Here is a 115,343-nt window from a genome sequence, read left to right as displayed (position 1 = left end):
AAGAGAAATACTCACAGGCATATCACTGTGCCGAGAAAATCCAGAGTCATATTATCCAGCAGTATTGTTACACGCTGACTAAAGAAGAGTTAATGTTTTTGACAATTCATATTGAAAGAGTCAGATCTGAATTATTGGAAAGCCAATAGACATAGTAGGAATGTATGCTGTAAATCACAAATCAGTGATTATTGATGAGAATAGACTTGCTGTTGAAGTAAAAATAAGTAGTCTATATTGAAAGCGTAAAAACTGGATTGTTACTGTATTCACCACTTGAAGAATACAGGCAAAACCTAAACCACCTTTCTTAGTGCTGGTAGCATTTAGAAAGGTGGTTTAGGTTTTTTTTTGTCTCAAAAACAGTGGTCGGATATCTGATGTTATCCGGTTTTACCTGTGAAGTTACTGAGTATTGAGGATTGTCAATGAAATATAAAACGTTAGCCAATGAGATAATTGAAGGTGTCGGAGGACTCGGTAATATCAATAGTGTATTACATTGTGCTACACGCCTGCGTTTTAAGTTAAAGGATAATAATAAGGCGAATGCTACTGCACTGAAGAATAATCCCGGTATCATTATGGTCGTGGAAAGCGGCGGTCAATTTCAGGTAGTGATCGGGAATCATGTCAACGAGGTGTATCAGGATTTGATCGGAATGTCTGGCGTTCAGAGTTTATCTGATGCAAGTCGCGATAATAGTGGCGATGACACAACAAAGGAGAATATCATTTCCCGGTTGATTGATGTCATTTCTGGTATTTTTACCCCATTTATTGGCGTAATGGCAGCATCAGGGATTTTAAAAGGATTTTTAGCGCTCAGTCTAGCACTGGGATGGATGTCAGATAAGGATGGTACGTATAAAATATTATTTGCTTCCAGTGATGCCTTATTCTATTTTTTCCCCATTATTTTGGGATATACGGCCGGTAAAAAATTTGGTGGTAATCCATTTGTCTCTATGGTAATTGGTGGAACATTGGTACATCCTTCAATGATTGCTGCTTTTAATGCTATGCAAACGGCAGGATATCACCCCCTCCATTTTTTGGGGATACCAGTCACCTTTATTAATTATAGTTCATCGGTTATTCCAATTATTTTTGCCAGTTGGGTTTCCTGTAAATTGGAAAAACCACTTAATGCATTTTTACATGTCAATATTCGTAATTTTTTCACACCGTTACTTTGTGTAATGATTACTGTCCCTTTAACATTTTTATTGATTGGGCCTACGGCAACCTGGTTGAGTCAAATGCTGGCTAGTGGCTATCAGTTACTTTATGGCTTTAACTCATTGTTGGCCGGGGTATTCATGGGCGCTATCTGGCAGATATGTGTAATCTTCGGGCTGCACTGGGGGTTTATCCCCATTATGCTAAATAATCTCAGTGTAATGGGACATGATACATTATTGCCATTACTTACCCCGGCGGTATTAGGCCAGGCAGGAGCAACATTAGGAGTATTACTACGTACCCGTGATATGAAACTGAAAGGCATTTCGGGATCAGCACTTTCTGCGGCCATTTTTGGTATCACTGAACCTGCGATTTATGGTGTCACATTGCCATTACGTCGCCCTTTCATCTTCGGGTGTATTGGAGGCGCTATCGGCGCAGGAATTATGGGTTATTTCCATTCCACCACTTATTCCTTTGGATTCCCTAGCATCTTTACTTTTACCCAAATTATCCCGCCATCAGGAATTGATAGTAGCGTATGGGCCGCCATTATTGGTACAGCAATCGCTTTTGTGTTTGCCGCCCTCGCTACCTGGCTGTTTGGCGTAAAAACGGCACAACGTGAAACTGCCCCTGCTACTGTAGGATCTGTTCAGTCATCTTCAACACCATCTGTGACGAGCAATGGACGCCAGCAAACAATTATGAGTCCGATACAGGGTAAGGTGCTGCGGCTGGATCAACTCAGTGATCGTACTTTTGCCAGCGGTCTGATGGGAAAGGGCATTGCCATTAAACCAACGGAAGGACAATTGTTTTCGCCAGTGAATGGCACTGTTGCATCATTTTTTAAAACCCATCATGCCATTGGCTTGTCCACCGATGAGGGTGCAGAGGTTTTAATTCATGTTGGTGTGGATACGGTGAAGCTGGACGGAAAATATTTTACGCCGCATGTCAGTATTGGTGACGTAGTAAAACAGGGGGATCTGTTGCTGGAATTTGACTGCCTAGCTATTGAACAGGCTGGTTATGACACCACAACGCCCATGATTATTACCAATAGCGATGATTATATTGACATCTTGCCCGTCGCTAGCGGTGACATTACCGCGAAAATACCATTATTAGTATTGGTTCGCCAAGAAAACGATATTCAGATCAGTCCAAGGGAGGAACAGAAATAATGAGCCATCATTTTCCAGAAACATTTTTGTGGGGCGGAGCCGTTGCTGCCAATCAGGTTGAAGGTGCATATTTAATCGACGGAAAAGGGTTGTCGACTTCTGATGTACAGCCTCAGGGTATATTTGGCGAAATCATTGAGCGCCAGCTTGGGGACAGTGGAATAAAAGATGTCGCTATTGATTTTTATCATCGCTATCCGGAAGATATTGCGTTATTTGCCGAAATGGGATTTAAATGTTTGCGCACATCGATTGCCTGGACGCGTATTTTTCCTCAGGGAGATGAAGAAACACCCAATGAAGCTGGCCTGGCATTTTATGATCGATTATTCGATGAAATGTCTAAATATGATATTCAGCCTTTAGTGACACTGTCTCATTATGAGATGCCATATGGTTTGGTCAAAAATTATGGTGGTTGGGGTAATCGTAAAACAATTTCCTTTTTTGAACGTTATGCCAGAACGGTATTTTCACGCTATAAAGATAAAGTGAAATTCTGGCTTACGTTTAATGAAATCAACGTGGCGCTGCATGCACCCTTTACCGGTGTTGGCTTGCCTCCCGAGAGTAGTAAACCAGATATTTATCAGGCAATTCATCATCAATTGGTTGCCAGTGCAAAAGCAGTTAAGGCCTGCCATGAAATTATTCCGGATGCCAAAATCGGTAATATGTTACTCGGGGCCATGCTTTACCCTTTGACCTGTAAGCCAGCAGATGTAATGGAGAGTCTGCAACAAAACCGAGAATGGTTATTTTTTGGTGATGTACAGGCGCGAGGTGCTTACCCGGCGTATATGACTCGATTTTTTAGACAAGCTGGTATCACGTTGAATATAACGCAAGAAGATCGGCAAGCATTAAAAGAAACAGTCGATTTTATTTCGTTTAGTTATTATATGAGCGGCTGTGTCACGACCGATGAAGATTATCGCCAAAAAGCACGTGGCAATATATTGAATATGGTGCCAAATCCACATTTGAAAAGTTCAGAATGGGGATGGCAAATTGATCCGGAAGGATTGCGATACCTATTAAATTTCCTTTATGATCGATATCAGAAACCATTGTTTATTGTTGAAAATGGGCTGGGAGCTAAAGATAAACAAGAAAATGATGGTTCGATTAACGATGATTATCGCATTCAGTATTTGAATGATCATTTGGTCCAGGTCGGTGAGGCGATTGATGATGGTGTCGAGGTATTAGGTTATACCTGCTGGGGACCGATTGACTTGGTCAGTGCATCAAAAGCAGAGATGTCAAAACGATATGGATTTATTTATGTGGATCGAGATGATGTAGGTAATGGAAGTCTAACGCGATATAGAAAGAAAAGTTTCTTCTGGTACAAATCGATTATCGCCAGTAATGGTAGTGCATTAATCCGTTAACTTAATCTTTTCCTGCGGATATAACTTATCCGCAGAATTGTATTTTATCTGGCATATTTAGGCTAGAGGGCTAAATACGCTTGTAGCGTACAGGTTATTTCCGTTCAGGATGGTCCACTGGATCACAAGGTTCACCGAAATCTTGGGCAATAGGATCGCTTGGTAGGTTTACCCAGACCAATAAAAATCAAACTGGCACAAAATTCACTGAATCTGGTTATAAAGCCACCTTGTTTCACACAATTAAAGTCGATACCAGCATGCTTAGTTCACGACCAGAAATCCGTTTCTATGGCACGTATTTAAGAGCGCTGGATAATGAACGGGATGCATTTACATTTCCAGATACAAAAAAAGATCAATTTACTGTAGGTATTCAAGCGGAAGTGTGGTGGTAGTCGCTGTTTAATTAATAGTATTTGCTACTTATGTATATCAGTTATTTTTCAAGTTGCAGATACATTGCCTTCGTTTACTCCATTGAATCACTTATCTGGGTAAATTTATTGTAATTCTTATGTTTTCTGCTTTCTGCGACTCGAAATCTGTTGGGCATGGTATGAAAAATATGAGGGTTGATTTAATGAAAATGACAAAAAATAGTGTGTATCTGCTGATATCCAGCTTGTGTCTGTTTTCTCCATTGAGTGCCAACGCGTTTCCAAAGGGGATACCGGCGTTCCCGCGCTCTGATGTGGTTTCGACGCGCTATCTGTCGCAAGTAAATGCGGATAAAAGCATTACATTCCGGCTATTTGCACCTACGGCGAAAACGGTCAGCGTAATTACCGGCGCTACACCAGAATCCTGGGTAATTCATCCCATGGTCAAGGATGAATTGGGTGTGTGGTCTTTCCGTACGGCACCACAGTCCCCTGATTTGTACGAATATTTTTTCAATGTTGATGGTTTCCGTAGTATTGACACTGGGTCGTCCACACCAAAACCGCAGCGACAGGTGAATACCAGCATGATTCTGGTTCCTGGCAGTATATTGGATACCCGGCAGGTACCTCATGGTGATTTGCGAATCATTACCTATCATTCATCGACGTTGAAATCAGAACGTCAGATGTATGTCTGGACACCACCAGGATATAGCGATTCAGGTAAACCACTGCCGGTACTCTATTTTTATCACGGTTTTGGTGATACCGGAGATTCGGCGGTTGCCCAGGGGCGCATCCCCCAAATTATGGATAACTTACTGGCAGAGAAAAAAATAGTGCCAATGCTGGTTGTGATTCCGGATACTGAAACGGATGCGGCCAACGCAATACCAGAAGATTTTGTGCCGCAGGACAGACGAAAGGTTTTCTATCCTCGCAATGCAGCAGCTGCGGACAACGAACTGATGCATGACATTATTCCACTGATCAGCCAACGGTTTAATGTTCGTCATGATGCCGATGGTCGAGCACTGGCAGGTTTATCTCAAGGGGGATATCAGACGCTGGTATCTGGCATGAGCCACATTGATTATTTTGGCTGGCTGGCTACCTTCAGTGGTGTAAGCACAACCACTGTTCCTAATGCTAAAGTCTCTGCACAACTGGCGAAAGCGCAGCAAGTTAATCAGCAATTACGTAATTTCACTGTAGTGGTGGGTAGTAAGGATAGTGTCACCGGGAAGGATATCGCTGGTTTGAAAAAGGAATTGGAGCAGAAAGGGATGAAGTTTGATTACACCGTTTATCCCAATCTGGGGCATGAAATGGATGTTTGGCGACCGGCTTACATAATGTTTGTTCAGAAGATATTTAAATAATATTTGATACCAACACATAATTAGTGCGGCCCCAAGAAGTGAACAGCGGGATTCATAATGAATAATGAAATCACTATGGGTTTGCGTTATGCAATAGCCGATATTTTATTAATGGCTGTTACTTTCGGGGCCGCAATGGTAATAATGAAAGTTAGAGTAGATGACACATCGGTGTCGTACATCTCTTTGAACGTGGGGATAATCTCACTCGTGATCATGCTTTTGGAATACAGAGCCAAAACCTGGCTGTTCATTTCTGTGATACGTATTTGATTTTTCTTTATCAGTTGCGGTTTAGTGGTGTCTTCACAGCCACGGGGCACTCGTAGGGCAACTGGCGGACTATGCGCAGTTTTATGGATTACAGGCTCCGACGATATTTTTTATTCATGAAAGGCTGTCGCAGGTTATTTCACACATCAAACGCTATCTATGATCTACAGACGCCAGCGAAAATCTGTGAAATAAGAATTGGTACGACCGAGTGGACTCGAACCACCGACCCCCACCATGTCAAGGTGGTGCTCTAACCAACTGAGCTACGATCGTATACTAGGAATGGTGCGTTCTAATGGACTCGAACCATCGACCCCCACCATGTCAAGGTGGTGCTCTAACCAACTGAGCTAAGAACGCATTTTCAAAACATTGCCACCAGAGTAGCGGCGGGGACGAATATTAACGGGCTATATCGCCGCTGGCAAGGAGAAAAACATAAAAATTGTCTGCTTACCAGTCTGATTGTCGAGCTTATATGCAGTACGCCGTTTTTTTCGTCACACCTTCTGTTTTATCGTGATGCGCGAGTTAGGATCAGGGATGCAGGCTGTTGTTGTAACCAACGGATGCGCGTTACCATCATGATGGCTGAGGATGTCAGCCCGATAATGAAGCCGCACCAAAAGCCGGCAGGTCCCATTCGGGGAACAATTAGGTCGGTCAGTGCCAATGCATACCCGCTGGGTAATCCTAATATCCAGTAGGAAACAAAGGTAATGAAGAAAATAGAGCGGGTGTCTTTATAGCCACGCAAGACACCGCTACCAATGGTTTGAACGGCATCAGAAATCTGATACACCGCTGCCAGCAACATTAAGTGTGATGCCACTGCAACGACATCTGGATTTTTGTTATAGAGCATGGCAATGGGTTCACGCAGTGTGATAGTAAAAATAGCGGTGCAAATTGCCAGCACAATTCCAGATGCAATACTGGTGTGGGCCGCGACACGAGCATCGGCTACAGAGCCCTCGCCCAGTCGATGTCCGACACGGATGGTAGCCGCAACACCGACGGAAAGCGGTAGTACAAACATTAGCGAACTGAAGTTGAGGGCGATCTGATGGCCAGCGACATTCACCACACCCAGTGGGAGTACCAGCAGGGCAACAATGGCGAACTGCGTGACTTCGAACAGCATTGCCAAAGCAATAGGTAAGCCGAGTCCCCACAGTCGCTTTAACGCCTGCCAGTCTGGTCTGAGTGCTGAATGGTGTTGGCGGATATCCCGCAGCCAACTGGCCTGGCGAGTATAAGCGGCCAACAAAAGCATCATAATCCAGTATACGGAAGATGTCGCCACACCGCAGCCTACGCCACCCATTTCAGGCATACCCAATTTACCGTGAATAAAGACATAGTTAATCGGGATGTTAACCAATAACCCGATGAAACCAATAGTCATTCCCGGTTTCGTTTTTGACAACCCCTCACACTGACCGCGTAAAACCTGATAAAACAGATATCCTGGCACACCCCATGCCAGAGCATGAAGGTAATCAATTGCTTTCTCGGCCAGTTCCGGCGGGCCATTGTGCATCAAGTGGATTACATACTGCCCCTGATACAGAACTATCATGGTGACAACAGAAATGGCACTCGCCAGTAAAAAAGATTGCTGTACTTGATGAGCAATGCGATTTCGCCGTCCAGAGCCGTTCATTTGCGCAACGACAGGCGTTAGCGCCATCAGTAAGCCATGGCCGAATAAAATGGCTGGTAACCAGATGGACGTTCCTACCGCTACTGCGGCCATGTCGGTTGCGCTATAAGAACCCGCCATAATCGTATCGACTACGCCCATTGAGGTCTGGGAAACTTGCGCAATGATGACAGGAATCGCCAGCGTTAATAATTGACGCGCCTCCGACAGATACTTCTGCACGAACACACCTTCCTAATAGGATCGATAGATATCTCAACCAGAGAGAAAGACAATCATCCTTTTTTACATAAAAAGAGCGGGCATTGTAACGATTTATCAGCAGTAAACCAATGAATTACCATTTCTCCTGTTCTATTGCGATTATGTCGCAATGCCGGAAAATGCGCTGATTCAATAGCGCTTTTACTCGGTAATCAAGTTTGGTTTTCTTTTTAATATCGTGCAAACTGCCTGGATAATGTTGGAATCAAGTTGGTATTAATGTATATGGTCCGTTGACACTGCATTTTTTAAACGAATTTAAGAGGCACTCCGCATGTTTACCGGTATTGTTCAGGGCACGGCTCCTGTTGTGTCCATTGATGAAAAAACCAATTTTCGCACGCACATTGTTCAATTTCCGCCTGAAATGTTATCAGGGCTGGTGCCAGGCGCATCTGTTGCTCATAACGGTTGCTGTTTGACCGTGAGCGCGATTGACGGGGCGCGAGTCAGTTTTGATTTGATGAAAGAAACACTGCGTTTGACCAATCTCGGTAACTTGAACGTAGGTGATTCAGTCAATTTAGAGCGCGCTGCCAGGTTCGGTGATGAAGTCGGTGGGCATGTTATGTCGGGTCACATCATCTGTACGGCAGACATCGTTAAAATTCTGACCTCGGAAAATAATCACCAGATCTGGTTTCGAATGTCGGATGATGCCTTGATGAAATATGTATTACACAAAGGGTTCATTGGTATTGACGGTATCAGCTTGACTATTGGTGAAGTTACTCGCAGTCGTTTTTGCGTGCATCTTATCCCTGAAACGTTAAACCGGACTACGCTGGGGCAAAAACGGTTGGGTGATCGTGTGAATATTGAGATTGATCCACAGACACAGGCGATCGTGGATACGGTTGAGCGTGTATTGTCGAATCAATCTCACCGTCAACAAGATCCGGCCACAGAAGCAACAGAATAAAATAGTGTGGCCGTCAGCATAAAGCTGGCGGCCACGTCAATCCTCAGTGGGGGACGCGTATCCCACCTTCAACGCCGTCAACACTGAATAGCACCTGCCACAGTTGAATATCCCGTGCGCGAAAGGCACCAGCACAGGCGTTCAGATAGTAACTGAACATGCGGTGGAATTTTTCAGGGTAATTCGCTGACAGTTCGGACCAATGTTGTTGAAAACGTGCATGCCAAGTCATCAGCGTTCGATCATAGTCAGCTCCAAAGTTGTGCCAGTCTTCCATGACCAGATAAGGTTCACTGGATTGGGCAATATGTCGGACCGACGGTAGGCAACCATTAGGGAAAATATATTTGTTGATCCAGGGGTCGACTTCAAGATTCGTTTTGTTGGCACCAATAGTATGTAGCAGGAAGAGGCCGTTGGGCTTCAGGGTTTTACGTACCATTTGGAAATAAGTGTCGTAATTTTTGGGGCCGACGTGTTCAAACATACCAACAGAAACGATGCGGTCAAATTGGAGATTCAGATCGCGATAATCCTGTAATAAAATCGTGACATCCAGTTCCTGGCACCGCTGCTGAGCCAGTTTCTGCTGTTCACGAGAAATAGTGACACCTGTGACCGATACACCGTAGTGACGAGCTGCAAATGCCGCTAGTCCGCCCCAACCGCAGCCAATATCCAGCAGTGTCATGCCGCGACGCAGTTGTAACTTTTCGCAAATCATACGAAGTTTATCTTCCTGAGCTTGTTCCAGGGTGTCTGCCTGTTTCCAATAACCACAGGAATATTGCATGTATGGATCAAGCATCAGTGAGAAAAGGTCATTGCCGAGGTCGTAATGCTCTTTCCCTACAATCCAGGATCGTCTTTTTGATTGAAGATTGATGACTCGTGCAAGTAGAATCCGCATCAAATCGCGCCAGCGCTGCGGTATTTTTTTTTCCAATCCGGCTCGCAGTACCCGATGGAAAAACATATCCAGACGTTCACACTCCCACCAGCCGTCCATGTAACTCTCACCAAGACCCAAAGAGCCTTCACGCAGAATGCGTTTATAAAAATCGGTGTTCTTGACCGTGATATCAAAAGGTCGTGAACCATTAATAGTGATGTCAGCCATTGACAGCATTTCATGCACAATCTGGAACCAGGACGTATTATGCCTACCCAGCTCCTCTATATAAGACGAACTCATAATCTCTCCCTACCTTGCCATTTGAATTACAGCAAGGAACAACATAGACAATTTTCACCTGTAATAAGAATCGGTGGATGCTTATCCATCGTTTACTCTCTGAACTATTTCAGAGAAATAAATAAGAGAAACGTTGGTATGGAAAGCACCTATCCAAATTAGACGACGAAGGAGTTCGGCAGTCTGAGTATAAGGATAGTAAAACTATTCAGTATGTCTTGTTTGCCTGTTATGTTCACATAAGGCAATAGCAAGTCTATGACTGCTTCAGCCTGTGGACAAGCATAAATAGTCTGAAGCAGTGGTTAAAAATTTAATGAAATAAGGCAGCAATAAGTAAATTGTCTGAATTAACGGCGATAATCACGGAACGGACCATCTGCGACAGAGCGTCGTTCAATCAAGGTAGGGTGGACTTCAATGACCTGTGCTTCTTCACGTTTGCTGACAATCCGATCCAGTAGCATAGATAATGCAGACTGCCCCAAACGCTCTTTGGGTTGATGCACCGTTGTCAGCGCTGGTGTGAAATAACGAGAGTGTCGTACATTATCATACCCGATCACCGAAATATCCTGCGGTACACGTAAGCCGAGTTCGTCAGCTGCACAGATTGCCCCCATGGCCATGATGTCACCACCACAGAAGACGGCTGTTGGGTGATGCTTTTGTGCCAGTATCTGATGCATGGCTTTATAGCCGGATTCCGGTTCAAAATCGCCTTGAACAATCCACTCTTCATGTATTGTGATATGCGATTCTTTCAGGGCCTTAAGAAAACCCAAGTAACGCCCACTACCCGTATTCCGCTCTTGCAGACCGGGAATGGCACCGATGTCGCGGTGACCACGCTCAATCAGGTAACGACCTGCCATATAGCCACCTTCAAAGGCGTTATCAATAATGGTATCGGTAAAATCACTGTGCCCCTTGCCCCAATCCATCACGACCATAGGAATGTTACGATAATCTTCCAACATGGAAAGCAGTGCTGGCGGGTATTCAGCGCACATTATCAGTAATCCATCTACCCGTTTTTGTGCCAGCATGGAGAGATAAGCACGTTGCTTATCCAGATTGTTGTGGGAATTACACAGAATTAGTGTGTATCCTTTTGCGTAGCAACTATTCTCAACAGATTCGATAATTTCTGCAAAGTAGGGTGCCTCACTTGAGGTCGCAAGCAGTCCAATGGATTTTGTATGATTAACTTTCAAGCTGCGGGCAACGGCACTTGGTGAATAATGTAATTCTTTGATGGCTGCCCTCACGGCAGCTTTAGTATCTTCGGCGACGAAACGTGTTTTATTGATCACGTGTGATACGGTAGTGGTAGAAACACCTGCGCGCTTTGCCACATCTTTAATCGTTGCCATGTAAAATGACTCCTGAACTCACCTGATTACAGCAGTAAGTAAATGGTTAATCGTTTGCCTGCGTGAATAGTTCTCTTTCTGACCACGAAAGCAGAACTTCAGAAGGAGAGTGTCGGCGGTTTAGACCTGAAGGGCAAGGTTGACGCTTTCGACCAACGCAGGGTGTGTACAGTAAACTGCAAATTCTGTCCGATTTAATCCAAAAGTGGAAGTGCTAATTCATATTATGTCTGCGATATTCGAAGAGGATTTCTCGATTAAATTTAAGAGAAAGTTTCCATATACCCACTACTATTGGTAGTATTTATGGTCTGGTTTGGGGTAATAAACCCATTCTGATTACAATAACGAATGTCAATACTGAGTCTGCAAAGGAGGTATTTATGGATACGGCTCTAAAAATGTCGCTGTTAACCACAGTGTGTGCATTGGCCATTATCATGGCGTTCAGTTTTACAGCAGTGCTGAACTGATAAGCTTCAGTTACAGCGTAAAGCCACTAAATTAGTCATTTCTGGCATGACAAGACAGAAAGACAACGGGACCGGAAGGTCCCGTTGTCAGTTGGAGTATCTCTCGGTGCGGTATACCCAGGTATCTTGAGCTTAAAGAGGATGTTACATCAGCGAACGGTCTTTGGCGTGACTACACGGCGTGCGCCGACATAGTGTTCTTGCCAATAATTTCCGCTCAATTTGCTGATCTTGATATCAGAACCTGTCCGAGGGGACTGAATAAAACGTCCATTACCAAGGTAAACCCCGACATGGTCGGCTGCACCGCGATTGCTAATGTGGAAGAACACTAGATCACCTCTTTCCAGCTCGCTCTTTTTGATCGGTGCTGCATCACGCAGGTGGAACATTTCATTAGCTGTACGTGGGATAGGTATTTTTACTACGTCCTTGTAGGCGTAATAGATCAATCCGCTGCAATCAAATCCGGCAGCAGGTGAAGCGCCTCCCCAGTGATAGGGTTTCCCAATCTGCTTTAGCAGCTTATTCATTGCAGTCAACTTGACGTGTTGGTAATGCTTTCTGCGCATAAGACTAAGGGGTAGTGCTTTCTTGTGCTTGCTTTCTCTGCTTTTGGTCCGTGCTGCTATTTTTTTTCTATCTTGCGTTCTGTGATGTGTAGGTTCACCGTTTTCAACGTGTCTTTTCGATGCCACATGCTTGATTTCTTTTGCTTTAGTCTCATGGGTTTTCGTGCGATGTTTGGTCGATGATCTAGTCAGATGTGTTGGATGAGCGGCTGAGTTTCGTGTGGCTTTGCTGTGGGAATGTACTGTTTTAGTCGTTTTTAGCGAGTATCCCTTACTGCCCCTCTCTTTTTTATCGTGTGTCGGTACTGTGGCTTTCTTGGTGTTTTTGGACGGTTTGTTTTTTCTTGTATCAACCGTGTCGGTTACGCCCACATTGAGTTTATGCAGGGAAACCGCCACAGCGTGAGGTGCGGCTTGTGCCAAATTAAAAAACAAGTTGCTAAAAAATAACAAGAAAAAGGTAACAAATAACCGCATAATTATTATGACTGAATGTCGTCCTCAATCGCTCGATTTCCACAGTATTCCTGAAAATGGGACGATAAAAAAGTGAGAATAGCCGTTTTATTACAACAAAATAGTGAAAAATCGTTAACGAGTGTAATTATGGTGTGATTATCATCAGTTTCTGCATCAGATTTCACCAATCATTATCTAATGATAGCCCTGGTTTAAAACCCTACAAAAGATAACGTTTTTTTGTGACTGCCGCTATCGTTACAATACAAAAGAGTCAATGTGATATTGGTAATATCTATAACTGATGTTGATGGCGGCGGATCAATCGTATAGCCATCACGTGCTTGAGGAAGCAATAGAATGACGACAACGACAATTGAAAAAATTCAGCTCCAGATCGCTGAAAACCCTATTCTGCTATATATGAAAGGCTCTCCAAAATTGCCAAGCTGTGGCTTTTCTGCTCAGGCGGTACAGGCGTTGTCAGCATGCGGCGAGCGTTTTGCTTATGTTGATATTTTGCAGAACCCAGAGATTCGTACAGAATTGCCCAAATATGCCAATTGGCCCACTTTCCCTCAGCTATGGGTAGACGGTGAACTGGTCGGTGGATGCGATATCATCATTGAAATGTATCAGCGTGGTGAGTTACAGCAACTTATCAAGGATACTGCAGAAAAATACTCGTCCCAGGAAGATGGTCAGCAACAATAAATCGACATTATGTTATTTTGTGCGCGATGATTTTCAGGCGGTAACCACCGCCTGAAAATATCAGTCTTCGCTATGAGCAGGTGAAGGTTCTGCTTCCGGTTGCGTGACTGTTGGCCATCCCCCCATTCGTTTCCAGCGATTTACCAACTCACAGAAGAGCATTGAGGTCTGTTGGGTATCATACAAGGCAGAGTGAGCCTGACTGGGATCAAATGGGACACCGGCAGTAATGCAGGCTTTAGCCAGGACTGTCTGTCCTACTACCAATCCACTGAGCGCTGCGGTATCAAAGGTGGCAAAAGGATGAAAAGGATTGCGTTTCAGTCCACAACGCTCTGCAGCGGACATGAGAAAACCATGATCGAAAGTAGCATTGTGTGCGACAACAATGGCCCGATTGCATCCCTGATCTTTAACCCCTTTACGCACGACTTTGAAGATTTCATGTACCGCTTCATATTCACTGACGGCACCACGTAAAGGATTGGTCGGGTCTATGCCGTTAAACGCCAGTGCTTCTGGCTGCAAAATTGAGCCTTCGAACGGTTCAACGTGAAAATGCAATGTCTGATCCGGCAGTAACCAACCATTCTCATCCATTTTGAGCGTCACTGCGGCAATTTCCAGTAGTGCATCCGTTTTAGCGTTAAATCCTGCGGTTTCCACATCAATCACGACCGGATAGAATCCGCGAAAACGGGCACTCAGGACATTCAGGTTATTTTTGTCAGCCATCATCTCTTATTGGTCTTCAGCAAATGCAGTGCGCATTATGGCAAATTTTAGTGGCGGATGCAGTAACGTCAGATCTAACAGGCACCATTCTGGCACCTGTCAATGAGGGGAATATCAGTTTCCCAGGCCCAGATCGGCCTGTGAACGTTCAATTAATTCAATTTTATAGCCATCGGGATCTTCGACGAAGGCAATGATCGTGGTCCCGCCTTTTACCGGACCTGCTTCACGGGTGACATTACCGCCCGCTTTGCGGATACGCTCACAGGTAGCTGCAACATTATCCACCCCGAGTGCAATATGCCCGAAGGCGTTGCCGAGATCGTAGCTGTCTACTCCCCAGTTATAAGTCAGCTCTATCACTGCACCTTCACTCTCTTCGGTATAACCGACAAACGCCAGTGAATATTTGTATTCTGTGTTTTCACTGGTGCGCAGCAGCTGCATACCCAAAATATGGGTATAAAAATTAATGGAACGTGATAAATCGCCAACACGCAGCATGGTGTGAAGTAAACGCATAATTTCCTCTATTGGCTTCAGTGGTTAATAGTAATTTGCAGGTAAAATCAATGGGAGAAGTATAGCGGTGCATGTAGTTTGAGTCCAAGCCATGGGTCACAGAAGTCTTCTGGCTGCCGACTCTTGGTGGGAGATAATGCTGTTTTGCCTGAAGCATTTTCTCGTTGCTTGCTTCTTTTTTACTAAAAAACGCAATTTCGACAAAACTGACTGGTATTTCCATAGTTACGAAACTATTTTTATTGTTATTGTTAATCAATGCTTGCCAGCCGGGACGATCAACGCTTCAATAAAAAGGTTCGATGAGGAGGAGGTCCCGTGGCTGAGCAACTTGAGCTTTTTCCTGTACCCAATCCCTGTCGTGGTATCTGTCAGGCTGATGAGCGGGGTTTTTGCCGAGGATGTTTTCGCAGTCGGTCGGAACGTTTTAGTTGGGGACAAATGAGCGATGTTCAGAAACAGGATGTCTTACGTCTTTGCCGACAAAGGATGAAACGATTGCAGCGTGTTGAGAAAATTTCAATACCGCCAGAATCAGAGCAATCGAGTTTGTTTTAAGATAGGTCGTAATATTTTGTGTAATAAATTAAGTTTAAGATCATTTTTAGATAACTATTATTTGGTAGAATACTTATTGTATTTACAATAAATATATATTTTTCGTTTTGTCTTATTTTCATTTTTATAAATCAGAGTTGATTGCAATCCAGGGATATAACTTAGCATGCTAATTATAAGGAGTAGTGATGGAATTGCCATTAGGATCTGATTTAGCCCGGTTAGTACGTGTTTGGCGCGCCTTGATAGACCACCGTTTGAAGCCGTTAGAACTTACACAGACGCACTGGGTGACGCTGCATAATATTCATGAACTGCCCCCAGGGCAGTCCCAAATTCAGTTGGCGAAGGCGATTGGTATTGAACAACCGTCATTGGTCCGCACTTTGGATCAGCTTGAAGATAAAGGATTGATTACCAGACATATATGTGTACATGATCGCCGAGCTAAGCGCATTATGCTGACAGATATGGCTGACCCGATCATTCAGGCGGTTAATGATGTTATCGATCAAACGCGCAGTGAAATATTAAATGGAATCACACCTGAAGAGGTTAGTAAATTAGCGACCATAATTTCTAGGTTGGAAAGCAATATTCTATCGTTATATGAAATGCAGTCTTAATTTGTATGGCACTTGAAAAATCTTGGTTTTAAAAATTAAATTCTGCTGATTGTTAATTAAATTGCCATTAACAGAGTGTTTTGCTGAAATTTAATTTTGCCGATTAATCACCCCTCGTTAGAGTGGTGATTAATCGATTTGCAATTAGCGAGGAGAAACGGTTACTGAACGGCCATCACTGACCATTGCGATTCTCTGACCAGCATAGAATTTGGTAGTACCTTGTTTTTGTACCACCATAATTGTATTACCGTCATCTTTACGGATTTCCAGTTGAACACCTTGAACACGGTTTATCGCTCCCTCAACACTTTGTCCAGCGACACCACCTGCGACAGCACCAGCGGCGGTGGCCAGGCTACGTCCGGTTCCTCCACCAACAGTATTGCCCAGGAAGCCTCCCAAGACGGCCCCGCCAAGAGCGCCAATAATGTTATTCTCTTCGCCAGCCTGTATTTGTACTGGCCGTGTAGAAATAATTGTGCCGTAAGTTACGGTTTGGACCTGTTTGGCATCAGATGCGCTGTAAACGTCTCCAGATAATGTACTGGTATTTGCACAGCCAACCAAAGTGACACTTGCTAAAGTAATCACAAGAAAATGCTTCATCATATAAGGCTCCTGTAATGGCAATGTCGGACTGGCGCTGCCCTTGTACCGACTAAATTATTTACATGTAGATTATGACGTGGACTAAAGCACCATTCCACTTTTTTACCTGATCACCAAGATAAGATAATGCACTTAACTTTATAATAAACCGACTATAAAGTTCACTTTAAAGTCCAATTTTTGTGAAAAGGCATGTCAAACGGTTATTTTTTACAAAAATTGGCGACAACATAGAAAAAATGACAAAAGTCCACTAAGAATGTCGGTGAAATGCTATTTTTATCGGGTACATTTCTCACCGGCCATTACTGTGTGATCCACATGGAAAGTAAAAGGTTAATCAGATGAAGTCAGGCAGATATATTGGCGTGATGTCGGGAACCAGTCTTGATGGTATTGATGTGGTGCTGGCCGCGATTGATGAATACACCGTAGCGCAGCAGGCCAGCTATTGCCATCCGATCCCACCGTCTATCAGGCTGGCTATTCTCAGCATGTGCCAGGGGCAACCGGTGACATTGTCGGCACTTGGGCATTTAGATACCCAGCTCGGTATTCTGTTTGCTGAAGCTGTGTTGGCGTTGTTGAAACAGTCGGGAATCAGCGCTTCGGATATCACCGCTATCGGTTGTCATGGGCAAACAGTATGGCATGAACCCGGTGGTGATGCTCCTTGCACTATGCAGATTGGTGATAACAACCGTATTGTGGCGATGACTGGCATCACCACGGTGGGTGATTTTCGCCGCCGGGATATGGCTTTGGGTGGCCAGGGTGCTCCCTTGGTGCCGGGGTTTCATCATGCGTTGTTATTTCATCCGACTGAGCGGCGTATTGTGTTGAATATCGGTGGGATAGCCAATATTTCCTTGTTGGCGTCAGGGGTACCAGTCAGAGGTTATGATACAGGTCCGGGCAATATGTTGTTGGATGCATGGATTTGGCGTCATTGTACACAGCCTTATGACAGGAACGCTGCATGGGCGTCAACCGGGCTGGTGCATACTGACTTGTTGCGTCATCTGCTGGCTGATCCCTATTTTTCGTTGCCTGCACCGAAAAGCACCGGGCGGGAATACTTCAACCTTGGCTGGCTGGAAAGGCAGCTCGCCGCTTTTCCGCTGATAAAACCAGAAGATGTCCAGGCCACGCTGGTGGAGTTGACGGCGGTAAGCATTGCTGAGCAGGTGCTGTTGAGTGGTGGGTGCGAGCGTTTGTTGGTTTGTGGCGGAGGAGCGAGGAATCCGTTGATCATGTGTCGTCTTTCCGCGTTACTGTCGGGTATTGAAGTTAGCACAACCGATGAGTGTGGTGTCAGTGGTGATGATATGGAAGCCCTGGCGTTTGCCTGGCTGGCATTTCGTACATTATCAGGCCTTCCTGGCAATTTGCCCTCGGTAACCGGCGCCAGCCGGGAAACCATTCTAGGGGGAATTTATCCCGCTATGCACGACTAATCAGACTTCGCTGAGGTTTCTGATATTAACTGGTTGTTAGACTGTTATTGAGTTGCGTGTTGGTCTGGTTGGTAATGCAGTCAGAATGCAGTATGCCAGGAAAAATAACAGGAGAAGACTAATGAAACACTTGCTGACAGGCGGAGCCTTGTTGCTTTTAAGCGGATGTAGTCAATGGATAGGGGAACAGGAGCACACACTACATTATCAGTGTGGCACTATGCCGTTGACGGTAACGATGACTGAGCAACCACGGCAATCCCACGTCACTTTCCTGCTGGATGGTGAACTCCATACCTTGCAACAGACACTATCGGCGTCAGGCGTTCGTTATAGTGATGGGAAATATACGTTCTGGAGCAAGGGAAATCACGCCTTTATCCAGAGGGGGAGCAACATTATTGTTAACGATTGCATTCTGAAATGATCGGGTTTCCGCTCTATGTCAACCGTTGAGATTTTACCCGTACGGGCGCAGAATGATCGCACTTTTTTCTGGCCCGGTTTAGCGATGGCAGGACTCAATGACGACGGAAAATGAAAATTCGCGCAATACGATAACCGCAGTGCCGGTAACAGAAAGCACGACAGATATTGCGGATTTACGCCGTGAATATACTCGCAGTGGCCTTCGGCGCCATGATTTGACGGAAGACCCACTTGACCTGTTTGAACGGTGGCTAAAACAAGCGTGTGAAGCTCGGCTTGCTGACCCTACTGCAATGTGCGTGGCGACAGTAGACGAACAAGGGCAACCTTATCAACGGATTGTGCTACTAAAGCACTATGATGAAAAAGGGATGGTGTTCTACACCAATATGGGGAGCAGAAAAGCCCAGCAACTAATGAACAACTCCCATATCAGTCTGTTATTTCCCTGGCATATGTTGGACCGGCAGGTCATTGTTCTGGGTCGAGCCGAGAAACTGCCGGCACTGGATGTGCTAAAGTACTTCCACAGTCGGCCTAAAGACAGTCAGATTGGTGCCTGGGTATCAAAGCAATCCAGTCGAATTTCTACCCGTGGAATTCTGGAAAGTAAGTTTCTGGAGCTTAAACAAAAATTTCAAAATGGCGAAGTTCCTCTACCCAGCTTCTGGGGCGGATTTCGTGTCAACATTGATAGCATGGAGTTCTGGCAAGGCGGAGTTCATCGCCTGCATGATCGTTTTTTCTATCAACGTCAGGAAAATGGTTGGCAAGTAGACCGTTTGGCACCTTAAGTGTGAAATATCCCTATTAACCCACTGGCGCTCCCGTCGGGAGCGCTTTATTCTATGAAGCTTCGTGTTGCTGGCGCTTTAAAGGCAACATAGGCTACAAACTGACGCGTCAGAAACAGATATCGTCTTTTTTCCTCATTTATCCTGGGGATAATTAAACCTGTCATGTTCGATGATAGTCATTCTGCTGAACATGCGACATGATTTTTTTGCATAAAAATGGAGTTATCGATGGCGAGTAGTAACCTGATTAAACAATTGCAAGAGCGAGGCCTGGTAGCTCAGGTAACGGATGAGGACGCGTTAGCAGAGCGACTGGCGCAAGGGCCGATTGCTCTATATTGCGGTTTCGATCCGACGGCTGACAGCTTGCATTTGGGGCATCTGGTTCCTCTGCTGTGTCTGAAACGTTTCCAAATGGCGGGTCATAAACCAGTAGCATTAGTCGGTGGGGCAACGGGGCTGATTGGTGATCCCAGTTTTAAAGCGACCGAACGCAAGTTGAACACGGAAGAAACTGTTGGAGAATGGGTAGATAAAATCCGCCGTCAGGTCGCGCCATTCCTCGATTTTGACTGTGGTGAAAACAGCGCCATTGCCGTTAATAACTATGACTGGTTTGGCAATATGAGCGTGTTGACCTTTCTGCGCGATATAGGTAAGCATTTCTCTGTGAACCAGATGATTAACAAAGAAGCTGTGAAGCAGCGACTGAACCGTGATGATGTCGGCATCTCCTTTACTGAATTCTCTTACAATTTGTTGCAGGGCTATGATTTTGCTGCCTTGAATACCCAATTGAATGTCGAATTACAGATTGGCGGTTCGGACCAATGGGGCAATATCACGTCTGGGATCGATTTAACCCGCCGAATGAATCAGAAGCAGACATTTGGCTTAACTGTCCCGCTGATTACCAAAGCTGACGGTACCAAATTCGGCAAGACTGAAGGGGGGGCCGTCTGGCTGGATGCCAGTAAGACCAGCCCTTATAAGTTTTACCAGTTCTGGATAAATACTGCTGACGCAGATGTTTATCGCTTCCTGAAATTCTTTACTTTCCTGAGCATGGAAGAGATCAATGCCTTGGAAGATGAAGATAAAAACAGTGGTAAAGCCCCACGAGCCCAGTATGTACTGGCCGAAAAGGTGACCCGGATGGTACATGGCGAAGCAGGCCTTGCTGCTGCGCAGCGAATTACCCAGAGTCTATTCTCGGGTTCATTGCAGGATATGACGATAGAGGATTTCGCCCAACTGGCGCAGGATGGGATGCCGACTATTTCGCTGGATCAAGGGGCTGATTTACAGCAAGCGCTGGTCAGTGCTGAACTGGTGCCGTCTCGTGGTCAGGCCCGCACGATGATTTCCTCCAATGCGGTAACCGTGAATGGTGAAAAGATAGCCGATGCTGAATACACCTTCAAGGATACCGATCGTCTGTTTGGCCGTTATACGTTACTGCGTCGGGGTAAAAAACATTACTGCCTGATTTGCTGGCAGGTGTAACGGCGATAATCAAAAAAGGGCTTTCGGTTCCTGATGTTTATCATTTGAAGGCGATATCCGGGACGGCATGGGGATGAGACCCTGGTAAGGGCTTCTCCCTCTGGCCTGAACCCGGTATGGCTTTTTGATTGACCGGCACCTGGGTTTATCGTGTCCTTGTTTATCAAGAGTAATATGTACGAAAAGTGCAGACAGGGATAACAACAGTTTATGAAAAATATATTGTCAATTCAATCACATGTCGTTTTTGGTCATGCAGGGAATAGTGCGGCTGAATTTCCTATGCGTCGAATGGGCGTTAATGTGTGGCCACTGAATACCGTTCAGTTTTCCAATCACACACAATATGGAAAATGGACCGGGTGCGTTATGCCTGCCAGTCATTTGACTGACGTTATTCAAGGCATCAATGATATCGATCGCCTTAAAGATTGTGATGCGGTGTTGAGTGGCTATATTGGTTCGCCAGAGCAGGGCGGACATATTCTGGATATTGTCAGACAGGTAAAAGCGATCAATCCGAATGCCATTTATTTTTGCGACCCGGTAATGGGGACGCCGGAAAAAGGATGCATTGTGGCGCCTGGTGTGACGGATTTCCATTGCAATCAGTCATTGCAGGTCAGTGATGCCATTGCACCAAACCTACCGGAACTGGAATTGCTAAGCGGTCGAGCCGTACAGAGTGTTGATGAAGCCGTGCAGGCTTGCCGTGAATTGTGCCAGCGAGGACCAAAGTTGGTGTTGGTAAAACATCTCAGTCGGGCAGCGTACCGTAATGACAGTTTTGAAATGCTGTTGGTTACGCCGACGGAAGCGTGGCATATCAGTCGTCCACTGGTGGATTTTGGTGAGCGTCAGCCAGTTGGTGTGGGTGATCTTACCAGCGGCTTACTATTGGTCAATCTTCTTAAAGGCGTCGCGCTGGAAAAAGCGTTGGAACATACCACTGCCGCTGTTTATGAGGTGATGCTGATGACTAGAGAAATGGATCAGTATGAACTTCAGTTGGTTGCAGCCCAAGACGGTATCGTGAATCCTCGCCACCATTTCCAGTCGGTACGCCTTAACTGATGGTGTAAGCCTCCGCTCTTGCGGAGGCATTCCCCGTTCTTTACAGCAATAATAATCCTTCAGCTGTTAACGCTTTTTCCACCGATGGGCGTACCTCAATTCTCTCCAGATAAGCCTTCAGTGCAGGGAAATGTGTAAGATCAAATTTAAGTGCCTGTGCCCAACGGGTAATGGTGTACAAATAGGCATCAGCCACACCGAAACGATTACCGACCAGGCAGTCATGCTCGCTTAATACTTCATTGATATAGCGAAAGCGTTGCTCCAGATAGCTGCGTAAAAGATCTTTATATGATTCGGGCGTTCCCGGGCGGAACAACGGCGAGAATGATTTATGCAATTCAGTAGCAATATAATTCAGCCATTCAATGGCGTGATAATGGTGAATAGTATTCGGAGGAGCAATAAGATTATATTGTGGCGCTTTATCCGCCAGATAAAGCGCAATAGCGACTGTCTCGGTTAAAATAGAGCCATCGTCCAGTTCAAGGGCCGGTACCAATCCTTTTCGGTTAATTAGCAAGTAATCTCTATCCTGCTCGGTTTTTTTTGTGCGCAGGTCGACTTTTTCCAATGTGAACCGAGTCTTTGTTTCATGCAGGATGATGTGGGGAAACAAGGAGCAACTTCCCGGTTTGTAATAAAGTTTCATGTGCTATTCCTTTCTTAAGAGTCGAGAGAGTTTTTGTCACAAATTGATAATAATATGTATGATTTTGTTAAAAAATAAGTAAATCATTATTGCTATAAATTACACCCATCTACTGTGCGTTATCTCGCAGATTATTTGATCTGAAAAATCAATAGCACGCTGATTATGCGGTCATGTCTCCTGCCAATTTCGCCTATCTGATACAGAGTAATGACTATTGTTGAAGCTCAAGAACAAAGCTGAAAGAACAGTAAGTATTTTGATAGGTATAGGTGATTTTTATTATCGATCCTGATGTTAACAGAATGTTATTTTTAGTTTGTGTTATCTTTAAAGAAGGCCGTAAAATTCGGGCTGGACAGCGTTCGTCGGAGCAGCAAACGAGATCACCAGCACGAAAAACCTATCCAAATGGAGATGCGGGTTACCATAAATCATGCTTCTTCAGATAGATACTCAGTCACCCGGGAGGAAGTATGTCATCTCAACTTCGTGAAGCTTGTGTCGCTACACTCACCGTCCGAGAACAATCTTATTATTACTATAGTTTGTCTCTGGCTGCTCAGCGGCTGGGTAACCTTGATAGGTTGCCTAAATCGCTCAAAGTTCTGCTGGAAAATCTATTGCGTCATCAAGATGGCGATGCTGTGCAGGATACCGATCTTGAAGCATTGGTTGCGTGGCAAGATACCGGCCACGTTGAGCGTGAGATTGCGTACCGTCCATCCCGTGTATTGATGCAGGATTTTACCGGTGTGCCGGCTGTCGTCGATCTGGCGGCGATGCGGGCAGCAGTGCAACGGCTTGGAGGAGATGTTAATAAGGTCAACCCATTAACCCCAGTGGATTTGGTGATTGATCACTCCGTGACCGTCGATTATTTTGGCGACAATCAGGCTCTGGTGGAAAATACGCGTTTGGAAATGGTGCGTAATTATGAGCGTTATGCCTTTCTACGTTGGGGACAGAAAGCCTTCCACCATTTTAGCGTAGTACCGCCGGGTACCGGGATTTGTCACCAGGTGAATCTGGAATATCTCGCAAAAGTTGTCTGGCATGAAAAGCAAAAGGAAGAATGTGTTGCTTACCCGGATACATTGGTGGGGACGGATTCTCATACCACGATGATCAACGCCCTCGGCGTATTGGGCTGGGGGGTTGGTGGTATTGAAGCTGAAGCGGCGATGCTGGGACAGCCAGTTTCAATGTTGATCCCCGATGTTGTCGGTTTTCAGCTTACCGGTAGACTGCGAGAAGGTATTACGGCAACGGACTTGGTGCTGAATGTCACGCAGATACTGCGTAAACAGGGTGTCGTGGGTAAATTCGTTGAATTTTATGGTGACGGACTTGATCACCTGGCACTGGCTGATCGTGCGACGATTGCCAATATGGCACCGGAATATGGTGCAACCTGCGGCTTTTTCCCGGTCGACGATATTACGCTGGACTATTTGCGGTTGACGAATCGCAGTGACGATCAGATTGCACTGGTGGAAGCTTACTGCAAGCAGCAGGGGTTGTGGCGATATGCTGGTGATGAACCCCGGTTTACCAGCCAATTGACACTGGATATGAATAGTGTAGAAACCAGTCTGGCGGGCCCCAAACGTCCACAGGATCGAGTAGCATTGGTGGATGTTCCCAACGCTTTTCAGGCCACGCTTGAGCTGGATCTTGCAACCGTTCGTCAGCCGGATGACGACACCTCTTTACCGGAAGGGGAAGATTGCCGCCTCAGCCAAGGCGCGGTAGTCATTGCTGCAATTACGTCCTGTACCAATACATCTAACCCCAGCGTCATGATGGCGGCCGGATTGTTGGCCCAGAATGCGGTCAAGCGTGGGTTGAAGACGAAACCCTGGGTTAAAACCTCTCTGGCACCTGGTTCTCGGGTCGTAACGGATTATTTCGCCAAAGCAGGATTGACTGACTCCCTCGACCAGTTGGGTTTTAATCTGGTGGGATATGGGTGTACTACCTGCATTGGTAACTCGGGATTGTTACCCACTGCCATTGAACACGCGATAAAAGAGAAGGATCTGACGGTTGGAGCCGTGCTGTCCGGTAATCGTAACTTTGAAGGTCGCATTCACCCGCTGGTGAAAACCAATTGGCTGGCTTCTCCACCGCTGGTAGTGGCTTATGCGTTGGCTGGCAATATGAACGTGAATTTGACAAGTGACCCGCTGGGTGAGGATGAGCACGGGAAGGCGGTTTATTTACGTGATATCTGGCCATCAGCGAAAGCAGTGGCGAAAGCGGTATTGCAGGTTAATGCGGATATGTTTAGAAAAGAGTATGCGTCGGTGTTCACTGGAACGCAGGAGTGGCAGGATATTCTGGTAGAGGACAAGGCCACTTATGACTGGCCGGTAGATTCCACTTATATTCGTAAGATACCCTTTTTCGATGAGATGTCACCGGAACCTGCACCAGTACAGGATATTAACGGTGCTCGTATTCTGGCGATACTGGGCGACTCCGTCACGACTGACCATATATCCCCAGCAGGCAACATCAAAGAGGATAGCCCGGCCGGCCATTATCTGCGGGAACATGGGGTGGCAACCGAAGCGTTTAATTCTTATGGTTCACGACGTGGTAATCATGAAGTGATGATGCGTGGCACGTTTGCCAACATTCGCATCCGCAATGAGATGGTGCCCGGTAAAGAGGGTGGATACACCCGGCATATACCATCGCAGGATGAAATGACGATTTATGATGCTGCAATGCGTTATCAGGACGAGAATTTACCGCTGGCATTGATCGCCGGTAAAGAATATGGGTCAGGTTCCAGCCGTGACTGGGCAGCGAAAGGCCCTCGTTTGCTCGGCGTGCGAGTTGTGATTGCCGAATCGTTTGAACGTATTCACCGTTCCAATCTGATCGGTATGGGTATTTTACCGTTATCATTTCCGGCAGGTGTAACGCGTAAAACATTACAGCTCACCGGTGATGAGCAAATTGATATTACTGGACTGACTACGCTTCATCCTGGTTGTACCGTAACCGTAAAAATCACCCGACAGGATGGTCAGCAGCAGGTGATTGACACGCTGTGCCGTATTGATACACGCAACGAACTGATTTATTTCCAGAACGACGGTATCTTGCACTATGTCATTCGTGGAATGTTGTAATTATCCGTTGGCGGAGATCGAGTTCTGTACCAGCGTGGTCATATTGTTAATGCGTTCGCTGGATATTTACACTGTTACCTATTGGTTTTTCTGCCCCAGATGATGGATTTATCGTCTGGGGAAATTTTGACAGGTGTTATTTTATATCCAGTAGATGGCCCATCTTGGCGGCTTTGGTGGCTAGGTAGCGTTCATTTTTCGGGTTACGACCGACGATCAACGGAACGCGTTCCACGATATTAATACCTGCTTCGCTTAAGATTTTGACCTTTTGTGGATTATTGGTCAGCAGGCGTACGGCACCGACATGCAATAACTTGAACATATCTGCACAGAGGGTGAAATCACGTTCGTCGGCGGCAAAACCCAACTGATGATTAGCTTCAACAGTATCCGCTCCTTTGTCTTGTAACGCATAGGCCCGAATCTTGTTTAGTAAACCGATATTACGACCTTCCTGACGATGGTAAAGCAGTATTCCGCGGCCTTCTTCAGCAATATGGTTAAGTGCTGCTTCTAACTGAAAACCACAATCACAGCGCAGACTGAATAGTGCATCTCCTGTCAGACATTCTGAATGCACTCTGGCTAAAACCGGCTCCGGACCGGAAATATCACCGTATACCAAGGCCAGATGATCCTGACCGGTCGCTATTTCTTCAAAACCGACCATCAGAAAATCACCCCAAGGTGTAGGCAATTTGGCTTCTGCCACCCGCTTTAGCTGCATGTTAATCTCCAAAAACAAAAAATACTGATGCGCATCCTACCGTTGGATGGGAACCTTAATCAGCCCAAGATCTGACTCGAATCAGATCGATGTATGTGGTTGTCGGTGCTTGATCGATGACGAAATGGCTAACGTTGTAGCAGTGTCGTTGATAGAACCGGGAGGTATTTTACGCCATAGTGGCTGCTTATGTCCTGTTTTCTGGTAAAATTGTGAAAAATATGTTGCTTTATATCCCGCTGAAAAATAGGGAGAAATGATGTACGAACTCGCCAGACGAACTGTGCTGGGTGTAATAGTATTGCTGTTGATGCCGCTAATTATCTGGGTAACTGGCTGGCAATGGAGACCTGACGTCTCTGGCTGGTGGCTACTGGTATTATTTTGGATAACGGAAACGGTCTCTTCACCGTGGGGGGTATTAACCTGCGTGGGGTTGAGTCTTTGGTTTTCGTGGTGTCTACGTTTTCGATGGGCACCGGCATTGGCGTTGATAGCCATTATGGCTATGGCCATTCTGCTGGGACAGGGCGTGAAATCTGTCATTAAAAACTGGGTCCAGGAACCGCGCCCTTTTGTTGTTTGGCTGGAAAAAAAACATCAGGTTGACAGTCACTATTTCTATTCCTTACCCGGTAATACCCGCGCTGGATTGGCAAAGGAGCCACTCAATGCCGAACCACCACCACTGTGGCTGAGCCATTACTGGCAGGGTGAACACGGGTTTGCTTTTCCTTCCGGACATACGCTGTTTGCGGCCACCTGGGCATTGATGGGGGTCGGGTTGTTATGGCCGCGCCGTCATTATGTAACGGTAACGCTATTGATGATATGGGCCATCGGGGTGATGGGCAGTCGATTGGCACTGGGGATGCATTGGCCACAGGATCTGATAATGGCAACGGTGATCAGTGGAATATTGGCGATGGTCGCGACATGGTTGAGTCAGCACTGTAATCGTTTGTCAGTCGTACCGTCCAAGAACACAGGAAACGGGTAAGGCAAGTATTTGCGGATCGCTCGGATTAACGTCTTTCTCTCTTACGACGAAAATTGATTCAGGATAACGCGCTTAATGAAATAAGCGCGTTATCCTTTATGATGTTGTGGTGATTTTCATATCGGAAACCATTAAAGCGTCAGTGTTGTGTCTTTAAACCTGTGATAAGTAAAATGTGGGAATCAGCCAGCAAATAGGGTTTTCCCTCGGTGTATATCTCTGTTTCTGCAGCAGTTGGACTGATATCTGAACGCCAGTTGTATCTCTTATCTCAACCAGACAACATTTCCCACCGCGGAGCGGAAATGCTAATTTAGTGGGGTTTATCTCCGAAATTTGGCATAATTCATGCGGTTAACGCTATATCACAGGAACAAAACGTGAAATACATGCTAATTTTTCTCCTCGTGCTGGCGATATTCATTATTTCTGTCACACTGGGCGCGCATAACGATCAGGTTATTACCTTTAATTATCTGGTTGCACAGGGCGAATATCAGCTTTCAACGTTGTTGGCGACACTGTTTGCGGTCGGGTTCATTTTGGGATGGGTGATCTGCGGTCTGTTTTATCTGCGGGTACGCATTGCGCTAGGGCGTGAACAACGTAAAGTCAAACGCCTTGAGCAGCAATTACCCATCACTGATGAAGTTAACGTGACACCGCCTGAGCAAACAACGACCCACTAAGGAATCACTCCCTATGTTAGAACTGCTGTTTCTGTTGCTGCCAGTTGCCGCCGCGTATGGCTGGTATATGGGCCGCAGAAGCGCACAGCAGGATAAACAGGATGAAGCTAACCGTCTGTCGCGGGATTATGTGACAGGCGTCAACTTTCTGTTATCCAATCAGCAGGATAAAGCGGTTGAGCTATTCCTTGATATGCTTAAGGACGATACCAATACCTTTGAAGCTCACCTTACACTGGGAAATCTGTTTCGCTCACGTGGTGAGGTTGACCGCGCCATCCGCATCCACCAGGCACTGACGGAAAGTACCGCGTTGACGTTTGAACAACGTTTGCTGGCTGTACAGCAACTGGGGCGTGATTATATGACGGCAGGGCTGTATGACCGTGCCGAAAAAATATTCAAACAATTGGTGGATGAAGAAGATTTCCGCCTCAGTGCGTTACAGCAATTACTGCAGATTTATCAGGCGACCAGTGACTGGCAGACCGCTATTGATACGGCGGAAAAACTGGTCAAATTGGGCACCGACCGATTGCGAGTAGAGATCGCCCACTTTTACTGTGAACTGGCACTGCAATTCATGGGTAATGATGATTTGAACAAAGCTATGGCGTTGTTGAAGAAAGCCATAGCATCGGATAATCAGTGTGCTCGCGCTTCTATCATGATAGGGCGTATTTATATGGCCCAGCAGCAGTTTTCCCCAGCGATAGCGGCGTTGCAACAAGTGTTGGAGCAGGATAGGGATTTTGTCAGTGAAACGTTGCCGATGCTGGAGGAGTGCTATCAGCATTTACATCAACCTCAGGATTGGTCTGCGTTTTTGAAACGGTGCGTGGAGGAAAACACTGGCGCCACCGCAGAACTGATGCTGGCGGATATTATTGAACGAGAAGACGGTACCGAAGTCGCTCAGATCTATATCAACCGCCAGATTCAGCGACACCCTACCATGCGAGGATTTCACCGGCTGATGGACTTTCATTTGCGAGAGGCAGAGGACGGAAGAGCCAAAGAGAGCCTGGTTGTATTGCGTAAGATGGTCGGTGAGCAAGTCCAGACAAAACCCCGCTATAGTTGTAACAAATGTGGATTTACATCACAGTCACTATATTGGCATTGTCCTTCCTGTCGGACGTGGGCCAGTATCAAGCCCATTCGCGGCCTTGATGGTGAATAGCCGTGGCAAATGTTTATTTATCTGATTTTAGTTACAACATACCAATAGTGCATTTACTCTTCTGGTGCTGACCATCAGGCAATAGACTGGTAATGCTTTCCAGGCGGCTGGGATTTGCTGGTCTGGACATGTAGAATGCGCGGCGGGAAAGTAGGGCTTTACTTATCAGCATGTGTAATTGAGGGAAATACTCGTGAATGTCGAAACTGTAGGGCAGAAAAAAGCATCAACCACATCACCGATTATCGTTGCGCTCGATTACGCCGATCAGCGTGCTGCCTATGATTTTGTTGATCACATCGATCCGCAAGATTGCCGCCTGAAGGTAGGCAAAGAGATGTTTACACTGTTTGGTCCACAGTTGGTCAAGGATTTGCAGCAGCGTGGTTTTGATGTTTTTCTTGACCTGAAATTTCACGATATTCCTAATACCACAGCGCGAGCCGTGGCTGCAGCTGCCGAATTGGGCGTGTGGATGGTGAACGTTCACGCCAGCGGTGGTGCTCGCATGATGGTGGCGGCTAAAGAGGCGTTGCATCCATTTGGTAGTGAGGCACCTCGGTTAATTGCCGTGACGGTACTAACCAGTATGGACACAGATGATTTACGTGGCCTTGGTATTATATTGTCGCCGGCAGAGCAAGCTGAACGACTGGCCATGCTGACTCAACAGTGTGGATTAGATGGTGTAGTGTGTTCTGCGCATGAAGCTGAGCATTTGAAACAGGTATGTGGCGCCGGATTTACGCTGGTGACGCCGGGTATCCGTCCGGCTGGTAGTCAGGCGGGCGATCAGCGGCGGATTATGACACCGGAACAGGCGTTGCAGGCTGGTGTCGATTATATGGTTATTGGACGCCCCATTACTCAGTCAGCGGATCCGGCTCAGGCATTGAAAGATATCCTGTTGTCGCTGCAAGGGAGATAATGATGAATGATGATAACAGCCGTCTGGTGTATACAACGGAAAACGGTCGCATTAAACCGGAAGACGCGCCAGTGTCACGCCCTCAGGGCGATGGTATTGTTCGTATTCAGCGCCAGACCAGTGGACGTAAAGGTAAAGGTGTCTGTGTTATCACTGGTGTCGAACTTGATGCCGCCGCACTGGAAAAACTGGCTGGCGAGCTGAAGAAACGATGTGGTTGTGGTGGTTCGGTGAAAGATGGCGCAATTGAGGTTCAGGGCGATAAACGTGATCTGTTGAAACAGTTGCTAGAAGCTAAAGGGATGAAGGTAAAATTGGCAGGAGGCTAATGGTGACCGGAACAAACTATCGATGAAGCCATGATAGTGCAGGCTCGGAAAATCGAGCCTGCACAGGGAATCACTTAGTGACTTGATGACCGACAATACCTCCTACGGCTGCGCCACCTACTGTTCCCAATACACTACCGTGGGTCAGAACTGAACCGCCGATCGCACCAGCGCCAGCGCCAATAGCTGTATTTCGATCTCGTTTGGACATATTGGAACAACCGCTCAACCCGATGGTTAGTGCTATTGCCATGGCGGCTATGACTAAACGTTGGTTCACTCTCATGATTTTCTCCCGTTGGATCCGCTTTGCGTTTTAAACAAGATTATTGCTGGCCTGAAATGAGGAAAATATTGTTATTCGTGCTTTTCCTAAAATAAAATATAAATTTTTCGCCTTATATCACCCAGGCGTCAGTATAATCATCGATATTAGCAGCAACAGGTAAAAACTCTTAATTCTGTTCATAGTACAGTCCTCATTGCTGTTGTTGTCAACGCGCGATCTGCCAGACTTGCCAGTCTGGTTATACTTCTGCTGGTGCAGCAGAACGCTGACAGATCTTTAGCTATTTAGCCCATACCGGGAGTGACGTGTCACCGAGAGAATAGAATGAAATGGCTAAAGGGAGTGGATAATGTTAGATGAAATTAAAAATCAGGTACTTGAAGCTAATTTGGCCTTACCTCGGCATCATTTGGTGACATTTACCTGGGGTAATGTCAGTGCGGTAGATCGTCAGCAAGGATTAATGGTGATTAAGCCTTCAGGCGTAGAATACGATGTGATGACAGTAAACGATATGGTGGTCGTAGAGCTAGAGACAGGGCGTATAGTTGAAGGCTCAAAAAAACCATCATCAGATACCGATACTCACCGGGTGCTTTATCTGGCCTTTGATTCGATCGGTGGAATTGTCCATACACATTCTCGCCATGCCACTATTTGGGCCCAGTCAGGACACGATCTACCGGCATGGGGAACCACGCATGCCGATTACTTCTATGGCGCCATTCCCTGTACCCGATTAATGACCGATGACGAGATTAACGGCCACTATGAGCGGGAAACCGGCCAGGTTATCGTTGAAACCTTTCACCAGCGACATCTTTCTCCCACCGATATTCCTGCTGTGTTGGTGAATTCGCACGGTCCTTTTGCCTGGGGAAGTGATGCTCATAATGCGGTGCATAATGCCGTTGTTCTGGAGGAAATTGCCTATATGGGGATATTTTCACGTCAGCTGACGCCGACTCTGGAACCGATGCAGCAAACCTTGCTGGATAAACACTACCTGCGTAAGCACGGTAAGAACGCTTACTACGGGCAATAATGTATTTTGCCTGATTTCACGAATTTACTTCACTGGAGACGTGGATATTCAAGCAATAATCAAGTGTTATAACGGATTGCTCAGAAGTTAAACAAGAAAGAACGAGTCTGGCGGTCATTGCCGGACTCGTTTTGCGTTATGGCAGTATATTTCCGGCGGCACGATAGATTTCGTACCACTCTTCACGTGTTAAGCGCAGTTCCGACGCCAGGGTAATATCTTGCAGGCGCTGAGGGTCCATGCTGCCCACAATCACCTGCATGTTGGCCGGATGGCGCAGGATCCAGGCCACGGCGACAGCGGTATTTTTCACACCATATTGCTCAGCAATGCGATCAATGGTGGCATTGAGCTGCGGGAATTTTTCATTGTCCAGAAATACGCCAGTAAAAAATCCATACTGAAAAGGTGACCAGGCTTGAATGGTCATATCATGAAGTCGGCTGTACTCCAGCACGGCACCATCATGATTCACGGATGCCGGGTTGGTCATATTGACATTGAGACCAGCATCAATCATCGGCGTATGCATGATGCTGAGTTGCAGCTGGTTGGCAATCAGTGGTTGGTGTACCGATTTTTTCAGTAGTTCAATTTGTAATGGATGCTGGTTGCTGACGCCGAAATAGCGCACTTTGCCAGTGGTTTCCAGTTCATCGAAAGCAGCAGCTACTTCATCCGGCTCGAATAACGTATCGGGGCGATGTAGTAACAGGGTATCCAGATAATCAGTGTGCAGCCGACGCAAGCTGGCGTCTACCGAAGCGACAATATGTGCTTTGGAAAAATCGAAATAGCCTTTACGAATCCCGCACTTGCTTTGGATAAATAGTGCGTCGCGTGGTATGGCTGATTTCTGCATGGCGGCGGCAAAAATTTCCTCGGATTTTCCAGCGCCATAGATGTCGGCGTGATCAAATAAATCGATCCCAATATCCCGTGCGGTGTTGAGGATAGTAACTGCCTCATCGACACTTTTACTGGCCAGGCGCATACAGCCCAACGAAATGTTGGCAGTCAGTAACGTTGAATTCCCGATAGCAATTTTTTTCATTGGTGCTCCAGTGATAAATCCAGAGAGAATTGTGCCATCAGGAGGACCCTGATGGCGCGATGAGATTAAGCTGCCGGTTTGGCGATAATGTTACGAGTATCCAAACGAACTTCAGCAATGGTCACTTCCAGTGTATCACTTTGGCGATATACCGTTTCACCTTTCACCGTCACGGTACCGGTTTCCTGGCTGCATACCAGTTCATCACGTACCGCATGAATAAATGATGCGGGAATAAATGCCGAGGCACCGTTATCCAATAAACGAACACGCAGACCACCGCGAGTTACGTCCATAATTTCTGCCAGAAAACGCACGTCAGTGCCTGCTTTTTCTTTTAAGAAACGGGCATACAGCCAGTCACTGACATCACGTTCAGCCATACGATTCAAACGACGGCGTTCTGACAACTTCACAGTAACGTCATCCTGTGGTTTTTCTGTCGGCTGACCACTAATAATTGCTTTCAGCAGGCGATGATTCACCATATCTCCGTACTTACGGATTGGCGAAGTCCAGGTGGCATAAGCTTCCAGACCAAGGCCAAAATGTGGCCCAGGCGTAGTGCTGACTTCCGCAAATGACTGAAAACGACGGATACGACTGTCAAGGAATTGTGTTGGCTGAGTATCCAGTTCACGGCGCAACGTACAAAAACCCTCCAATGTCAGCAGATGTTGCGCATCGGCATGAATACCATTATTCCCCAGCACGGTGACCGCTTGTTCCACCTTGGACGGATCAAAGCCGTTATGTACGTTGTAAATACCAAAACCAAGCTTGTCACGTAGAACCTGCGCCGCACAAACGTTAGCGGCAATCATCGCTTCTTCCACAATACGGTTGGCAATACGACGGTGTTCTACCACGATATCCAGCACTTCACCTTTGTCTCCCAACAAGAAGCGGTAGTCTGGGTGATCTTTGAATACCAGAGCATGTGTCGTGCGCCAGTGACTGCGGGCCAGGCATACGCGCTGTAGCAGACGGAGCTGATGGGCAATTGTCTCGCTGGCAGGTTGCCAGTCACCTTGTTGTTCCAGCCAATCAGAAACACTGTCGTAGGCCAGCTTGGCTTTGGACTCAATCCAGGCTGCGAAGAAGTGCATATCATCCAGCGTTCCATCGGCGGCGATAGTCATGCGGCATGCCAGTACCGGACGACGTTCTCCCGGCCGTAGTGAACAGATATCATCCGATAAATGGCGCGGGAGCATTGGGATATTGAAACCGGGCAAATAATTGGTAAACGCGCGATGACGCGCAATTGCATCCAGTTCACTGCCAGCAGGGACATAGGCGGTAGGGTCGGCAATAGCTACCGTCAGTTGCAGTGAACCATCATCGTTATCCTGTACGAACAAGGCATCGTCCATATCTTCCGTACTGGCACTGTCGATAGTGACAAAATCCAGCGCGGTTAAGTCTTCTCGCTGCAAATCCCCATCATCCAGTGCGGCAGTATCGGCCTCGGGCGCAGTACGCTCCAGATCGTGACGTGACAATGTCACCCACCATGGAACCAGAGGATCCTCACTGTTAGTAATGTACTGCGTTAGTTCAGCGTGGAAGTTGCGATCACCTTTCAGCGGGTGCCGGCGCATTTCCGCTACAGCCCAGTCACCCTCTTGAAAGTCATGCGTCAACGCGTGTGCGGTGTGGCAAGAGATGGATTCTTTCAGTAAAGGATGATCAGGAATAATAGCCAGACGATCGTCTTTCTTCTGAACACGCCCGACAAAACGGGTCAGGAACGGCTCAACTAACGATTCCGGTTCGACGCTTTCTCGCTCTTTTTCCGTATGCACTGTGGCGACAATACGGTCACCGTGCATGACTTTCTTCATTTGCGGTGGCGGAATGAAGTAACTCTTTTGAGCGTCGGCTTCAAGAAAGCCGAATCCCTTATCGGTAGCTTTAACGACGCCTTCTACCCGTGGCGTTTGGGAATGGAGTTGCTGTTTAAGCTGAGCAAGCAGCGGATTATCTTGAAACATAGCGTCCAGGAATGCGGTTATAAGTGGCTTTAGCGGCGAATAGTTTTACGCGAATCAGTCGCTGGCGGCAAGCGCTGATCAGGTAATGCAGGGAATATCCGGCTCGGGCCTTGTGCAATCTGAGTATCTCCCATTCGAGTGCAGTTAGGCAATCCGGGATTCAGGCTGTTCCGCGCTGGGCGTAATCCGTACTGGAATTGACTTGGATGTCGGCGTAAAGGTTTCGTCACCATAGCTGGAAAGCGGCACCAGCGGATTGGTTTCTGGATAGTAAGCCGCCAGGTTGCCGGGGGGAATATTATAACCCACTAGCCGGAATCCAGTTACTTTGCGTAAGATACCATCATGCCATAAGGTTTCAATATCCACCTGATCACCCTCCTCCAGCCCCAATCCGGCAATATCTTCCGGGTGCATAAATAGCACTTCGCGTTGGCCGTATACTCCGCGGTAGCGATCATCCAGTCCGTAGATAGTGGTGTTGTATTGATCATGCGAACGAAGTGTTTGCAACGTGAACGGTGTGGAGCCATCGCCTTTGGGAACCACACTGACTGGTAGCGGGGCACTGCTGAAGCGGGCTTTACCGGTTGGCGTGTGAAAATGGTATTCAGCTGCCGCATTGCCCAGCCAAAATCCCCCGGGCTCGGCACAACGTTGATTGAAGTCGTTGAATCCTGGTAACGTGGCAGCGATATGATCGCGTATTAGACTATAGTCTGCCGCCAGCGCCAGCCAATCAACGTGATCGTTGCCTAATGTCGCTTGGGCAATACCGGCGACGATAGCGATTTCGGAACGTTGCTCCGGCGACAGTGGCTGGCCGACGCCTTCGGAAGCGTGCACCATACTGAAAGAGTCTTCCACCGTGATGAATTGTGATCCGCTGGCCTGTATGTCCTGATCGGTACGACCGAGCGTGGGTAGAATTAATGTATCTTCTTGCGCGGTGACCAGATGGCTGCGGTTAAGTTTGGTACTGATATGAACAGTGAGATGACAGCGGCTGATGGCGTCAGCTGTACGTTCGGTATCTGGTGCTGCGGCGGCCAGATTGCCTCCCAGGGTGATTAGCACTTTGACTTCATCACGTAGCATGGCCTCGATGGCTTGTACCGTATTGTGGCCGTGACCACGCGGCGGGGTGAAGTGAAAATGATCGGACAGACTATCGAGCAAAGCAGTGGACGGTTTCTCGTCAATACCCATTGTGCGATTGCCTTGTACGTTGCTATGACCACGCACTGGACATAGCCCCGCGCCCGGTTTTCCCAATTGCCCAAACAGTAGTTGCAGATTAACGATTTCCCGAACTGTCGCCACTGAATGTTTATGCTGAGTAATACCCATTGCCCAGGTACAAATCACCCGTTTTGATCGCTGATAAATAGCGGCAACATAGCGGATCTGTGTTTCACTCAGTCCTGATTGCTGTTCGATTTGTGGCCAGCTGGTGGCATCCACCATCGTCAACCAAGCGTCGATCCCGTCGGTGTGCTGGTCGATAAATACCTGATCAAACAATCCTGTTTCACCGATGGTCAGACGTTGTCGATGTGTTTCCAGCAACGCCTTCGCCATGCCACGCACCGCAGCCATGTCGCCGCCAAGATTGGGTTGCAGATAGGTTTCGCTGATGGTGCCAGACAACGGTGTTAGCAATTCCAGCGGATTTTGTGGATTGGCGAAGCGTTCCAGACCGCGTTCACGCAAAGTGTTGAACGCCACAATATGGGCACCGCGGTCGGCGGCATGCCGCAGACTGTGCAACATCCGTGGATGGTTGGTGCCGGGGTTTTGCCCGAACACAAAAATGGCATCGGCGAGTTCAAAGTCCTGCAAGCGGACAGTACCTTTACCTACGCCAATACTCTGTTTTAGCCCGGTGCCACTGGCTTCATGGCACATGTTGGAACAGTCCGGAAAATTGTTGGTGCCCACCATGCGGCCGAATAATTGATAGAGGAACGAAGCTTCATTGCTGGCACGACCTGACGTATACAATTCTAGTTGATCTGGATGCGCCAGCTCATGGATGTGGCGGGAAATAATGGCAAACGCATCGTCCCAACTGATCGGTACATAGTGATCATGCTGACGGTCATAACGCATCGGATGTGTCAGTCGTCCCTGATACTCGAGAAAATAGTCACTCTGGCGGCGTAGAGCACTGACGCTGTGGGCGACAAAAAAATCTGGGCCAACAGTTTTGCGAGTGGCTTCCCAACTAACGGCTTTGGCCCCATTTTCGCAAAAGCTAAACGTACTGCTGTTATCGTCACCCCAGGCGCAGCCAGGGCAGTCAAATCCTTTGCTTTTATTGACTCGCATCAAATGGCGGATATTTTTCAGCGCTTGCTTGCTATCCAGTACAAAACGGGTAGTGGCTTCTAGAGAGCCCCAGCCACCCGCAGCAGCGTGGTATGGCTTGATAGATGATTTAAATTTCATGATTTACTATGCAGGTGATGATGTTTCGGATATGTAGCGTTTTCTTTAATGCTTTGTTCGCTAACTGAGAAGTTTAGGTGCTGCACAAGATGCTGTCTAATCGAAGGGGATAATAGCGGGATAGATAAAGCTTATCATCGCCGAAGGACGCCATGTGACGTGATATAGTAGTTTTTCCATGCGGAAAAGAGCAATGCTATGGATATCAAGCAACTGATTTATCTGTGTAATTTGGAAAAAGAACGTCATTTTGGCCGTGCTGCCGAAGCCAGTTTTGTCAGTCAGCCGACACTGTCGATGCGATTGAAAAATCTGGAGCAGGAACTGGGGCTGGCGCTTATCAACCGAGGTAATAATTTTGAAGGTTTTACCGCAGAAGGTGAACGGGTATTGGCCTGGGCTCGGGAGATGGTGTCAGTGTATCAGGGACTCAAGTTGGAAGTAGGATCACTGAAACGTGGGACTAGCGGTCTGTTGCGTATCGGAGTGGTACCGCAATGCAGCCTGGCGTTGCCTGAATTGTTAGCTGCCGTCAGTGCCGATTACCCACATATGGATTATCAGGTTTCGTTGTTCAGTGCTGACCCATTGCTGGAAGCGCTTAATGCACATGCTGTGGATGTCGGTATCGGCTTTTTTGAGCCGACTGTATTGCGAGAGCTAAATTTTCAAACCGCCTCTTTGACCGAGCAGCGAGTAGCAATGTTGTATCATCCACAGCATTTTCCACAGCTTGTAAGTGACAGTGTAATGGCATTGACGGAGATTGCCGAATTGCCGCTTTGCCTGGCAGAGCCCAGCCGCTATTTTCGACGTTATCTGGATAACCAATTCCGCGAAGCCGGTATTGCGCCGCGGGTACGAATGGAGAGTTCATCTGTGCTGCAACTGATCCAGGGTGTGTTTGTCGGGCTGGGTTGTGGCATTGTGCCTGCCGGTAGTTTGATCCCGGCGATGATGTCAGAACTGATGTGGCGTGAATTGGCGCTGCCGCCGATGCCACGTCACGGAGCGGTAGTGATGGCTGCAAGCGGGCGGGCGACAATGCTGGCTCAGCATTTCTTTGATGTGGCGCGAGATTGGTTGTTGAACAGAGATCGGTAAATGGAATGGAAAGCAGAGAGAGGATATCAAGGTCAAACTGATCAGTGGGTTTGATGACAAAGTCTATATAGCGGCGATAATGAGAAGATCGGAAAGGCGCTGCAAGTACCTCCCTGTAAGCTCAAGCCGCGCTATTCCCTGGCGCGGATGCTTTACTCTTCTTCCTTATTATCACCGTTTTGACGCTATACATAGGTTTGCCAACGGTCTGAAGTGAGCCTTGCGGCTCACTTATTACCAGATTAATTATCCAGTTCCAGCTCATTCATGGAAGCGATATTGAAACCGCCATCAACGTGTAGTATTTCACCGGAGATACCGGCCGCCAGGTCAGAACACATGAAAGCAGCCGCGTTGCCTACATCTTCAATGGTGACTACACGGCGAATAGGCGTAACGGCTTCGCAGTGTGACAGCATTTTTTTGAAGTTTTTGATGCCGGAAGCAGCCAGTGTGCGAATCGGGCCAGCGGAAATAGCATTGACGCGCACGCCTTGTGCACCCATAGCATTCGCCATATAGCGGACGTTGGCTTCCAGGGAAGCTTTGGCCAGCCCCATCACGTTATAGTTCGGGATGGCGCGTTCTGCACCCAGATAGGAAAGTGTAATCAGTGCAGCGTGCGGGTTCAGCATGCTGCGGCAGGCTTTCGCCATGGCAACAAAACTGTAGGAACTGATGTCATGCGCGATAGAGAAACCTTCGCGAGTAACGGCGTTAACATAGTCTCCGTCCAGTTGGTCGCCTGGGGCATAACCAATAGAATGAACGAAACCGTCGAAATTTGGCCATACTTTTGCCAGTTCAACGAACAGTGCTTCAATGCTGGCATCTTCCGCAACATCACATGGCAGAATGATGCTGGAACCCAGTTCTTGGGCAAACTCTTCTACACGAGATTTCAGCCTGTCGTTCTGATAAGTGAACGCCAGTTCTGCTCCTTCTCGGTGCATCGCCTGTGCGATACCGAATGCAATGGAGCGGTTACTGGCAACACCAGTTACCAGAATGCGCTTGCCGTTAAGAAAACCCATAGCAGTATCCTTGTGATCATTGTTGCTGCGGTCATCACCAATAAAAATAGTTAGTTATTGATGGTCGCGGTGAATAAACCGGATGATTCTATCATGTATGACACACAGAGGGGTACTCCGAGCAGTCAATGCGGTTGGTCACCTGCGGAGAGTATTTCTCTGTTGGTTATCGCGTCGATTGAATCAAAAGTTTCCGTTGTCGCGTCGCCAGGCATCAGCACTCAGTGCCTCACCAAAATGGCTGGCTATCAGCCGTTTGGTCAAATCATGCAGTGGGGCTGCCAATACGTCGGCGGTACTGCCGCGTTCGACCACTTCTCCGTCGTGCATTACCAGCATTTGGTCACTGATATGTTTCATCATGCCCAGATGCTGGGTAACATAAATATAGGACAGTCCGTGTTTTTCCTGAAGCTCCAGCATCAGATTGATAATCTGTGATCGCATGGACATATCCAGAGAGGCCAATGCTTCATCGGCCACAATCACCTTGGGCTGCAAAATCAACGCCCGAGCCAGTCCGACGCGCTGTTTCTGCCCCGGAGCTAACGCGTGCGGATAGTAGTAGGCATGGTCTGGCCGTAGCCCGACTTGCCGTAACGCCACATTGATGGCTTTTTCCCGATCTTCAGCACTCAAACTGGTGTTCAGACGTAAGGGGAGATCCAGCAATTGGCCAATACGCTGGCGTGGATTCAGTGCATTGGCAGCATCCTGAAAAATCATGCGAATACGTTGGCTGCGGTAGCGATAATCACCATAATGAAGTTGATGATCGTCGATCAGCAGTTGTCCGGACGTGGGGGCTATCACCCCTGCCAACATTTTTGCCAGCGTCGACTTACCTGAGCCATTTTCACCGATGATGGCCAATGTTTGCCGCTCTTTCAGCGTAAAGCTCACCGATTTCACTGCTTCTATGTGATGGCGTTGGAACAAGCCAGTACGATAGCGAAATGTTTTGGTCAGGTTTCTGGCTTCCAGCAGTGTTTCTACCATCAGGATTCCTCCATGTTGAGCGGAAAGTGGCAGGCATACAGATGGTTTTTCATTGACACCAACGGTGGGGTTGTCATGCATTGCTTCTGGGAATAAGGGCAGCGAGGGCCGAGTCGACAGCCCACAGGTAAATGTTCCAGCGATGGTATAGCCCCTGGTAGTGCATTTAACCGGCTCTTGTGTGGCAGAGAGCGGCCAAAATCAGGCATGGCGCGAATCAGTGCCTGGGTATACGGATGATGTGGTGTTGTAATCAAGTCTTCACCGGTGGCGCTTTCTACTGTTTGGCCGCAATACAGCACATTAATGCGATCTGCCCATTTGCTCATGGTTTGCAGATCATGGCTGATAAGCAGAATCGTCGTATTGTTATTTTTATTTAGCCGGGACAGTAAACGGAAAATCTGTGCCTGAGTGGTGGCTTCCATCGCATTGGTAGGTTCATCAGCGATTAACAAACGAGGCTGGTTAGCCAGTGCAATAGCGATCATTACTTTCTGGCACTCTCCATCCGTTAGCTCATAAGGATAGCTGCGCATAATGTCTTTATGGTCTTTGAAACCGACCCGATGAAGCAATTCTATGGCGCGACGTTTGCGCCAGTTAATGCGTTGCCACCAGCGGCCTTTGTAAGTCCACCCGGGGATGACCTGCATTAGTTGGCGGCCAATACTGGCGGAAGGATCGAGACAGGATTGTGGCTCCTGAAAGATCATGGAAACGTTGTGTCCGACCAGTTTGCGCCGCTGCCGCGTGGATAACTGTAACAGGTCGATATCGTCAAAACGAAAACGGTCGGCGCTGATGCGCCAGTTATCTTTGCTGATGCCGCAAATTGCTTTGGCGATCAGGCTTTTTCCTGAGCCGGATTCTCCTACCAACCCACGCACTTCGCCTTCGGTCAGGCTAATGCTCACTCGGTCTACTGCTTTGACCGGGCCTTCGGCGGTGAGTAATTCAATGGTCAGATTACGAATATCCAGTAATGGCATAACCTTTCTTCACCCTTACTCAGTTTGAGTCATCAGAGCACGGCGTACACCGTCGCCCAACAGATTGACAATCAGTACGCTGAAGGTAATCGCGGTCCCGGGCAGCATGACTGTCCAGGGAGCAACATAGACTAGTTCTAGCGAGTTCCCCAGCAAGGTACCCCATTCTGTCGTAGGGAGTTGGGCTCCCAGATTCAGGAAACCTAGGGCGGCAATATCCAGAATGGAGACAGAGAGGGCACGGGTAAACTCTGTTACCAGCAGCGCCAGAATATTGGGCAGTATCGCATACCAGATGATGTAAATTATTGAGGCACCATCCAAACGGGCGGCCATAATATACTCTTTTTCCAGTTCTTCATGCACAGCCGTGTATATGGTGCGCACCATTCGCGGCAGCAGTGCCAGGCCTATCGCCAGCATGGCGTGTCCCAATTGTGGACCGATGAAAGCGATCACAACAATGGCCAGCAACAGGGAAGGGATAGAGAGCAGGGCATCGAGAATATGGTTCAGTACGGCGGAGCGTAACCCGTGGGTAACGCCTGCCAATACGCCTATCAGTACGCCACACAGTGCAGCGGTAACGGTAACCACCAATGCGGAACCAAAGGTTGGTGCGGTACCACTCATCAAACGGCTCAACAGGTCGCGCCCCAGATCGTCGGTGCCGAGGAAAAAGGAAACTTCACCATAACGTGACCAGGAAGGGGGCAGTAGCTGGTAGCCCAAAAATTGCTGATCGACGGCATAAGGTGCCAGTGCGCTGCCGAATAAGCATAAGGCGATCAAAAACAGGAAGCCATAAAGGCCCAACATGCCCAAGATATCCTGATAAAACGCTTGCCAGGTATCACGCCAACGGCTGGGTAGATTCTTTTCACTATAGACATTATCGAAGGGCATACCATTCCTTATGTTTCAACGGGTTTGCCATTGCACCCCAGATGTCAGATAACACATTAATAGAAATGACCACCGTGCCGATGACCATTACGCCCGCCGAGATTGCCGAGTAATCCTGTTGGCGGATAGCGTTCACCAGCCAGCGGCCCAGTCCTGGCCAGCTGAATACTACTTCAGTGATCATCGCCAGCGTTAACATGGTGGAAAACTGTAATCCCAGTTTGGGAATAATAGGTGGAAGGGCGTTATGCAGTAGGTGACGGCGGATTACGGTTGAGCGTGACAGCCCGCGGGTTAAGGCGGCTTTGATGTAGTTCTTGCTGCCAATCTCGGCCGTACTGAGGCGCAATAGTCGGATAACTTCGGTCGTTGGTCCAACCGAGAGCACAATGACGGGCAAAATCAGATGACGGATGGCACTGAGTAACATTTCATCCCGGTACGGTGAGTCTGACAGCCAGGCATCAATTAAGGCGAATCCGGTGACGGGGGGAACCTGATACAACAGATCAAAACGTCCAGATACTGGCAACCAACCGAGATGGAGTGAAAAAAACAGCGTCATCAACAGAGCCAGCCAGAAGACCGGCAGCGAGAAACCGAGCAAGGCCAATCCACTGATAAATTTATCCATCCCCTTGTTTTGCATCACACCGGCGGTAATCCCTAACGGAATCCCTACCAACAATGATAATGAGAACGACAGGACACATAATTCAATCGTGGCAGGGAATACTTCTCTCAGTTGTTCGTTGATGGGTTGACCATTAATACTGGAAAGTCCGAAATCACCCTGTAACAGGCTGACAAAATAGAAATGATAGGCATCTAACAGAGCCGCACCACTCAGCGGAGCATGGGGGGTAAAATAAACCAGGCTAAAGCTGATCAGCGAAAGCAGAAACAGTGTCACCAACAGCAGTAGCAAACGGCGCAACGCATAGATGATCATGGTTTTTCCTCTTTAGCTGGCATCTGTGAAGAAGGATCCACGGATGTTGCATCCGGTTTTTCCTGATGTCCGTCATCTCGGTAAACTCCGGCGAATGAGGAGTTGCCAAATGGGCTAAGTATTAACCCTTTCATATCAGCACGGTAAGCCTGCATGCGGAGCGATGATGCTAACGGCAACACAGGTAACTGTTCGGAAAGAATGTGCTGAGCTTGCTGGTAGTACTCAATGCGTAGGGATAGCTGTTGTGAAGAGCGTGCATCCTGCAACAACGTATCGAAATTCTGATCACACCAGTGAGCATAATTGGTCTGTGAAGGAATGGCGGCGCAACTTAGCAAGGGACGGAACACACTGTCTGGGTCATTACTGTCGGTGGCCCAACCCGCCAGTGTCAGATCATGGTCCATCTCCATCAGGCGGGCTTCCTGGAAACGACCTTCAACGGGAACTATCGTGACTTTAATTCCCACTTGCGCCAGATCGGCCTGAATCAACTCGGCAGTTTTTATTGGGCTGGGATTATAGGACTGAGAGGCCATGGGTACCCATAAGCGCAGACTTAGATTGGTAATCCCTAGTTTCTTCAACAACTGACGGGATTTTACAGGATTATATTCTGTCACCTGCGATGAGTTATCGTAGGCCCATGACGCTCGAGGCAGGATAGAGGCGGCAGTTTCCGCAGTGCCGTAGTAAATGGATTGCATCAGCCGGTCATTATTAATCGCTAGGGCAATAGCATGCCGAACATCAACATTATCCAGTGGTGGTTTCTGCACATTAAACGCCAGATAGGCGACATTCATGCCGGGTCGCAGAGACAGACGTAAGCGGGGGTCGTTACGCAGGATGGATAATTGGCTGGCAGCCGGATAAGCTAATACATCGCATTCACCGGTCAGAAGCTTTGATAGTCGTCCGGTGCCGCCGGAACCGAGATCAATAACCACCTGAGCCATACGTGGTTTCCCACGCCAATATTCATCGTTACGTTTCAGGCGGATATATTGACCGTAACGGTATTCGTCCAGCATATAAGGCCCAGTGCCTACCGGTAGACGATCGATCTGCTCTTTTTTGTCTTGCTGCGCCAGTTTCTGCGCATACTCAGCCGAAAGCACTGGCGCATAATGTGTCGCCAGATGCCACAGGAACGATGAGTCTGGATGATTTAGCCGGAATTCTACGCTGTACTCACCCAATTTTCGGATGCTCTGTACCATGCTGGAAAACTGCAAACTATCGAAATAGGGATATTCACCGCCATTGATGTCATGGAACGGGTTATTTTTATCCAGCATGCGTTGAAAGCTGAACATCACATCATCTGCGTTCATCATGCGTGTTGGGGTAAACCAACGGGTTTTCTGAAACGGAACATCCCGCCGCAGCCAAAATCGGTAGGTTGCGCCATTATCTGACACTTCCCAGCGTTGGGCCAATTCAGGCATCAAGCGATAGGTATAGGGATCGACCCCCAGCAGACGATCATACAGCTGGGCTGCCAGGGTATCGACCATTAATCCACTGCGCGCCATTTGTGGGTTAAAGGTGTTTAGAACATCATTGACGCAATAAACAAACCCACTGTGTCGGATATCTTCCAATGGTGTCGTTGGGCCAACTGGGGGTGGTAACGGTACGGCCAGCGCGGGCAACGACAGACAGAACAGCACCAATACGAGAGTTATTTTTCCGGACATACAGGCATTTTCACACATTATGTAATACACAGAGTGTATCGCACTCTGCGCCTCCTCCCAATCTGTTGTGCTTATCTGGCCTTTTTTCCATCAGAATTGCTGCATAACTCATCATTAAGTACGACAATTTGACAGTATGTGTAACTCAATGATTAACCCGCCGCATCCAGCCATTGTTGGTTTTTATCGTTCCTGCCGGTTTAGCATGTTCTGTCGCGTACCGTCGATTTTTTATCAAACGTTATGTTATAACATTCCATAATTGTGCTAATGTAATTCCCGATTATCACGTGAGTTTGACGCATAACCGTTAGTCAGCCATTGCACAACATATTTCAGGCAGGAGAAAAGTCATGCAGCCACTACCCGTCACTGTATTGTCCGGTTTTCTGGGGGCAGGAAAAACCACGGTACTAAACCATGTATTAAATAATCGTCAGGGAAGGCGTGTCGCGGTAATTGTCAATGACATGAGCGAAGTGAACATTGATGCTGATCTGGTGAATAATGAAGTTACGCTGGATCATCGTCAGGAAAAGCTGGTCTCCATGAGTAACGGCTGTATCTGCTGTACCCTGCGTGAAGATTTATTGATTGCTGTGCGGGAGTTGGCGCAGGCCGGATGTTATGACTACCTGCTGATTGAATCCAGTGGTATTTCCGAACCGTTACCTGTAGCGGAAACCTTCACGTTTGAAGATGAGAATGGACAGCGTCTGTCTGATTTCGCCCGGCTGGATACGCTGGTCACTGTGGTGGATGGCGTCAATTTCCTACAACAGTATCAGGCGGCTGAAAGTTTGTATGACGTTGGGCAAAGCCTGGACGAAGAGGATATGCGCAGTGTGACGGATCTGCTGATTGAGCAGATTGAATTCTGCGATGTGATGTTGATCAGCAAAACCGATCAAATGACCACTGAGGCGCGGCAAGAGATTATTACTGTGCTGCAAACCCTCAACCCGACCGCGCATATTGTGCCTATCGAGCAGGGACAGGTTCCGCTGGAAGAGATACTGAATACCGAACGCTTCAATTTTGACAAGGCGGCACAAGCACCCGGCTGGTTGCAGGAACTGCGAGGGACACATACGCCGGAGACAGAGAACTACGGCATCAGTAATTTTGTCTATCGGGCTCGGCGGCCCTTTGATACCCGCAAGTTTCATGATTTTTTGCAACAAGATGACTGGGGCGGCGGACTGTTGTTGCGTTCGAAAGGATTTTTCTGGCTGGCAACCCGGCCCTTTGATGCCGGATTATGGAATCAGGCCGGTGGTATACTGCGCTATGGATTGGCTGGCAAGTTCTGGAAGGCCATACCTGTCGACCAATGGCCACAAGATGCAGAAACACAACAGATGATTACTGAAAAATGGCAGGAGCCGTTTGGGGATATGCGTCAGGAAATGGTTTTCATCGGCCAAAATATTGACCCAGCCTGGATTACCCATCGACTCAATGCCTGCCTGATTAATGACAGCCAGTTGGTCGCTGGCGTAGATCATTGGGTGGAAATGGAAGATCCTTTCCCTGAATGGTAAGGCGTGTCTAATGCCAGCTATTCATTACTCACGGATAATTCATGTTTTTTCAACAAACCGCGGAACTGATGGTAGGTCAATCCCAGGAGTTCCGCGGCTTTGCGTTGATTGAAACGTGCCTGCGCCAGTGCTTGCTCCAGCAGATGTTTTTCCTGATCCCGCTGCCAGCGACGCATATCCAGCGGTAAATCGGGAAGGGCATCGCTGGCAGTGGCGGTAAAGTCCGGTAGTATTGGCATGGCCTTTTGGAACGGATCAATAATAATATTATCCAGCGCTGTCACACTGCTGGCATGGCGATATACCGATCGTTCCACCACATTTTTCAATTCCCGGATATTCCCAGGCCAGGCATAGTGCAACAAGGTATGTTCAGCATGCGGTGTGAACCCCGGGAACAACGATTGGCCCAACTCACGGCACATCTGCACGGCAAAATGCTGAGCCAGCAACATGATATCCTGCTGACGTTGACGCAGTGGGGGGAGATACACCACGTCAAATGCCAGACGATCCAGCAGATCAGCACGGAATTTTCCTTGTTCAGCCAGTGCCGGCAAATTGTCGTTAGTAGCACAGACCAGCCGGACATCCACCTGTAATGGCTGTCCACCACCAACGCGTTCCAGTACACCGTATTCGATGACCCGCAATAGTTTTTCCTGCACCAGCATGGGGGCAGTCGCCAGTTCATCAAGGAATAACGTTCCACCATCGGCACGCTCGAAACGCCCGAGATGGCGCTTTTGTGCGCCAGTAAAGGCGCCCGCTTCGTGTCCGAACAGTTCAGAGTCGAGTAGGTTCTCATTTAATGCCGCACAGTTAAGGGAAATGAATGGCCCTTGCCAGCGGGGAGACAAATAGTGCAGTCGGCTGGCGATCAGCTCTTTACCGGTACCGCGTTCGCCAATTACCAGTACGGGTTTATTAAGCTGCGCCAGTTGTGACACCTGTTCCAGCATTTCAAGAAAATTGTTGGCTTCACCCAATAGAGATTCTTTTTCATGATCCATAACACTCGCCTTGTCATTTTCACCAATTATTGGCTTATTTGACCATGATAATGTGTGGTGTAAAAAACAGCAATAAAATAAGTATTTATATTTCATGTGGTTAAGTAAATATAAAACTTGGCATGAAGTTTGATTAGGTTATATCGACACGCAAAGGTGTTATCCGCAGTGGCTGATAACATCACTGAATCAGGCGTATGCACGCCGAAAATCATCAGGAGAATTATGTTATGGGTATTTTTTCTCGTTTTGCCGATATCGTGAATGCCAACATCAATACGTTACTGGATAAAGCGGAGGATCCGCAGAAACTGGTAAGGCTGATGATTCAGGAAATGGAAGATACGCTGGTGGAAGTTCGTTCGACCTCCGCGCGTGCACTGGCAGAGAAAAAACAGCTAACGCGCCGTATTGAACAAGCTCACAGACAGCAGTCTCAGTGGCAGGAAAAAGCAGAGCTGGCCTTACGTAAAGATAAGGACGATCTGGCCCGGGCGGCGTTGATTGAAAAGCAGAAATTGACGGATCTGATGGCGGTATTAGAACAGGAAGCCAGCAATGTGGATGAAACGCTGGAGCGTATGAAGCGGGAAATTGGTGAGCTGGAAAACAAATTGACCGAAACTCGTGCTCGTCAGCAGGCGCTGACGTTGCGTCATCAGGCCGCCTCGTCTTCCCGCGATGTTCGTCGTCAATTGGATAGTGGTAAGCTGGATGAAGCTATGGCGCGTTTTGAACAGTTTGAGCGCCGGATAGATACGCTGGAATCTGAAGGGGAGAGTATGGGTCTGGGTAAACAGAAATCGCTGGATCAGCAGTTTGCCGAATTGAAAGTTAACGATGAAATTGACGCGCAACTGGCGGCGTTGAAAGCTAAAGTTAAACCCATGGAGTAATGGCGACGGTAGTCGTTAAATTTGGCGGCTGCCATGATTGACCATCATAATAATTAAGGAGAAAAAATGGGTGCCTTGTTTCTGACTATGATACCGCTAACCATATTTATGCTGTTTGTGGCACCGATATGGCTCTGGCTTCATTACAGCCAGCGCAAAAACAATGCTCAACTCAGTCAAGATGACATACAGCATTTGGTCAGATTGACAGAAGATGCAAACCGTATGCGAGAACGTATTGCGGCGCTGGAAGAGATTCTGGACGCGGAACATCCAAGCTGGAGACAATCCTGATGAACAGTACCTTGACGGGTAAAAAACTCTACCTTCTACCGGAAGAAGGCATCATCAAAGGGGTCTGTGCTGGTCTGGCCCGCTATTTTGACGTTCCTGTGAAGTTGGTGCGAGTTATCGCGATATTATCGGTGTTTTTTGGGCTATTTCTGATCACCGCTGTGGCCTATATCATTCTGAGCCTGGTGTTGGATCCGGCCCCTGCATCGTTTTACCGGGAAACCCCGACGCAGACACCACGCCAATTGCTGGATGATGCCGATGCGACGCTCCGCGCTAGCGAGCAGCGTTTGCGGCATATTGAACGCTACATTACTTCCGATACTTTCGGGGTACAAAGTCGATTCCGTCAGCTTTAACCTTACTGGTACATGATGCCGCGCTGCTTCGGCAAGCGGGCGTTGTGTCGTATTTTTTGGTGTTGAACGCGGTAAAATGATAACGCACCGAGTGTCCGAAAGCGTTACAAGGAACAGGAGTGCCATGTCTCATCCTCTTAATCGACTGCAAAACGAGTTAGGCTCGTTGGTAAACCGTGGTGTCGACCGTCATTTACGATTGGCGGTGACTGGGTTGAGCCGCAGCGGTAAAACGGCGTTTATCACGGCGTTTGTCAACCAGTTACTTCATCTACATAGCGGCGCCAGATTGCCGCTTTTTTCTGCCGTCAGGGAAGGGCGGCTACTGGGTGCAAAACGCATTCCTCAGCGCGACCTGGGTGTCCCGCGATTTGCTTACGATGAAGGCATCGCTGCGCTGTATAGTTCTCCGCCCGCGTGGCCGACACCGACCCGTGGTGTCAGTGAGATCCGACTGGCGCTGCGTTATCGCTCTCATGATTCTCTGCTCCGGCATTTTAAAGACACGTCGACCCTGTATCTGGAAATTGTCGATTATCCTGGCGAATGGTTGTTGGATCTGCCGTTGCTGGAACAGCGTTATCTTGACTGGTCACGACAGATGACCGGATTGTTGCAAGGGGATCGCATCGCCTGGGCGCAGCCTTGGCTGACGCTGTGTGAAAAACTGGACCCTCTGGCTCCGGCGGATGAAAACCAACTGGCGGCTATCGCTCAGGCCTACACGGATTATCTGCTGAAATGTAAGCAGGAAGGTTTCCATTTCATTCAGCCCGGACGGTTTGTGTTACCTGGTGATCTGGCGGGTGCGCCGGTACTGCAATTCTTTCCCTGGCCCCGGTTGGATGTGCAGGGGGAGTCCCGACTGTCTCAAGCGGATGTTCGTACCAACATCGGCATGCTGCGCCAGCGTTTTGACTACTATTGTCAGTCCATTGTTAAAGATTTTTATAAACGTCACTTTGTACGCTTCGACCGTCAGATAGTACTGGTGGATTGCCTGCAACCACTGAATAGTGGTGTCAATGCGTTCAACGATATGCGTCTTGCCCTGACGCAACTGATGCAAAGTTTCCATTATGGTAAACGTACATTGTTGCACCGTCTGTTTTCCCCTCGCATTGATAAGCTGATGTTTGCTGCCACAAAATCGGACCATATTACCGCCGATCAGCACACCAATCTGGTGTCGTTATTGCAGCAATTGGTGCAGGAAGCCAGACAGAGTGCTGCCTTTGAAGGTATTAGCATCGATTGTGCCGGTATCGCTGCCATTCAATCGACACAAGGTGGCATCGTGGAACATCAGGGACAGAAAATCCCGGCCTTGAAGGGGCACCGACTCAGCGATGGACAACTACTGACACTCTATCCTGGCGACGTACCGGCTCACCTTCCAGGCGCGACATTCTGGCGTGAGCAGGGGTTCCATTTTGATCAGTTCCGCCCGCAGGAAATGAGTGTGGATACGCCGTTGCCGCATATCCGGCTGGATACGGTGATGGAGTTTTTATTGGGAGATAAATTGCGATGAATGAACCGCTGAAGCCGCGCATTACTTTTGAGCAGAACGAGCCAGAAGAGCCGCAGCCGACATTGCGTGCGAATCAGACTTTTGATGAGCAAGACGCACAACGGTTTACCCCACAGGATCCCGCCAGTGAACTGCCGGAAGACGGGATGGCGGAAGCGGTTATCAATGATGTTTTGCACCCTAAACGTAGCCTATGGCGACGTATGGTGATGGCGGGGATCACGTTGTTTGGCATCAGCGCGCTGGCGCAGGGAGGGCAATCTCTGTATCACGCCTGGCTGGCACAAGACTGGATAGCGTTGGGCGGTATTGCCGCTGGCAGTTTGATCGTCGGCGCGGGTGTTGGTTCGCTGGTGATCGAGTGGCGCCGGCTTTATCGCCTGCGCTTGCGGGCGGAAGAGCGCGATATTGCGCGTGATCTGTTGCACAGTCACAGCGTTGGCGCCGGACGGGGATTCTGTGAAAAACTGGCCCGACAGGCAGGGTTGGATCAAGGACATCCGGCGATACAACGTTGGCAGGCGTCGCTGCATGATACCCATAACGATAGGGAGGTTGTCGAACTGTATGCCCGGTTGGTACAGCCTGTGCTGGATAATCACGCCCGACGGGAGATTAGCAGCTCTGCTGCCGAGTCAGCATTGATGATTGCTGTCAGCCCACTGGCACTGGTGGATATGGCGTTTATTGCCTGGCGTAACCTGCGGTTGATTAACCGTATCGCAACGCTTTATGGCATTGAACTGGGGTATTTCAGCCGTCTACGACTGTTCCGTCTGGTTCTGCTGAACATCGCTTTTGCTGGCGCATCTGAGCTGGTGAGAGAAATTGGCATGGACTGGATGTCGCAGGATCTGGCCGCCAGAGTGTCGGCTCGTGCCGCACAGGGTATTGGTGCTGGTCTGTTGACCGCTCGTTTAGGCATCAAAGCAATGGAGCTGTGTCGTCCTTTGCCCTGGCTGGATGATAAACCACGGTTGGGTGATTTTCGTCGTGAGCTTATAGGACGGGTTAAGGCCATCATGCATAAAACATCCTGACAGTTTCAGCACGATGGGATGATATCTGGCATTTCTCCTGAAATTTCTTACTATTAGTCAAGAAAACGTTCATGTTTTGGTGCATTCATCAGTACCGTTATGATAAGCATAGTCATGTATACCAAGTACGGGTTTCATGCAAATACCGATATGTGTATGCTTCTCTTCCATTGACGGGATGTTTGCTTATGCACCACTGTAAAAAAATCATTATTACCGGACTACTCTGTTCTGTGTTGCTCTCTTTATCTGCCCAGGCACAATTGGTGCTGGCACCCGCCGATGCTCAACGTTATGCACAAGGCAGTTTCCCCGAATACCTGGACTGGTTGACATTGCCTGATAGCACGGCGTCATCGTCCGATATTCAGCACAATGCTACATGGCTTATCAACGCACTTAAGAAGCGTGGATTCATTACTCAGCAATTGAAGAATGATTTACGTCCCATGGTTTACGCCGAATGGGGGAAACCACAGCCGAACCGCAAAACCATCCTGTTTTATATGCACTTCGATGGGCGACCTATCACTGCAACCGAGTGGAAAACCGATCCCTGGAAACCGATACTGAAAGTTAATGATGGAAAAGGCGGATGGCAGGTACAGCCTGACAATCATCTGTTAACCACGTCCGCACTCGACCCGGAGTGGCGTATCTTTGCTCATTCTGCCGCTGATGGTAAAGGAACCATTGGCATATTTCTGGCGGCGATAGATGCACTGAAGGGATCGAATACACCAACGACGGTAAACATCAAAGTATTGCTGGACTCAGAAGAACGACGGGGATCACCACATCTTATTCGAGTGGTGGCACAGAATGCGGCGCAGCTTAAAAACGACGGTATCGTCATTTTCAATGGTGCCATGTCAGATAATGATAAGCCGATGATCACCTTTGGTTATCGGGGTAGCATCCAGGTGGATATGACAGTTTTTGGTCCTATTGTCGGTGCGCACAGTGGGGCTTATGGCAACATTATCGCTAATCCGGCCATGCAGCTGGCAGCGTTGCTGGGCAGTATGAAGGACGCGAATGGCCGGGTAACGATCCCCGGTTTTTATGATCGGGTAAAAATCAGCGACAGCGATCGTAAACAGATGGCCGAATCTGCTCCATCGCCTGGAACGATAGAAAACCGCTATGGTGTGAATCAGTTGGATAAGATTGCGGACAATCCTATTGAGGCGCTGCAATACCCTTCGTTGGATATTATCGGTCTCAATGCCGGGGATACCGGTCGACGGGCTATGACGGTCATACCGGCTACGGCTACCGCCAGTATTAACCTCCGAACGGTACCGGAAGCTCCGCCGGAGTATCTCTACGATTTGCTGAAAACGTATGTGGTATCCAAAGGTTTTCATATCATCCGCGCTGACTCACCTTCGTTACAGGAGCGGAATCATTATCCTCGTCTGATTTCCATGACGATGCTGGCCTCACCAGGCAGTGCCGTCGCGGTCAGAACACCGATGGATTCCCCGTTTGCGATATGGGCGGTAAAGGGAATAACCGCCCCCAGGGGGATTGCAGCGGAAAAAAATCGTATGGTGGGTATTTCACCGCCGATTAATGGCCCGGTTCGTCTATTAAAAAGCAGCTATGTGTTCGTGCCGTTATTGAATGCAGACGACAATCAGAACAATCAGGACGAAAATCTGCGCGTTGGTAACTATATCGAGGGTGTAAGAACGATCGTATCCATGGTAACTACGCCATTCCCGTAAATTTAATCGCTGCTATTGGAATAGTGGTTCGCCGTGCTGAAGCGGGTATTGCACCGTGTTTGAATTATTCGTTGACTGTCAACTTTTGCTGACACTTTACTTCATCCTGTGACGGTGAAAGGGTATCATCAGGTTTTATCCTCTGCCGCACCTGATTAAGAAGGCTGTCGTTGATGCGTCTGGAAGTTTTTTGTGAAGACCGTATTGGTCTAACCCGCGAACTGTTGGATTTGCTGGTACTCCGTCATATTGATTTGCGCGGGATTGAAATTGATCCCGCTGGCCGAATTTATCTCAATTTCGCGAGCCTGAGTTTTGATGACTTCCGGGGATTGATGGCAGAAATTCGCCGTATTGATGGTATCAGCGATGTCCGAACCGTTGCTTTTATGCCTTCCGAACGTGAGCACCGAGCGTTGAACGCCTTGTTGGAGTCAATGCCGGAACCGGTGTTTTCCCTCGACCTGAGAGGGAAAGTGGAATTGATCAATGCGGCGGCGTTGAGGCTGTTTGGATTACCGGTGGAGAAGGCCCGTAACCTCACCCTTGGCCAATTGATCCACGGATATAATTTTACCCATTGGCTGGAGCTGGGTAGTGTGCCAGAAACCGAGCGAGTAGTGATCCAGAGTCAGGATTTTCTGCTGGAAATAACACCGGTATATCTGGACGACGATACCGCTAAACCGACGATTGTCGGTGCGCTGATAATGTTGAAATCTGCGGCGCGTATGGGACGCCAGTTGCAGGCGATCGGCATTAATGATGACAGCGAATTTGATCATCTGGTCGCTATCAGCCCTAAGATGCGGCAGGTGATCGATCAGGCAAGAAAATTGGCGATGCTGGATGCGCCGCTGTTGATAGTGGGTGAAACGGGCACCGGTAAAGATATGCTGGCACGGGCGTGCCATCTGCGCAGTACCCGTGGAAAAGAACCGTTCCTGGCACTGAATTGCGCGGCTTTGCCGGATGACGTTATGGAAAGTGAACTTTACGGTTATGCGCCGGGTGCTTATCCCAATGCACTGGAAGGTAAAAAGGGATTTTTTGAACAGGCTAATGGGGGGTCGGTATTGCTGGATGAGGTGGGAGAAATGTCACCTCAGATGCAGACTAAACTGCTGCGCTTTCTCAATGATGGTACGTTCCGTCGGGTAGGGGAAGAGCATGAAGTTCATGTGGACGTGCGGGTTATTTGCGCCACGCAGAAGAATCTGCTGGAACTGGTACAGCACGGTCAGTTTCGTGAAGATCTCTATTACCGCCTCAATGTGCTGACGCTGACGTTGCCGCCGTTGCGTGATCGTCCGGCGGATATTATGCCATTGACCGAACTGTTTGTGGCTCGTTTTGCGGATGAGCAAGGCATACCAAGACCAAAATTGGTGCCGGAACTGCGTAATCTGCTGCCGCAATACGGCTGGCCCGGCAATGTGCGTCAGTTGAAAAACACCATCTATCGCGCACTCGCTCAACTGAATGGCAATGAGTTGCGTTTGCAGGATATCGATCTGCCCGCTTTCGTGGCTGAGTTGCCACAGAGTGATGAACCATTGGAGGGGTCGCTAGACGATATCAGTAAACGTTTCGAACGCTCGGTACTGACTCGTCTCTACCAGACCTATCCCAGCACTCGCAAGCTGGCGAAACGGCTTGGTGTTTCTCATACTGCGATAGCCAATAAACTGCGGGAGTACGGGCTTAGCAATCGTAAAGTCAATGGGGAAGAAGACGAGTAAGCACTGTGCCTCTTTAACGGGCATGAAGGCTATTTGCGGGAACCAGTGAATATATGGCAGTATCGATCGGCTGCTGCCGGATGATGATCCGGTTTCTGGCGATGCTTTCATAGTGCGCTCCCGCTTTCTCTGCTACCCGGCGACTGGCCCTGTCTTCTTCGCCCGCCACAATTACCAGCCTGGTTAGTTTTAGCTGACTGAATCCGTATACGGCTATTGAGTTAACGGCTTCAAGCGCGATACCTTTTCCTTGCGCGGATTGCCGTATCCAGTAACCAATATTACCCATTTGGCGAATCGGCTGAATTTCATTAATAGAGATACCACCTAAAAATCTTTCGGATGACCGGTCAAAAAATACCAAGATCAACCACGGTATGTGCCTGCCTGCTCTGGTCACAGAAGGTGAACCAGTCTGTGGCTTCTATAGTGCTGTAAGTGGATGTACACCAGGGTAGCCAGCGCCCGACAGTGTTGACAGACTCCAACACCGTATCGACAAACTGGGGAATACCATCATTGGCGAAGGGGCAAATTGCTAGTTGGGTGTCAGTAAGGGGAACATAAACTTACCTAAATGCGTCTCGGTCATTTGGATTCATTTGGCGCTGGAAATGTGGCGAGAGTATCCAGTAATAGCTGATCTTGTTCTTCCGCAGGCATATAGACCAGCATGCGGTCGCCATTACGTGATGCTGTCCACCAGTTGATCTGTCGCAGTGAAATGATGCCGAGATCCGGGTGGTAGAAACGTTTTACTCGATCATCAACGCCCTGAATTTCGTAGTGTTGCTGCCATAACTGACGAAATTCCTCTGATACGGCAAGATAGCGCTGCAATTGTGATTCCCATCGCCGGTCGCCAGCATGTTCCGCCATCTGTGCGCGAAACATGGCCACAATATTGGGCAGAAATTCATGAAGATCGACCAGGTGCTCTCGCCAGCCCTGATGGGTTAACGCCAGGTAGATGCAGTTGCGATCTTCTAGTGGAATCTGGCGCAGATCGATATTTAACAGACGGCACCAAGACTGGTTAAACCCAAGAATAGTAAAACGGGCATTGACAATAACAGCGGGAAAGGGGTTGAGTTGGTCAAGGATCCGCTGACTGGCAGCACTAATTTTTTCGCAGCTTGCCTGCACTGATGGTGAGAATGGTAAACCTGCCAGCATAAACAGATGCCGGGTTTCCACCTCATTAAACTGCAATGCATCGGCGATAGCCGTTAGCGTTTTGACTGAAGTACGAATAGGTCGCCCTTGCTCTAGCCAGGTGTACCAGGTAATGCCAACATCGGCCAATAGCGCCACATCCTCTCGTCTCAATCCGGGAGTACGTCGCTTGCGGGGCACAGCTAATCCCAGACGCCGGGGGTCGAGACTTTCACGGCGCGAACGCAGAAAAGTACCCAATACTTTACGGTTGTTCTGTATGGTTGGCGGAGCTTCAGCTTCTGACTGCGGATTAACATTCATTATCGCCATTACGCGTCTTCTTCTATTCTGACAGGTAGTGTTTATACCAGGATAATCAAGAACTGGTACCCGTTTAATTTACAGGTGATGCTAGCTCCGGTTGGTTCTTAACGCAATGGGTACAATTATGAAACATGCTTCATCCACCCTGGGGTTAAGCAGTATCGGTCTGGTGATTTTATTAACCGGACAACTGCTGCCGATGATCGATTTTTCGATAGTCAACGTGGCACTGGAGTCTATTGCCCATTCCCTGTCGGCCAGTCCTGCTGAGCTAGAGCTGGTGGTTTCGGTTTATGGCGTAGCTTTTGCCGTCTCTCTGGCGATGGGAGGGCGGCTGGGTGATAACTATGGCCGTCGCCAGGTCTTTATGATGGGGGTCTTTTTATTTGGGCTGGCCTCTCTGCTGTGTGGTATTGCGCAAACGGTATGGTTGTTACTGGTGGCTCGGGCATTGCAAGGTGTGGGTGCGGCGTTGATTGTGCCGCAGATTCTTGCCACGCTGCATGTCTGTCTGCGTGGTAGAGAGCATGCGCATGCCATCGGTTTGTACAGTGCCATTGGCGGGTTGGCGTTTATTGTCGGACAAGTACTGGGTGGGTTACTGATTCAACTGGATATTGGTGGTTACGGCTGGCGTAGTGTATTCCTTATTAACCTGCCTTTTTGTCTATTGGTGTTGACCTGTGCCCCGCGATGGGTACCGGATACACGTGGTGAGAAAAAGGTGGCTCTCGATCTTCTTGGCATTGTGGCATTGTCGCTGGCGATTATCTGTCTATTGTTTCCACTGGCACTTGGCCCGATATGGCACTGGCCGTGGCAGTGTCTGGCGGCGCTGGCTGCCACGCTGGTGCTATTCCCTCTGCTGTTGTGGATTGAACGTTACCAGGAACGACAACAGCGAGCACCGTTATTGCCCCCAGCTTTATTGCGTCTACCCAGCGTCCGGTTGGGACTAGTGATTGCCGTACTATTTTTCTCCAGTTGGAGCGGATTTATGTTCGCCGTGGCTTACACATTGCAATCTGGTGCCGGGTTTACGCCGTTACAATCAGGGAACAGTTTTATTGGTTTGGGGTTGGCTTATTTTATTGCTTCACTGTTCAGCAGTCGAATAACTGGACGGGTTGGCAAAACGCGTGCTCTGTTGATTGGGTGCACTATCCAGATGATCGGATTGTTGCTATTGATAGCAACGCTGGTATGGGTGTGGCCCGTGTCGGAAGGGGTGTATTTATTACCCGCAACGTCGGTAATTGGGTTCGGCCAGGCATTTATTGTCAGCAGCTTTTTCCGTATCGGGCTGTCTGATGTCCCCATGGTGCATGCGGGTTCTGGTAGCGCACTGCTTTCCACGGTGCAACAAGCATCATTGGGGTTGGGGCCCATTTTACTGGGAACGGTGTTGGTTCAGACGCTGCATTTTACACAAGGACGATTTTTGACCGCACTGATCGTTACATTATGTGCTGAATGGGGCTTGATGCTGATATTAGTACTGCGTACAGGTCTGGTGTTGCGTAAGGAAAACCACGAGCCGCAGCAAGTCACTATTACATCTTGTGTGGCGGTGGACATTCAGAAAAGCAATTAATTGATAATGAAAAAATACCAGTCAGTAAAACGCTGACTGGCATGATGAACGCCGATGACGGGGATTATTTCAGTACTGCCAGTGCGGCATCATAATTCGGTTCGGTGGTGATTTCGTTCACTAACTCGCTGTGCAATACGATATCGTTTTCATCCAGTACCACAACCGCACGAGCAGTCAGGCCTTTCAATGGACCATCAACAATGGCGACACCATAGTTTTCTTTGAATTCAGTGCCACGCAGTGTAGAAAGCACCACTACGTTATTCAGCCCTTCTGAACCACAAAAGCGTGACTGGGCAAATGGCAGATCAGCAGAAATACACAACACAACGGTGTTTTCCAGCTCGGAGCCCAATTGGTTGAATTTTCGCACAGATGTCGCGCAAACGCCGGTATCGATGCTGGGGAATATGTTCAGAATTTTACGTTTGCCTGCGTACTGGCTGAGAGCAACGTCAGAGAGATCTTTAGCAACCAACGAGAACGCGCCGGCTTTGCTACCCACTTTGGGAAAGACCCCGGCTACGGGTACTGGATTGCCTTGAAAATGTATAGTCTGTGACATGTCTGCGTCCTTAGTTACATGTGGTTAACATGTTGTTCAGTGTAGGGCAATACCCTCAATTTTGATATAAAAAATTATGCCCCAACAGGTTAACCATCGGGTCAAGATAACGCTCATTCGCCGTGTCTGCGGCAATGACGGGCAGCTCGGCAGTAATGCATAGCAGCGCTCTGTCGGCACACCAACTGCCAAACGAGCCTGGTGTGCCATACCCCACATTGTCTACCTGCGGTAAGGAAAAATGGTAAGCCATCCATGTGCCTAGTACAGAATATTGTGGATCATCAATACAGGCCAATGGCTCATGAAATGACACGACCCACGGAGGGGCGAGTTGGTCAATTAATTGGCACAATGCCTGGGTTTCCGGTTCGGACCCCGGAGCATCACCGGTTGATAGCGTGACATCCCGCGCCTTAGTGGCATCACTCCAGCGATAAACGGTTTCACCCGGTTGCCAGTTACTGGCCGGAAAGTTGCGGTTGATATCGACACCGTTGGCATTGGAACGTATCCCTAGCTGACAACCATCCGGGTTTACCGCCAGAATGACATGATGATGACGGTGGCCTGGCGCCAGGCTGCGCATGGCACAGGACAGCGCGATGGTAGAAGCGGTTTCATCTCCGTGGGTGCCTGCAATGATCAGCCCGCTACCGCTATGCTGAATTTCAGCAGGGAAATAAAGAAGTGGTGCACCTAGTCTTGAGTGACCATAAGGCTCACTGAATGTGGAGAAAAAGCCACGCGATTGCCTGTCTCGATAGGGTAATGCATGTTGCGTCATTACTGTATTCCTGCGTCACCATTGTCAGGTTCATCATAGCAAATAATACTTCTGTGATGCCGTTGGGAATAACACCTGTAATATAGCCATAATGGCTGGATGTAAAAGCGGATTTTTGACTATTATAACCCACGGGATAGTAACCATTTTTTATGCGGTAAGGTGAAATATGTGCATTTGTGATATCAGTGTCGAGGACGTCTATGTTCGTTTGCCATTATCGGCTTCCGTCGCCTGGATGCTGGATCGGCAGGCGGAACGTAAGCTGGGGTGGAAACGTTTTTTAGCACCGAAGAAAAATGTCCGCCCAAGCTGGAAACTCAAACCGCTACAAGACAGTTATGAAGTTCGCTTTTATCCAAAAAGAACGCCAGAGCTATGGTTTTTCAGCGCGGAAAATGCTGCCAGAAAGCGTCTCTAGGCATAACAATGGTTCATGTTCCCCTGTTGCTGATATTCGAACAGGGTGGTTATCAGGTAAGGTCAATTCATCATGTTATTTCGTTATTCCATCCTGTGTGGCGGGTTATTTGCAACGTTAATGAGCAGCGCCAGTGCCGCACAAGTGCCTCCGGGAACCATACTGGCTGAAAAGCAGGAAATTGTTCGTCATATCAAGGACGAACCTGTCTCACTGGATCCGATAAAAGCGGTGGGATTGCCGGAAGCGCAGGTTATTCGTGACCTGTATGAAGGCCTGGTCAATCAGGATGCGCATGGCAATCTGATCCCCGGTGTGGCGCTGCGTTGGCAAACCAATGATAACCGTACGTTTATTTTCACATTACGTGACAATGCCCGTTGGTCCAATGGTGATCCGGTAACGGCCAAAGACTTTGTGTACAGTTGGCGCCGGCTGGTTACACCGAAAAATGCTTCACCATTTGGTTGGTTTGCCCGTTTGGCTGGCATTCTCAATGCCGATGAGATTCTGGCGGGTAAACTACCAGCCGAGAAACTGGGCGTGATCGCAATGGATGACCACACTCTCAAAGTACAACTGAATAAACCTGTACCCTATTTTGTCAGCCTGGTAGCTAACTTCAGTCTTTATCCGGTACATCAGGCCACGTTGGAAAAATACGGTAACGACTGGACCAAACCCGGTAATTTAGTGGGCAATGGTGCGTTTAAACTGCAAGACAGGGTGGTGAATGAAAAGCTGGTGCTGGTGCCGAATGATGACTATTGGGATCATGCCCATACCTGTCTGACCAAAGTCACTTTCGTACCGATTAATAGTGAATCGAGCGCGACTAAACGCTATCTGGCTGGAGATATCGATATCACGGAGTCGTTCCCCAAGAACATGTATCGAAAGCTGATGAAAGAGTTACCGGGTCAGGTTTTTACGCCGGATCAACTGGGAACGTATTATTACGCCTTCAATACCCAGCGCGCTCCGACGAATGATCCGCGAGTACGCAAAGCGCTGTCATACGCTATTGACCGGCAGGTTATTGCGGAAAAGGTTTTGAGAACCGGAGAAAAACCGGCTTATCACTTTACGCCGGATGTGACGGCAGGATTCAAGCCTGCGCCCGTGGAATTGCAGCAATATTCACAAGAAGAGCTGGATGCTCAGGCCAAGGCACTGATGGCGATTGCCGGTTATGGTCCCGGAAAACCATTGAAGTTGTCGTTACTGTACAACACACAGGAAGTGCATAAGAAGATTGCTATCGCCATCGCCTCAATGTGGAAAAAGAAACTGGGTGTGAATGTGAGGTTGGTTAATCAGGAGTGGCAGACCTACATCGATAGCCGTAATACAGGAAATTTTGATGTAGTACGGGCGTCTTGGGTCGGGGATTATAATGAACCTTCAACATTCTTGTCTCTGTTAACGTCGAATCACAGCGGTAATATCGCTCGTTTCAAAAATGCGGATTATGACCGGGTGCTTGCAGACGCCGCGGGACAGACCGATGCCAAGATGCTGAATGACGACTACAACAAAGCCGAACAGATACTGGCGGACCAGTCCCCGATTGCACCGATCTATCAATATACCAACGGACGCTTGATCAAGCCGTGGGTAAAAGGGTACCCGATTACCAATCCGGAAGATGTGGCATACAGTCAAACACTCTATATTCTCAAACATTAGTCACTCACTTCCGAATGTCAGTACGGAGGGCGTCCATCAGGGTGGGTTGGGTTTATAATACCGGAGGTAACGTGTGGTAGCCATTGAAGGAAAATCATTACAGCAAACAGGGGCCGTTCATGCTTACCAACTGGATGGTGACGGCGGCGTTATGCCGATTGGCGAGTATGGCACGCTTAGCAGCACCAAACCCTGCTGGCTGCATCTGGATTCTACCCAACCTGACAGCATCCGATGGCTGAGTGAAACGACGTTACTGCCTGACAGTATACGTAGTGCTCTGGCGGGAGAAAGCGCCCGTCCCCGGGTGAGTCGGCTGGGTGAGGGGATCATGATCACGCTGCGTAGTATTAACTACAACGCCAATGCCAGACCGGATCAACTGGTGGCTATCCGGGTCTTTATTACTGACCAGTTGATCGTCTCCACCCGGCGACGTAAGGTCGCGGCGATTGATGAGGTCGTGGACGATCTTAAGAATGGTAATGGCCCTACTGATAGTGGCAGCTGGCTGGTCTCTATTGCGGAGGCGTTGACTGACGACACCAGCGAATTTATTGATGATCTGCATGAACGGATTATCAATCTTGAAGATAGCATTCTGGATGAGAATATTCCGCCACGCGGCCAACTGGCTCTTATCCGTAAGCAACTGATTGTGATGCGCCGCTATATGACGCCGCAACGCGATATTTTTTCCCGCTTGTCCAGTGAGCATCTTCCCTGGATTCAGGATGACGACCGTCATCGGATGAAAGAGATTGCGTCCCGGCTGGGGCGGGGGCTGGATGATCTGGATGCCAGTATTGCGCGGACCGCCGTTATCGCTGATGAAATAACCGCACTTATGACTGATGCTTTAAATCGCAGAACTTACACTATGTCCCTGCTGGCGATGGTGTTTTTGCCGTCTACATTTCTTACGGGGTTATTTGGCGTTAATCTGGGTGGCATTCCCGGGGCCGGGAATCATTGGGGATTCGCCGCGTTTTGCCTGATGTTGGTCATATTGGTGTTTGGTGTTACCTGGTGGTTAAAACGCAGTAAATGGTTATGAAAAAACAATGATTCTTATTGCGCAAATAATCACACTCTATGAGCAGTAGACAGAAAATCACGGCAATATTGAGTTATATCAACATTTTTTACCCATTGGTACGGCACTATCACTCCCGCAGGTGAATGCAACGTCAAGCGATGGGCGTTGCGCTCCATATTGTCTTACTTCCTTTTTTTGAATTACTGCATAGCACAATTGATTCACACCATGCCGACTTTATGTCGGCATTTTTTTCGTCGGTATAAGGATAAAAAATGTCTTGGTTTGAGGCGTAACTCCTCTGCGGGCGTTCCATCCATTACCTGGCTAAACGATTAGCGCCTGGATTATTTGATTTCCAGCACGTCCAGTCTTTCTAGTGAGGTAGTGAAATCATCATCGTCATCTGGTCGCCAGCCTGACGGTTGCAGCGGTAATATTTCACGATCGAACGCCAGATCACCGCCATTTACCACCTCGCTGTCGTGAGTAATGGATTTAAAATCAAACAGAGCGGTATCACACAGATGGGATGGCACTGCGTTCTGCATGGCACTGAACATGGTTTCTATCCGGCCTGGGTAGCGTTTGTCCCAGTCACGCAGCATGTCCTTGATGACCTGACGTTGCAAGTTAGGTTGAGAACCGCACAAGTTGCACGGAATAATCGGGAACTGCCTGGCATCAGCAAAACGTTCGATATCTTTTTCGCGACAATAAGCCAATGGGCGAATCACCACATGCTTGCCATCGTCGCTCATCAGTTTGGGCGGCATGCCCTTTAACTTGCCACCGTAGAACATATTCAGAAACAGCGTTTGCAGAATGTCATCACGATGATGACCCAGGGCGATTTTGGTGGCGCCTAACTCAGTGGCGGTACGGTACAGAATGCCACGACGCAGACGTGAGCATAGCGAACAGGTGGTTTTCCCTTCTGGAATTTTTTCTTTCACGATGCCATAGGTATTTTCTTCCACGATATGGTACTCGATACCCAGACTGTCCAGATACTGTGGCAGTATATGCTCAGGAAACCCCGGCTGTTTCTGGTCCAGATTAACAGCCACCAGCGAAAACGTGACGGGTGCACTGCGTTGCAGATTACGCAGAATTTCCAGCATGGTGTAACTGTCTTTGCCGCCGGACAGGCAGACCATAATGCGATCGCCGTCTTCAATCATATTGAAATCGGCAATAGCTTGTCCCACGTTACGGCGCAGGCGTTTTTGAAGTTTGTTCAAATTGTATTGTTGATTCGGTTTAATTATTTGATTTTCTGTCATTTTTTAATCTGCTAAAAAGAATTGGCACCCGCTGACAGTAGTCAACATGTATCAGTATGATGTGTATGGTACGGATTGCAGCGACGAATGCCAGATCGTTTTACGGCGGCGTTCCATAATTCACCGGTTGAAAAAAGCGAGTAACTTGCTTTTTGCTCACCTTTTTGTTTTCGTGGTTGAAATACAAAGCGTAACCGCTGAGTTTCAGTGGGCCAGTACTCCTGATGAGGGTAGATTCTTTTTCTCCGAGGTTTTTTCCCTGTGAGTTCCTTTACGCTTTTAATGCTTCAATCGCGGGAGCAAGACGGGACATCGTACGGATACCTGCCGGCGTGCTTATTCATGTGAACGCCAGCCTGGGCAATTCAGCTCAGACTGGCGTTTGCTATGCACAGACGGCCAGATTTATTGGTAAAGCCTGTCAGTTGGATTAAACAACTGTGGGATCCAGGCGGCGAGCTTCGTCAAGTGAGATTGTCAGTTCATCCTTCGTCATCCGCACGCAGTAGGAGGGCATCCCTCGCTCAAATCTCCAGCCTTCAGACAATGCCCCTGCATCCACAGTGTCAAAACCGAACGCCTCGTAGAGTCCGGTTACGATCCTTTTACCATCAATGTCATTTCCAGCGAGAGGTAGTGCCCGGCGTAAAACATTGCTGGCGGGCAGACCATCACTTACAAGTTGGGTCATTGGAATGGCATTGAATGCTTTAGTGATCTTCGCGCCAGGCAGATGGCTGGACAGAAGTTCACTTGTGGTCGTCGTGTGTTTATCTAGTTCAGCAATATGACCATCGCGTTCAGGATAGTAGTTGACTGCGTCAATGACCTGTTTCCCTGAAAGCGCTGAGGCCGGTAGCTGTCCGATCGCAGTAAGGGGCACGGCAATCACAACGATGTCACCGAATAGGGTGGCCTCACTGGCGGTGCCTGCTTCGCAACCGATCATCGGGCGAAGACTGAATAGTGTCTGTGGCCCACGCGAGTTACTGAGCATTACCTGATGCCCAGCCTTGATCGCAAGTTCAGCAATCGCCCGCCCCACAAAACCCGCGCCGATAATACCGATTTTCATCATTCTTTCCTTTCAAATATCTTCTGGAAGAGAAAGAATAATTAAATACCTGGTGTTGATAAATGATAAGTAATGGCATAGATAAACAATATATAAGAGGGAATCATGGACCGACTGACCAGCATGAATGTCTTTGTCAAAGCGGCAGAACTTGGCTCCTTCGCCGCAGTGGCAGAGGTTTTACGAATCTCGCCGCAGATGGTGGCGAAGCATGTGGCTCGGCTTGAGGCGCGATTGGGTACCACGCTTCTGAGCCGTACCACTCGCCGCCAGCACCTGACTGATATTGGTCGTAATTACTATGAACGCTGCAAGATTGTGCTTGCAGAGGCAGATGCCGCCGATGCAATTGCACTTGAGATGAAAGTCACACCTTCCGGCACGATCCGGGTGAATGCACCCGTGACCTTTGGTGCTGTCGCTCTTGCACCCTTCATTACGCGCTATCTGGAACACTATCCCGATACTCAGGTCGAGCTAACGTTGAGCGACCGAGTTGTCGATCCGCTTGAGGAGGGGTATGAGGTCATTATCCGTATCGGTGAACTGACTGACAGTCCGATGATTGCCTATCCTTTGCGGTCCTATCGACTGATTGCTTGTGCCTCTCCTGATTATCTTGAGCAGAAAGGTGTGCCAGAAACGCCTGCTGATCTTGTGCACCACTCGTGTCTTATCTATGGAATTTGGTCTCCTTCCATGCCTTGCCGTTGGTTGTTTTACAAGGCGGGAAAAACCGAAGAAGTACGGCCTGAAGGCCGGTTTCGCTCAAATGACTGGCGGGCGCTCCTGCACGCTGCAATCAACGGCTATGGTGTGACGCTGGGTCCTGAAGATGTACTGAAGGAAGAAATCAGTGTAGGACGTCTGATACAGGTTCTGCCGAATTATGAAGGACCCGTTCGCCCGATGAATATGCTGATACCCGCCGGGCTGCGACAAACGGTAAAAATCAGAAGTTTTGTCAAAGCGGTTAGCGAAGCTTTTGGCCAGCCCACATGAGTGTGATTTTAGATGATTCAGATGGGATTTAATGTAAAGGAGCGGGATTAGTAGACACGGCTTGCCACATACAGTGCTCAATTATTGTTAATGATCGAAAGGTATACCATCTCTAAACCGGAGGTAACTCGAGGTTTCTCTCTCCCCATATTGTAAATTGTGGTAAATAGGATTATTACGAATAGTAGAAAAACGGTTCAGGAACCAAAAAGAATGAAGTTGTCACAATGGTTTTTGGCAAGCACCGCATTGATCTTAGTGGCTTGCAGCAGCAATGAAAACATAGAAACCTCTTCAGCAAATTCGCCGATGATGTCTGCTCGGGATATGGTCGCCTTGCAGAATGATGGCTCGTCAGTCGCCGTCATTTGTACGCTGGCTGGTGGGAAAATGGGCATATCACGCCAATTGAATGGCACCCGTATTGGAACCTGTTTGCTGAATAACGGTAAGCGCTGTGATGAGCAGGAATTAATGAGCGGAACGTGCTCTGCTGGCTGAATTCGGCAGTGAGCAGAGGCTAGCGTCGCCAATGCGCTGGATATTCAAGGGTTCAGTAGGTTAGGGCACTCTTCATTTCGATTGATTTGTTGCAGGTTTTGCAATGTGGTTTGTGAAATGCTGGTCAGTGCTTCTTCAGTCAAAAATGCCTGATGGCCGGTAAACAGCACGTTATGACAGGCGGAAAGACGTTGGAAAATATCGTCTTGAATGACGTCATTTGATTTGTCGGTAAAAAACAGGCCGCGTTCGTTTTCATAAACATCCATACCTAATGCGCCAATTTTTCGTTGTTTCAGCGCGCTGATGGCCGCCTGAGAGTCAATGAGCCTGCCACGGCTGGTATTTATAATCATCACGCCATCTTTCATTTGTGAAAATGCCGTTTTATTAAGCAGATGATGATTTTCCGGTGTCAGTGGGCAATGCAGAGAAATAATATCGGCATTGGCATACAGTGTTTTCAGGTCAACATATTTAGCACCCAGTTCCAGCGCCTGTGGGTTTGGATAAGGGTCAACGGCCAACAGATGCATACCAAATCCTTTCAGGATACGCATGGTGGCGATACCAATTTTACCGGTGCCAATAATTCCGGCCGTGCGTTGATGCATATTGAAACCAATCAGCCCTTCCAGTGAAAAATTGGCATCGCGGGTTCGTTGATAAGCGCGGTGAATGCGGCGATTCAGGCACAGCATCAGGCCAACAGCATGTTCAGCCACTGCTTCCGGCGAGTAGGCCGGAACACAAACCACTTTTATCCCCAGTTCAGAAGCAGCGTCCAGATCAACATTGTTAAATCCTGCGCAGCGTAGTGCCAGGGTTTTAATGCCTAACTCAGCTAATTCCGTCAATACTTCTCGTCCACCGTCATCATTGACAAAAATACATACGGCCTCACTGCCGGTGGCGTTTTTTGCGGTACGCGGGCTGAGCATGAAATCAAAAAATTCCAGTTCGTAACCAAAGTGCTGGTTAACCTGTTCCAGGTATTTACAGTCATATTGTTTGGCGCTGTAGATGGCCAGTTTCATGGCAACTGCTCCAGGTAATCGGGTAGTTGTTTCTAAATAGTAAACTAACAGAAAACAATAAATAAAGAGACAAACCGTTACCTAAATAATGGTAGCGGTTTGGAAATGATGAGAAAGGAAAATGATTTAATGTGTGTTACTGAAGACTGAAACCGCTTCCGCCATGGTAGTGATCTGGCTTTGCAGACGTTCGATTTCAGTACTGGCGTGGCTGGCAAGGGTGGTATTTTGTCGGGTAGCGTCGTCAATGTTGTTCACTGCATCATTGATCTGACTCATCCCGATAGATTGCTCCTGTGTCGCATGGGTGATCTGTTTCACTAATTCGTTTACTTGTTGCACTTGATGATGAATGTGATTCATGGATTTCGACGTATGTTCAACCATGCGGTCGCCACTATTAATGTTATCGATGGTTAATTGAATGATGCTGGCAATATCTCGCGCTGATGAAGCACTGCGTTCTGCCAGCATGCGAACTTCCCCCGCCACAATAGCAAAGCTTTTACCCATTTCTCCGGCATGGGCTGCCTCTACTGCGGCGTTGAGCGCCAGAATGTTGGTACGGAATGACAGATTATCCAGTACACCGATAATATTGTTGATTTCATGACTGGAATGGATGAGGGTTTTCATCGTTTGGGCCACCTCCTGGACGGCTTCTTCTCCAGCACCTGCGGCCTGATTAGCCTCCTGAGCAAAGTTTTCCGCCAGTTGGGTGGCAGAGGCATTGCTTTTGATAGTGGCAGTGATTTCTTCCATGGAAGACGCGGTATTTTGCAGATTTTCTGCGGTTTCCTGACAACTTTGGCTTAACATATTGTTGCCTTTGGCTATTTCGGCACAGGCGGTACGTAGCTCGGCCAGTTGTCCGCTAACATCATCAACAAAGGTACGAAAATTCATTCCGGACTGATTTACCGCACGTAACAGCATTCCAACTTCATCAACGCGTTTAAGTTCAAATTTAAGATCGGCTTGCCCGGAAGCCGCTTTAATCGCTTGTTTTAGTATGCTCTCCAGTGGTCTGGCCAAATGTTGTACCAATAATTCACTGGTAGCTAAAGCCCCAATAGAAAGAAATAAGGCAAACAGTAGTGTTACGATGTTGGCAGGAAAGACGTAGATTAAGAGTCCCAGCGCAAATAATAGGAAAGTAAAAAAGTAAACTCGTATACGCCAGCGCACGGGAATAATTTTAAACAAACTTAACAATTTCAATGGGCCTTTATAAATCAGCAGCCCTTGATATAACTCTCTGATTTTTAATTTTTCTTCATTTATGTTCTTATACAAACTTTCGGCTTCTTTTATTTCATGTGCCAACGGCGTCGTGCGTACTGACATATATCCTGCGATATTTCTATTTTTAATCAACGGTGTCGTGCTGGCTTTTACCCAGTAGTAGTCACCATTCTTACGACGGTTTTTCACTATTGCCGTCCAGATTTTTTCAGATTTGAGCGTAGACCACATGTCTGCAAATGCAGCGGGCGGCATGTCTGGATGACGCACGATATTATGTGGTTGATCGATGATCTCAGCAAAGTCATAACCACTAGCTTTAATAAAATCTCTATTGGCATAAGTGATATGACTGTCTGGTGTTGTCACCGACATCAGTTTTGTTTTTTCATCTAACACATACTGAATATCACTGACTGGAAAATTCTTACGCATCGTTCAATCCTTATTCTTTGGGCAAGTGTTAACTTCAATGTTTTAAAATAAGCTAACAATTGAATTCATTAATGGCAAGGATAGACACCAAACACGAAAGTAAAAAATGCCGACTGATAAATAGACATACACTGTTTAATTTTCATGTTTGTTATTCATTTTTCCCATTACTGTACTCAAATGATAATGTTTATTATTTTAATAAATCAGGAGTGATTAATATCCATAATAGATTATCTTGCTTAAATTTTTACCAAAAAAAATAATAGCAGCGTGAGTGATTTTGCTATTCCATCATTTATACCCCAAATCATTCAAGTTGCAAAATGGCGGTAGGTGAACTGGAAGGTAATGGGTTGAATGTGCCCACTGATATGTGCAGTTTATACCAGTGGGGCAGTCGTATGTTAATGAGGGGTACTAAACACTGACACCGCTTGCGCCATTGTGGAGATCTGTTGTTGCAAGTGACCGGTGGCGGAGTTTGATTGACTGGCTAATGCCGTGTTCTGATGGGTTAGCGCATCAATCTTGTTTACCGCGTCATTAATCAGGTTGAGTCCCTGTGATTGTTCCTTGGTGGCCATGCTGATCTCATTCATTAAACGGGTAACTTGTTGCACTTTCGTCAGAATATTGCCCATCGACTTATTGGTGTGGGCAACTTGTTGATCGCCGGTCCGGATACTGCTAAGTGTGTCGTCAATCAGTTCAGCAATGTTTTTGGCTGAATTGGCGCTGCGTTGCGCCAGTGAACGAACCTCACTGGCAACCACGGCAAAACTTTTTCCCTGTTCGCCAGCATGTGCCGCCTCTACGGCGGCATTAACAGCCAATATATTGGTCTGAAAGGAAATATTATCCAGTACGCTGATAATATCGGTAATTCGCTCACTGGCCTGGGTAATGGTATCCATGGTACTGGCGACTTCAGAAACCGCTTTTTCACCAGCATTCACTACCTGATTAACGTCCTCGGCATATTCTGAGGCCCGGACTGACGCTTCGGCATTGCTTTTGATGGTGGCGGTGAGTTGCTCGATGGATGCTGCGGTTTGTTGCAGGTTTTCCTCGGTTTTTTCACAACATTCCGCTAACGTGTTATTGCCCTGGGCTATCTCGCTACAGGCGTTTTTCAACGCATTCAGGTTATTATTCACGTCATCCACAAAAGTGCGAAAGTTCATACCGGACTGATTTACCGCTCGCATCAACATACCGACTTCATCTGCACGATTGAGTTGCACCAGATTATCCGCCTGTCCGGCTGCTGACTTCATTGCCTGTTCCAGAATCCGTTCAATCGGTTTGGCAACATGCAGTACCAGTAGCTCACAAAAAAGACCGCTACAGATTATCAACAACGGAAACAGCATCCATATCAGTGGTGTATGGATCAATAGAGAAAACACCATTGTCAGTGGCAACAGGCCTAACAGGGCAAAATAGCTGCGAATACGCCAGCGCAACGGCATGGTTTTGAACATGCTCAGCCATTTTAATGGTCCGCGATAAACCAACAGGCCACAATGGAAAGTCCGGTGTCGGAGTTTTCCTTCGTTGACCATAGCGTAGAGTGTTTCTGATTGCTGGATCTCTTCTGATGATGCGGCTGTGCGTACTGACATGTAGCCGATCAGTTTCCCCTCTTTTTTCAGAGGAGTCGTACTGGATTTTACCCAGTAATGATCGCCGCTCTTACATCGGTTTTTTACAATACCCGTCCAGATTTTCCCTGCCTTTAGCGTACTCCACATATCAGCAAAGGCTAATGGTGGCATATCTGGGTGGCGGATAATGTTATGCGGTTGATCCATTAACTCGTCGGACTGATAACCGCTGACCTTAATGAAATCTGCATTGGCATAGATGATATGGCTGTCAGGTGTGGTGACGGACATTAATTTGGTGCTGGCATCCAACGGATACTGATGTTGGCTGACAGGATAGTTTTTGCGCATTACTTAATCCCTTTATAGTGCATATCCTGATGGTGATTCTGTTATTGAGGTGACAGATACCGTCCGGGTAACTACAACAGTGATAGCCTCAATGAAAAGTGACGTACTATTGGCGTATTTATGTAACGACAAAAGTGAAATATAAGAACGACCCATTTCAATTGCTGTGTATATGTAAAATTTTACCACTCGCGAGTGAGTTAGATGTATGTATTTTGCTGTGAAATGTGAGCTGAATGGTTAATGTAGAGGCTAGTTAATGGGTACTTCGTGCCAAAGGGTAGACGTGGCGAGGATGGAACAGTGCCAAAAATAATAACCATGCGGAATAATTCCTGATGTTTAAGAAATTTATACTGCCGACTGGCCTGTTAGCCAGTTTGGTCTTGTTATTGATTACCATGTGGTTATCGTTGCCGCACTGGATGCCACAGCTGCTGGCGTTCTGGTTGCCAACTGGCACGTCAGTCATTATCGATTCACCTCCTCGCTGGCAGAAAGGCCTCTATCTGCCGGGTTTTAGCGTCAATTTCCAGCAATGTCGGTTTCTGTCGGTGGAGGGCATCGGCTTGCACCGTCGGCAGGGTTTATGGGCGTTGGCGATAGACCGTCTGCATGTCGATGCGACCTGTCTGCAATACTTGCCTGAGGTGGATCACCATACCCCTGCGTCGCTGGCGCAGTGGCAGCGGCGTCTGCCTTTAGCTGATGTCGCCATCCATCATTTTTCACTCTCTCCCTGGATTAATGACAACGGCGCATTGCATCTAAAGAGCCGGGCTGAACAGCAGACGGTGGATTTTCAGGGAGAACGGCTGCGGTTATTGGCGGATATCAACGGGCAATCACTGACACTGCGTGAAGGTCGTGTTGCTACTTATCAGGGACAGCCGCCAGTGAAGCTTAGTGGCACCTTACAATTGGCTACGTTACTGAATCAGTTACCCGTTGAGGGGCATTTACAAGGAAGTATGGTTCCGCTGCAATTGTCAGAGCCGGTAACGGTGGCGTTACATTGGGAGAATAATCACGGCGAATTGACGCTGGGAACGGTGGGCGAAAAGACACCGTTGCTGATTTTGCCCTGGAGTATGGATGCCGACAGAATTCAGGTCACCAATGGACGTTGGCACTGGCCTTATGGCGTTCAGCCGGTGTCGGGGGGCGTTGCCATGACACTGACGGACTGGCAGCAAGGGATAAACCATACCCGCATTGAAGCGCGTATCAATATACTTACCCAAGGACACAATGGTAAGGCCAATGCGGTACTGGTACTCGGCCCTGGCACGTTGGGGATGGTCGATAGTAATCTGCGTTTTCAACTCACTGGTCAGGCCAATTTAAAAGCCGTGTCTTTCTCGGCATCGTTGCCAGGGATTCTGCGTGGCCCGGTGCTTAATCCAGCGTTATCCATTCTTCCCGGTGCGTTGCTACGAGCCTGGGGAAAGTTAAAGCCAGATATGACGCTGGAAGAAGCCCGCTGGCCACTGGCAGGCATAATAGTGAGTGAGGCGGGGGTCAGTGGCCGTCTGCAAGCGATTGTTCGGGTGCGAGATGCGTATTGGGGGCGATCAAGACTCCACTTTGATGGCGTGGCGCACGATTTCTGGCCGGATAACGGTAATTGGCAATGGCGTTATTGGGGGAAGGGGGAATTGCTGCCGTTTCAGGGACACTGGGATATCGCGGGGCATGGTTACTGGAAAGATTCGTTGCTTGAAGTCAGTGCGCTGTCCTGCGGGCTGGATCACATTCACTATGGCGCTATTACGGTTGTCAAACCGAGGCTGACGCTGGTGCAACCGTTGCATTGGCAACGGGACAAAACTGCAAAATCGTTACAAATGGCATTACGACTGGTGGCTGAACAGGTGGACTTCGGTGGGGCGAGTTCATTGCCGCCAGCGACCTTGATGCTGAATATTAAAGGGCGTGAGCCGGATGATTTTCAATGGGAAGGTCGGTTACAGGCAAATGACATAGGTCCAGTGACCTTGTCTGGCCGTTGGGATGGCAAGCGATTACGCGGTAGCGGTTGGTGGCCTGCACAACCACTGCGGGTGTTCCAGCCGCTGTTACCCGCAGATTGGAAAATCACTCTTCGGTCCGGTAAATTTTATGCTCAGACGGCATTTTCTGCTGCCCGTGGACAGGGATTTAGCGCTGGCGGACACTGGGTAGTGAAAAATGCAGCGGCGTGGATATCGGACGGTGATGTCAGCGGCGTGAATTTTATTCTGCCTTATCGGTTTCATGATCACCGCTGGCAACTGGGGGTTAAACAACCAGTCACATTACGGGTTGGTACCCTGAATAACCTGTTCCATATACAGAATATCCTGATGACGCTTTCTGGCTATTATCCCTACAGTGACCGATATCCGTTGACGTTGTCACAGGTGGATATGGATGTACTGGGTGGGCATATCTCGCTCTCTCCGTTACGTATTCCACAACATGAAGCGGCTATCCTACGGGCCGAACATATTGAAACGAGTGAGCTTTTTACCGTACTGAAAGTTAAAAAAGTCGCGATGTCTGGTCGTGTAAGTGGCATATTACCGCTTGATTTTACGTATCCAACAACCGTGGTCCAACATGGCTTTTTTACTAATGATGGTGCGTTGACGTTACGCTTGGATCAACAACTGGCCGATGAACTTGCAAAAAAGAGTTTGACCGATGCGATGGCTGTAGAGTGGCTGCGCTATTTGGAAATTGATCGTTTCTCAGCCAGTATTGATGTGGATAAACAGGGTTGGTTGCTTCTGAAATCACATATTCGTGGTAAAAGTTCCCTGAGCAATGCCAGGCGGGAAGTGATACTGAACTACCATCATCAGGAGAATATTTTTCAATTATGGCGCAGTCTGCGCTTTGGGGATAATTTGCAGGATGCTCTGGGACAGCAATTGACGGAATAATAACTAAGGAATCATGCTATGAGAAAGGTCTGTGCTGCCTTATTACTGTCTATAGTGTGGCTTACCGGATGCATGCCCCGGATTGAGCTGGCGGCGTCCAAAGAGCCGATCACGATTAACATGAATGTCAAAATTGATCATGAAATACATATCAAGGTGGATAAGGACGCCGCCCAAATGTTGGAAAAATCAGACACCAAAGTCAGAGAAGTGGTAAAGAAAAGCGCGCCTGATAAAGGCGCGCAATAAATTACCAAAGTACAATAAAAAATGGGGGGTAATGAATGATGATGTTTACGCTGTTGCCAACTGGGACAACTGGTCTTTCGCGTCTTGCAGGGCCTTTTGTGCTACATCCGGACCATAGCCAAAACCTTCTGCAAATACGAATTCAACGTCAGTAATGCCAATAAAGCCGAGGAACAAGCGCAGATACGGGGTTTGCAGGTCACTTGGCGCGTCTTTATGGATACCGCCGCGGCTGGTTAGTACCACCGCTCGTTTGCCTTTCACCAGGCCTTCAACGCCATTTTCACTGTAGCGGAATGTCACACCAGCGCGGGCAATAAGATCAAAGTAATTCTTTAGCTGGGTGGGAATGTTGAAGTTATACATCGGTGCAGTCATGACAATGACATCATGGGCCTGTAGTTCGGTAATCAGCGCATCAGATAGCGTCAAGGCTTCCTGCTGACGTGGCGTCAACGGTTTATCGGAAGGACGCATGGCGCCGACCAGTTCTCCATCCAGTACCGGCACTGGCTCAGCAGCCAGATCGCGTTCGGTAATGGTATCACCAGGATGAGCCGCCAACCATTGAGCAGTAAAGTGGTCAGCCATTTGGTTTGACTGAGAGAAGTCGGCCAGAATACTTGATTTCAGAACTAATACTTTACTCATTGCCAATTCCTTGTCTTGTTGAAGGTCACGAAGAATATGTCTTCGAATAGAGGCATAATAGGTAGGTTGTCGATGGCGTGATAGCTGAATATTTCGAGTGCTTTGTTCGATTTTATTGAATGAGCATTTTCTCCCTGTGTTATAGCCCGTGGCACCAATGTGATACCATGCCCGCCGCATTACCGCCGTAACCGGCTCTGCGACAGAGAAAAGTATTTAAGGAACGCACCGTGAAATCACCTCTCAATGCATTAAGCCTTCAGATCAATACGTTAATGCTACGCGATCAACCACGCTTGCGCCGCCGTGTGCAAGGCGCGATGAAAGTGGCAAAACCACAAGCTCAGGCGGCGATTGCTCAGGAGATTGAGGGAGAAATTCTTGTCGCCCGCCAGCGGGTGGAGAACCGACGCGCGTCTCTGCCTGTCATCACTTACCCCGACGCTTTGCCGGTCAGCCAGAAGAAAGAGGCTATTCTGGCGGCGATACGCGACCATCAGGTGGTGATTGTGGCGGGGGAAACCGGTTCGGGTAAAACCACCCAGTTACCTAAAATCTGTCTGGAACTGGGGCGAGGCATCACGGGACTCATTGGTCATACTCAGCCACGTCGTCTGGCGGCACGAACGGTGGCGGATCGTATTGCCGCTGAGCTGGAAACACCGTTGGGCGGCACGATAGGTTATAAAGTACGTTTTCATGATCAGGTGGGTGATAACACGCTGGTCAAGTTGATGACCGACGGTATTTTGCTGGCGGAAATCCAGCAGGATCGGCTGTTGATGCAATACGACACGATCATCATCGATGAAGCGCATGAGCGCAGTTTGAATATCGACTTTATTCTGGGCTATCTGCGGCAGATTCTGCCCAAACGTCCGGACCTAAAAATCATCATCACGTCGGCCACTATCGATCCTCAGCGTTTTTCCCGTCATTTCGGGCAGGCACCAATTATTGAGGTTTCCGGACGTACCTATCCTGTGGATGTACGCTACCGCCCGGTGGTGGAGGATGCGGAAGACAGTGAGCGCGATCAATTGCAAGCGATTTTCGACGCGGTGGATGAGCTGGGACGCGAGGGGCCGGGTGATATCCTGATTTTCATGAGTGGTGAACGCGAAATCCGGGATACCGCCGATGCGCTGACCCGGCTGGATTTACCCCATACTGAAATTTTGCCTTTGTATGCGCGTCTATCCAATCAGGAGCAGAATCGTGTATTTCAGTCGCATCATGGTCGCCGCATTGTGCTTGCCACCAACGTGGCGGAAACCTCGCTTACGGTGCCGGGTATTCGGTATGTCATTGATCCCGGCACGGCACGTATTAGCCGTTACAGTTACCGCACCAAAGTGCAGCGCCTACCGATTGAACCCATTTCACAGGCATCGGCTAACCAGCGGAAGGGCCGCTGTGGTCGCGTAGCGGCTGGCATATGTATCCGGCTTTATGCGGAGCAGGATTTCCTTTCACGACCAGAATTTACCGATCCGGAAATTCTGCGTACCAATCTGGCGTCGGTCATTTTGCAGATGACGTCACTGGGGCTGGGCGATATTTCCGCTTTCCCATTTGTCGAGGCGCCGGATAAACGCAATATTCAAGATGGTATCCGTTTACTGGAAGAACTGGGCGCGATCCAAAGCGGAGAAAACGGGCATTACCATTTATCACAACAGGGGCAGCAACTGGCACAGTTGCCTATCGATCCACGGTTGGCGCGTATGGTGCTTGAAGCTCGCAAGATGGGGTGTGTCCGTGAAGTCATGATTATTACTGCTGCCTTGTCGATTCAGGATCCGCGTGAGCGCCCACTGGATAAGAAGCAGGTGTCAGATGAAAAACATCGGCGCTTTGCCGATAAGGAGTCTGATTTTCTGTCATTTGTGAAACTGTGGGATTATTTGCGCGAGCAGCAGAAAGCGTTGTCTGCCAGCCAATTCCGCAAGTTGTGCCGTACCGATTTCCTGAACTACCTGCGAGTGCGTGAGTGGCAGGATGTCTATACCCAGTTGCGTCAGGTCGTAAAAGAGCTGGGATTACCGGTTAACAGCGAACCTGCCGATTACTTCAGCATTCACTGTGCGTTACTTTCCGGGTTGCTTTCCCATATTGGACAGAAAGATATGGAGAAGCCGGAGTTCAGCGGTGCACGCAATACCCGGTTTGTGATTTTCCCTGGCTCCGGTTTGTTTAAAAAGCCGCCCAAGTGGACCATGGTGGCCGAACTGGTGGAAACCAGCCGGCTCTGGGGGCGGATTGCCGCGCGTATTGAACCGGAATGGGTGGAACCGTTGGCCCAGCATCTGATTAAACGCAGTTACAGTGATCCACATTGGGAGAAAGCACAGGGTGCGGTCATCGCTCAGGAAAAGGTAACGCTGTTCGGTTTACCGGTCGTGGCGGCACGCAAGGTGAATTATGGCTCCATTGACCCGCAGCTATCCCGTGAGCTGTTTATCCGCCACGGGTTGGTTGAAGGTGACTGGCAGACACGGCATGTATTTTTCCGCGCCAATCTGAAGCTACTGGCTGAAGTAGAGGAGCTGGAAAACAAATCCCGCCGTCGCGACATCCTGGTGGATGATGAAACGTTGTTTGCGTTTTACGATCAACGGATTCCACATGATGTCATTTCCGCACGTCATTTTGACGCCTGGTGGAAGACCGCCAGCCAGACGGATGCTGATCTGCTGAATTTTGAAAAGAATATGCTGATCAAGGACGGTGCGGATAGCGTCAGTGCGCTGGATTACCCCAACTTCTGGCACCAGGATAATATTAAATTGCGGCTGAGCTATCAGTTTGAACCAGGGGCTGACGCCGATGGCGTTACGGTGCATATTCCATTGCCGATTCTCAATCAGGTGAAAGAAGACGGCTTTGAATGGCAGATTCCCGGCGTGCGGCGTGAATTGGTGATTGCACTGATTAAATCGCTGCCAAAACCAACTCGACGCAACTTTGTGCCTGCACCTAACTACGCTGAGGCGTTTTTGGCCCGGGTAACACCACTGGGAAAAGGGCTGTTGGACGCGCTGGAACGAGAACTACGTTTGATGACCGGCGTGACGGTTCCTCGTGAAGAGTGGCAGTGGGATCAGGTGCCCGATCATCTTAAAATGACCTTCCGCGTGCTAGATGAAAAGAATCGTACTCTGCGGGAAGGGAAAAGCTTGAGTAATCTGAAGGAACAGTTGAAAGACAAGGTACAGCAAACGTTATCAGCTGTGGCAGATGAGGGTATTGAGCAAAATAATCTGCATACCTGGAGTTTTGACCACCTGCCCGAGTGCTATGAGCAGAAACGCGGTGGTTATGCGGTGAAAGCCTATCCGGCGTTAGTGGATGAAAAGGACAGCGTGGCAATTCGCCTGTTTGATACACCACATCAGCAGCAACAAATGATGTCGCGAGGGTTGCGGCGATTGTTACTGCTGAATATTCCTTCCCCTATCAAGTATCTACATGAAAAGTTGCCCAATAAAGCCAAGCTGGGATTGTATTTTAATCCTTATGGCAAGGTGCTGGATCTGATTGATGACTGCATTGCCTGTGGTGTGGATATGCTCATAAGGGAGTTTGGCGGACCGGTGTGGAAAGAAGAGGATTATCTGCGGTTGCATGACAAAGTCCGTGCCGAGCTAAATGACACGGTGGTGGATATTGCCAGGCAAGTAGAGCAGATCCTGACGACAGGTTTTGCCATCAACAAACGGTTGAAAGGGCGGGTAGACATTACCATGGCGCTGGCGCTGAGTGATATCAAAACCCAGCTTAATGGGTTAGTTTACCGCGGCTTTGTGACTGAAAATGGCTGGCAGCGTTTGCCGGATGTATTGCGTTATCTGCGGGCGATTGAACGGCGGCTGGAAAAACTGGCACAAGACATTAATCGTGATCGGGCGCAGATGCTGAAAATCGAACAGGTTCAGCGGGCCTGGCAGCAGTGGTTGCACAAATTGCCGCTGGAACGTCGGGATGATGAGGACGTAAAAGCGATTCGCTGGATGATTGAAGAACTGCGGGTCAGCTATTTTGCCCAGCAACTTGGTACGCCTTACCCCATTTCTGATAAACGCATCCTGCAAGCGATGGAGCAGCTTGACGTTTAAACCTGGTTTTTCCCCGGTTCCGGTCATCCCCGTTCATGCCATTGGACGGGCAGATACGGTAACCACTTTTCAGAAAAAGGGCGTTTTCTGTTCAGGAAACGCCGATAAACTGACTCAATGGGATGCGCGTTCAGACAACGTTTCTAATTGTTGACGAATAGCGGTAACGGCCACGGCACGGTTGTCTGCCTGGTTTCGGGCACTGGCGTCCGGAGCGGAACTCTGAATCCCCACTAACACCCAGCCACCGGGGGTTTTCAACATCAACGGCGAGCCACTGTCGCCCGGTAAAGTGTCGCACCGATGCGACATCACGGCCTTATGTACCCAACCCGTGATCAGACAATTCTGGTGCCGGTATAGTGTTTCCTGGTGATCTTCCGGATAACCCGCCTGAGTAACGCGCTGGTGTGCCTGTGCCAAGGCGATTTTCAATGCCCCCAGCGAGCCTGACCATAACGGTAATGGTTTGATATCGGGAGGCGTCTGTTTCAGGCGGATAAGCGCGTAATCCCACGGTGCCGCAGCGGGAGGAACGATCCAATCGTCTCCGTCGGCCTTCAGCCGTTTGGCCAGCCGTCTGTTGGTTAGCGCTACAATCTGGTGGGTCTCATAGCGCCAGCCGTTGCCGGTAGGTAAAAAGCGCAAGGCAATGGGTTTGTCGGCGACACCTGGAGGCGCAAGCACGCAATGTCCTGCGGTAAGTGCCAGATGTGGCGAAATCAGTGTTGCCGTGCAGAGATTACCGCCAGCGGTTTCTAACTGGCCGATGGCCTGCCAGGGCCATTGAGATACATCAGGAACTTTATCGCGATCATCATGGTTAAAAAACAGGATTTGCTTTTGCTGCTCAGCGCTGGGAACGGTATCTGCCCAAACCGTTGGCGCAAGAAGGGTGAATGAACATAACAAACAGGCTGATATGCGCATAGAAGAGTTCGCCTTTGAGTAAAATTCAGCGTGTTAACAATGGGGTGAAATAGCTAATAGTATAAAATAACTATAGATGGATTTGCTGTTGGACGGATCGGGCACCATTGTTGTCATGCCGTCGGTGACATGAAAATAAATTACAGGAAAAACAGTATGATAACCAACGCACAAATAAGCAGAAAGGACAATACGATTTCAAATGAATAACGACGCAGCATCATCCTATCCCCATGAAATAAACACCCGGTCAAACCGGGTGTTTAAGGTCACTTATGTCATGCTGGAAGTTGAATAATGAGCGAATCACTTCCTGTATTCATGACTGTCGATAGACAGCACGCTTAATTAAGCTGCCGGGGTAGCAGTCTTCTTGGCCGGAGTGTGTTTTTTCATAACTTTTTTCTTGGCTGCCTGAGCTTTCTGGGCAGGGGTAACGTGTTTTTTCACAACTTTTTTCTTAGCGGCCTGTGCTTTTTGAGCAGGAGTTGCTGTTTGTTTTGCATGTTTTACATGCTTAACATGTTTTACGTGCTTAACATGTTTCTTAACATGGGCTGTTTTAGCCATAGTTGTTGGTGCGCTAGCGGTAGGCGCCGTTGTAGCTGCATCAGCTGCAAAGGCAACAGAGGACAGACCCAGAGCTACACCTGCGATCATTACTAATACTTTATTCATCATCATTTCCTCATTATCCAATTCGTATTTCGAACCCCTAATGTGGGCCGATGAAAGGAGAATAAGCGAATATAAGCTATCACTCTGTGAGTGATTGGTTTCAGCGTGTAACGGATTGTACAACCTTTGTCGGCAAACCACCGGAAGCCGATGTAGAGGTGATGACCGGCCAGCGAAAAATAAACCGTGCACCGCCCAGTGAACTGCTTTTCACACTGATGTCTCCACCATGAGCGCGGACGATGGCGTGAACAATCGCCAGTCCCAGTCCACAGCCGCCACTGCTGTTTTCAATACCAGAATCAAGCCGAATAAAAGGTTCAAAGATGGTTTCTCTATCCTGTGGGGCGATACCGGGCCCATCATCTTCAACTTGCAGACAGGCTACGCCTTGATCCAGCGTGAGTCCTATTCGCAAGCGGCTTTTGCAGAAACGCAGCGCATTAGTGACCAGATTATTTAAAACTCGCTCCATCAGCCGTAAATCGACATAGCCGAAATTAGCGGATTGATGAATATCCAGCTCAATTTTTTTATCCGCATGAACCAGTTGAAAATCCTGAACCCGCTTTTGTAACCAGTCTGATAAGGCAATGGCTTCCAGGTGCAGTGTGACCTGTGGTCGATCAAGACGAGCATAAGTGAGTAATTCATCAATTAATGCCTCCAGTTGACTGATGTCCCGGTTAATCGATTCTTGCTCTTTTTCGGTCAGATTGTCGCTGATTGCCAGGCGGTAGCGCAGGCGCACCAAGGGCGTTCTCAGTTCATGAGCGATGTTATCAATGAGTTGTTTTTTACTGGCAATCAGTTGATTCAGATTGTCCGCCATACGATTAAAGGCCACCCCGAGACGGAAAAGACTAGAGGTGTTGTCAAAGTGAGTACGTTCTTCTAGATGCCCGTCCCCTAGTCGTTGGGCTGCGCTTTCCAGTTGCAGCATCGCTTTCCAGTGTGGGCGCATCCACAAAAATACGGGTAATGCCAGCGACAGGCCAATCAGCATCAGTACAAATAGATTAAGAAGTCGGATTTCATGCAGGAAAAACAGATAAGGAATCGGACCAACGGCCAAAACGTAATGGCTACGGGGGATGCGTTGAATAAACGTGTATTCATCGTCCAGTGCGATGATCTCGCCTTGTACCAGGCGCTGATGTTCCCGGGTACTGAGGGTGTATTTATTGATGGGTTCAATATGCAGTTTGAACGAGAGATTCAGGTCCATCTGATTAATGGTCTGATGCCATTCGCGTGGGGGAATAGCGCGCAGCTCATTACGGATCAGATAAAGTGAGCTTTTCATCAGATCATTCATGGACTGTCGACCCGCGCGTTCGGCCGTAACTTTATAAACCAACCCGACCAGCAGGGTCATCACCAAAAAGCTGGCAAAAAGTAACAGAAAAAACTGAATAAACAGCTTTCTCATGATAAGCGTGTCTCCCAGGCGTTGGGTGCGAACAGATAGCCTTTGTTACGGATAGTTTTGATACGAACGGGTTCCAGCGCATTGTCGTACAATTTTTTGCGCAGACGGGAAATGGCGACATCTATACTGCGATCCATGCCGTCATAGCTAACACCTCGCAGGTTTTTGAGCAATGCTTCCCGGTCCATGACTTGCCCGGCATGAGTAGCCAGTTGCCACAGAAGATCAAAATCGGCGGTGGATAGTACGATGTTTTCATTATCCAGTGTGACTTCCCAATTGATAGGGTCGATGCACAATAGACCAAAGTTCAAGGGTTTATGCAGTTGCACCGATTGTGATTTATCCAGCGGAGACGAAGGTGTCGCCGCGTATTGACGGAAATGTAGCCGTAGCCGCGCTAACAATACCGCTGGCGGTGTGGTTTTCAGAATGTAGTCATCAGCACCCATCTCCAACGCCAGAATATGGTTCATGTCGCTATCAAGAGAGGTTAGTAGAACGATAGGACCGGAGAATACCGGTCGCAGTTCACGGCAAAGCGTCATACCGTCTTTGCCGGGCAACATAATATCCAGCAGTATCAGGTCAGGCTTTTGTTTTTCAATAAATGCCAACGCCGTGTCCCCACGGGGCTCTATCTGCACATCAATATCATGTTTGCCTAAATACGCTGCGATCAATTTGCCTATTTCGGCATCATCTTCAACAAAAACAATTTTATACATGTTTGTAAACTCACAACTTAAAGCATTCCAAAGCATAGGGTTACGTCACTCGCCGCGCTATTATTGAGGCGTAAACAAGCGTGTCGGGTTAGCGTAGCGGACGACCACCGTCCAGTCCCAGCGTCTTACCGGTCATGTAGTGACTACTCAGCAGATAATGAACCAGCCGGACAACTTCTTCTTCGCCAGGTACGGTTTCTATCAAGGATTTTTTCAGAGCTTTCTGACGATACTTGGCAGTATCGTCTGGGTGAAACATGATCAGTGCTGGCGCAATGGCATTGACTTTGACATCGGGTGCCAGCTTCTTGGCAAAAGAGCGGGTCATATTGTCTAGCGCCGCTTTACTGGCGGCATAGGCGATGTGTTTTTCACTGCCTTTTTCCACGACATAATCGGTTAGATGAATGATATCGCTTCCTCCGACACCCTGACCACACAGACAAGATTCCAGCAGTTGATTAAGCAGGTAAGGGGTATAAACATGGATTTGCAACATTTCTGCCAGTGTTTGTTCCAGCGGTTCATCATGGTGTTCAGCCCGCCAGGTGCTGGCGTTGTGGATAACGGCCCGCAACTTCGGTGTCAGCGCCTTGACGCGTTTGGCAAAATCATAAACGTTTTCGGTAGTTGAAAAATCAGCTTGCAGGCAGGTTGCACCTTGCTGTGACAATATATCCAGCGACGGGTAGTATGTACGCCAACTGACAATTATGGGCACATTCTGTGCCAAAAAGGAGTGTGCCAACGCCAGACCAATGCGTTTTGCTCCACCGGTAATCAGCACGGGGGCGCTAGAAGAAGTTGTCACAATAAAAGCTCCTGCTTTTGCGGAGTAACACTACAATTATTCAAGACACTATACCTTATTACGTCTTTTTTGCGTTGTAATGCTCAATGGTGAATGGCGGAATTTACCCACTGGTAACGGAGAGGAGAAACCGGTGAAAAAGGTTCATCTTGTACCTACAAACTCCAGTGAAAGGATCTGCATTGATTACACCGCTTATCTTGGTGCGTTGTGCAATAAGCGCTGGCGCTTTATTGATGCCATCTATGGCGTGATGCCGATTTTCGGTATTGTCACGAAAATGCCGGGGAGGGAACCCGCTACTGAGAATGAGAAACTTGAGGCGCTGGCGTTGCAAGTGCTGTCGACACAGGTCAGCGATGAAACCAATATCGCTCGTTTAATTACCCTGGCGCAGCAGCAGGGATTGACGGATATTGATATCCGTCTGCCCTATGCCCTTTCAATGGAGCAACTACAAGCTATTGGCCAGGAATGCCATGACTGTTTGCCGGCATTGACGCAGTATGAGGAATATCTGTCTATCCACATTACCGAGCCTATGCCGGGAAATGCTCCGTGAATCCTGCCTGATTGATACATGCAGTTGATCCTTTACACCTTATTCTGGTGGTGTGTCTTGCTGCGGTGCTGTCGCCGCCAGTGCTTGTTCCAGCGTAGCGTAAAAGCTTAAACGGTTGGCGATGGGCGTTACATTGGCCCGAGCCAGGGTTTTTAGTGGCTGGAACGGAATATCCGTAATGATCAGATGTTTGTCGGCAGGCAGCAGTTCACTGAAACGCATGAACGCACTCAAACCACCCGCATCCAATACCGGTACGGCATCCCACTGCAAAATAATGGTGTGATATCCTTCACTGCGCTCCAGCAGGTCGTTAAAAATGCGTTCCGCGGCAGCGAAAAACAGTGGGCCATTCACGCGTAAAACCAGTCTCTCGTTCGGCAGCTTGCCCGCCAACTCGCTCAATCGGGTCATTTTGGCGATTCTGCGCATAAATAGCAGTGATGCCAGCACAATGCCCACGGTAATGGCAATAACCATGTCAAACAGCACAGTCAATGACATACACAACACCATTACGATGATGTCGTCTCTGGGGGCCCGACGTAACAGATCAATTACTTTGTGGGCTTCACTCATGTTCCAGGAAACAATAAGCAAAAGAGCAGCCATCGCTGCCATTGGCAGGTAAGAGAGTGACGGTGCCAGCACCAGCAAGGCCAGCAGTACCAGCAAAGCATGAATCACAGCAGAAACAGGTGATGTGGCACCGGCTCGCACGTTGGCAGCTGAACGGGCAATGGCGGCGGTGGCGGTAATGCCGCCGAAAAAAGGGGCAATGATGTTGCCGAAACCTTGTCCCACCAGCTCAGCATTTGAGCGATGTTTCCGGCCAGTCATACCATCCAGCACCACAGCGCACAGCAGTGATTCAATAGCGCCAAGCATCGCCATGGAAAACGCCGCCGGGAGTAAGGCAGAAATACTCTGCAAACTGAGCGTCATGGTTTGTCCACTGGCTGAGGGAACATTCCAGGGAAGTACAAGTTGGGGAAGAATTGCCGGGATACCCTGACCCTGAGAGCCATCCGCCAGCAGATAGCTAAAGCGGGAGCCAATGGTCGCAACTTCTATATGCATCAATGACAGTATTCCCATGACAGCCGTACCTGCCAGCAATGCGGGCAAATGTCCGGGCACGCGAATATGCAATTTTGGCCAGATAAGTAAGACAAACAAGGTGGTACCGCCAATAAGCAAATCACCGATCTGTAGTGAAGGAAGCGCATGAACGATCGCTATTACTTTCCCGACGTAGTGTTCTGGCATTACTGGCATCGTCAGGCCAAAGAAATCCTTGATTTGCATGGTTGCAATGGTAATACCGATCCCGGAGGTAAAACCGAGAGTGACAGACAAGGGAATATATTCGATCAGGCGACCAAGGCGGCACACCCCCATCAGCAACAAAAATACGCCAGAAAGTAATGTGGCCACTAATAACCCGGAGAGCCCAAATTGCTGGGATACCGGATAGAGAATGACCACAAATGCGGCAGTTGGACCGGATACGCTGTAGCGGGAGCCGCCACTGAGTGCAATCACCAGCCCGGCGACGGCGGAAGTATAAAGCCCGTATTGCGGTGGAACGCCACTGGCGATAGCCAATGCCATCGCCAGTGGTATGGCAATGATACCTACAGTGATACCGGCAATAACATCATGAGTGAAGCGCTGTAACGTATATTTTTCACGCCAGCATGCCTCTATCAGCGCGCTGAACGGTGTCGTGCCGTTAATTCGGTGTGAGTTCATCTAAGGCAAAAAACCAACAAAAAGAAAAGGGAATGACGAGTCGCCAGTCAGTGACCCGACGTAGATTGAAGCGCTACGATACGCTCTTTGTCTGATGGAGATCCAGAGGTATATCAAGAGAAAGGCGTTACCTCTGTTGAGGGCGTGAAATGTAGCCTATTATTGGGAAATTCAGCAAAGGCTCTAATTGTTTGAATTTAATATATAATGTGACCCTTTGAGGTTTGCCTATGGCCTGCGTTAATGTGCATTGTCCCCGTTGTCATTCAGCTTTGGTTTATCGCCATGGTCATCACCCTAAAGGTCAGGAGCGCTCCCGCTGTCGTGAGTGCTGCTCTGTATTCCAACTGAGCTACACTTATCAGGCAAGAAAGCCCTGCGTTAAAGAGCAAATCGTTGATATGGCTTTCAACGGCGCAGGTGTTCGGGATACGGCAAGAACGCTAAAAGTCGGTATCAACACTGTCATCCGCACTTTAAAAAGCTTGTGACGAAGCGAGCGAATAACGTTCTCGCCAGTCGTTCATGCTGACGTAGCGCTCATCTGCGAACTCGATGAGCAATGGAGTTTTGTCGGCAGTAAAGCCCTCCAGCACTGGCTCTGGTACGCATACAATACAAAAACGGGTGGCGTACTGGCATACACCTTTGGTCTGAGAACTGCTGGCGTTGCTCGCCCCGTTTAACATCGGCATGATAACCAGCGATGACTGGGGCAGTTATGCCAGAGAGGTGCCGAAGGAGAAGCATCTGACGGGCAAAATATTTACTCAACGTATTGAACGCAATAACCTGACGTTACGAACCCGCATAAAGCGCCTGGCCCGTAAAACAATCGGCTTCTCACGATCGATTGAGTTGCATGAAAAGGTTATCGGGGCCTTCATCGAAAAGTGAATGTTCTACTAATTGGGTCATTACCCAATTAGTTAAGGATTAAATATTTTGCTTACTGGTCCCTGATATCTAAGCTGACTAATAGCCATAATAAATGAGTTTTAACGTAAATTAAAACTGGATATTACTCAGAATTGAAAGTGCGCATTCTATTCAGTTTTTAGGGCACAGAGAACGAATAGGAAGATATTTGAAATCCGTTGCCCCAAAGGATTATTAATTGGAGTTAAAAGTTTTTAGTACAATCTTTCATTGATGTTATTTAATTTATATTCCAATAGTATGAACTTTTTATTAAATGATAAAAATCATCAATAGTTATTGACTATTAAGAGTTCAAAGTATTAAAAATGCCCCACCTGACGAAGCTTTGAAATGGACAAAATGGAGAAGATACTGATAACAGGTGGCGCAGGATACATCGGAAGTCACGTCATAGAAATTTTACTTATGAATAATAAATCAGTTCGTGTATTAGATAACGGAATGTTTGGATTAGGGTCTCTATACCCTTTTTACGAAAATCCCAACTTCGAGTTAGTGGAGGGTGACCTGAGAAATATTTCTGATATAAGAAAATCAGTCAGGAATATTGATGTGGTTATTCATCTTGGAGGTATCGTGGGCAATCCGGCATGCAGTTACGACAAATTGACCTGTCAGGATGTTAACGTGACTGCAACGGAACGCCTTGCTGCCGCATCAGCCGAAGCTGGTGTCAGGCGGTTTATATTTGCTTCAAGCTGTAGTGTCTATGGTTATGGAACTCAGGTGTTTACGGAAGAGTCCGTCATGAATCCGGTAGACTATTACGCAGAAAGTAAAATTGCTGGAGAAGAAGCAATAAAGCAGTTTACGACAGATATGATTATGTCTACCTGTCGTTTTGCGACTGTTTTTGGCGTGTCACGCAGGATGCGGTTTGATCTTGCTGTAAATGGGATGGCAGCTTCGGCGTTTTATGAGGGGGTCTGCCATGTCCACGGCGGCGGACAATGGCGGCCATTTATTCATTGCCATGATGTGGCCATTGCCCTTTGTAAAATCAGCAGCGCATCTGAAAACCTTGTCAGAAACCAGACGTTTAATATCGGTTCAGATGAGCTGAATATGACTCTTGCTAAATTAGGGGATGAAATCGGGCGACTGGTCAAAGCGGCGCGGGTTGAAATTCATGGTGCTCTTTCTGATAACCGCAGTTACCAGGTTTCTTTTAAAAAAATAAGGGAGTCACTCGGCTTTACGTCCAGCATTTCAATTGATAAAGGCATCAGTCAGATTATCCATCTTATAGAAAGTCATATTATTCCCAGCCCCACGCTGCGCATTTACAGCAATCTGAAAACTACTGAACAACAGGTGGCGTAAATGGAAAATTTAACACAACCAGTTACAGCTGATAACAACAGCCGGATTTTCCCGGACGGACTTCCTTTTCTTAAACCATATCTTCCAGGCTTCAGTGAGATCGAGGATAACCTGAGGTCAGTAATATCTTCAGGGATGCTGACGAAAGGGAAGCTCAACGCACTTTACGAGAAAAATGTCAGCGAATATATAGGAACGTCAAACGTCATTGCCGTTTCTTCTGCAACCACAGGCCTGATTCTGACCTTGTTGGCGATGAACATTACTGGGGAAGTCCTCGTTCCGGCATTCACGTTCTGTGCAACGGCGAATGCAATCGTAAGAGCCGGAGCTACTCCGGTATTCGTGGATTGCGACTCTTATACGTATACGATCTGTCTGGAGGATCTGGAAGGGAAGATTACGTCTAAAACTCAGGCCATCATGGCGGTTCACGTTTTTGGGGTTCCCGCAGACTGTGAGCAACTGAAGAAGATCGCTGAGAAACATAATCTCAGGCTGATTTTTGATTCTGCTCATGCTATGGGGTCAGAGATTAATGGCAGAAAGATTGGCGGATTCGGGGATGCAGAAGTGTTCAGTACCACGCCAACAAAAACTCTGGTAACCGGAGAAGGCGGGCTGGTCTCGACGAATGACGAAGCTTTGGCAGAACGTATAAGAATAATGAAGGAGTATGGGAATAACGGCGATTATGATAATGCGTTTGCCGGGTTAAACGGGCGGCTGAGTGAGATGCAGTGTGCACTCGGAATAGCTTCCCTTCAGCATCTAAAAAAAAGTATAAATCGTCGTAATATACTCGCGGGGGTTTATAAGGTAATTCTCAGTGATGTACCTGGCATTGCGCTGCAGATGGTGCCTGAGAATATTGAGACCACTTATAAAGATCTTTCGATTGTAGTTGATGAAACTCTGTTTGGATGTGATAGAGATACACTCGCGGAAGCGTTGCAGAAGACGGGTATCCCCACGAGAAAATATTTCTATCCTGCGTTGCATGAAATGAAAGCATTTCGAGAGTATTTTCGCGCCTGCCTTCCCGTCACTGAAAATATTGCAAGAGGTATCCTGTGCCTTCCTCTGTATCCGGACCTGTCAGAAGAAGATGCGGAAAAGGTAGCAGTGGCAATACGTGCTGTTCAGGAAAATTATTCAAAATAATCAGGTAAAACATGTCATACGTAAAACACATGAGAAGCATGATAGGCCATCAGCAGCTACTTCTGGCGGGTGCTAACATAATTATCCTGGATGGCAGCGAACGTGTTCTTCTGCAACACCGCACCGACGGAAGCTGGGGACTCCCGGGAGGGCTTCTTGAGCCGGGAGAATCACTGGAGCAGACGGCTCTGCGTGAGGTGAAAGAAGAGACTAACATCGATATTCATGAGTTAACTCATCTTGCTGTCTTTTCGGGGGCCGAATATACCTTTATTCTGAGTAATAATGATGAAATAAATGTCATCACCTCTCTTTATTATACGAAGAAATGGTCAGGCGAAATAATAAATAATCCAGAGGAAGGTCAGACGCTTGAATTTTTCGACATAAATCACCTGCCTGATAATATGGATGCAGAGTATATTAATTATCTTCAGTATTATCAGGATAGAATGAAATGAGTCAGTCTGATGTAAGGCATGACGATCTATTCTTACGAGCTTCGGCCCGTTTTACATGTAAAAAATGGACGATTTTAATCGCCTTACTTTCTTTATTACTGTATATGGGATCGGATTTTCTGTCCAAAACACTCCTCAGTAATATTCCAGTTTCATGGATATCACTTTTCCGATTCAGCTGCGGATTGCCACTTTTATTGTTCTGCAATCCGGGTGCCTTTAATAGCAGGAAGGTAATGACTTTTGCAGGTGCTAATGTCATCAATTCGGTATGTGGCGTGTATGCAATTGTGGCGGGTAGTTTATCTGGCTTCGCGTTGGCAGGCCAGTTAAGACCTGTTTTTCTTATTTTATTCAGTGCCATAATATTAAAGATAAATTACAACTTAAAGTCATGGGCGTTGTTTTCAATTATCTTCATCATAAGTTATTTCTTATTTATTTCTGACAAAAATATTGGCCTTTCAGCAAACTATATTTATATTGCCAGCGTAGCCTTCCAGGCGTTTGTATTCTCAGGGTTGAGCCGTAACAACGACAGCCTCGTCAGCTATCTTGCTGTCTATAACTTCTGCGGGTTCATCCTGACATTGCTCTATATCTTATATAATAAGCTACCATTCCCTGACGCTCTCAGTATTAATGGACTGGTTCTGAGCGGGGTGCTGGCTATGGCAGGAAGCATACTGAACATCATTTCACTGTCTACGCCGTTCAGGCTGGAGGTTGGCTCCGTGAGCTATATCAGATTCCCCCTGACCCTCCTTCTTTCAGGGCTGTTTATGGGGGAAAGCATTCCTGCTTTAACATGGGTGTGCTGTACGGTTATTCTCTGGCTTGTGTATTTACTTAGCAAAACCCCACCCGTGAACAAGTAAGTTTGCTGTTACTGGTTTTTTTCACGCCTCTCAAAGACGTGGCTGCCCGTCAGGTTGACGTTCAGTATCTGGACGTCAGGCGACAGTTGATTGAGTCTTGTCAATTGATTAAAGACTGGGTCTTCGTGGTGAATATAGGACTTCACTATTTACCGCCTTACAGCCCGAATCTGAACCCGGTGGAGCGAATGTGGAAATTAATGAATGAACATGCGCGGAATAATCGCTATTTCAACAGTAAGCGGGAGTTCAAGGATGCGATATCGACATTTTTTAGCCAGACGCTGCTGGATATAGCGGATTCGCTGACATCTTGAATTAACGATCACTTTCAGGCGCTAAAACCTGCGTCTTGAGATTTATTAGGTATATAACGGCAATTGCACAGACTTAATAGAATGCAAAAACAGTAATGATTAGTTATCTTTTGCCGTAGAATAATCAAACTTACATTGATGATCCGGTTTATCATCGGTGAGAATATAGCGTGTCAGATGCATAGTAGAAAAGTTTCGGGGCGAGGGTGGTAAGCTGTGTTAACGCGTGATTTTTTGCAAAAAGCAGATTGTAGAACATCGTTTGGTTGTATTGAGGAAACCTTATTACTCACCCCACAGCAACGCGCTGATTCATTAGCGAAAACACTGGCATGTCGTCCTAATGACAGTCCGGTTTGGGTGTTTGGCTATGGTTCTTTGATGTGGAATCCAGTATTCGATGCTGAAGAGAAGAGCCTGGCGACGCTCAACGGCTGGCATCGGGCATTCTGCCTGCGCTTGACGGCTGGTCGTGGTACGGAAAACCAGCCTGGTCGAATGCTCGGTCTGAAACCGGGGGGTAATACTACCGGATTGGCCTATCGTTTGTCGGAAGCCACGTTACAGGAAGAGCTGGAATTACTCTGGAAGCGTGAAATGCTGACCGGGTGTTATCGTCCGTTATGGTGTGAGTTACTGCGACATGGCGGCGAGCCTATTTCAGCATTGGTGTTTGTCACTAATCCTGATCATCCTCAAGTGGAAGCGGATACCTGTATCCAGCATGTGGCGCCGTTGATCGCTCAGGCCAGTGGGCCGCTGGGGACTAATGCGCAATATCTGTTTGCGCTGGAACAGGAGCTTTATCATTACGGTATGACAGATGACGATCTGACGGCATTGGCCAGACAAGTATGGAAATTACAGAACGGTTGCTGAGACATTCATGAATAAACCGATTTCTGGGTAATCGGGGTGACAAATTTGCCGAGAGCGGATCCCCGCTTTCGCGGGGATAACCGGTTAAACAACTGCAACGCATTTGCTTGCACAGATGGATGTTTTTGTGAAAGCGAAGCCGTTCCTGATATCAAATTGATTACCAGCCTACGCCGAGCCCCAATGTATATAACGTGTCGTTGACATTACCCTGTACGCTTTCGGTACGGGCGCGTGTCACTTTCATGACCACGGAAGACCAGGTGGTTACTTTGAAACGCAGCCCTGCACCAGCCTTGAAATATAATGGTGTCGTGCCGTCAAAGGAGCGGCCGATTTCACCGTCGGTAAAGGCTTCAGTACGCTTACCGAACAGGAAGCGATCATAATTCCATTTAAGACCACTGGAGTAGAAGTTGTCCTTCTCGTCATTTTGGTAAATGAATTCCTGTGAGTTGATCAGCGTCGTTATAGAGAACGAGCCCAAGTCATTGTCCCAGAACTGATAACCAGGACCGGTACCGAAAGAGCGGTTGATTTTGATATCTTCAACCCAGTCTCGCTTGTATTGATAACGGGTCTGCCAGAACCAATTCTCGTCGATGAATTTATCCAGTGCATATTCACCAGCCGCATTTTTGGTACTTTCCACTTCATCTTCTTTGGCCATATGGTAGCTGGCATCAATGTTGTGACGCCAGGTACCGTGGCGAAGTTTGGTGTTTAGCGTGACATCATGATTATCGGTTTCAGTAGAGCTTTTCTTGTGAGATAGGCTGACATCAATATTACCTTTCCAGGAGAAATCCTCTATCAGCGGCTTAGGCTCTACCATAGTGGTGATACTTGATAGTGGCAACGTTTCCTGAGCGCCACTGACCTGACCATCGTCGATAGCGGGTCGGGCGATGATCGCACGCGTTTCGGCCGGTTTTATCGATGGATAAAGCGTACCTTTTTCGTAGCGATGACCCTGAATGATCATTCCATGGTCGGTCTGGAAAGTTTTTACTTTATCCCAGGAGATAGAAACGGTGTCTGCATAGTCTGTTTTGATGAACAGTTTACCGCTATCCAGTAGGGTGATTTGTCCGCTGAGCTTGTCGCCGTTGGCTAACCAGACCGTGTCTGCATAACTGCAAGAAATACCTGCGGCACTGAGACTGATAAACAGGCTCAGAGACGATATTGCATATTTGGAGTTTGTCATTTTGTTAGATAAACAGTAGTGACTCATAGTGAAAGACGTCATTGAGGACGTACGGCCGATAAAGAAAAAACCGGTTCTACCCGGCGGTGCAAACATTAACAGGAATCATGCTGGGGCTCTATGCATAACTGTCTTATTGATAGAATGTAAATTGTTATAAATAACGTTATTAATGAGGTTCCGCTATATATGACGCTACTCATATTGTTGTCACTGTTATAGCGGAATAGATAGTTACACCGCGCGACGGGGTGGCCCAGCCTGAGGAGACAAAAAGCGCGTTGTTAGCGATTGACGTAGTTTGATTACTACCCGTTCCTGAAAGAGCAGACAAAGGGTAATGGTGGAAAGCAGGAATATGCCGTAACCGACAAGTGACAATTGCACCTGACCGGCTATGCTGATGCACTGTGACCAATTAGTGAAGCACTCAAGTGGATTGCCGCGCACTAGCTGTTCACCCGTGCGGAACAGATTAAACAGCGGAACATGCAACGCAAAAATAGATAATGAGGTCGCCCCCAGTCGAGTCGACCAGGTTTTTACCCAGGTGCGGCGAGGTTCTTTGGCTTGTGCACACAGGTATACCAGTGCAACTTGTGCGGGTAGCAGTAACCCGTTGTGCAGCAGAAAATACCAATAAGGTGCCCCGCTCCGGGTGAACAACCAGGTGGCAGCAATAAAACTTAATCCGATAAAACATCCCAGCCCTCTGTTTTGCCAGGATGTCAGTGCCGGCAATTGGCCGTCACGGCATTTGCGAAAAATGGCATAGCCAAGCACACCGGCCAAAAATTCTGGTAGGCGAAGGAGCGGCGCACGTTGCAATAAGCCGGTATAAGGTATGCCGTACCATTGGTGCCAGACGGCCAATACAGCGGGCACCAGGTAGAATAGGCATATCATTGCCAGCCACAGGCGGGGATAACGACGGTTCACCAACCAGGGGGCCAGCAACGGAAATAACAGATAAAAGAAAAACAGGGTGGACAAAGACCATAATGGCGCATTAAACGTCAGAAAATAGGGGTTCCATGCCTGAAGCATCAACAGTTGTAGCAAGCTGTTAAACATCAACTGGCTGTTGGTCATGTAATGCCGCAACGTTTCAGGATTTACACTGGGATCATTGCTGTCATAGATAACAAAACGGGCACTGGCCGCCTGACCTTCAGGAGGAATGGCTAGCCAGTACATCAGGCTAACAGCCAGGATTGATGTTACTAAGCCGATAATATGTATTGGATACAGATTAAAGAAACGTTTGGCTAAAAATACCCGTGCCGGTTCTCGTAACTGGCCATTCCGAATGTAGACATGGGTCAACAAAAAACCTGACAGTACAAAAAAAGTACTGGTGGCAAAGAATCCCATGCTGGTCAGCTCACTGAGGAAAGGGATACTTTTACGTTGCGGGTAAACGTGGAATGTATGATAAATCATGACATAACAGCCCAGCAGAAAGCGAAGCCATTCCAGTCCGATAAATCGCTCTTTACTACCAACTTGCATTATTTATCCTCCAGTGCCTGATAACAACGCAATGAAGCGCAGTAATAGCACTAGTCTAGTCAATAAATATGGGGAAATATTTAGGAAAACGGCTATAAATTAAGAGAAGTCTTTTGAATGCCTCAATATACAAGTAATTATGAAAAGTAATGTATAGAACCGTATATCTGTGTATTTTTTATTAGATTAATAAACAAAGGGTTATATAAGAATATATATTCTTTGTACTTCATGTCGGTTGCGTTAGAACACTTTTTCTTGTAATACCCACACAGCGGCTTCACAGAGCGCTGGCTGACGGAATACAACAGCGGGCGGCCTCATGAATCCCTGAATAACCTGACGCCGGAAGAATACCGGCTGATGACTGAAAAACTGGAAATCTCAAAAAGTGTGTGGAACTAAAAGCGGTGTGCTTACACTTACAATTTCATCTCCACCACGCTTCAAACGGACTGGATTTCAGACCAACTGTGACGTTGCCAATATATCACACATCCTAACTAATTGATTTTTAGACTCTAAAATTTTCCATTACTCCCAGGCTAACGTTTGTGACAGGTGATTAATTGATAGCCAATCGCTACCTTCCTATTCTGTTGCTACGCAAAAACGCGACCCGCGTAATACGTAATAAATAACCGGGGAGGTTTATATATGTCGTTTCAACAGCAACCCACACGCGTTTGGGATACCCGTCGTCAGGAAAAGCGTCGACGTATTGAGAGCGTACAGGGTTTGGTCTCAGGAAAAGTGATTCCCACCGATGACATCATCGACGCACTGGAAAAGCTTATTGCGCCCGGCGATCGTGTCATTCTGGAAGGAAACAACCAGAAGCAGGCGGATTTTCTGTCTCGTCAATTAGCGGAGGTGAGCGCATCACATATTCATGATCTGCATATGATCATGCCTAGTGTCGGGCGACCGGAACATCTGGATATTTTTGAGAAAGGTATTGCCCGTAAGTTGGACTTCTCGTTTTCCGGCACTCAGAGTCTGCGTATTTCGCAGCTGCTGGAAGATGGTTTACTGGAAATCGGCGCTATTCACACCTATATCGAGCTTTATGCTCGACTGTATGTGGATTTAGTGCCGAATGTGGCCCTTATCGCCGGTTACAAAGCCGATCGCCACGGTAATCTGTACACCGGGCCGAGCACCGAGGATACCCCGGCATTGGTGGAAGCCGCCGCGTTTAAAGACGGTATTGTGATCGCTCAGGTGAATGAGTTGGTGGAAGATGAGTGCGATCTGCCACGTGTAGATATTCCCGGCTCATGGGTTGATTTCGTGGTGGTAGCCGACAAGCCATTCTTTATCGAACCGCTGTTTACCCGTGACCCTCGTCTGATCAAACCCGTGCATGTGCTGATGGCAATGATGGCCATCAAAGGCATTTATGCCAAACACCAGGTGCAGTCACTCAACCACGGTATTGGTTTTAACACTGCCGCCATCGAACTGCTATTGCCCACCTATGGTGAACAACTGGGATTGAAAGGGAAGATTTGCAAACATTGGACGCTGAATCCGCATCCGACCTTGATTCCAGCGATTGAAAGCGGATGGGTAGATACCGTTCATTGCTTTGGTGGCGAACTGGGCATGGAAGACTATATTGCCGCTCGCCCGGATGTTTTCTTTACCGGCAGAGACGGCTCGATGCGCTCCAATCGCGCATTCTGCCAGATGGCCGGGCAGTACGCCGTCGATATGTTTATTGGTTCAACTTTACAGGTTGATGGGCTGGCGCACTCGTCTACCGTTACCCGCGGGCGCTTGTCTGGCTTCGGTGGCGCACCCAACATGGGGCACGATCCGCATGGTCGTCGCCACGCTACCCCTGCCTGGCTGGACATGATTGAAGAACCTGATCCACTTCAGCGCGGCCGCAAGCTGGTAGTACAGATGGTGGAAACCTTCCAGGCAGGCGCCAAACCCACATTCGTGGAAAAACTTGATGCTGTTGATGTCGCTAAAGAGACATCAATGCCGTTGGCGCCGGTCATGATTTACGGCGATGACGTCACCCATGTTCTGACTGAAGAAGGGATTGCCTACCTGTACCGCGCCAAATCGCTGGAAGAACGGCGAGCAATGGTCGCCGCAGTGGCAGGCATTACTGATATAGGTCTGGGCGTAGATGCCAAACGCGTGGCGAGCCTGCGACAGGAAGGCAAGGTGGTGTTCCCGGAAGATATGGGGATTCAGCGTACCGATGCCAGTCGTTCACTGTTGGCGGCGGGCAGCATTTCCGATTTGGTTGAATGGTCCGGCGGATTGTATAACCCACCGGCTAAATTCCGGAGCTGGTAATGCTATCTCCTTCCTGTTTTTTCGATCGCGCTGCTGAGACTGGTGCCGCGTTTCTGGCAGAACAGGCGACTCACGCACTACTGGATGAGGTTCGCTTGTCGCCAAAACCGGGCCTGGTGGACAGCCGTGGCAACGGTGCTCATCAGGATCTGTCGCTGGCATTGATGGAGCGTTCTGCCTATAGCCTGCAACCGACATTCCATGCGCTGGCGTTGGCGGGTTGGCAACGCCGAGCTGATGTCGCACTACGCCGGGAGATCGGAGAAATAGGCCGTGAAGGTGAAGTTGCCATGATGCAGGCCACCGCTGGCGTCAATACGCATCGCGGCGCCATTTGGGCTCTGGGGCTATTGGTAACGGCTTCCGGCATGCTCGGTGGCCAAGGCGCACCTGAACAGGTGGCGCAACAGGCGGCACAACTGGCACAACTGTCTGACTCTGCCAGTCCTAAACGCTTCAGTAAGGGGTTGATTGCCACCCGCCGCTATCACGTTCCCGGTGCCCGGGAAGAAGCGCAGCAAGGGTTTCCTCATGTGATACGGCTGGCGTTACCGCAGTTGTGGCGCAGCCGGACGATGAACAGTGGTGAGCAGGCCGCCAGACTGGATGCGTTAATGGCAATCATGACTAGCCTGAGTGACACCTGCGTGTTGTCTCGTGGTGGGGTGGCAGCGCTGGATGCGATGCAACAAGGTGCCAGACAGGTACTTACCGCCGGTGGTTTTTCCCATCCAGACGGGCGTCAGGCGCTGGAAACATTGGAAAAGCATCTGTTGCAGTACAACGCATCTCCCGGCGGTGCGGCAGATTTACTCGCCGCCACATTGTTTCTCGATCGGGTCTTGGCCCGTGGAGTAACCAGATAAGAGGACGTTATGGAAAGTATTGAATTACGTTATCCGGCACAACAAAGTCTGCCGGGCAGAGCATTGGTAGGCGTGGTGGGCTCCGGTGATTTGGAAGCTTTGTATGAACCCGCCACGGATCAGACATTGACGATCAGGATTAAAACGTCCGTTGACGGTAGTCGGGTTCACTGGCAAATGCTGTTTGACCGGCTGAATACCTTGACGACGTTGCCGTCTGGCTGTCTGGACATTAATGATTTTGGTGCCACGCCAGGTGTAGCACGGTTACGCATCGAACAGGTTTTCGAGGAGGCCAGCCATGCGTGATGCCACCAGCTTTATTGAACTGAGTGCTCGCCAGCGGGCGCGTAACTTGCTGGATGACGGGACGTTCCACGAGTTACTGGGGCCGTTTGAGCGTATCACGTCGCCGTGGCTGGAACCACAGGGCATTGTGACGCAGGCGGATGACGGGATGGTGGTCGCCAAAGGCACCATCAACGGTAATTCGACAGTGGTGATAGCGGTAGAAGGGGCGTTTCAAGGCGGCAGCATGGGGGAAGTCTCTGGTGCCAAGATGGCGTCGGCACTGGAGTTGGCAGCAGAGGATAACCGCAAAGGTATTCCCACGCAGGCCGTGCTGTTGCTGGAAACCGGTGGTGTGCGTTTGCAGGAGGCTAATCTCGGATTGGCAGCGATAGCCGATATTCATGCCGCTATTGTTGATCTGCGTCGTTATACCCCCGTTGTCGGCATTGTTGCCGGGACAGTGGGGTGTTTTGGCGGTATGTCGATTGCTGCCGGATTGTGTAGTTACCTGATCGTTACCCGCGAAGCCCGGCTCGGCCTCAATGGGCCACAGGTCATTGAGCAGGAAGCCGGAATTGATGAGTATGACTCCCGTGATCGTCCGTTTATCTGGAGTATGACCGGTGGCTCAGTGCGGTATCGCAGTGGTTTTGTTGATAGGGAAGTGACCGATTCACTCCCAGCGGTAAAAGCTGCCATGCAGGCATGTCTGGAACGTGGTGTACCGGAACAGCATCGCTCGGAACGGTTTGACTGGTTCTTGAACCGGTTGACGTCTTTTGATACCCGCCAGCAGGCTACTGCCGCGCTGACCGAACAGTTATTTACCCGGGAGGAACGCGCATGAGTATTTTACCTTTAAGCCGCGGAGCGTATTGGTTTTCACTACTCACTGCGGGAGCCGTACCGGTAACGGGGCTCTGTCCATCTGTCCGTGTCGCCGACGGTGACATTGACGGACAGGCCGCTCGTTTTATTGCCGTAGTACCGGATGCCAATAATCAGTATCCGCGGGCTGCTCACGGCGAAGTCGGGCTGCTGGAAGGCTGGACGCTAGCGAAAGTGGTCACGCAGGTGGTGGCGGAAGATCGTCAGCAAACACAAAAACGAGCCATCGTGGCTATCATCGACGTTGCCAGCCAGGCATATGGTCGTCGGGAAGAAGCGTTCGGCATCCATCAGGCGCTGGCTGGTGCGGCTGGCGCTTATGCCAGTGCTCGACTGGCGGGGCATCCGGTGATTGGTCTTATCGTCGGCAAGGCGATGTCCGGCGCGTTTCTGGCGCATGGTTATCAGGCTAATCGGTTGATCGCTTTCAATGACGCAGGCGTGATGATTCATGCCATGGGTAAAGCCTCTGCGGCGCGCATTACACTGCGTTCGGTGGAGGCATTGGAAAAGCTGGCCGCCACTATTCCGCCGATGGCTTATGACATTGAAAATTATCACTCATTGGGGCTGCTGGATCAGTTGCTGACCATTGTGGATCCGCTTAATGCCAGTGTTGATGAACAAACACAGGTATATACGGCGATTAGTGATGCAATTACCTCTGCCCGTCAACAAGGCACTGATCTGCGTAATCGGTTAGGTGCGAAAAACCGCCACAGTTCTCAACTGGTGCGGGAACGTATGCGCGCTGAATGGTAGTGCATTAATGCGCTGCCTGCTTTTCTAAAACGCGCTGTGCGCGCTGGTGTGTACGGCAAAAAGTGCGCATCAGCACGTTGACACCTGCCTGATAATCACCACAACGTGCAGACATCAGGCTGAATGTACCATCAACAATTTTTTTCTTATTGGTAACAGGTGATTTATGACCTACGTGATTATTCATGCCTTGGCCCCGATTTTTCTTATCATGTTGCTGGGTTTCTACGCAGGAAAGGCCAAAATGGTGGATAACCAGAATGTGTCTTTACTGAATATTTTTGTTATGGATTTTGCCCTGCCGGCCGCGCTGTTCAGCGCAACAGTACAGACGCCCTGGCGCGGCATTGTCGACAAATCGCCACTGATTGTGGTGTTGGTTCTGGCGATGTGGATTACCTATGCGGCGATCTATTTTTTCTGTACGCGTGTGTTACACAAATCACCACAGGATTCGGCGGTACTCACGTTGACAGTGGCGCTGCCCAACTATGCGGCCCTCGGCCTGCCAATCCTCGGTAGCGTACTGGGGGGATCCACTACCACGTCGCTGTCGGTGGCGGTATCCATTGCCTGCGGATCGGTACTGATGACGCCGTTCTGTCTGTTGATTCTGGAACGGGAGAAGGCGTTAGCCGCAGGTCAGGCGCAGGGTTCCACTCTCGCGATGCTACCGGTACTGATGTGGCGTTCGGTGAAAAAACCGATTGTCTGGGGACCGTTGCTGGGGGTGGTACTCTCAGCCGTAGGGATCCATATGCCGGAAATCGTACTGACATCGATTAAACCACTAGGTCTGTCGGCAACCGCGTCGGCACTGTTCCTGACCGGTGTCATTTTGTCCGCTCGTAAGCTGAAGGTGAATAGTGCGGTAGTGATTGCCAGTATCACCAAACTGCTGGTGCAGCCACTACTGGCATGGGGACTCGTATTGGGACTGGGACTACATGGCGAAGTGGCGATTACTGCGATCCTGATGATTGCTCTGTCTGCCGGTTTCTTTGGCATCGTCTTTGGCAACCGTTTCGGCGTACAGTCGCCGGATGCCGAGGCTACACTGCTGATTAGCTCGATGCTGTGTATCATCACATTGCCGTTGTTTATCACCTTGACTGCCGGATTGTAACTGGAGTCTGTCGATGATTCGTCCGCATGATTTGATCTGGGTTGCCGATCTTGCTGCATTGGGCACCGAACAGGAGCTGCCTGAATGGGTAAGTCAGCAATGGCATATCGGTCTACCACTGGTCGTCCGTCGGGACAAACACCATGCCGGACGAATTCCTGCGGGCATTCGTGGGACGCAACGTAGTCAGCGGGCTGCCGTCTGGGTAGACGCTGCGGCTGTGCATCGAATCACAACCCCCGAGTCACTGGTGACCGACGCCTTTGTTTTATTGCGTTCACCATTTATCTCCCTGCCGCCAGTACAGGCGCTGATGAGTTTGTTGCGCCTGTTGAGAAACTGGCATTGGGGCGTGACCGGCAGTTGTGGCTATGCGCTGGCAACCGGGCTTCCGGTGATGCATGACAACAGTGATCTGGATATCGTGGTGCGTTGTCCGCAGCCGGTTGAACGCACAACGTTGATTGAGCTGACGAGGTGCCTGCAATTAATACCATGCCGCATGGATGTCCAGATTGAAACACCACAAGGCGGCTTTGCCTTGCTGGAGTGGTTGCGTAGTGATCGGGTACTGATAAAAACCAATGCTGGCCCACGGCTATCTGTTTCTCCGTGGGACACTGATGAGATGACACTATGAAAATTCTGTTTACGTTTCCCGGGCAGGGGGCGCAAGTCGCGGGTATGTTGCATCAGTTACCGGATAATATGGCCTCGCGGCAACTGCTCGTGCAGGCCAGTGATGCGCTGAGTGAGAATGTGCTGGCGCTGGATAGCGCTTCTGCGCTGCATTACACCCGCGCAGTTCAACTCTGCCTGCTGATTGCTGGTGTGGCTTATGCCACCGAATTGGACATGTCGGGCGTCGCGCCGGATATCGTCAGTGGCTTGTCTATTGGCGCTTTCCCCGCCGCGGTGATTTCTGGCGCGCTGGATTTCAGTGATGCGGTACGCCTGGTGGCGTTGCGTGGGGAATTGATGGAATGTGCCTATCCGCAAGGTTATGGTTTGACCGCAATAAGCGGTTTACTACAACCGCAGATGGAACGACTGCTGGTAGAAGAGTATAGCGTGGCATCACCAGTCTATCTGGCGAACATTAATGCTGAAGATCAGATGGTGATTGCCGGCAGTGATGCCGCTATGCAACGAGTGATACAACGGGCTCGTGACGCTGGCGCCCATAAAGCTCAGCGGTTGGCAGTCAGTGTACCTTCGCATTGTGCTTTACTGGATGAGGCGGCACAACAACTGTCCGATGCCTTACAGAAAGTCAAGGTGCAGCGTCCGCGAGTCGCTTACCTGAGTGGCAGTAATGGGCGAGTGTACTGGCAATCAGAGCAGATTTCACGGGATTTGGCATTGAATATGGCGCGTACTGTGCATTGGCATGACGCGATGATTGCGGCCAGCGAACGGGGTGTGCAACTGGCTATCGAAATGCCGCCTGGCTCGGTGCTTACCGGATTAACCCGACGAGCATTGGTGCAGGGTGAAGCTATTTCTCGTTGTCAATTGGGGGTGAAGGCAGTAACGGAAATTGTGGGCCGCTATCGCCGGTATGCCCGGTAAAACTCAAACGGTACCAACAGCACGAGCGTACATTCTGCCTTCTGCCGCCAGTGCCAAAACATTAGGATCCAGCTCGCGATTGCGGGAAAACACCAGCGCAATGGTTTGACGCATTGGGTAGTCATCACACAGTGGCATTAGATGTACGCCATTTTCATAGACTTTCTTCATCCGTCCGGGTAACAGGGTATAACCCACACCCGCCTGCACCAGACTGGTCATTGAAAAAATATCGTTGACGCGGGTAACAATATCCGGCTCAAAACCAGCGATCTGAAAGGCTTCGCTGAATCCGTGGTAGGTGGCAAAACCTTCTGTCAGCGCAACGAATTTCTGGTTGCGAAAATCACGTAAGTCAGCCGGGCCGTCCACGATCAGTGGTGAGTCGGCTGGTGCCGCCAAGAAAATATCATCCTTAAACAGGGGGAGTGTTTCGAAATGGTTGGCATCAACCTGACTATCGGAAACCGAAATCAGAATGGCATCCAACTGCTGATTTTCCAACTGAATGAGCAGGTCTTGGTTGGATCCCATCGTCAGATCAATTTCGATTTCCGGGCGACGGACTTTTAACCCCATAATCAAGCGGGGGACAGTTTCCAATGTCAGAGAATACATGGTGCCAATCTTCATGCGTTGCTGACCAAAACCGGCTGCTTGCCGGGTTTCTTGAATACCTTTCTCTGTCAGCCCGACAATATCGCGGGCGAAATCCATAAGTGTGTGTGCGGAAGGTAAAGGGATTAGACTGCGGCCACGATGAATAAACAACGGGCAACGAAAACCCTCCTCCAGTGTGTGTAATGCGCGATGTACGCTGACACTGCTCAGGTTCAACTGTTCTGCGGCCCGGCCTATATGTTCTGTGTCCATAAATGCCAGAAAAATTTCTAGCTTTTTGAGCGTAATATCACTGTCGATCATCATAACCGTCTGCGGTGCGGAATCAGGCCCGTACCTTATCAAATTTGAGCGTAGTGGTTTTACCGATTGCGGAGATAACGATGGATTTATCTGTTTTTTTTTGATCTCAGCCGGATTTTACTCGCACTGGCTCGTTGTGTGTTCAGAAGAAGAATTGTCTGTTTTATGGATTTACTGGTTTGATTTTTTGTAAGTTTGCGCATTTGGTGTAATGCTTAAGTCGCTAAGCAGATGGCCTGAGGTTATAGGCGTAGAAACTAAGAGGAAAGGTATTTATGGGCATTATTTCATGGATTATCTTTGGTTTGATCGCCGGCATTCTTGCTAAATGGGTTATACCTGGACAGGATGGCGGCGGCTTTGTTATGACCGTTCTGTTGGGAATCATCGGTGCTGTGGTGGGGGGGTATATCAGTACGTTCTTTGGTTTTGGCCGGGTCAATGGTTTCAATATCGGTAGTTTTGCTGTAGCGGTTATTGGCGCGGTGGTCGTATTATTGATTTACCGTAATATTCGCAGCTAGTCAGCATTCATTATCCGCGTCCTTGGGGATGCGGATCTCTTCAACACCTGCTGTTGTTTAAACTCTCCTGGGGTATTACCTCTCTCTTTCTCCAAACGCCAGATGGTTATCCATTTGACTCGGCGCTCAATCTGAAGCAGGCAACACACAAAGAAATCGTAGCTACTTTTGCCCGGCGATGTAAATTGCAATGGTTTCCGGAAGGGACTTCAACCGGTTAAAGGTAGACGTAAACTACAATACGCTTCACTTAATCCTGTTGTTGAAGTAGCCACTGCGTTTGCTTCCAGAAGGGATACCGAACGCGGTGGCTACCTCGCCTGACAGACATGCATCATGATACCAGCAAATACACACATCCGTCTTAGTGCGTCGTGACGGCATCCAACGCTCGCAAGTTTTCCGGCATCCAGGACAGTTTTACTTCCGAACCGATTTTCCAGGCCGGGTTTACCTCGCTAGCAGGCATTTTTATCATAAATTGTGGCTGTCCGGCGACTTCGGTTATTACGCGGACGTGGTCGCCTAAATAGATAAACTGCTGAATACGGGCACTTATCTGCTGTGCGCCGGTGGGCAAATGTTCGTCATTAACTTTCACCCGCTCCGGCCGGATGCACAACGTGATCTTTTTACCCGGTGAACTTGGCCGGACTTTCAGTGCCTTCAGCGTGGTACCGTCATCCAGACTCACATGGTAATAGTCGCCATCGGTACCGGTCTGTGTACCGATCAGTGTGTTGTTTTCACCAATAAACTGGGCAACAAATGTGTTCTGTGGCCGTTCATAAATATCGTTGGGGTAATCCATTTGCTGGATGATGCCATCGTTAAATACCGCCACTCGATCAGACATAGTCATCGCTTCACTTTGATCGTGAGTGACATAGACCACTGTCAGTTCCAGTGCCTGATGCAGTGCCTTGATTTCCAACTGCATGTGTTCGCGTAACTGCTTATCCAATGCACCCAGCGGTTCATCCATTAATACCAGACGGGGTTCAAATACCAGGGCTCTGGCTAGCGCTACACGCTGTTGTTGGCCACCGGACATCTGTGCCGGATAGCGATCCGCCAGGTTTGTCAATTTCACCCGGTCCAATACCCGATCCACTTTCTCTTTGATATCGCTGCGGTTCATGCGGCGAATAGACAGGGGGAATGCCAGATTCTCTGCCACAGTCATATGCGGGAAAAGCGCATAGTTTTGGAAGACCATCCCAATACCGCGTTGATGCGGCGGCAGGTTATGCAATGGTGTATCGCGCAACAGGATTTCCCCTTGCGTCGGAGTTTCAAACCCGGCCAGCATCATCAGACTGGTGGTTTTGCCAGAACCGGATGGCCCCAGCATGGTCAGAAATTCGCCTTCCTGAATATCCAGATTAAGATTCTTTACTACTAATCGATCGCCATCGTAGGTTTTCTGAATATTCTTGAAGCTGACATAGGTTTTCATTATTTCATTCTCTCACTGTGTCTGGAACAGCAAGTTATATGCATAAACCATGCCTATTAATGAAATGGGCGCATGACAAGCAGGGTTGTCAGGATAAATCGGCACGCTGAACGCATGAGCCACACGTTCTACCTGTGGTGATGCATGAAATCTTAAAACTGGGCATATTGACCATATTTTCTCACTGTCCGCGTGATCAGACTTATAACCTATGCCTCAAAATAGTGATCTATTGTTAATTAAAGGCACTAAAAATGTGCACTTTTTTCTTGCGATTATCCAACATCAGGTAACGTTTTCAGCTCATTCAGACTGGTGACAATCACGCCGAATGCTTGCACCATTTCATCTTCATCCACACTGGCGTAACCCAGTAATAGACCTCGTTGATGAGTGGGGTGCAGGTAGTAGCTGGAGAGCGGTTTTACCATCACACCGCGTTGAAGAATGCGAGCGCTGAGTACCACATCATCCACTGTATCGGGCAGCCGCATAATCAGGTGCAACCCGGCGTTACTGTTGTACCCCAGATAGTCTTCACCCAGATGCTGTACGATCAATTCGCTTAGTAGGGTGCGACGGCGGGCATACAGTAGACGCATACGGCGGATATGTGCGGCGTAATGTCCTTCACTGATAAACTGGCTCAGTGTTAACTGAGTCAGTAAATGTCCACCACGGTACAGCTCGGCATGGGCAATTTTCAGTTCCTGGGTCAGATGAGGGGGCAGCACCATATAACTCACTCGCAAACCGGGATACAGCGTTTTGCTGAAAGTACCGATGTAAATCACCGGTGGACGGTTTTTTAACCCTTGTAACGCTGGAATTGGGCTGCCGGAGAAACGGAACTCACTGTCATAGTCATCTTCAATCACCCAGCTTCCGTGCTCTTGGGCCAGCGCCAACAACCGTTGACGACGCGCCAGGCTCATTACTGACCCCAGAGGGTACTGATGGGATGGTGTGACGCAAATCAGGCGTGGCACCCATTGAGGGGAAACCTTATCCGGCGGCACCATACCTTGCTCGTCCACTTCTATCGGGGCGACCCGTAGGCCATTGATAGTCAGTACGTTACGCATCCCCCAATAGCATGGGTCTTCAAGCCAGGCCAGATCGCCAGGATTGCACAGCATTTTTGCCAGCAAATCCATTGCCTGGTGCGTCCCTTCAGTAATCAGAATCTGATTTGGCGTGCATTCTACTGAGCGTGCGATCCGCAGGTAGTCCACCAGCGAGCGCTGTAGTTCCGGGCATCCGCCGATTGGTGAATAGGAAAGCTGTTCCGGCTTGAGTCGACGAGCGAGACGAGTTTGCAGCCGTCGCCACAGATCATGTGGAAAGCTGGTGATGTCAGGAATGCCCGGCATAAAAGCACCCCATTGTTTTGCCGATGCTCCGGCATAACCCAGCAAATGCAGGCCCCGGCGGGAAAACTCTTGTACCACTGGACTGGGTGCGGGTTCAGTATCGTCACGCAAGTTCGGCATTGCCGTATCCGGCAGTTGTTCTGTTACATAAGTACCGCTACCAGTACGGGTTTCTATGTACCCTTCGGCGAGCAACTGTTCATAGGCGGCGATCACCGTGTTGCGTGACAACGAAAGCTGCTGCGCCAGATCCCGCGAAGAGGGCAAGCGCCGCCCAGCTGTAATGGCACCTTCCAGAATGGCCAGCCGGATAGTATCGTAAAGACGTTTGTTTAATGTGCCTTCCTGTTGGCTTTCCAGCCCCTGCAATAGCAAGTCAGTAAGTAGTGAGCGCAAAGTGGACCCCTCAAATATTAAAAACTGGCTCTGGATTATAGGGCCATAGCGCGCATAAATAGCAACACTAAGACATAAAATTGTCAGCCATAACCTATTGGGTGTGTTCATCGAATCGGAGCAGAAAATGAATAATAGCGAATTAAATCAACGCCGTTTGGCCGCCACGCCGCGTGGTGTAGGGGTAATGTGTGATTTCTTTGCTGCCAAGGCGGAGAATGCCACACTGTGGGATGTGGAAGGCCATGAATATATTGATTTTTCTGCTGGGATCGCGGTGCTGAACACCGGCCATCGCCATCCGAAAATTCTGGCGACGGTACGTGAACAGCTGGAGTGTTTTACTCATACGGCCTATCAGGTTGTGCCTTATGGTAGCTATATCACGCTGGCCGAACGTATCAATGCGATAGCGCCTATCCACGGGCCGGCAAAAACCACTTTCTTCACAACTGGTGCGGAAGCTGTTGAAAATGCAGTTAAAATTGCTCGTGCTTATACTAAACGCCCAGGTGTGATTGCCTTTAACGCTGCCTTCCATGGCCGTACATTGCTGACCATGACATTGACTGGCAAAGTGGCACCTTATTCCACCGGTTTTGGCCCATTCCCAGGGTCCATTTTCCACGCGGTATATCCTAGCGAGCATAATGGCGTCACGGTAGAACAGTCGCTGGAAAATATCGATCGTTTGCTGCATACCGATATTGCTGCTGATCAGGTGGCGGCTATTCTGCTGGAACCGGTACAGGGTGAGGGCGGTTTCAATGTGGCGCCACCGGAATTCATCAGCGCACTGCGTAAACTGTGTGATGAACACGGCATGCTGTTGATTGCTGATGAAGTACAAAGCGGTTTTGCCCGTACTGGCAAAGTGTTTGCGATGGAGTATTACGAAGAAAAAGCGGATCTGATCACCATGGCGAAAAGTCTGGGGGGCGGTTTCCCGATTTCTGGCGTGGTTGGTCGCGCTGAAGTGATGGATGCCCCAGGACCGGGCGGACTGGGTGGCACCTATGCCGGTAACCCTCTGGCGGTGGCGTCAGCTCTGGCGGTACTGGATGTGATTGAAGACGAAAAACTGTGCCAGCGTGCGCAGCAACTGGGAGCCACACTGGTAGAGACGCTGAGAAGTCTGAAAGCGAAGTGCCCGGCGATCGTCGATATTCGTGCCCGTGGCTCAATGGTGGCGGTAGAATTCAATGATCCGCAAACGGGTAAACCTAGTGCGGAGATTACCAAGACATTCCAAAAAGAGGCGTTGAATCAGGGGCTACTGCTGCTGACATGTGGTGTGCATGGCAACGTGATCCGTTTCCTGTACCCGCTGACCATTCCTGATGCTCAGTTCAGTAAAGCATTGGACATCCTGACCCGCGTCCTGACTCAGTAAAAGGATAGCTATGCAACTGAAACAAAAGATTTTATTCCGCCAGCAGTGCCTGATTGGCGGTGAGTGGCTGGATAGTCAGAGCGGTGAAGATCTGGTCGTGAACAATCCGGCGACGGGTGAAACGTTGGGAACCGTACCGCTGGTGACTGCCGATCAAACCCGTCAGGCGATTGACGCGGCGGAGCAGGCGCTGACTACGTGGCGTTTGCGTACTGGAAAAGAACGTGCGGCGCTATTACAGGCATGGGCACGGCTGATTCGTGAAAATCAGGATGATTTAGCCGCATTACTTACTGCTGAACAGGGAAAACCGCTGCCTGAAGCGTTGGGGGAAATCGGTTATGCCACGTCGTTTATCGACTGGTTTGCCGAAGAAGCCAAACGAGTTGAAGGCAGTGTGTTGCAGTCACCGCAGGCTACCCAACGTCTGTTGGTAATTAAACAGGCGATCGGGGTGTGTGCGGCGATTACGCCGTGGAACTTCCCGGCCGCAATGATTACCCGCAAGGTCGCGCCGGCACTGGCGGCAGGCTGTACCATGATTGTTAAACCGGCAGAGCAGACACCGTTTACAGCGCTGGCGTTAGCGGAATTGGCACAACAGGCTGGCATTCCTGCCGGAGTATTGCAGGTGGTGACCGGTGACGCGCCTTCGGTAGGGAAAATCTTGTGCGATAGCCCGGTGGTTCGCAAGTTGAGTTTCACCGGCTCAACCGAGGTCGGGCGTATTCTGATGGCGCAAAGCGCACCAACAGTGAAAAAATTATCACTGGAACTGGGCGGCAATGCACCGTTTATCGTGTTCGACGATGCGGATCTGGAACTGGCGGTGAAAGGTATTTTGGCGTCCAAGTTCCGTAACAGCGGTCAAACGTGTGTTTGTGCCAACCGGATTTATGTCCAGCGCGGTATTTATCCGGCACTGGCGGCACGGCTGGTAGAGGAAGTGAAAAAGCTTAAGGTGGGAGAAGGTACTCAGCCCGGTGTTACACAAGGCCCGTTGATTGATGACGATGCGGTCAGCAAGGTGCAGCAACACATTGATGACGCACTGTCTCAAGGGGCAACCTTGTTGGTGGGAGGCGAACCTCATGCGCTGGGCGGGACGTTCTTCTCTCCAACGGTGATTGGCGATGTAACGCGCACTATGCGTTTTGCCCGCGAAGAAACCTTTGGGCCGGTCGCGCCACTGTTTCCGTTCAGTGAAGAGGCTGAAGTTGTCGCCATGGCCAATGATACGGAGTTCGGTCTGGCCGCCTATGTTTATACCCGGGATGCCATTCGTCAATGGCGAGTACCCGAAGCGCTTGATTACGGCATGGTGGGTATCAACACTGGCCTGATTTCGAACGAAGTGGCTCCATTTGGCGGTGTGAAACAGTCAGGTTTGGGCCGTGAAGGTTCACGGTTCGGTATTGAGGATTATCTGGAGATGAAATATCTCTGTGTAGACCTCACTCCTTCAGTTTGACGCAAGGAAAGACAGGGACGTCTTACTTTGCCGTTGTTCTATTATGGTGCATCTGTCTTTCCCAGAAGCACCATAACAAAGCAGTAAACTCTCAATAACAATAGTTCTGAAAACAGGGCGCTTTGCCTATCTTCTGGCGTCACTCTTTCCGGCCCCATCGCGTTAACCTCACCGACATTTATCCGATATTGGCACGAAATATGCTTTATATGATGGTACATGATGCATCGGAAACGATTTTACGATGTTGCCGTTTTGGCATTGCGTTGACTAACTCTCAAGGAGCCAGACTATGTTAAAAAAATTTGCCGTATCTGCACTTTTCATTGCCATGGCCGCTCAGGCACATGCGGAAACGTTAACCGTCATCTCTTTTGGCGGCACTAACAAAGATGCGCAGGAAAACGCGTTCTACAAACCTTTTATGGCCGCGAATAAAGACACTATTGAAGCCGGGGAATACAACGGTGAAATGGCACGTATTCGTGCCATGGTGGAAACCAAGCAGGTTGGCTGGGATGTGGTAGAAGTCGAAGGGCCGGAGCTGATGCGCGGTTGCAACGAAGGACTGTTCGAACCACTGGATTGGAAAAAACTGGGCGACTCGTCTCAGTTCGTCAATGGCGCGGTTACTGAATGTGGCGCTGGCATCTTTGTGTGGTCAACGGTACTGACTTACAACGCGAACAAACTGAAACAGGCGCCTAAAAGCTGGGCTGATTTCTGGGATGTGAAAAAATTCCCCGGCAAACGTGCACTGCGTAAAAGCGCCAAATTCACACTGGAAATTGCGTTGTTGGCAGATGGCGTGAAACGCGAGGATCTGTACAAGGTATTAGCAACGCCAGCAGGTGTTGACCGTGCCTTTAAAAAGCTTGATCAGATTAAATCCAATATCCAGTGGTGGGAATCTGGTGCACAGCCACTGCAATGGCTGGTTTCCGGTGATGTGGTGATGGCTTCCGCCTATAACGGCCGTGTTGCCGTGGCGCAGAAAGAAAAACCCGGTATTCATATCGTATGGAAGGACGGCATCTACGATCTGGATAGCTGGGCTATTGTGAAGGGGTCTAAACATAAAGCGCTGGCGGAGAAATTTATCGCTTTCGCTAATCAGCCAGAAAATCAGAAAGTATTCGCTGAAAATATTGCCTATGGTCCAACCAATATGAAGGCGACCAGCCTGCTACCGCCTGCCGTTGTTGCCGATCTACCTACGGCTCCGGAAAACCTGTCGCAAGAGTTGCAAGTTAACAACGAGTTCTGGGTTGATCACGGTGAGGAACTGGAACAACGCTTTAATGCCTGGGCTGCTCGTTAAGAACGAACCGGTCTAACATAACAAGGAGATATAGCTTATGCCCCAGAACGATACGTTGGCTGTTGAGCCGCTATCAGGCAATAAAAAAGCAACAACCAGTTTGAAACAGCAATTACGTGTGGCACAAGCCCGCTATAAAAGACGGTCGCTGCTGCTGATTGCGCCATTGTTCTTGTTTATCCTGGTGAGCTTTCTTTTCCCTATTACCTCGATTCTGGGCAAAAGCGTGTCAAACCCTGATCTCCGCGTCAGTATGCCTTCCACCATTGCCGCAATGCGGCAATGGTCAGGCAAGAGCGTGCCGGACGAGTCGGTGTTCAAGGCCCTGGTGACGGATTTACGCAACGCGCGCAGCTCCGGGCAGGTGTCTACCATCACCAAACGGTTGGGATATGAAGACTCGATGTACCGCACGTTGATTAGCCGGACGCTGCGTAAGCTACCGCAGGACGATACGCCTGATATACGTGGTCAACTAATTGCCAACCAGCCTCTGTGGGGTGATGTGACCACCTGGAAGACCATTGCCCGGGCATCAAGACCGTTCACCAGCTATTACCTACTGGCGGTGTTTGACCATAAAGTCGATCCGCAAACGCAGAAAATCGTGTCGCAACCCGCCGATCAGGCGCTTTATGTAACTGTCTTGTTTCGCACTTTGCTGATGGCTGGCGTAGTAACATTGTTGTGTGTCGGCCTGGGTTACCCGCTGGCTTACTGGTTGGCGAAACAACCTACTAACCGGGCTAATCTGTTGATGATTTTGGTTCTGTTGCCGTTTTGGACCTCATTGATTGTTCGGACGGCTAGCTGGATTGTGTTACTGCAATCTGGCGGTCTGATTAACCATGCGCTGCTTGGGCTTGGCATTATTGAGCATCCCCTGGTGTTGGTCTTCAACCGGGTGGGGGTGTATATCTCCATGACCCACATTTTGATGCCATTTTTCGTGTTACCGCTGTATGCCGTAATGAAAGGTATTTCTCCCAACTATGTGCGGGCGGCAATTTCACTGGGGGCGCATCCATTTATCGCTTTCTGGCGCGTATACATACCTCAGACCTATGCGGGTGTTACGGCGGGGGCGCTGCTGGTATTCATGATGGCGATTGGTTACTACATCACGCCAGCATTGCTGGGGGGGCCAGGTGATCAAATGCTGAGCTATTTCGTGGCGTTTTTCACCAATACCACCATGAACTGGGGAATGGCGGCGGCATTGGGCACACAGTTGCTGGTTATTGTCACGTTGTTGTATGTGGTTTATATGCGTGTTACCCGTACCAATGTAGAAGCGGCTGCGCATTAACAAGAGGATAGGGAAATGAGACAACAGGGTGCGCTGGTTATCCGTTTGTGGAATACCTTTTTTAACTTCTATGGCGCTGCGATGTTGCTGTTTTTGGTAGTGCCGGTACTGGTGATTGTTCCACTATCATTTAATGCCGGTTCATTCCTCAGCTACCCGCTGGCGGGATTTTCCTTACGCTGGTATCACGAATTTTTCAATTCCAGTGAGTGGTTGAATGCGCTGGGAAACAGCCTGCTGATTGCCCCATTGGCGACATTGCTGGCAACTGCACTGGGTGTTCTGGCTGCGGTAGGGCTGGTACGTGGTGAGTTTCGTGGTAAATCGTTGGTGATGGCAGTGTTGATATCACCGATGATTGCACCTGTGGTCATCGTGGCGGTCGGGATGTTTTTCTTCTTCGCCAAGCTGTCTTTGCTTAACAGTTATGTTGGGTTGGTGCTGGCTCATGCGGTGCTGGGTGTGCCTTTTGTGGTGATAACCGTGATGGCGGTGTTGAAGAATTACGATCAAAATCTGACGCGGGCGGCTGTCAGTCTTGGCGCATCGCCATTGACTGCGTTTCGTAAGGTGACATTTCCTCTGATTGCTCCAGGGGTGTTCTCCGGTGCACTGTTTGCATTTGCCACTTCATTTGATGAAGTTGTTGTCACGCTGTTTTTAGCCAGTCCACGTCAGCGAACGCTACCGTTGCAAATGTTCGCTGGTATCCGTGAGAATCTGGATCCCACTATTGCCGCCGCCGCTTCGCTGATGGTGGCGGCAGCACTGATTCTGTTGGTGGTGATGGAGCTTCTGCGCCGCCGGACGGAGCGGTTGCGTGCGGGCCACTGAAAATTGAAAACCGTGTCATGGGGGAAACGCCATGACACGTGGTTATCGTCAGAAAATAGAAATAGCGATACAAACTGCTGCATCAGTAGCCGTTACATACTTAGCAAACACATTTTGTTACTTATAAATAAAAATAATCAAATAATTTGTTAATAATACATCTCTGCATATAATATGTTACTTGATCAGTATGTTAATGGCGTGTTTCATGATTTCTGTCAAAATAAAGTGGTATGGTTAAGTGTTTTATATTAACTACGATTTAACCATATCCGTCATACTTCAAGTTGCAGGTGCGTTGGCTTTCCTCGCCCACTCCAGCCGCCTGTTTGAGTCAGCGCTGAGGGTTCGCTGTGTTGCTGTCTTTCTGCAACTTGCAGTTATTTAGGATTAAACCTTTCAATCAGCAGGTATTCAATGAATAAAATTAACACGATGGAGCCGGTTACAGACCAGTCGCTTTCACTTTCGCCTTTGTTCTGGCAACTTGTGGGAGTAATGGCGCTCGCCATTCGTTTGGTTTCCGGCTGGACTTACTGGGGCGGCGCGAGTCGCAGATTGATTTATGACCTGGCCAAGTTGGATCCAACATCACCCGCCTATCTTGCCAACAAGCTGGTACATGCTGCACCGGGTATGGCATTTGATTTGTCTGGTGTGATGTATTGGTTGCTGGCCCATCCAATGCTGCTGCACATTGCAATAGTCTTTTTCACGCTGGTTGAACTGGTGGTGGGCGTGGGATTGATCGTCGGCTTTGCCACTAGGTTTATGTCTTTTATCGGGTTAGGTCTGTCGGTGACCTTAATGATCATTTTTGGTTGGATGGGGACCACCTGCCTGGATGAGTGGACCATGGCGGCCTGTGGGTTTGCCATGTCGGCCGTCGTTTTGGTCACTGGCGGTGGTAAATACGCGGTGGATCAACTGTTGTTGCCGATGATTGAGAGAAGCGGCGCTCGTTGGCTGGTATGGTTAACCAGTGGACCGTTACCGCTAACAACCAGACAAGTGATGAAATTTGCCTCGACAATGGCAGTCATCTCTATCGTGTTTGCCGCAGGATTTTACGGTTACAATTATGGAGCGCTTATCACTCCGCTTGGTCACCGTGTGGATAATGCGCACCCAACAGTTACATTATCCAATGCCACCCTGATGGATCATCATCTGCAGGTCGCTACTTACATAAAGACGGGCCCAGATACGCAAGGGGCCTATGTGACAAAGGTTTCGTTAATCCAACAGGGACAAACGCTGATAAGCTACCAGGCCGCAGATTTGAAAGACCCAGCCAAAGTGACATTGAAAAATCAATTTGCGCCATGGTCAACCTGTAAAGCAATGGCTTATGCAGTACGTTGCCAGCTAGGTTCCAAAGCCAATTGGGCGATTACACTGCCAGCAGATTTAACCATGGATGATCATAAACCACTCACGGTTGAATTTACCGATGTGGAAGGGAAAAACTACACTGCACTGGTTGAGCTTCACTAATGAGCCTGTATCGAGTGGCGTTGTAGTAGATATGAGGCTATGCGAAGGTCATTGATACGTGGAAACCGCGTCATGGGCAAACCCCATGACGCGGGGTTATTGTCAGGATGTCCCGATGTTGTCAGCAACCTGATGTGATGGCGTATCTTTAGGATTCTGAACGAAATCATCGCTATCTGTAATTGTTGCCTCAAAACTGCGCAGACGCTTATAGATTGATAGCAGTTCGACAATGGTGGTCCAGGAGTTGAT

103 protein-coding genes, 2 tRNA genes and 5 pseudogenes (2 of these 110 cut by a window edge) are annotated in these 115,343 nt (G+C 48.6%); 64 read left to right on the top strand and 46 right to left on the bottom strand.

Annotated elements, in window-relative coordinates; genetic code table 11:
- The 5 genes and pseudogenes from bglG to PCO85_12320 form a co-directional block, all read left to right on the top strand.
- On the top strand, positions 1 to 149 hold the final stretch of the coding sequence (gene bglG, locus PCO85_12340; protein WJV52047.1) for a transcriptional antiterminator BglG. It extends 697 nt beyond the left edge of the window; the window shows 149 of its 846 coding nt (coding positions 698-846); its start codon lies off the left edge, out of view; its stop codon occupies positions 147 to 149.
- 279 nt (positions 150 to 428) lie between these two features.
- Positions 429 to 2,378 (top strand): PTS beta-glucoside transporter subunit IIABC, encoded by a 1,950-nt coding sequence (bglF, locus tag PCO85_12335; GenBank protein WJV52046.1) that lies wholly within the window; start codon positions 429 to 431, stop codon positions 2,376 to 2,378.
- Positions 2,378 to 3,775: a 6-phospho-beta-glucosidase gene (gene ascB / locus PCO85_12330; protein ID WJV52045.1), complete on the top strand. Its 1,398-nt coding sequence runs from the start codon at positions 2,378 to 2,380 to the stop codon at positions 3,773 to 3,775. Before bglF ends, ascB begins: the two co-directional genes overlap by 1 nt.
- Before the next feature lie 158 nt (positions 3,776 to 3,933).
- Positions 3,934 to 4,173: pseudogene (locus tag PCO85_12325) on the top strand (carbohydrate porin).
- Positions 4,174 to 4,358: 185 nt separating this feature from the next.
- Positions 4,359 to 5,543, top strand: coding sequence for an alpha/beta hydrolase-fold protein (locus tag PCO85_12320; GenBank protein WJV52044.1), 1,185 nt, complete (start codon positions 4,359 to 4,361; stop codon positions 5,541 to 5,543).
- Positions 5,544 to 5,695: 152 nt separating this feature from the next.
- Here PCO85_12320 and PCO85_12315 read toward each other — a convergent pair.
- The 4 genes and pseudogenes from PCO85_12315 to PCO85_12300 all read right to left on the bottom strand — a co-directional run bounded on the left by PCO85_12315 (position 5,696) and on the right by PCO85_12300 (position 7,707).
- A pseudogene (locus PCO85_12315) lies at positions 5,696 to 5,863 on the bottom strand (hypothetical protein).
- Positions 5,864 to 6,015: 152 nt separating this feature from the next.
- A tRNA-Val gene (locus tag PCO85_12310) sits at positions 6,016 to 6,092 on the bottom strand.
- A 10-nt stretch (positions 6,093 to 6,102) separates the two neighbouring features.
- A tRNA-Val gene (locus PCO85_12305) sits at positions 6,103 to 6,179 on the bottom strand.
- A 154-nt stretch (positions 6,180 to 6,333) separates the two neighbouring features.
- Positions 6,334 to 7,707, bottom strand: a complete 1,374-nt coding sequence (locus PCO85_12300) for an MATE family efflux transporter (GenBank protein ID WJV52043.1) — start codon at positions 7,705 to 7,707, stop codon at positions 6,334 to 6,336.
- Positions 7,708 to 8,023: 316 nt separating this feature from the next.
- Between PCO85_12300 and PCO85_12295 the strand changes: the two genes are divergently transcribed.
- Positions 8,024 to 8,671 (top strand): riboflavin synthase subunit alpha, encoded by a 648-nt coding sequence (locus tag PCO85_12295; GenBank protein WJV52042.1) that lies wholly within the window; start codon positions 8,024 to 8,026, stop codon positions 8,669 to 8,671.
- A gap of 43 nt (positions 8,672 to 8,714) precedes the next feature.
- Here the strand turns inward: PCO85_12295 and cfa are convergent, their stop codons facing one another.
- Both cfa and purR read right to left on the bottom strand, forming a co-directional pair.
- A complete protein-coding gene (gene cfa / locus PCO85_12290) occupies positions 8,715 to 9,866 on the bottom strand; it encodes a cyclopropane fatty acyl phospholipid synthase (GenBank protein WJV52041.1) in 1,152 nt (383 codons plus the stop codon).
- Positions 9,867 to 10,216: 350 nt separating this feature from the next.
- Positions 10,217 to 11,242, bottom strand: coding sequence for an HTH-type transcriptional repressor PurR (gene purR, locus PCO85_12285; protein ID WJV52040.1), 1,026 nt, complete (start codon positions 11,240 to 11,242; stop codon positions 10,217 to 10,219).
- 383 nt (positions 11,243 to 11,625) lie between these two features.
- Here purR and PCO85_12280 point away from each other — a divergent pair, with 383 nt between their 5' ends.
- On the top strand, positions 11,626 to 11,715 hold the full coding sequence (locus PCO85_12280) for a YnhF family membrane protein (protein ID WJV52039.1): 90 nt from the start codon (positions 11,626 to 11,628) through the stop codon (positions 11,713 to 11,715).
- A gap of 149 nt (positions 11,716 to 11,864) precedes the next feature.
- On the opposite strand, the gene PCO85_12275 is transcribed toward PCO85_12280, so the two are convergent.
- Entirely contained in the window at positions 11,865 to 12,764 is a 900-nt protein-coding gene (locus tag PCO85_12275) for a C40 family peptidase (protein ID WJV52038.1), read from the bottom strand.
- A gap of 342 nt (positions 12,765 to 13,106) precedes the next feature.
- Between PCO85_12275 and PCO85_12270 the strand changes: the two genes are divergently transcribed.
- A complete protein-coding gene (locus PCO85_12270; GenBank protein ID WJV52037.1) occupies positions 13,107 to 13,460 on the top strand; it encodes a Grx4 family monothiol glutaredoxin in 354 nt (117 codons plus the stop codon).
- 60 nt (positions 13,461 to 13,520) lie between these two features.
- Here PCO85_12270 and rnt read toward each other — a convergent pair whose 3' ends face one another.
- Both rnt and gloA read right to left on the bottom strand, forming a co-directional pair.
- Positions 13,521 to 14,195 carry a ribonuclease T gene (rnt, locus tag PCO85_12265; protein WJV56074.1) on the bottom strand — a complete coding sequence of 225 codons (675 nt, stop codon included), beginning with the start codon at positions 14,193 to 14,195 and terminating at the stop codon, positions 13,521 to 13,523.
- A gap of 114 nt (positions 14,196 to 14,309) precedes the next feature.
- On the bottom strand, positions 14,310 to 14,717 hold the full coding sequence (gene gloA, locus PCO85_12260) for a lactoylglutathione lyase (GenBank protein WJV52036.1): 408 nt from the start codon (positions 14,715 to 14,717) through the stop codon (positions 14,310 to 14,312).
- A 318-nt stretch (positions 14,718 to 15,035) separates the two neighbouring features.
- Between gloA and PCO85_12255 the strand changes: the two genes are divergently transcribed.
- Both PCO85_12255 and slyA read left to right on the top strand, forming a co-directional pair.
- Positions 15,036 to 15,275 (top strand): DUF1289 domain-containing protein, encoded by a 240-nt coding sequence (locus PCO85_12255; GenBank protein ID WJV52035.1) that lies wholly within the window; start codon positions 15,036 to 15,038, stop codon positions 15,273 to 15,275.
- 188 nt (positions 15,276 to 15,463) lie between these two features.
- On the top strand, positions 15,464 to 15,901 hold the full coding sequence (gene slyA / locus PCO85_12250) for a transcriptional regulator SlyA (GenBank protein WJV52034.1): 438 nt from the start codon (positions 15,464 to 15,466) through the stop codon (positions 15,899 to 15,901).
- 144 nt (positions 15,902 to 16,045) lie between these two features.
- On the opposite strand, the gene PCO85_12245 is transcribed toward slyA, so the two are convergent.
- Entirely contained in the window at positions 16,046 to 16,513 is a 468-nt protein-coding gene (locus tag PCO85_12245) for a glycine zipper 2TM domain-containing protein (protein ID WJV52033.1), read from the bottom strand.
- Positions 16,514 to 16,857: 344 nt separating this feature from the next.
- On the opposite strand from PCO85_12245, the gene anmK reads away from it, so the two are divergent.
- From anmK to pdxY, 5 genes are all read left to right on the top strand, one after another.
- A complete protein-coding gene (gene anmK / locus PCO85_12240) occupies positions 16,858 to 17,970 on the top strand; it encodes an anhydro-N-acetylmuramic acid kinase (protein ID WJV52032.1) in 1,113 nt (370 codons plus the stop codon).
- Positions 17,971 to 18,091: 121 nt separating this feature from the next.
- Positions 18,092 to 18,397: an MliC family protein gene (locus PCO85_12235; GenBank protein ID WJV52031.1), complete on the top strand. Its 306-nt coding sequence runs from the start codon at positions 18,092 to 18,094 to the stop codon at positions 18,395 to 18,397.
- Between the two features lie 97 nt (positions 18,398 to 18,494).
- The gene (pdxH, locus tag PCO85_12230; GenBank protein ID WJV52030.1) at positions 18,495 to 19,193 is read left to right on the top strand and encodes a pyridoxamine 5'-phosphate oxidase; all 699 of its coding nucleotides are present in this window, start codon (positions 18,495 to 18,497) and stop codon (positions 19,191 to 19,193) included.
- Between the two features lie 231 nt (positions 19,194 to 19,424).
- Positions 19,425 to 20,702 (top strand): tyrosine--tRNA ligase, encoded by a 1,278-nt coding sequence (gene tyrS / locus PCO85_12225; protein WJV52029.1) that lies wholly within the window; start codon positions 19,425 to 19,427, stop codon positions 20,700 to 20,702.
- A gap of 210 nt (positions 20,703 to 20,912) precedes the next feature.
- Entirely contained in the window at positions 20,913 to 21,776 is an 864-nt protein-coding gene (gene pdxY / locus PCO85_12220) for a pyridoxal kinase PdxY (GenBank protein WJV52028.1), read from the top strand.
- Between the two features lie 40 nt (positions 21,777 to 21,816).
- Here pdxY and gstA read toward each other — a convergent pair whose 3' ends face one another.
- Positions 21,817 to 22,428 carry a glutathione transferase GstA gene (gstA, locus tag PCO85_12215; protein ID WJV52027.1) on the bottom strand — a complete coding sequence of 204 codons (612 nt, stop codon included), beginning with the start codon at positions 22,426 to 22,428 and terminating at the stop codon, positions 21,817 to 21,819.
- 476 nt (positions 22,429 to 22,904) lie between these two features.
- On the opposite strand from gstA, the gene acnA reads away from it, so the two are divergent.
- The gene (acnA, locus tag PCO85_12210) at positions 22,905 to 25,574 is read left to right on the top strand and encodes an aconitate hydratase AcnA (GenBank protein ID WJV52026.1); all 2,670 of its coding nucleotides are present in this window, start codon (positions 22,905 to 22,907) and stop codon (positions 25,572 to 25,574) included.
- A gap of 136 nt (positions 25,575 to 25,710) precedes the next feature.
- On the opposite strand, the gene ribA is transcribed toward acnA, so the two are convergent.
- Positions 25,711 to 26,304, bottom strand: coding sequence for a GTP cyclohydrolase II (ribA, locus tag PCO85_12205; GenBank protein ID WJV52025.1), 594 nt, complete (start codon positions 26,302 to 26,304; stop codon positions 25,711 to 25,713).
- 259 nt (positions 26,305 to 26,563) lie between these two features.
- On the opposite strand from ribA, the gene pgpB reads away from it, so the two are divergent.
- The 5 genes from pgpB to yciH all read left to right on the top strand — a co-directional run bounded on the left by pgpB (position 26,564) and on the right by yciH (position 30,433).
- On the top strand, positions 26,564 to 27,304 hold the full coding sequence (gene pgpB / locus PCO85_12200; GenBank protein ID WJV56073.1) for a phosphatidylglycerophosphatase B: 741 nt from the start codon (positions 26,564 to 26,566) through the stop codon (positions 27,302 to 27,304).
- A gap of 380 nt (positions 27,305 to 27,684) precedes the next feature.
- A complete protein-coding gene (locus PCO85_12195; GenBank protein ID WJV52024.1) occupies positions 27,685 to 27,993 on the top strand; it encodes a LapA family protein in 309 nt (102 codons plus the stop codon).
- A gap of 13 nt (positions 27,994 to 28,006) precedes the next feature.
- Positions 28,007 to 29,176 (top strand): lipopolysaccharide assembly protein LapB, encoded by a 1,170-nt coding sequence (lapB, locus tag PCO85_12190; protein ID WJV52023.1) that lies wholly within the window; start codon positions 28,007 to 28,009, stop codon positions 29,174 to 29,176.
- A gap of 193 nt (positions 29,177 to 29,369) precedes the next feature.
- Positions 29,370 to 30,104: an orotidine-5'-phosphate decarboxylase gene (gene pyrF / locus PCO85_12185; protein ID WJV52022.1), complete on the top strand. Its 735-nt coding sequence runs from the start codon at positions 29,370 to 29,372 to the stop codon at positions 30,102 to 30,104.
- Positions 30,105 to 30,106: 2 nt separating this feature from the next.
- Positions 30,107 to 30,433 (top strand): stress response translation initiation inhibitor YciH, encoded by a 327-nt coding sequence (gene yciH, locus PCO85_12180; GenBank protein WJV56072.1) that lies wholly within the window; start codon positions 30,107 to 30,109, stop codon positions 30,431 to 30,433.
- 70 nt (positions 30,434 to 30,503) lie between these two features.
- Here yciH and osmB read toward each other — a convergent pair whose 3' ends face one another.
- Positions 30,504 to 30,722 carry an osmotically-inducible lipoprotein OsmB gene (gene osmB, locus PCO85_12175; protein WJV56071.1) on the bottom strand — a complete coding sequence of 73 codons (219 nt, stop codon included), beginning with the start codon at positions 30,720 to 30,722 and terminating at the stop codon, positions 30,504 to 30,506.
- Positions 30,723 to 31,071: 349 nt separating this feature from the next.
- Between osmB and araD the strand changes: the two genes are divergently transcribed.
- A complete protein-coding gene (araD, locus tag PCO85_12170; protein WJV52021.1) occupies positions 31,072 to 31,767 on the top strand; it encodes an L-ribulose-5-phosphate 4-epimerase in 696 nt (231 codons plus the stop codon).
- 136 nt (positions 31,768 to 31,903) lie between these two features.
- Here the strand turns inward: araD and PCO85_12165 are convergent, their stop codons facing one another.
- The 3 genes from PCO85_12165 to PCO85_12155 all read right to left on the bottom strand — a co-directional run bounded on the left by PCO85_12165 (position 31,904) and on the right by PCO85_12155 (position 37,269).
- Complete coding sequence (locus PCO85_12165; protein ID WJV52020.1) at positions 31,904 to 32,821, bottom strand: aldo/keto reductase; 918 nt, start codon at positions 32,819 to 32,821, stop codon at positions 31,904 to 31,906.
- A gap of 65 nt (positions 32,822 to 32,886) precedes the next feature.
- A complete protein-coding gene (locus PCO85_12160; protein WJV52019.1) occupies positions 32,887 to 34,818 on the bottom strand; it encodes an exoribonuclease II in 1,932 nt (643 codons plus the stop codon).
- A gap of 144 nt (positions 34,819 to 34,962) precedes the next feature.
- A complete protein-coding gene (locus tag PCO85_12155) occupies positions 34,963 to 37,269 on the bottom strand; it encodes an FdhF/YdeP family oxidoreductase (protein WJV52018.1) in 2,307 nt (768 codons plus the stop codon).
- Between the two features lie 198 nt (positions 37,270 to 37,467).
- Between PCO85_12155 and PCO85_12150 the strand changes: the two genes are divergently transcribed.
- On the top strand, positions 37,468 to 38,373 hold the full coding sequence (locus PCO85_12150) for a LysR family transcriptional regulator (GenBank protein WJV52017.1): 906 nt from the start codon (positions 37,468 to 37,470) through the stop codon (positions 38,371 to 38,373).
- A gap of 242 nt (positions 38,374 to 38,615) precedes the next feature.
- Here PCO85_12150 and fabI read toward each other — a convergent pair whose 3' ends face one another.
- From fabI to sapA, 6 genes are all read right to left on the bottom strand, one after another.
- Complete coding sequence (fabI, locus tag PCO85_12145; protein ID WJV52016.1) at positions 38,616 to 39,407, bottom strand: enoyl-ACP reductase FabI; 792 nt, start codon at positions 39,405 to 39,407, stop codon at positions 38,616 to 38,618.
- 183 nt (positions 39,408 to 39,590) lie between these two features.
- The gene (sapF, locus tag PCO85_12140) at positions 39,591 to 40,406 is read right to left on the bottom strand and encodes a putrescine export ABC transporter ATP-binding protein SapF (protein WJV52015.1); all 816 of its coding nucleotides are present in this window, start codon (positions 40,404 to 40,406) and stop codon (positions 39,591 to 39,593) included.
- Positions 40,406 to 41,398 carry a putrescine export ABC transporter ATP-binding protein SapD gene (gene sapD, locus PCO85_12135; protein ID WJV52014.1) on the bottom strand — a complete coding sequence of 331 codons (993 nt, stop codon included), beginning with the start codon at positions 41,396 to 41,398 and terminating at the stop codon, positions 40,406 to 40,408. The genes sapF and sapD overlap by 1 nt, the downstream gene beginning before the upstream one ends.
- 15 nt (positions 41,399 to 41,413) lie before the next feature.
- Complete coding sequence (sapC, locus tag PCO85_12130) at positions 41,414 to 42,304, bottom strand: putrescine export ABC transporter permease SapC (GenBank protein WJV52013.1); 891 nt, start codon at positions 42,302 to 42,304, stop codon at positions 41,414 to 41,416.
- Complete coding sequence (gene sapB / locus PCO85_12125) at positions 42,291 to 43,256, bottom strand: putrescine export ABC transporter permease SapB (GenBank protein WJV52012.1); 966 nt, start codon at positions 43,254 to 43,256, stop codon at positions 42,291 to 42,293. Before sapB ends, sapC begins: the two co-directional genes overlap by 14 nt.
- The gene (gene sapA, locus PCO85_12120) at positions 43,253 to 44,962 is read right to left on the bottom strand and encodes an ABC transporter substrate-binding protein SapA (GenBank protein ID WJV52011.1); all 1,710 of its coding nucleotides are present in this window, start codon (positions 44,960 to 44,962) and stop codon (positions 43,253 to 43,255) included. Before sapA ends, sapB begins: the two co-directional genes overlap by 4 nt.
- Before the next feature lie 353 nt (positions 44,963 to 45,315).
- On the opposite strand from sapA, the gene zigA reads away from it, so the two are divergent.
- The gene (gene zigA, locus PCO85_12115; protein ID WJV52010.1) at positions 45,316 to 46,506 is read left to right on the top strand and encodes a zinc metallochaperone GTPase ZigA; all 1,191 of its coding nucleotides are present in this window, start codon (positions 45,316 to 45,318) and stop codon (positions 46,504 to 46,506) included.
- 17 nt (positions 46,507 to 46,523) lie between these two features.
- Here zigA and pspF read toward each other — a convergent pair whose 3' ends face one another.
- On the bottom strand, positions 46,524 to 47,519 hold the full coding sequence (gene pspF / locus PCO85_12110; protein ID WJV52009.1) for a phage shock protein operon transcriptional activator: 996 nt from the start codon (positions 47,517 to 47,519) through the stop codon (positions 46,524 to 46,526).
- A gap of 230 nt (positions 47,520 to 47,749) precedes the next feature.
- Between pspF and pspA the strand changes: the two genes are divergently transcribed.
- The 7 genes from pspA (at position 47,750) to tyrR (ending at position 55,117) form a co-directional block, all read left to right on the top strand.
- The gene (gene pspA, locus PCO85_12105; GenBank protein WJV52008.1) at positions 47,750 to 48,415 is read left to right on the top strand and encodes a phage shock protein PspA; all 666 of its coding nucleotides are present in this window, start codon (positions 47,750 to 47,752) and stop codon (positions 48,413 to 48,415) included.
- Positions 48,416 to 48,481: 66 nt separating this feature from the next.
- Positions 48,482 to 48,709, top strand: coding sequence for an envelope stress response membrane protein PspB (gene pspB / locus PCO85_12100; GenBank protein ID WJV52007.1), 228 nt, complete (start codon positions 48,482 to 48,484; stop codon positions 48,707 to 48,709).
- Positions 48,709 to 49,068 carry an envelope stress response membrane protein PspC gene (gene pspC / locus PCO85_12095; protein WJV52006.1) on the top strand — a complete coding sequence of 120 codons (360 nt, stop codon included), beginning with the start codon at positions 48,709 to 48,711 and terminating at the stop codon, positions 49,066 to 49,068. The genes pspB and pspC overlap by 1 nt, the downstream gene beginning before the upstream one ends.
- A gap of 124 nt (positions 49,069 to 49,192) precedes the next feature.
- Positions 49,193 to 50,602 carry a YcjX family protein gene (locus PCO85_12090; GenBank protein WJV52005.1) on the top strand — a complete coding sequence of 470 codons (1,410 nt, stop codon included), beginning with the start codon at positions 49,193 to 49,195 and terminating at the stop codon, positions 50,600 to 50,602.
- Positions 50,599 to 51,642: a TIGR01620 family protein gene (locus tag PCO85_12085; protein WJV52004.1), complete on the top strand. Its 1,044-nt coding sequence runs from the start codon at positions 50,599 to 50,601 to the stop codon at positions 51,640 to 51,642. The genes PCO85_12090 and PCO85_12085 overlap by 4 nt, the downstream gene beginning before the upstream one ends.
- A gap of 188 nt (positions 51,643 to 51,830) precedes the next feature.
- Positions 51,831 to 53,375 (top strand): M20/M25/M40 family metallo-hydrolase, encoded by a 1,545-nt coding sequence (locus PCO85_12080; GenBank protein WJV52003.1) that lies wholly within the window; start codon positions 51,831 to 51,833, stop codon positions 53,373 to 53,375.
- A gap of 173 nt (positions 53,376 to 53,548) precedes the next feature.
- Positions 53,549 to 55,117 (top strand): transcriptional regulator TyrR, encoded by a 1,569-nt coding sequence (gene tyrR, locus PCO85_12075; protein WJV52002.1) that lies wholly within the window; start codon positions 53,549 to 53,551, stop codon positions 55,115 to 55,117.
- 13 nt (positions 55,118 to 55,130) lie between these two features.
- Here tyrR and PCO85_12070 read toward each other — a convergent pair whose 3' ends face one another.
- Together PCO85_12070 and PCO85_12065 are read right to left on the bottom strand one after the other, a co-directional pair.
- Positions 55,131 to 55,487, bottom strand: coding sequence for a GNAT family protein (locus PCO85_12070; GenBank protein ID WJV52001.1), 357 nt, complete (start codon positions 55,485 to 55,487; stop codon positions 55,131 to 55,133).
- Positions 55,488 to 55,705: 218 nt separating this feature from the next.
- Positions 55,706 to 56,605 (bottom strand): helix-turn-helix transcriptional regulator, encoded by a 900-nt coding sequence (locus PCO85_12065; protein ID WJV52000.1) that lies wholly within the window; start codon positions 56,603 to 56,605, stop codon positions 55,706 to 55,708.
- Between the two features lie 118 nt (positions 56,606 to 56,723).
- Here PCO85_12065 and PCO85_12060 point away from each other — a divergent pair, with 118 nt between their 5' ends.
- Positions 56,724 to 58,193 (top strand): MFS transporter, encoded by a 1,470-nt coding sequence (locus PCO85_12060; protein ID WJV51999.1) that lies wholly within the window; start codon positions 56,724 to 56,726, stop codon positions 58,191 to 58,193.
- Positions 58,194 to 58,257: 64 nt separating this feature from the next.
- On the opposite strand, the gene tpx is transcribed toward PCO85_12060, so the two are convergent.
- Both tpx and mpaA read right to left on the bottom strand, forming a co-directional pair.
- On the bottom strand, positions 58,258 to 58,761 hold the full coding sequence (gene tpx, locus PCO85_12055) for a thiol peroxidase (protein WJV51998.1): 504 nt from the start codon (positions 58,759 to 58,761) through the stop codon (positions 58,258 to 58,260).
- A gap of 55 nt (positions 58,762 to 58,816) precedes the next feature.
- Complete coding sequence (gene mpaA, locus PCO85_12050) at positions 58,817 to 59,548, bottom strand: murein tripeptide amidase MpaA (protein WJV51997.1); 732 nt, start codon at positions 59,546 to 59,548, stop codon at positions 58,817 to 58,819.
- Positions 59,549 to 59,717: 169 nt separating this feature from the next.
- Here mpaA and PCO85_12045 point away from each other — a divergent pair, with 169 nt between their 5' ends.
- The 3 genes from PCO85_12045 (at position 59,718) to zntB (ending at position 62,715) form a co-directional block, all read left to right on the top strand.
- Complete coding sequence (locus PCO85_12045) at positions 59,718 to 59,969, top strand: hypothetical protein (GenBank protein ID WJV51996.1); 252 nt, start codon at positions 59,718 to 59,720, stop codon at positions 59,967 to 59,969.
- Positions 59,970 to 60,041: 72 nt separating this feature from the next.
- Positions 60,042 to 61,658, top strand: coding sequence for an ABC transporter substrate-binding protein (locus tag PCO85_12040; protein WJV51995.1), 1,617 nt, complete (start codon positions 60,042 to 60,044; stop codon positions 61,656 to 61,658).
- A gap of 73 nt (positions 61,659 to 61,731) precedes the next feature.
- A complete protein-coding gene (zntB, locus tag PCO85_12035) occupies positions 61,732 to 62,715 on the top strand; it encodes a zinc transporter ZntB (protein ID WJV51994.1) in 984 nt (327 codons plus the stop codon).
- 329 nt (positions 62,716 to 63,044) lie between these two features.
- On the opposite strand, the gene ttcA is transcribed toward zntB, so the two are convergent.
- Together ttcA and PCO85_12025 are read right to left on the bottom strand one after the other, a co-directional pair.
- Complete coding sequence (gene ttcA / locus PCO85_12030; GenBank protein ID WJV51993.1) at positions 63,045 to 63,983, bottom strand: tRNA 2-thiocytidine(32) synthetase TtcA; 939 nt, start codon at positions 63,981 to 63,983, stop codon at positions 63,045 to 63,047.
- A gap of 430 nt (positions 63,984 to 64,413) precedes the next feature.
- Positions 64,414 to 65,058 (bottom strand): NAD(P)-binding domain-containing protein, encoded by a 645-nt coding sequence (locus PCO85_12025; protein WJV56070.1) that lies wholly within the window; start codon positions 65,056 to 65,058, stop codon positions 64,414 to 64,416.
- A gap of 105 nt (positions 65,059 to 65,163) precedes the next feature.
- Between PCO85_12025 and PCO85_12020 the strand changes: the two genes are divergently transcribed.
- Both PCO85_12020 and PCO85_12015 read left to right on the top strand, forming a co-directional pair.
- Entirely contained in the window at positions 65,164 to 66,060 is an 897-nt protein-coding gene (locus PCO85_12020; GenBank protein WJV51992.1) for a LysR family transcriptional regulator, read from the top strand.
- A 213-nt stretch (positions 66,061 to 66,273) separates the two neighbouring features.
- Positions 66,274 to 66,561, top strand: coding sequence for a DUF333 domain-containing protein (locus PCO85_12015; GenBank protein ID WJV51991.1), 288 nt, complete (start codon positions 66,274 to 66,276; stop codon positions 66,559 to 66,561).
- Positions 66,562 to 66,605: 44 nt separating this feature from the next.
- On the opposite strand, the gene PCO85_12010 is transcribed toward PCO85_12015, so the two are convergent.
- From PCO85_12010 to PCO85_12000, 3 genes are all read right to left on the bottom strand, one after another.
- Positions 66,606 to 67,598: a 2-hydroxyacid dehydrogenase gene (locus tag PCO85_12010; GenBank protein WJV51990.1), complete on the bottom strand. Its 993-nt coding sequence runs from the start codon at positions 67,596 to 67,598 to the stop codon at positions 66,606 to 66,608.
- Between the two features lie 126 nt (positions 67,599 to 67,724).
- Positions 67,725 to 69,278, bottom strand: a complete 1,554-nt coding sequence (locus PCO85_12005) for a methyl-accepting chemotaxis protein (GenBank protein WJV51989.1) — start codon at positions 69,276 to 69,278, stop codon at positions 67,725 to 67,727.
- Positions 69,279 to 69,685: 407 nt separating this feature from the next.
- A complete protein-coding gene (locus PCO85_12000) occupies positions 69,686 to 71,239 on the bottom strand; it encodes a methyl-accepting chemotaxis protein (protein ID WJV51988.1) in 1,554 nt (517 codons plus the stop codon).
- A gap of 338 nt (positions 71,240 to 71,577) precedes the next feature.
- Here PCO85_12000 and PCO85_11995 point away from each other — a divergent pair, with 338 nt between their 5' ends.
- Both PCO85_11995 and PCO85_11990 read left to right on the top strand, forming a co-directional pair.
- Entirely contained in the window at positions 71,578 to 74,166 is a 2,589-nt protein-coding gene (locus tag PCO85_11995; protein WJV51987.1) for a YdbH family protein, read from the top strand.
- Between the two features lie 18 nt (positions 74,167 to 74,184).
- Positions 74,185 to 74,415: a YnbE family lipoprotein gene (locus PCO85_11990; GenBank protein ID WJV51986.1), complete on the top strand. Its 231-nt coding sequence runs from the start codon at positions 74,185 to 74,187 to the stop codon at positions 74,413 to 74,415.
- Positions 74,416 to 74,460: 45 nt separating this feature from the next.
- On the opposite strand, the gene PCO85_11985 is transcribed toward PCO85_11990, so the two are convergent.
- Positions 74,461 to 75,066 (bottom strand): FMN-dependent NADH-azoreductase, encoded by a 606-nt coding sequence (locus PCO85_11985; GenBank protein WJV51985.1) that lies wholly within the window; start codon positions 75,064 to 75,066, stop codon positions 74,461 to 74,463.
- Positions 75,067 to 75,296: 230 nt separating this feature from the next.
- Here PCO85_11985 and hrpA point away from each other — a divergent pair, with 230 nt between their 5' ends.
- Positions 75,297 to 79,184, top strand: coding sequence for an ATP-dependent RNA helicase HrpA (hrpA, locus tag PCO85_11980; GenBank protein ID WJV51984.1), 3,888 nt, complete (start codon positions 75,297 to 75,299; stop codon positions 79,182 to 79,184).
- Positions 79,185 to 79,298: 114 nt separating this feature from the next.
- Here hrpA and PCO85_11975 read toward each other — a convergent pair whose 3' ends face one another.
- From PCO85_11975 to folM, 5 genes are all read right to left on the bottom strand, one after another.
- The gene (locus tag PCO85_11975) at positions 79,299 to 80,114 is read right to left on the bottom strand and encodes a serine protease (GenBank protein WJV51983.1); all 816 of its coding nucleotides are present in this window, start codon (positions 80,112 to 80,114) and stop codon (positions 79,299 to 79,301) included.
- 348 nt (positions 80,115 to 80,462) lie between these two features.
- Positions 80,463 to 80,792 carry an acid resistance repetitive basic protein Asr gene (gene asr / locus PCO85_11970; protein ID WJV56069.1) on the bottom strand — a complete coding sequence of 110 codons (330 nt, stop codon included), beginning with the start codon at positions 80,790 to 80,792 and terminating at the stop codon, positions 80,463 to 80,465.
- A 100-nt stretch (positions 80,793 to 80,892) separates the two neighbouring features.
- A complete protein-coding gene (gene rstB / locus PCO85_11965) occupies positions 80,893 to 82,224 on the bottom strand; it encodes a two-component system sensor histidine kinase RstB (GenBank protein WJV51982.1) in 1,332 nt (443 codons plus the stop codon).
- A complete protein-coding gene (rstA, locus tag PCO85_11960) occupies positions 82,221 to 82,952 on the bottom strand; it encodes a two-component system response regulator RstA (GenBank protein ID WJV51981.1) in 732 nt (243 codons plus the stop codon). The genes rstB and rstA overlap by 4 nt, the downstream gene beginning before the upstream one ends.
- An 88-nt stretch (positions 82,953 to 83,040) precedes the next feature.
- A complete protein-coding gene (gene folM / locus PCO85_11955) occupies positions 83,041 to 83,763 on the bottom strand; it encodes a dihydromonapterin reductase (protein WJV51980.1) in 723 nt (240 codons plus the stop codon).
- A gap of 133 nt (positions 83,764 to 83,896) precedes the next feature.
- On the opposite strand from folM, the gene PCO85_11950 reads away from it, so the two are divergent.
- The gene (locus tag PCO85_11950; protein WJV51979.1) at positions 83,897 to 84,325 is read left to right on the top strand and encodes a hypothetical protein; all 429 of its coding nucleotides are present in this window, start codon (positions 83,897 to 83,899) and stop codon (positions 84,323 to 84,325) included.
- 39 nt (positions 84,326 to 84,364) lie between these two features.
- Here the strand turns inward: PCO85_11950 and dauA are convergent, their stop codons facing one another.
- Positions 84,365 to 86,080, bottom strand: a complete 1,716-nt coding sequence (gene dauA, locus PCO85_11945; protein WJV51978.1) for a C4-dicarboxylic acid transporter DauA — start codon at positions 86,078 to 86,080, stop codon at positions 84,365 to 84,367.
- A 230-nt stretch (positions 86,081 to 86,310) separates the two neighbouring features.
- Here dauA and PCO85_11940 point away from each other — a divergent pair.
- From PCO85_11940 to PCO85_11910, 7 genes and pseudogenes are all read left to right on the top strand, one after another.
- Positions 86,311 to 86,977 (top strand): annotated as a pseudogene (locus tag PCO85_11940) (IS1 family transposase).
- A 384-nt stretch (positions 86,978 to 87,361) separates the two neighbouring features.
- Complete coding sequence (locus PCO85_11935) at positions 87,362 to 88,345, top strand: NAD(P)-dependent oxidoreductase (GenBank protein WJV51977.1); 984 nt, start codon at positions 87,362 to 87,364, stop codon at positions 88,343 to 88,345.
- Positions 88,346 to 89,509 carry a DegT/DnrJ/EryC1/StrS family aminotransferase gene (locus tag PCO85_11930; GenBank protein WJV51976.1) on the top strand — a complete coding sequence of 388 codons (1,164 nt, stop codon included), beginning with the start codon at positions 88,346 to 88,348 and terminating at the stop codon, positions 89,507 to 89,509.
- Between the two features lie 11 nt (positions 89,510 to 89,520).
- Positions 89,521 to 89,970: an NUDIX domain-containing protein gene (locus PCO85_11925; protein ID WJV51975.1), complete on the top strand. Its 450-nt coding sequence runs from the start codon at positions 89,521 to 89,523 to the stop codon at positions 89,968 to 89,970.
- Positions 89,967 to 90,848: a hypothetical protein gene (locus PCO85_11920; protein WJV51974.1), complete on the top strand. Its 882-nt coding sequence runs from the start codon at positions 89,967 to 89,969 to the stop codon at positions 90,846 to 90,848. The genes PCO85_11925 and PCO85_11920 overlap by 4 nt, the downstream gene beginning before the upstream one ends.
- A gap of 104 nt (positions 90,849 to 90,952) precedes the next feature.
- Positions 90,953 to 91,165: pseudogene (locus PCO85_11915) on the top strand (transposase).
- A 216-nt stretch (positions 91,166 to 91,381) separates the two neighbouring features.
- Complete coding sequence (locus PCO85_11910) at positions 91,382 to 92,044, top strand: gamma-glutamylcyclotransferase (GenBank protein WJV51973.1); 663 nt, start codon at positions 91,382 to 91,384, stop codon at positions 92,042 to 92,044.
- A gap of 160 nt (positions 92,045 to 92,204) precedes the next feature.
- On the opposite strand, the gene PCO85_11905 is transcribed toward PCO85_11910, so the two are convergent.
- Positions 92,205 to 93,254, bottom strand: coding sequence for a DUF481 domain-containing protein (locus PCO85_11905; protein WJV51972.1), 1,050 nt, complete (start codon positions 93,252 to 93,254; stop codon positions 92,205 to 92,207).
- A 234-nt stretch (positions 93,255 to 93,488) separates the two neighbouring features.
- Positions 93,489 to 94,766 carry an acyltransferase gene (locus PCO85_11900; GenBank protein WJV51971.1) on the bottom strand — a complete coding sequence of 426 codons (1,278 nt, stop codon included), beginning with the start codon at positions 94,764 to 94,766 and terminating at the stop codon, positions 93,489 to 93,491.
- A 282-nt stretch (positions 94,767 to 95,048) separates the two neighbouring features.
- Here PCO85_11900 and PCO85_11895 point away from each other — a divergent pair.
- The 6 genes and pseudogenes from PCO85_11895 (at position 95,049) to mdcE (ending at position 99,892) form a co-directional block, all read left to right on the top strand.
- Positions 95,049 to 95,171: pseudogene (locus tag PCO85_11895) on the top strand (integrase core domain-containing protein).
- A 252-nt stretch (positions 95,172 to 95,423) separates the two neighbouring features.
- Positions 95,424 to 97,085, top strand: coding sequence for a malonate decarboxylase subunit alpha (mdcA, locus tag PCO85_11890; protein WJV51970.1), 1,662 nt, complete (start codon positions 95,424 to 95,426; stop codon positions 97,083 to 97,085).
- On the top strand, positions 97,085 to 97,951 hold the full coding sequence (locus PCO85_11885) for a triphosphoribosyl-dephospho-CoA synthase (GenBank protein WJV51969.1): 867 nt from the start codon (positions 97,085 to 97,087) through the stop codon (positions 97,949 to 97,951). Before mdcA ends, PCO85_11885 begins: the two co-directional genes overlap by 1 nt.
- A gap of 9 nt (positions 97,952 to 97,960) precedes the next feature.
- Positions 97,961 to 98,260, top strand: a complete 300-nt coding sequence (locus tag PCO85_11880; GenBank protein ID WJV51968.1) for a malonate decarboxylase subunit delta — start codon at positions 97,961 to 97,963, stop codon at positions 98,258 to 98,260.
- Positions 98,253 to 99,089, top strand: coding sequence for a biotin-independent malonate decarboxylase subunit beta (locus PCO85_11875; GenBank protein ID WJV51967.1), 837 nt, complete (start codon positions 98,253 to 98,255; stop codon positions 99,087 to 99,089). Before PCO85_11880 ends, PCO85_11875 begins: the two co-directional genes overlap by 8 nt.
- Positions 99,086 to 99,892, top strand: coding sequence for a biotin-independent malonate decarboxylase subunit gamma (gene mdcE / locus PCO85_11870; GenBank protein ID WJV51966.1), 807 nt, complete (start codon positions 99,086 to 99,088; stop codon positions 99,890 to 99,892). The genes PCO85_11875 and mdcE overlap by 4 nt, the downstream gene beginning before the upstream one ends.
- 4 nt (positions 99,893 to 99,896) lie before the next feature.
- Here mdcE and PCO85_11865 read toward each other — a convergent pair whose 3' ends face one another.
- Entirely contained in the window at positions 99,897 to 100,079 is a 183-nt protein-coding gene (locus tag PCO85_11865; GenBank protein WJV51965.1) for a hypothetical protein, read from the bottom strand.
- On the opposite strand from PCO85_11865, the gene PCO85_11860 reads away from it, so the two are divergent.
- Genes PCO85_11860 through mdcH form a run of 3 tightly spaced genes read left to right on the top strand, consistent with a single transcriptional unit; the run spans position 100,059 to position 102,590 of the window.
- A complete protein-coding gene (locus PCO85_11860) occupies positions 100,059 to 101,018 on the top strand; it encodes an AEC family transporter (protein ID WJV51964.1) in 960 nt (319 codons plus the stop codon). The two genes, PCO85_11865 and PCO85_11860, sit on opposite strands and share 21 nt — an antisense overlap.
- Before the next feature lie 13 nt (positions 101,019 to 101,031).
- Positions 101,032 to 101,658 (top strand): malonate decarboxylase holo-ACP synthase, encoded by a 627-nt coding sequence (locus PCO85_11855; protein WJV51963.1) that lies wholly within the window; start codon positions 101,032 to 101,034, stop codon positions 101,656 to 101,658.
- Positions 101,655 to 102,590, top strand: a complete 936-nt coding sequence (mdcH, locus tag PCO85_11850) for a malonate decarboxylase subunit epsilon (GenBank protein WJV51962.1) — start codon at positions 101,655 to 101,657, stop codon at positions 102,588 to 102,590. The genes PCO85_11855 and mdcH overlap by 4 nt, the downstream gene beginning before the upstream one ends.
- 3 nt (positions 102,591 to 102,593) lie before the next feature.
- On the opposite strand, the gene PCO85_11845 is transcribed toward mdcH, so the two are convergent.
- Positions 102,594 to 103,514 carry a LysR family transcriptional regulator gene (locus tag PCO85_11845; GenBank protein WJV56068.1) on the bottom strand — a complete coding sequence of 307 codons (921 nt, stop codon included), beginning with the start codon at positions 103,512 to 103,514 and terminating at the stop codon, positions 102,594 to 102,596.
- A gap of 275 nt (positions 103,515 to 103,789) precedes the next feature.
- Between PCO85_11845 and PCO85_11840 the strand changes: the two genes are divergently transcribed.
- The gene (locus PCO85_11840; GenBank protein WJV51961.1) at positions 103,790 to 104,038 is read left to right on the top strand and encodes a GlsB/YeaQ/YmgE family stress response membrane protein; all 249 of its coding nucleotides are present in this window, start codon (positions 103,790 to 103,792) and stop codon (positions 104,036 to 104,038) included.
- Between the two features lie 364 nt (positions 104,039 to 104,402).
- Here the strand turns inward: PCO85_11840 and PCO85_11835 are convergent, their stop codons facing one another.
- Both PCO85_11835 and PCO85_11830 read right to left on the bottom strand, forming a co-directional pair.
- A complete protein-coding gene (locus PCO85_11835) occupies positions 104,403 to 105,497 on the bottom strand; it encodes an ABC transporter ATP-binding protein (GenBank protein WJV51960.1) in 1,095 nt (364 codons plus the stop codon).
- A 275-nt stretch (positions 105,498 to 105,772) separates the two neighbouring features.
- The gene (locus PCO85_11830; GenBank protein ID WJV51959.1) at positions 105,773 to 107,266 is read right to left on the bottom strand and encodes a PLP-dependent aminotransferase family protein; all 1,494 of its coding nucleotides are present in this window, start codon (positions 107,264 to 107,266) and stop codon (positions 105,773 to 105,775) included.
- Between the two features lie 127 nt (positions 107,267 to 107,393).
- Here PCO85_11830 and PCO85_11825 point away from each other — a divergent pair, with 127 nt between their 5' ends.
- The 6 genes from PCO85_11825 to PCO85_11800 all read left to right on the top strand — a co-directional run bounded on the left by PCO85_11825 (position 107,394) and on the right by PCO85_11800 (position 115,091).
- Positions 107,394 to 108,659: a 4-aminobutyrate--2-oxoglutarate transaminase gene (locus PCO85_11825; GenBank protein WJV51958.1), complete on the top strand. Its 1,266-nt coding sequence runs from the start codon at positions 107,394 to 107,396 to the stop codon at positions 108,657 to 108,659.
- A gap of 10 nt (positions 108,660 to 108,669) precedes the next feature.
- A complete protein-coding gene (locus PCO85_11820) occupies positions 108,670 to 110,130 on the top strand; it encodes an NAD-dependent succinate-semialdehyde dehydrogenase (GenBank protein ID WJV51957.1) in 1,461 nt (486 codons plus the stop codon).
- A 292-nt stretch (positions 110,131 to 110,422) separates the two neighbouring features.
- Positions 110,423 to 111,451 carry an extracellular solute-binding protein gene (locus PCO85_11815; protein WJV51956.1) on the top strand — a complete coding sequence of 343 codons (1,029 nt, stop codon included), beginning with the start codon at positions 110,423 to 110,425 and terminating at the stop codon, positions 111,449 to 111,451.
- A gap of 37 nt (positions 111,452 to 111,488) precedes the next feature.
- A complete protein-coding gene (locus PCO85_11810; protein ID WJV51955.1) occupies positions 111,489 to 112,760 on the top strand; it encodes an ABC transporter permease in 1,272 nt (423 codons plus the stop codon).
- Positions 112,761 to 112,775: 15 nt separating this feature from the next.
- Positions 112,776 to 113,594: an ABC transporter permease gene (locus PCO85_11805; GenBank protein WJV51954.1), complete on the top strand. Its 819-nt coding sequence runs from the start codon at positions 112,776 to 112,778 to the stop codon at positions 113,592 to 113,594.
- A 417-nt stretch (positions 113,595 to 114,011) separates the two neighbouring features.
- Positions 114,012 to 115,091, top strand: a complete 1,080-nt coding sequence (locus PCO85_11800; protein WJV51953.1) for a TQO small subunit DoxD — start codon at positions 114,012 to 114,014, stop codon at positions 115,089 to 115,091.
- 102 nt (positions 115,092 to 115,193) lie between these two features.
- Here the strand turns inward: PCO85_11800 and sbmA are convergent, their stop codons facing one another.
- Positions 115,194 to 115,343 carry the final stretch of a peptide antibiotic transporter SbmA gene (gene sbmA / locus PCO85_11795; GenBank protein ID WJV51952.1) on the bottom strand. 1,107 nt of this gene lie beyond the right edge of the window, so 150 of the gene's 1,257 nt are visible here — the last part of the coding sequence; its start codon lies off the right edge, out of view; it ends in the stop codon at positions 115,194 to 115,196.

It is taken from the genome of Prodigiosinella aquatilis (assembly GCA_030388725.1).
GTDB lineage: Bacteria > Pseudomonadota > Gammaproteobacteria > Enterobacterales > Enterobacteriaceae > Prodigiosinella > Prodigiosinella aquatilis.
Note: the sequence above shows the minus strand (reverse complement) of the source record. Positions and strands in the feature narration are given on the sequence as shown.

Coding starts and splice junctions, on each gene's coding strand:
- bglF (WJV52046.1), top strand. CDS start 429: ATGAAATATAAAACGTTAGCCAATGAGATAATTGAAGGTGTCGGAGGA.
- ascB (WJV52045.1), top strand. CDS start 2,378: ATGAGCCATCATTTTCCAGAAACATTTTTGTGGGGCGGAGCCGTTGCT.
- PCO85_12320 (WJV52044.1), top strand. CDS start 4,359: ATGAAAATGACAAAAAATAGTGTGTATCTGCTGATATCCAGCTTGTGT.
- PCO85_12295 (WJV52042.1), top strand. CDS start 8,024: ATGTTTACCGGTATTGTTCAGGGCACGGCTCCTGTTGTGTCCATTGAT.
- cfa (WJV52041.1), bottom strand. CDS start 9,866: ATGAGTTCGTCTTATATAGAGGAGCTGGGTAGGCATAATACGTCCTGG.
- purR (WJV52040.1), bottom strand. CDS start 11,242: ATGGCAACGATTAAAGATGTGGCAAAGCGCGCAGGTGTTTCTACCACT.
- PCO85_12280 (WJV52039.1), top strand. CDS start 11,626: ATGGATACGGCTCTAAAAATGTCGCTGTTAACCACAGTGTGTGCATTG.
- PCO85_12275 (WJV52038.1), bottom strand. CDS start 12,764: ATGCGGTTATTTGTTACCTTTTTCTTGTTATTTTTTAGCAACTTGTTT.
- PCO85_12270 (WJV52037.1), top strand. CDS start 13,107: ATGACGACAACGACAATTGAAAAAATTCAGCTCCAGATCGCTGAAAAC.
- rnt (WJV56074.1), bottom strand. CDS start 14,195: ATGGCTGACAAAAATAACCTGAATGTCCTGAGTGCCCGTTTTCGCGGA.
- gloA (WJV52036.1), bottom strand. CDS start 14,717: ATGCGTTTACTTCACACCATGCTGCGTGTTGGCGATTTATCACGTTCC.
- slyA (WJV52034.1), top strand. CDS start 15,464: ATGGAATTGCCATTAGGATCTGATTTAGCCCGGTTAGTACGTGTTTGG.
- PCO85_12245 (WJV52033.1), bottom strand. CDS start 16,513: ATGATGAAGCATTTTCTTGTGATTACTTTAGCAAGTGTCACTTTGGTT.
- anmK (WJV52032.1), top strand. CDS start 16,858: ATGAAGTCAGGCAGATATATTGGCGTGATGTCGGGAACCAGTCTTGAT.
- PCO85_12235 (WJV52031.1), top strand. CDS start 18,092: ATGAAACACTTGCTGACAGGCGGAGCCTTGTTGCTTTTAAGCGGATGT.
- pdxH (WJV52030.1), top strand. CDS start 18,495: ATGACGACGGAAAATGAAAATTCGCGCAATACGATAACCGCAGTGCCG.
- tyrS (WJV52029.1), top strand. CDS start 19,425: ATGGCGAGTAGTAACCTGATTAAACAATTGCAAGAGCGAGGCCTGGTA.
- pdxY (WJV52028.1), top strand. CDS start 20,913: ATGAAAAATATATTGTCAATTCAATCACATGTCGTTTTTGGTCATGCA.
- gstA (WJV52027.1), bottom strand. CDS start 22,428: ATGAAACTTTATTACAAACCGGGAAGTTGCTCCTTGTTTCCCCACATC.
- acnA (WJV52026.1), top strand. CDS start 22,905: ATGTCATCTCAACTTCGTGAAGCTTGTGTCGCTACACTCACCGTCCGA.
- ribA (WJV52025.1), bottom strand. CDS start 26,304: ATGCAGCTAAAGCGGGTGGCAGAAGCCAAATTGCCTACACCTTGGGGT.
- pgpB (WJV56073.1), top strand. CDS start 26,564: ATGTACGAACTCGCCAGACGAACTGTGCTGGGTGTAATAGTATTGCTG.
- lapB (WJV52023.1), top strand. CDS start 28,007: ATGTTAGAACTGCTGTTTCTGTTGCTGCCAGTTGCCGCCGCGTATGGC.
- yciH (WJV56072.1), top strand. CDS start 30,107: ATGAATGATGATAACAGCCGTCTGGTGTATACAACGGAAAACGGTCGC.
- araD (WJV52021.1), top strand. CDS start 31,072: ATGTTAGATGAAATTAAAAATCAGGTACTTGAAGCTAATTTGGCCTTA.
- PCO85_12165 (WJV52020.1), bottom strand. CDS start 32,821: ATGAAAAAAATTGCTATCGGGAATTCAACGTTACTGACTGCCAACATT.
- PCO85_12160 (WJV52019.1), bottom strand. CDS start 34,818: ATGTTTCAAGATAATCCGCTGCTTGCTCAGCTTAAACAGCAACTCCAT.
- PCO85_12155 (WJV52018.1), bottom strand. CDS start 37,269: ATGAAATTTAAATCATCTATCAAGCCATACCACGCTGCTGCGGGTGGC.
- PCO85_12150 (WJV52017.1), top strand. CDS start 37,468: ATGGATATCAAGCAACTGATTTATCTGTGTAATTTGGAAAAAGAACGT.
- fabI (WJV52016.1), bottom strand. CDS start 39,407: ATGGGTTTTCTTAACGGCAAGCGCATTCTGGTAACTGGTGTTGCCAGT.
- sapF (WJV52015.1), bottom strand. CDS start 40,406: ATGGTAGAAACACTGCTGGAAGCCAGAAACCTGACCAAAACATTTCGC.
- sapD (WJV52014.1), bottom strand. CDS start 41,398: ATGCCATTACTGGATATTCGTAATCTGACCATTGAATTACTCACCGCC.
- sapC (WJV52013.1), bottom strand. CDS start 42,304: ATGCCCTTCGATAATGTCTATAGTGAAAAGAATCTACCCAGCCGTTGG.
- sapB (WJV52012.1), bottom strand. CDS start 43,256: ATGATCATCTATGCGTTGCGCCGTTTGCTACTGCTGTTGGTGACACTG.
- sapA (WJV52011.1), bottom strand. CDS start 44,962: ATGTCCGGAAAAATAACTCTCGTATTGGTGCTGTTCTGTCTGTCGTTG.
- zigA (WJV52010.1), top strand. CDS start 45,316: ATGCAGCCACTACCCGTCACTGTATTGTCCGGTTTTCTGGGGGCAGGA.
- pspF (WJV52009.1), bottom strand. CDS start 47,519: ATGGATCATGAAAAAGAATCTCTATTGGGTGAAGCCAACAATTTTCTT.
- pspA (WJV52008.1), top strand. CDS start 47,750: ATGGGTATTTTTTCTCGTTTTGCCGATATCGTGAATGCCAACATCAAT.
- pspB (WJV52007.1), top strand. CDS start 48,482: ATGGGTGCCTTGTTTCTGACTATGATACCGCTAACCATATTTATGCTG.
- pspC (WJV52006.1), top strand. CDS start 48,709: ATGAACAGTACCTTGACGGGTAAAAAACTCTACCTTCTACCGGAAGAA.
- PCO85_12090 (WJV52005.1), top strand. CDS start 49,193: ATGTCTCATCCTCTTAATCGACTGCAAAACGAGTTAGGCTCGTTGGTA.
- PCO85_12085 (WJV52004.1), top strand. CDS start 50,599: ATGAATGAACCGCTGAAGCCGCGCATTACTTTTGAGCAGAACGAGCCA.
- PCO85_12080 (WJV52003.1), top strand. CDS start 51,831: ATGCACCACTGTAAAAAAATCATTATTACCGGACTACTCTGTTCTGTG.
- tyrR (WJV52002.1), top strand. CDS start 53,549: ATGCGTCTGGAAGTTTTTTGTGAAGACCGTATTGGTCTAACCCGCGAA.
- PCO85_12065 (WJV52000.1), bottom strand. CDS start 56,605: ATGGCGATAATGAATGTTAATCCGCAGTCAGAAGCTGAAGCTCCGCCA.
- PCO85_12060 (WJV51999.1), top strand. CDS start 56,724: ATGAAACATGCTTCATCCACCCTGGGGTTAAGCAGTATCGGTCTGGTG.
- tpx (WJV51998.1), bottom strand. CDS start 58,761: ATGTCACAGACTATACATTTTCAAGGCAATCCAGTACCCGTAGCCGGG.
- mpaA (WJV51997.1), bottom strand. CDS start 59,548: ATGACGCAACATGCATTACCCTATCGAGACAGGCAATCGCGTGGCTTT.
- PCO85_12045 (WJV51996.1), top strand. CDS start 59,718: ATGTGCATTTGTGATATCAGTGTCGAGGACGTCTATGTTCGTTTGCCA.
- PCO85_12040 (WJV51995.1), top strand. CDS start 60,042: ATGTTATTTCGTTATTCCATCCTGTGTGGCGGGTTATTTGCAACGTTA.
- ttcA (WJV51993.1), bottom strand. CDS start 63,983: ATGACAGAAAATCAAATAATTAAACCGAATCAACAATACAATTTGAAC.
- PCO85_12025 (WJV56070.1), bottom strand. CDS start 65,058: ATGAAAATCGGTATTATCGGCGCGGGTTTTGTGGGGCGGGCGATTGCT.
- PCO85_12020 (WJV51992.1), top strand. CDS start 65,164: ATGGACCGACTGACCAGCATGAATGTCTTTGTCAAAGCGGCAGAACTT.
- PCO85_12015 (WJV51991.1), top strand. CDS start 66,274: ATGAAGTTGTCACAATGGTTTTTGGCAAGCACCGCATTGATCTTAGTG.
- PCO85_12010 (WJV51990.1), bottom strand. CDS start 67,598: ATGAAACTGGCCATCTACAGCGCCAAACAATATGACTGTAAATACCTG.
- PCO85_12005 (WJV51989.1), bottom strand. CDS start 69,278: ATGCGTAAGAATTTTCCAGTCAGTGATATTCAGTATGTGTTAGATGAA.
- PCO85_12000 (WJV51988.1), bottom strand. CDS start 71,239: ATGCGCAAAAACTATCCTGTCAGCCAACATCAGTATCCGTTGGATGCC.
- PCO85_11995 (WJV51987.1), top strand. CDS start 71,578: ATGTTTAAGAAATTTATACTGCCGACTGGCCTGTTAGCCAGTTTGGTC.
- PCO85_11990 (WJV51986.1), top strand. CDS start 74,185: ATGAGAAAGGTCTGTGCTGCCTTATTACTGTCTATAGTGTGGCTTACC.
- PCO85_11985 (WJV51985.1), bottom strand. CDS start 75,066: ATGAGTAAAGTATTAGTTCTGAAATCAAGTATTCTGGCCGACTTCTCT.
- PCO85_11975 (WJV51983.1), bottom strand. CDS start 80,114: ATGCGCATATCAGCCTGTTTGTTATGTTCATTCACCCTTCTTGCGCCA.
- asr (WJV56069.1), bottom strand. CDS start 80,792: ATGAATAAAGTATTAGTAATGATCGCAGGTGTAGCTCTGGGTCTGTCC.
- rstB (WJV51982.1), bottom strand. CDS start 82,224: ATGAGAAAGCTGTTTATTCAGTTTTTTCTGTTACTTTTTGCCAGCTTT.
- rstA (WJV51981.1), bottom strand. CDS start 82,952: ATGTATAAAATTGTTTTTGTTGAAGATGATGCCGAAATAGGCAAATTG.
- dauA (WJV51978.1), bottom strand. CDS start 86,080: ATGAACTCACACCGAATTAACGGCACGACACCGTTCAGCGCGCTGATA.
- PCO85_11935 (WJV51977.1), top strand. CDS start 87,362: ATGGAGAAGATACTGATAACAGGTGGCGCAGGATACATCGGAAGTCAC.
- PCO85_11930 (WJV51976.1), top strand. CDS start 88,346: ATGGAAAATTTAACACAACCAGTTACAGCTGATAACAACAGCCGGATT.
- PCO85_11925 (WJV51975.1), top strand. CDS start 89,521: ATGTCATACGTAAAACACATGAGAAGCATGATAGGCCATCAGCAGCTA.
- PCO85_11920 (WJV51974.1), top strand. CDS start 89,967: ATGAGTCAGTCTGATGTAAGGCATGACGATCTATTCTTACGAGCTTCG.
- PCO85_11905 (WJV51972.1), bottom strand. CDS start 93,254: ATGACAAACTCCAAATATGCAATATCGTCTCTGAGCCTGTTTATCAGT.
- PCO85_11900 (WJV51971.1), bottom strand. CDS start 94,766: ATGCAAGTTGGTAGTAAAGAGCGATTTATCGGACTGGAATGGCTTCGC.
- mdcA (WJV51970.1), top strand. CDS start 95,424: ATGTCGTTTCAACAGCAACCCACACGCGTTTGGGATACCCGTCGTCAG.
- PCO85_11885 (WJV51969.1), top strand. CDS start 97,085: ATGCTATCTCCTTCCTGTTTTTTCGATCGCGCTGCTGAGACTGGTGCC.
- PCO85_11880 (WJV51968.1), top strand. CDS start 97,961: ATGGAAAGTATTGAATTACGTTATCCGGCACAACAAAGTCTGCCGGGC.
- PCO85_11875 (WJV51967.1), top strand. CDS start 98,253: ATGCGTGATGCCACCAGCTTTATTGAACTGAGTGCTCGCCAGCGGGCG.
- mdcE (WJV51966.1), top strand. CDS start 99,086: ATGAGTATTTTACCTTTAAGCCGCGGAGCGTATTGGTTTTCACTACTC.
- PCO85_11860 (WJV51964.1), top strand. CDS start 100,059: ATGACCTACGTGATTATTCATGCCTTGGCCCCGATTTTTCTTATCATG.
- PCO85_11865 (WJV51965.1), bottom strand. CDS start 100,079: ATGAATAATCACGTAGGTCATAAATCACCTGTTACCAATAAGAAAAAA.
- PCO85_11855 (WJV51963.1), top strand. CDS start 101,032: ATGATTCGTCCGCATGATTTGATCTGGGTTGCCGATCTTGCTGCATTG.
- mdcH (WJV51962.1), top strand. CDS start 101,655: ATGAAAATTCTGTTTACGTTTCCCGGGCAGGGGGCGCAAGTCGCGGGT.
- PCO85_11845 (WJV56068.1), bottom strand. CDS start 103,514: ATGATCGACAGTGATATTACGCTCAAAAAGCTAGAAATTTTTCTGGCA.
- PCO85_11840 (WJV51961.1), top strand. CDS start 103,790: ATGGGCATTATTTCATGGATTATCTTTGGTTTGATCGCCGGCATTCTT.
- PCO85_11835 (WJV51960.1), bottom strand. CDS start 105,497: ATGAAAACCTATGTCAGCTTCAAGAATATTCAGAAAACCTACGATGGC.
- PCO85_11825 (WJV51958.1), top strand. CDS start 107,394: ATGAATAATAGCGAATTAAATCAACGCCGTTTGGCCGCCACGCCGCGT.
- PCO85_11820 (WJV51957.1), top strand. CDS start 108,670: ATGCAACTGAAACAAAAGATTTTATTCCGCCAGCAGTGCCTGATTGGC.
- PCO85_11815 (WJV51956.1), top strand. CDS start 110,423: ATGTTAAAAAAATTTGCCGTATCTGCACTTTTCATTGCCATGGCCGCT.
- PCO85_11810 (WJV51955.1), top strand. CDS start 111,489: ATGCCCCAGAACGATACGTTGGCTGTTGAGCCGCTATCAGGCAATAAA.
- PCO85_11805 (WJV51954.1), top strand. CDS start 112,776: ATGAGACAACAGGGTGCGCTGGTTATCCGTTTGTGGAATACCTTTTTT.
- PCO85_11800 (WJV51953.1), top strand. CDS start 114,012: ATGAATAAAATTAACACGATGGAGCCGGTTACAGACCAGTCGCTTTCA.